Here is a 112,115-nt window from a genome sequence, read left to right on the forward strand (position 1 = left end):
GCTCGCGCAGCGCAGAACCCGCCGTGAGCATTGCATCCCCTTGTTCCGTGGAGAGCTGCCCGGGCACGGTGACGCGCGTCATCCCCTGTTCGTTCAGCCGCTCTGAGATTGCGGCGAGTTGATCGGCAAGTCCGGACACGCGACGCCACAGCGCGAGGTTCTCACGGGAGAGTCGGTCGGTGAGGGCCTTGGTGGCCCACTTGCCCTCATCCCATTGTGTGGCCTGCGGAGACAGACCCAGGTGATGCAGAGCCGTACGGCAGGAATCCACGAGAGAGGTCAGCTCATCGGTGACAGAGCTGTCGAGCCTGGCAAGATCGCCGCGGATGCGGACCGCTCCGGAGGATAGGCCCTCATCGGTGACGCGGCTGGCTGAGAGTGCCTGGGCCAAGGCTTCGGGGGAGGGGAGGCCGTCGGGGTCTGGCAGAGTGCCACCTGCGCGTGGCTCGGCCGCACCGTCGCGCAGCAGGCTCAGCAGTTCCACCGCTTGCGCGGGGGACAGCGGAGGGACAGCCGCGGTCGGGCCGTCAGTCGGCACAAGGCCGATCCAGGAGTGATGTCCGGCGTTTTCTTGCACACGCTGCACAATTGCGGCGAGAGTGCCGGCGTATCCCAGTGCGATCTCCGGGTGCCGGTAGACCTCGGCCTCCCGCAGCGCGATCACCTGCTCGGTGAGCGTACTGATCCTTCCCCGTACCTCCTCCCGGCGGGCGGTAAGCCGATGGATCTCGTCCTGCAACTGCTCGGGGTCACTTGCGGCGACCTGATCGGTGAGAGCGTTGACCGTGCGTTCCAGCTCGTCCGCCCCGTCCTGCCGTGCCGAGCTCAGCAGGAGGACACACAGGTCCCGTACAGCGGGAGGAAGTTTGTCCCGCAGGACCGTGAGGGCCTGGTCGCGGGCGCTGGTCACCAAGACCCTCTGCCCCTGCGCCAGCAGCGCGGAGACCAGATTGGCGATCGTGTGGGTCTTACCGGTGCCCGGTGGGCCTTGAACCACCACGCCCGTGTCGTGCTCCAGCCGCCGCAGGACACTGCGTTGACGTTCGTTGGTCTTTCCTGGGAAGAGCGGGTCGTCCCCGAATAGGGGCGGAATCTCGCGGCTGTCCCAGTTCACGCGTTCTTCGGAGTTCAGGGGCAGTACCAGCTGGGCGAGGCCCAGAGGCGCGTGTCCCTCGGAGGACACGCTGTCCGCGATCCGGTCGTAGAAGCCCAGCAGAGCATTGCGGTCCCGTGGACGCAGCACAAGTGCGGGAGCGTACGTGAGACGCGCGCCTGCTTCGGGCTCGCGGGGCGGCTGCCACTCGGCACTGAATGACACGGGCCGTTGCAGCACCCGCTCCTGCCACTGGGCCAGCTGCTCCAAGGCTTCCGGTCCAAGCAGGTGCAGTGACTGGGCCGCGATCTCCTCGGTGAGCGCGGCCGAGCGTTCGGGCGCCCAGCCGTCATCGGTGTCGAGGAATGATTGATCCTCCAGCCGCACGGCTCCCTCGGCCATGAGCCGCACGGTGAGCCTGGCGGTCTTCCGGTCTACCAAGGTCTCCACGCGGTGGGTGAGCAGGTGCCGGTGAATGGCGTCACCACGTGGATCACTCCAAGTCAAGAGTCCTGTGGCGAGCACGAGTTCTAGCTGATCATCCTGCTGGGTCAGCTTCTGGTGCCACCCATAGACCTGGTCGTACAGCTCCCGAAGGGCTCGCTCCGCGCGTTCCCTCTCCGCCCACTTCCGCCAGCGCGTCAGCCAGGGACCGTAGGCCCGGAGCACCTCGTCGGCATCCTCTCGGCGGACGGTCTGCTCCGAAGCCTGTTCCCAGGACTGGCTGCCGTCCGCCGCTGGCACGAGTTCCTGCCCCGGTCCTTCAGCTTCGAGGGGCGGGTCATCGCCGTCAGCGTCCTGGCAGCGTTCCGTGGACACCCATCCATCCAGCAGATCGGGGAGGGAGGGCGGCGATGTCTGCGGAACGTGGTCGAGCGTGAACAGCAGCCCGTCGAGTCGGTCGGACGGGCGTCGTACCGAGGGGGGCATGGCGACCAGCCATAACCGCTCCCTTGAGCGGCGATCATCACGAAGTCGTTGGTTGCTGCTCTGCACGACCTCCTTGAGGAAGCCGATCAGACTGGCAGTCTGGCCGATGACGTCGGGGTTCTTCGCGTGACGTCGCGGTACGTTCACTTTTCTCCTCCCGGCTGGTGGCGAACGTTCCAGGATCGGGATGAGCAGCTGCCGGGGCAACCTGTCTCTGGAAAATGGCGAAATATGAGCTTCATGTGGGCTGAATCACCTTGATCCCAGTGAGCGCCTCGTGGAGATCCGCCGGCCTTCGGTACCGGTGCCCCGACGCTCTACGTATCTGGGGGCAACCAAGCAGGGAGCTCGGGAGAGTCGATTCCGCGAGCGAGTTGCAGGCAGCCCCGATGGCGTAGTCCATCTAAAGGCGCATGGGTGGGGAGGACAGGGCGTAATGCGGCTCGGTTGACGGAGTAGGGCCTTCTGGGTGCTTACCAAGGCGGCGGGCGGCACTCTGAACAGTCGAGGGCTGGTAGCGGGACGCGAAGTGTCGGCGGCGTCATCCCTCCCTTGGTGTCGCCCCCTTGCTTCCAGGGAGCGACACCGGCCATGAGGCCCTCAGGCCTGTGGCAACACCCGCATGGCGAGCACAGAGCCGTCCTGGTGGACGGATACGGGGCCGTCCCACTCCGAATCCCAGGCTAGGAGGGGCCAGCTCTTCCGCTGGGCGTGGGTTTCCGTGCGGTACTGCTCGACACGGCCTTCCGCAAGGTGGCGGAACAGGTCGTTCGCGACCCCGGAGAAGGCCTCGACCCGGGTCCTGTTGAGGCGGAACACATGGTCGGTGCCAACGAAGTCGATGTCGAGGAGCCGTTGGTTCGCGTCCTGGACGCTGTCGGTGGCGGCGTGGGTGGGGTCGGTGAAGTGGCGCTGGCCCTGCCGTTTGGTCAGGTACTGGGCCGTAGCGGCGCCGTCGCCAGCGAAGGCCGTCAGTCCGGCCGCCGCGGTTCGGGCGAGGACCTGCCGGAACCAGGAATAGTGCTCCGGTTGTACGTGGAAGCCGAGCTGTGACTCCGGTTTCCGCTCGCCCTCGGCCGGCGGTTGGATGCCCGGGAAGATGTTCGCGTCCTCGAGTCGGTGGTCAAGGCGGGTGCCGGGGGCATCCATCGAGCCGGTCAGGCGGCCACCAGTTCCACGGGCCTGCAAGGCGTGCACCGTGAGCACGCCCTCAGTGGGGAGTTCCGTACTGAACACGAGGGCCGGGGTCTCGTTCCACGGGCCGATGTGGACCGCCTCGACGTGCGCAGAAGCGGACGCGAGCTGGATGTGAGAGGCGGCGACGTTGCTGTGGTTGCCCTTGCAGGCGATCGGAAGGACCCTCGGCGCCTCTCCGGGCTTCCATATCTCGGCGAAGAACTGTGGCCGGTAGCGGTAGCCAGATCGATGGCCCGCGTCGCGACTGGTCAAAGCCCAGCCGGCCCGCAGCGCAGTGTCCGCGGGGACGATCGAGACCGAGTGGTCCGGGTAGCGGCGGCTCAGGAGCTGCCGGGCAAGGGTCAGGGCGAAGCCGGTTCCGAGTTCCCCGGACTGGATCGCCTTGTAGTAGTCGGCCGTTTCCCGGCCCTCCGCGGAGAGCGTCATGAACGAGTTGATGCTGCCGGCCAGAGCCTGGCTGTACTTCAGGGAACCCCAGTGCTCGGCGAGTCCACGGCTGGCGCCCCGCCGTGAGAGGGCGATGCCTTGGCCGAGGGTGTGTAGCACGTCCCAGGGCGTCAGCTGGACGGTCCGGTCCAGCTCCTTCGCGGGGATGGGCCGGAGCTCGGGCTTTCGACGGAGCTGGTCGAGCTCCTTCTCCTCGCGTGCCTTGTCATCCTCGTCTGCGGCGGCGTTGACGCTGCCGACCAAGGCCGAACTGGAGTGGATCGAGATGTTCGACGGCTGGACGAGGTCCTTGAGTACGTCAGCGGCTGGCTTCAACCTGTTCCCCCTACGGCTTCCCCGGGTTAGATCAACCTCGCAAGCTACGTGCTGCTGGAGGGGCGCACACAGGGCGTATGCGGGCACATGGCGATGCAGGTCCCCCGCCGCCGGGAGTTGCGCGCTGGCAGCTATCTCTCTCAGCGCCGCCTCGATGGCCTCGGCTGTATTCCGGGAAGTCGCGGGGAACGAGCCATGGCCAGTGGGCGCCCTTACAGACCCGCGTCGTCTTGCCCAGACTGCTGCTCGAAGACGAGGAGGAACTGGGTGGCAGCACGCAATAAGCGTCGGTCGGCATCGCGGAAGCGCCGGGAGGCCCGGCTCAAGGCGGGTGTCTGGAGCGGCGTCGCTGCATTCGCGCTACTCCTGGCATTCTGGTCGACGATCTGGCCCTATTTGGTGGGGATGTTGATCCTCAGCGCGGTCGGAGGCGGAGGCTGGTGGCTGTGGAGGGCGGATCACCTGGTCCGGGGGAACGATCGGCGGTGGCGCCACGAGGAAGCCGTCAGGGTGGGCCATAGGACGCTCGCCGAGGTTGACGCCATGGATGGCACGCAGTTCGAGGCCTTCGTGGCTGACCTCTGCCAGCGGGATGGTTGTACGGATGTCCGCCGAGTCGGTGGTACAGGCGACAACGGTGCCGACGTGCGTGGACGGCTGCCCGATGGTCGCACGATGGTGATCCAGTGCAAGCGGTACAACCCGAAGCGGAAGATCTCCAATGGGGAGGTCCGTAACCTCCTCGGCTCGCAGATGCACTTCAAGGCCGAAGTTGCCGTCTTTGTCACCACCGCGTACTTCAGCGGCCCCGCCGAACGCTGTGCCTTGCAGAATGATGTCGTGGCCGTCCACCGTGATCATCTTGGACTGTGGAACAACGGTGCGGCGCTTCTGTCTCTTCAGGCGGTGAACGGCGCCGGTCAGGGCGACCGGCGGCACCGCGCCCTGCGGAGAGAGACGTACGAGTAGCTCCCCCTGGTAGCCCCTCGTCTATGAGATGGCGGAAGCGCAGTAGGCGTTGCGGATCCCAGTCAATGGCTCGCGGTCGCGGTTGAAGCGGAGCTTGTTGGTGAGGAGGACGGCCCAGCGGCCCTTGGCTGGGCTGATCCACATGCCCGTGCCGGTGAAGCCGTAGTGGACCCAGACGTCCTCGGCCGAGTCGGTGCCGGGGGCGGGGTGCCAGAAGAGGCCGCGGGCGGGGGTGAGGGCGCCGGTCTGGAGGCGGAGGGAGTCCTTGATCCAGGTCGGACCGAAGGCGGCCTGGGCGGGGGCGAGCATGTGGCGGAGGAAGAGGGCGAGGTCGTCGAGGACGGAGAAGGTGCCGGCGATGCCGCAGACGCCGCCGAGGAGGCGGGCGGAGAAGTCGTGGGCGGTGCCCTTGAGGTGGGTGCCGGTCGTCTCGTCGTACTCGGTGGGGGCGCAGCAGGCCGCCTCGATGGTGGGGAGGGGGCCGAAGCGGGTGCGGGGCATGCCCAGGGGGTGCCAGACGCGGTCCGTGGCGAGCCGGTCCAGGGACTGGCCCGAGAGGTGTTCGGCGAGGTAGCCGAGGACGAGGGCGGCCCGGTCGGTGTATTCGACGGCCTCGCCCGGTGGGCGGTGGAGGGCTTCGTGGAGGACGCCGTCGCGGATGTCCTGAGGGTCGGTGCCGTAGAGGTTCTTCAGGTTGGCGCGCAGGGGCAGGCCCGCGGTGTGGGTCAGGAGGTGGTGGGCCGTGGCCCGGGCCAGGGGGTGGCCGGCGACCTCGTCCCAGAAGGTGCCCAGAGGGGCGTGGAGGTCGAGTTTGCCCTCTTCAGCGAGGGTGCCGATCGTGGACCAGACGGCGAGGATCTTGGTGAGGCTGGCCACGTCGAAGACGGTGTCCAGCCGCATCGGTTCGTCGGGCCGGTCGGGGTCGAGGAGGCCGACGGCTCCGCTCGCGCGGATGCCGTCGGCGTCCCCGATCGCCCACACCGCGCCGGGGTAGACCTCCTCGCGCACGCCGGTCTGGAGGAGGTCTTCGATACGGGCGGTGGATGGCGTGGTCATGGTCTCCCGATCGTCGTACGGCCGCGGGTGGTCCGCTGGCCAGCCTAGTGACGTGTCCGGGGTCGGCCCGACTGCGCCACGGGTGGTGTCAGGTGAGCCGTCGGCCGAGGTCGGTGATGGCCGAGGCCGTGGCGCTGAGGGGGAAGCGGGCGGCGTTGGTGCGGCCGGCCGTGCGGAGCAGTTCGAGCAGGCCCGGTGTGGTGCGGAGGCGGTTGAGGTCGTGGGCCGCGGTGGCCGGGGTGGTGAAGTCGGTGGCCATGCCGGTGCCGGAGAGGGCCTCGGTGAGGCCGGGGACGGGTTGGTAGAGGACGGGGAGGCCGCAGGCCTGGGCTTCGAGGGCGACGAGGCCCATGGCCTCCAGGGTGGTGGAGGGCACGGCCAGGACGTCGTGGTCGGCGAAGACCTTCCACAGCTGCCGTCGGCGGAACCAGCCGAGGTAGCGGACGTGGACGCCGTGCTGGCGGATGACCGGTACGAGGTCCTGGAACTGGGTCCGGGGTGCGGCGACGCTCAGTTCGATGGAGGGTGTGGCCGCGACGGCTTGGAGGAGGGGTTCGAGGCCCTTCTCGGAGCTCACGCGGCCTGCGAAGAGGACGCGCAGGTGGCTGGTGCGGCGTCGTGCGGGTCGGGGCGGGGGAGCGGTCAGGAGCTGGTCGGGGATGCCCCACGGGATCTTCTCGATCTTGCGCCTGTCGGTCTTGGGGGCGAGCTTGAGCAGGCGGTCGGTCATCGCGTGGGTGGGGACGACGATCGCGTCGGCCGCGTTCGCTGCCTCGCGCAGGACGCGGAGCTGGGTGCTGTGGTTCTCGGCGTACAGGAGGTCGGTGCCGTGGACGAACGCGATGCGGGGGTGGCGGGGGAAGGCGCGCAGGAGGGCTGGGGTGGCGCCGAAGGCCAGGTGGTGGAGGTGCAGAACGCTGATCTGCCGCGGGTCGACGGCCGCCGTGAGGGCGTGACGGAGGTCGGTGACGTACCGGTTGAAGTGGTCGCCGCCGATGCACTTGCCGGTGGCGTGGAGGAGGTCGAGGCCGGCGGGCGTCCGGGGGCGGAGGCCGTCGGGGGCGAGCATGAAGGCGCGGGCGGGGACGGCGGGCCTCTCGCCGGTGTAGAGGTCGAGGAAGAGCTCAACGCTCCCGCCCGGGCTCGGGTAGGTGAGGTCGAGCGCCGTGGCGACGAGGCGGTTCATCGGCGGCCTCCGGGGTTCTCCTCGTAGAGGCGCGAGGTCTCGATGCCTTCGCTGGTGCGGTACTTGAGGCCGTGCTGCTGGTAGCTGGCGGGCGTGCCGTGGGTGCGCAGGAAGACGAGCTTGCCGAAGGTCATGCCGGGCCGGACGCGCACGGGGCGGGTGGCCCTGATCTCCAGGGTCCAGCGGATGGCGTGGCCCTGGTGGCCGAGGGGCGCGGAGACGTGGACCCAGATGCCGAGGCAGCCGGTGGTCCGGTCGCCGTTGAGGAGTTGGGCGTACGTCTCGGATCCGGTCCGCTCCAGGGTGTGGCCGAGGTAGAGGTTGCCGGGTTCGAGGACGTATCCGTCGTCGGGGACGGTGACTTCGCGGAAGGCGGTGGGTGCGGCGGCGTCCAAGTCGCCCTGGCAGACGCGGAGGGTGCTGCCTAGGCGCCAGTCGTAGGCGTTGGGGGAGAGGCGGTCGGGGTCGTACGGGTCGATGGTGACGTGGCCCGCGTCGCGGGCGGCGGCGATGGCCGGTCCGGTCAGGATCACGACGTCACCGCCGAGGGGTCGAGGTCGCGCCAGTAAGCGGAGGGCTGCGGCCCCGCGGAGGCCTGGTACTTGCCCGAGTACAGGTCGATGGCACCCTCGGAGACGAAGAACATGATCTGCCCGATTTTCATCCCGGCGTAGACGCGGACGGGGCGGGTGGGGGTGAGCATCAGCGTCCACTGCCCGTGGAAGCCGATGTCGCCGATGGGCGCGGTGATCTCGACGAAGAGTCCGAGCCGGCCGACGGAGGAGCGGCCGAAGAGCAGCGGGACGAAGCGGTCCGAGCCCACTTCCTCCATGGTGTGTCCGAGGTACAGCTCGCCCGGCTGCAGGGTGTGCCCGTCCTTGCCGACCTGGATGCGGTGGGTGGGGTTGGGGCGGTGGGAGTCGAGGACGTCGTCGGTGTAGGTCAACAGGGTGGGTCCGAGGCGGACGTTGTAGCTGTTCGGGTTGACCTGGGAGGAGGAGAAGGGGTCGATGCGCAGCCGCCCGTCGCGCGAGGCGGAGATGATTTCCGGACCGGTCAGGATCACTGGTCGTCTCCGTTCGTGAGGGTGCTCCGGATCGCGGAGCCCAGGCTGAGGCCAGCGGGACGGGTCCGGCCGCCCAGGCAGCTGTCGGCCAGGTAGTCGGTGGTCAGCACGTTCGTCAGCCCGGCCGGAAGCGGGTCGGGAGAGGTGACGAGCGGTCCGACCCGCTCGGTGAGGTGGCTGAGGAGGGCTTCGGTGTCGTGGCAGTGGGTCGGTGCGATGAGGGCATCGACCAGGGAGTTCGCGAACGGCTCGATGGCCAGCAGATCGCCTGTGGTCAGGACTTCTCCCAGGGCCGTGGTGCGGAGGGCGGTCTCGTTCAGGACGACGGCGTCCCTGCCCAGGCCGCTCTGGAGGCGGTCGGCCAGGTTTTGGGCCAGGGCCCGGCGATCGAGCTGCTCGTTCCGGTACGGTTCCGCGATCTGGCCCAGCGGCTCGGCCAGCTGTGCGTCGAGCGCCGCGATCCGGTCCCCTACGGAGACCAGCTCGGGCGGCAGGACGGACGGGGTGGTTTCCGCGGTGTCGGAGAAGAGCGCGGTCCGGCCGACCCAGCGGTCGGGGGTGGACGTGGCGACGGCGTAGCCGACGCCGAGCTCGCGGCCCTTGAGGATGAGGGTGCTGCCGATGTGGGTGGGGCCCGTGTGGTCGCTGTGGCAGTGGCCCGCGAAGATCACGTCCAGGAAGGGACAGGCTTCGGCGAGCCCGAGGTCCTCCTCGAAGCCCGAGTGGCTGAGGAGCACCCAGGATTCGACCTCGTGGTGGTGCGCCAGCATCAGCTCGCGCAGGGCCTTCACCGGCTCGACGGCCCGCTGTCCCAGCCGTTGGGCGACCGGGATCGAGTCGAACGCCTGGAGCCCGATCACCCCGGTGACGGCCGTACGCCGGCCTCCGATCTCCACGACGTGCAGCCGCCGGAATAGAGGGTTGCCGGTCGAGTCGTCGACTACGTTCGCGCAGACGGTCCGCTTGTGGAGGGCGGGCTCGAAGTAGTGCGCCCAGCCGTGGTTTCCGGGGACGATGACGTCGTACAGGCCGAGCAGGACGTCCCGTTCGAGCGCTCCCTGGCCGAGCCGGTAGTAGCCGGTGCCCTCGAAGAAGTCGCCGCAGTCCACGAGCAGGCTGTCCGACCGTGCCTCGTGGAGGCGGCCGAGGAAGGAAGCGCCGGCGTCGAGGGCGGAGTGGACGTCCGTGGTGGCCAGGATCCGTTGGATCGTTCGGCTCGCGGTCACGGGGCGACCTCGCAGATGTCGGCGCCGAGCTGGAGGAGCTTGCCGGGCAGGTCGGCGTGGCCCCGGCGCAGCTGGGCGACTCCGCCGAGGGTCGTGATCCCGCGGGCGGTCAGGGCCGCCACCATGAGGGCGGAGCCGGTGCGGATGTCCGTCGCTTCGACACCGGCTCCGGTGAGGCGCTGGGGACCGGTCAGGCGGCACTCGGTGGGTGAGATCTCCTCGATGTCGGCTCCGAGCCTCGCCAGCTGGGGCAGGAGGTTGCCGTGGCGGCCGGGGTTGATCGAGTCGGCGAACAGGTGGGTGCCGGGCCGACCCAGGGCGAGGGCCATCAGCGGAGGCTCGAAGTCCGCGTCCAGGCCCCGGGGTGCGAGGGTGGCGATGGCCCGCAGCGGCCGGCCCGTCGGGTTGGCGTTGCTACCGTCGACGAGGAGCGTCTCGTCCCGCACCGACGTGGGGATGCCCAGCCGCTGGAGCGTTGCCTGGAACGGCACGAGGTCCCGGCCGTGGATGCCGTCGATCTGCGCCTCGCCGCCGGTGGCGGCGACGGCACAGGCGAGCGTCCCCGCCTCGATCTTGTCGCCTGGCACGCGCCAGGCCGGAATCTCGTCGACGAGCTTGGATGCCGGGTCGAGGGCGAGGAACCGGTCACTCACTTTCGCCTGCCAGCCCGCCAAGCGGAGTGCATCGAGCACGGCCAGGACCTCCGGCGAGAGGTTCGGGCGTCCCAGGCGCAACGCCCGGTCGGCGACGACCGCCCGCAGCACGGCGGCGATCGTCGCGCCGCGCGACCGGAAGGGCAGCGCGTGCGAGACCGTGCCGCCGCTGCCCTGCCCGCCGGCCTCCACGGCGTACCCGGCGTCCTGGACGGTGACGTGGTCCCCGAACGCCTCGTACACCTTGAAGTGCAGTTCCATCCCGCGCTGCCCGATCCGGCAGCCGCCGGGCCAGGGAAGCCGGGCGCTGCCCCGTAAGGCGAGGAGGGCAGGCACCAGGTAGTACGAGGCCCGGATGGCCGAGGCGCCGCTCAGGTCGGGCGCGGCGGACGGGTGCTCGGGGGCCATGACGATCAGGGTGTCCGGCCGTCCGACGGCCTGCGCCACGTGCCAGCCGGTCCCGTGGAGGAGTGCCACCATCGCCTGGACGTCGGCGCTGGCCGGAACGTTCTCCAGCTGGACGTTCCGGCGTACGGCCGCAGCGGTCGCCAGCAGGGGAAGAGCGGCGTTCTTGGAGCCGTCGACGGTGACGGAGCCGGCGAGCGGGCTGCCGGGGCGTACGGCGATCACTTCGGCGTTCGAGGCCGAAGCTCGGGTGAGTGCCACGGTCAACTCCTTCAGTCGAGAGGTTGGGGGAAGGTGGAGGTCGTGGGGTGGTTCGGGCGGGCGGCGAGGTCGAACTCGGCCCAGCAGGACTTGCCTGAGGAGCCCTGTTCGACGCCGTGCACGTCGGCGAGGGCGGCAATGATCAACAGACCCCTGCCGTGCTCGGCGTCCGGGTGGACGGCGCGCTTCCGAGGGACGGCCGAGCTCTGGTCGCGGACCTCGAAGCGCAGCCGGTCGCCGCGCAAGCGAGCAGTGATGGATGCGGTCCCGGGGCTTCCGTGCCGGACGGCGTTGGCCAGGAGCTCGCCCGCCACGGTCTCCGCTCCGTGCAGTTCGTCGGTGACCGCGCCCCGGCGCCAGCCACTGACCTCGTCCATCACCGTGCGTCGGGCGCGGGCGGCGCCCTCCGGCGTACCCGTCACCGGCAGGGTGACCTCGTGCACTTTCATGGGCGGCCTCCTGGATGGGTGCGGTTCCACCAGGCAAGCGGGCCGAGGGTGCCGCCCGCGACGGAGCACGCATGGCGTGCATCGTTCATGCAGCTTCTGCATGGCGGGCAATTTCCCTACCGATAGGCTCGGTTGAGCAGGCAGGATCGGTCTCGGCAGAAGGGGCCGTGGCGCAGATGGCCGACACACTGGGCGAGGCACACCGCATCGGTGCGCTGATCCGCCGGGCAAGGGTCTTACAGAGCCGCTCACAAGCGGACGTGGCCGCCGAACTGGGTTACCACCAGTCGAAGATCAGCCGCCTGGAAGGCGGCCGCGGAACCGACGACATCCGGGTCCTCCGCGAAGTCGCCCAGGTGCTGCGGATCCCGCCGGCCCACCTCGGGCTCGCTGAGGCCGCCCGGGAAGCCGAGTCCCCCGATCCGGAGACAGACGACATGCGCCGCCGTACCTTCCTCGCCGCCGGTGTCACCGCGCTGGCCGCCCCCGTGCCCGCCGCGCACCCGGCGCTGGTCCAGGCCCTCCTGCCCGGCGTGCTCGCAGCCCCGACGACAGAGCCCGTCTCCACGGACCAGCTTCACCTACGTGCCACCGCCATCCGCAGGCTGCTGACCACGTGCGACTACGCGGAGCTGGAGCGCACGCTTCCCGGGCTGATCACGGACCTTCGCCATGCTCTCGGCAGCTCGTCGAGGCCCGAGGAGGTGTCCCGCTTCCTCGCCACGGCCTACCAGACCTCGGCCAGTCTCTTCCTCAAGCAGGGGGATGCAGGAACGGCCTGGCTGGCCGTCGGCCGCGCCATGGCGGAGGCCGAACGCTTCGGCGACCCCCTCGTCCTCGCCGCCAGTGTCCGGCTCCACGCCCACGTCCTCGTCCGCGAGAAGCACGCCGGTCAGGCCGTCACACTGATCCGGCACACCGCTTCCCAGCTCACCGGCTCGTACGACCGCCGCTCCCCGCACCACCTCGCCGTCCTCGGGCTGCTCCTGTTGCGCGGAGCCACGGCCGCGTCCCGTGCGGATGACCGCGCCGCCACTGGGGAGTTCCTCGCCGAAGCGGAGGAGGTGGCCCGGTACGTCGCCCTGGACCGGCCGGACGCCTGGGCCATCTTCAGCCCGACGAACGTCACCCTGCACCGGATCAGCGCGGCGGTCTCCTTCGGCGACGCGGGCATCGCCCTCGACGCGGCCCGCCCGCTCATGCACCGCCACATCCCGGTTCCCGAGCGCCGTGCCGCACTCTGGATCGAGGCCGCCCGCGCCTACGCCCAGCAGGGCCGCCTGGTCGACGGCTACCAGGCCCTGCGGATCGCCGAGACCTGCGCCGCCCAGGACGTACGCCGTCCCGCCGTCCGCGAGCTGGTCGCCGACATGGCCGCGCGGGACCGCCGACGTACGCTGCCGGAGCTCCACCAATTCAGCCGTCGACTGGGAGTACCCGCGTGACCGAGCCGCAGCCCAAGCCCTTCCTGTACGTCATCGTGTGCGCCGCCGGTATCGCTGGCGACGTCGGCAGACTCATCACTGCGGCGCAGGAACGAGGCTGGGAGGTCGGGGTCATCGCCACCCCGCAGGGTCTGGAGTTCCTCGACGTCCGGGCGATTGAGGAGCAGACCGGGTACCCGGTCCGGTCCGCCTGGCGTTCGCCCGGCGAGGCACGGACGTATCCGCGGGCCGATGCCATCGCGGTCGCGCCGGCCACGTTCAACACGGTCAACAAGTGGGCCGCAGGCTTCGCCGACAACCTGGCCCTCGGCATCCTCTGCGAAGCCCCCGGCATGGGTATCCCCACGGTCCTGCTGCCCTACGTGAACACCGCGCTCGCCGCCCACCGGGCCTACCAGCGCAGCATCGACGAGCTCCGGAAGATGGGCGTTCTGATCGGCAGCTACGAGCCTCACCGTCCGAAGTCCGGTGGTGGGGCCGACCGCTTCCCTTGGGAGGAAGCGGTCGATCTGCTCGCGCCGCTCCTCCGTGCCGGGGGCGAGCCGCAGTGAACGTGCTGGCATCGCCCCTCGGGGCAGCCGGCCCACCCGACCTGGAGGAGCAACGTGGAGCAGCAGAACGCTGAGGGGCGACCGGCCATCGCAGCGGCCGTCGTGGTGCACGAGGGCCGCGTTCTCATGGTTCGGCGCCGGATCAGCGAGGGGCGGCTCTCCCAGCAGTTCCCCGCCGGTGCCGTCGAGCCGGGCGAAGCCCGGGAGGAGGCCGCCGTACGCGAGACGCTGGAGGAGACCGGCCTCGCCGTGAAGGCGCTGAAGCTGCTGGGCGAACGGGTTCACCCTGACACCGGCCGCTTGATGTCGTACACCGCCTGCGAGGTAGCGGGGGGCCGCGCGCGAGTCGTGGACACCGACGAGCTGGCTGAACTTGCCTGGGTGGCCCGCGCCGACATCTCCGAGTACGTTCCGTACCGCCTGTTCGAGCCGGTGCAAGAACACCTCGACGTCGTCCTGGGGCACTGACGCGGACCGACCGCGCGCATTGGGGTTAGCACGCCAGAGCGTGGATCTCGGGGACCATGGTGGGGCAGACCCTAGCCGTCTTCGAGAAGTCGGTCGGTGGCGTCCTGGACGCGGGCGGATGCTCGGCGGACCGCAACGAGCACGGCATCGAGTTCAGTGTCAGTTGGTTGGCCGCCGGAGTTGACGGCGCGGGTCAGCTGGTTCAGGTTGTTGCCGATCTGACCGAGGTGCCTGCGGGCAGCGAACAGCTCGGTGACGGTCTCACGACGCCCGGCGATGGCCGCGGCGCTGGTGTGCGGGTCGAGGGCCGCCCTGAGGGCGGCTTTGGCGAAGAAGCCGGCGACGGTGACGCCGACGGCCTTCGCGGCGGACGCGACGAGCGCGTGCTCGTCGTCGTTCACACGGACGCTGCACACTTTGGAGCGCTGGCCGTGCTTGTGGGTACGGCGTCGTATACGGGGCTCTGGAGGGGTAGCGAAGGCGTACGTGGCTTCGCACGGAGACTGTTGCTCTTCCCCCGGCTGCGTCCGTCCCGCGGTCGCGGCCTCCTCGTCAGGCGTCCCCCGGCGCCGGACGAGGCTCCGTCCCCCTGGGGCGGTGAGTCCTTCGGACACTCCGCCGATGGTGGAGTGTCCAAAGGGATAACTTGCTCCGTCTCGGGCTTGGGTAGGGGCCGCCTGTTGGTGGTCGTGGGGACTCGTGGTTGTGGGGGCGTCGTGCAAGAGCGTGTCTCCTGTTGGTCGGGCTGGAACGGCTTCGGTGCTGTGGGGATGGGGCGTACGAACGTCAGCTCGACCCGCGACGGATGCGCGGGTGAGCAGCAGGACTTCGGACGGGGCTCACGCGGCGTCCGCTCTGCCGCTGTCGAGTTCGGCCTGGACCTGCCGGGTGATCTTGTCCCGGCGGTCCCTGCCGATGGAGAGGCCGCGGGCGCGGACAGCCGTCTCGATGTGGCGGCTTGACGCGCGTCCATCGCGTCCGAGCGGGGCAGTGCGGGCGATGGCGCGGAGCTCGTCGTCGGTGGCGGCGGGCTTGCGACCGGTGCGCTTCTTCGGCGGGACGTGGGCTTCCGCCACTTGATCGGTCTCTTCCGCCACATCGCCTGATGCGTCCTGTAGGGCGTCAGCCGGAGCGGGGCGGCCACTCGCTGACGATCCCCCTGCCGGACGGCGACTGTGGCGGGAATCGTCGGCGGCGACATGGCGGTGGATCTGCCGCATGAGGACGCCGAAGGCGAAGAGCGCGGCTGCTGGAGGCACGGCGGCGACGACGTAGTCGAGGGCCGGGGCCGGGACGCCGTTGGTGCTGCTGACGCCGGCGACGTTGAGGGCGATGGAGCCCAGTGATCCGGCAGCGGTGAGGGCGATCGCCCACCCGTCGGTTTCCCGGCGGAGGCTGGCCCGGAGCATGAGGACTTCCCCGGCGACGATGAAGGCATCGAGCGTGGCGGGCCACGCCCACTGGCGGGCTGGGGAAGCGCTGAGACCGTGTTGCCCCGCGACTTCGGCGAGATGGGCGTAGGAGAGCCAGAATCCTGCTGCGGTGAGCGCGACGATGACGCAGCCTGCGATGGCCAGGGCGTACCGCTCAGCCGTCTGCGTGCGGTGGGAGGTGGTGGTCAAGCGGGTGGTGCTCCAAGGGGTTGGCGCGTTCATGCGGCAGGAGAGGTGCGGCGGCGGTCGGCGCCGTCGAGGACGACCCGGCGGGTCATCTCGGAGAGGCGGGAAGCGACACGGTCGCCGAGGGCGGTGCGGAGCTCGGGGATGGGGAGGTTGGTCGTGAGCAGGGTGGGGCGCAGGTACTCGTACCGGTGGTTGATCAGCCGGTAGGTCAGCTCCTCCGTCCACTCGCTGCCCTTGGCGGCGCCGAGGTCGTCCAGGAGCAGCAGCGGGCAGCGGGCCAAGGTGCGCAGCTCACGTTCCGCGTCGAGGCCGGGGCGGGGCCTCAGGCGGGCGTACAGGTCGGCGGCTGTGACCGCCTCCCAGCGCAGGCGGACGCCGGCAGCGAGCAGTGCGCGGACGGCCCCGTAGGCCTGGTGGGTCTTGCCGGTGCCCGTGGGACCAGCGATTAGGAGCGACGGGCCCTCTGCTATGCCCCGCGTACCGCTCGGGCCGGGGCGCCCGGCACACACGATCTCGTCCACCCAGGCGGTGACTTGGGGGTGATCGGCGAGGGCATGCCGGTATCGCGGGGGGATCCGGGCGTCCGCCAGTTCCAGTGCGCTGACAGGCTCGGGCGTGGGCTCCGGTTCCTCCGAGCCGATGACGGGGTCCATGCCCCGGCGGGCCAGGATGCCCGCCACGGCCCGGACGGCCTGACCGGAGGGCTGGGGCAGGGTGGTGGCGGTCAGAGCGCACCCCCGTACGCAGCGGCGACGTCGGTGGGGTTGGTCCAGGGACGGTGGGGGACGGCGGTCGTGGGCGCCCCCGCGTTCATGACCTCGTGCACGACACTGGCCAGGGTCTTCGGGTGAAGGGCCCTTGGCCCGGTGGCGGTCCAGACCGGCTCGTACGTGGGCGGGGTCGATGCCCTCGGCGAGGAGCTGCGCGGCTTCCCGTCCGAGTTGACCGAGCACGCTCGCGGGCGGACGGTGTTCGCAGGCCGCGGCGTACTCGGTGACGAGGTCCTTCGCCGAGACGGTCTGGGGCGCAGGGGCGCTCGCGCCCCCCAACGGGGTAGTTCCTAGTTCCCTGTTCCTAGGTCCTAGATCCGGACGCTGACCCTGGAGGACGCCAAGGCGTGGCTCCGGCGGGCGGGCACCGACAGCGAGCGGGGCGAGTTCGTCGACCCGCGCGACGGCTCCATCACCCTCGCCGACTACGTCACGCGCCACTGGCAGGCGGGCGTACGGGGCGCACCGGGCACGGTCAAGCGGGTGGACGAGCGCGTGCGCCTCCACGTCCTTCCGCACATCGGCGAGGTGGCGCTGCGGGACGTCTCCGCGTCCGTCCTGCGCGGCTACATCGCCACGCTCGAAGGCGAGTGCGCACCGCGCTACGCCCGGCAGATCCTCACCACGCTCTCGAACGTCTTCGAGACGGCGATCGACGACAAGCGTCTGGTCCGCAATCCGATGCGCGCCAAGTCGGTGCGCTGGCCGAAGGCTCCCGAGGACCAGCGGGAGGCGTGGCTGCTGGAGACCGCGCAGCAGGTACGGGAGGTCATCAACCAGCGGTACCGGATCGCTGTCGTCGTCGCCCTCGGGTGTGGGCTGCGCCAGGGGGAGGTCTTCGGGCTGTCGCCGGCGGACGTCGACTTCGAGCGCGGCCTCATCCGCGTCCGTCGACAGGTCCAGCTCCTATACGGGCGCCTGTACTTCACCCTTCCCAAGGGCGGGAAGACTCGCGTCGTCGACATGCCGCCTTCGGTGGCCAGCGAGCTGCGCGCGCACTTCCTGCAGCATCCGGCTGTTGAGGTCGAGCTGCCCTGGGGCGGCCCCGAAGCCGATCGGGAGCAGCGCTCCTTCCCGCTGGTCCTTGCCACGACCTACGGCAACGCGATCCGCGCCAACATCTTCAACGACGAGGTGTGGAAGCCCGCCCTTGCGAAGGCCGGCGTGATTCCCGTGCGGGAGAAGGGCCAGCGCTGGAAGGCGTCCCGCAAAGACGGCTTCCACGTACTCCGGCACACCTACGCCTCCGTGATCCTCGAGGCGGGTGAGTCCGTCGTCACCCTTGCCCGATGGCTCGGTCACTCTAGTCCGACCATCACCCTCGACCACTACGCCCACTTCATGCCCGAGGCCGGAGGCAAGGGGCGCGCGGCAGTCGATGCGCTGCTCGGAGTGGCCCCTCAGTACGTCCCAGACGACCTTGCCCTTGCCTGAGAACGGGTGGCGCAGCACATGCTGTGCCACCCGTTCTCGTTGGCGGGTCACCCGCGAGTCTCATGCGGCTCGACGCCACAGCAGGCGGGTCCGCCGCGAGGGCAGTCCGAGCAGTTCGTGCAGAGCCTTGCCCTTGTGGGCCCATTGGTCCAGCCGTTCGCGGTCCACCCAGTGCACGCCGTGACGGTTGCCCCAGGCCATGGCATCGCGGGTGAACGCGCCGTTGGTGACGACGACCGCGTGGTCCGCCTTGTGTGCGGGACCCGCCGTTCCGTTCACCTGGTACATCACCGACGAGCCGACCTTGCCTCCGACGCGGGTGTACTTCGCCTGCACCACGATCCGTCCGAGGGGGATCAAGTCGCCGATCACGTCTGCGGCCTGGTCCCCGCCGCCGCCCACTCTCCTGGCCGTCCAGCCGTCGCGGACGAGGAGGTCGCGCAGCGCGTACTCGAACTGCTGGTCGTCCATCGCGTCCAACTCGGACAAGGTGATGCGTAGACGGGCCAGCCTCTCGCTGTCCGCGCGATGCCGACGGGAGCCCCGTACTCGGAGGCAGGCCAAGCCGACAGCGAGGGCGAGACCGATCAGGACGAGCACCGGCCAGGCTGCGGCGGCCCTCGTCAGGAGGCGCGATGCGGCCTGTGCCAGGGCGACCGAGAGCGCGAGGGCGACGGCTGCCGCTCCCAGGATGTCTGCGGTGCTGCGCGGTCGCCACCAGGTGCTTCGCCGCCGTCGGACCGTCACTGCCCACTCGCTGGAGCGGAGATCGCGGGCTTCGGCGTGGGCTGCTGTTCGGCGGAGCTGTCGCTGAACCCGAAGACCTGGCCCCAGAGCCAGACCACCGCACACAGGCCGGCGATGGCCCACACACTCAGGCCCTTGGCGGACTTCGGGCCCGGCCTGCTCCGGAAGTGCGGCCGTACGTACACCTTGCCGTGCGGAACCTTCGGCATGCTCATTCCCTCCCCATCGGTCCGCGCCGTGCGGACCTCCAGTTCGGTTGTAGCGGCGGCCACTGACAGAACCTGATGAGCCGTCATGATCGTACGGATGGCAAGGGTGCGAGTCGGCCATTTCTGTTGGAACGCCTAGCAGATTGGACGGCCCGCTGGCCTGCGTCGAGGCTTCTCGGTCGTGCGTCACGCTGCGGAAAAGCAGGGCGTACCAAATGGCGAGTTCCCGTGGAGCGCGGTCGGTGACGACTGCTCCGGGCGCCGCCCCCCTGGTAGGCGGCGGAACTGCGTCTGGTCGACCCCTTGCCGCGCGTTCTCCCCAGATACTCCCCACGGGGTCTCCAGGGAACGGTCCACGGTTCGCTTGCGCTAAGTCGGTCAAGCTCGTGTGGTGGGTCGCTACAGCCAGTCCCGCTTCTTGAAGATGACGTACAGGCTCACGCACACCGCTGCCATCAGCAGGATCGCGAAGGGGTAGCCCGCCGCCCAGTGCAGTTCGGGCATGGTCTCGAAGTTCATGCCGTAGATGGTTCCCACCAACGTGGGTGCAAAGAGGATGGCGGCCCAGGAGGAGATCTTCTTGATCTCCTCGTTCTGTTCGAAGCCCGCTTCCGCCAAGGCGCGCATTTCGGCGTTCTGTTGTTGGGAGACCCGGGTGGCGTTGACCGTGAGGATTTCCGTCAGGGCCTGGCGGAAGCCGTCCACGCGTTCGCTGGTGTGGGTGACGTGGTCCGCGACGTCGCGGAGGTAGCGCTGGAGTTCCTCGTCCGTGCCGTACTTGGCGAAGCCCGCCATCAGGGCGTGGAGCATGCCGACCAGGGGGCGGGTGGCGCGTTGGAACTCGACCATTTCCCGGGAGAGTTCGTAGATGCGGCGGGAGACTTCGGGGTCGCCGCGGAAGACCTCCGTCTCGATCTCGTCCATGTCGTTCTGGACGCCCGCCACGACCGGGGCGTAGCCGTCCACCACCGCGTCGAGGATGGCGTACAGGGCGGCTTCCGGGCCCAGGGAGAGGAGTTCCGGGGATTCCTCCATGCGCCGGCGGACCGTGGAGAGGTCGGGGGCGGCGCCGTGGCGGACCGTGATCAGGAAGTCGGGTCCGACGAAGACGTGGAGTTCGCCGAAGTCGACCTCCTCCTGGGCGTCCAGGTAGCGGGCCGCGCGCAGGACCACGAAGAGGGTGTCGCCGTAGCGTTCCAGCTTGGGGCGCTGGTGGGCCTCCAGGGCGTCTTCGATCGAGAGCGGGTGGAGGTTGAACTCGGCGGCCAGGGAGTGGAGTTCGGGTTCCGTCGGGCGGTGCAGGCCGATCCAGGCCATGCCGTCGGGTTCTTCGCGGAGCCGGCGGAAGGTCTCGGCGAGGGTGGTGGGGGAGGCGACGCGGCGGCCCTCGCGGTAGACGGCCGAGTCGATCACGCTGCGGTGGTCCGGGGGGAGGGGGGCCGGGGGCGGTGACGGGGATGCGGGGGTGTGGCCGGGCGGGCGGAGCCAGGGCGTGCGCTTCGCTGGGTTGGGGCGGTGGTCTGGGCGCTCCGGCATCACAGCTCCGGGAGGGGTGGGACGGACGGACGTTGCGGACAGGGGGTGTCCGCAAGGGGGGTTAGGTTGCGGGTATGGCCTCCGTTACGAGTTCCGTACTCGGCACCCGCGCTCTGAACCGTGCCACGCTCGCCCGCCAGCTGCTGCTGAGCCGCGCCGAGATGCCGGCGCGTGATGCCGTCGCGCACCTGGTCGGGCTGCAGGCGCAGAACGTCAAGCCGCCCTACTTCCAGTTGCACGCCCGCCTCGCCGGGTTCCGGCCCGAGGAGCTGGGGCGGCTGATGGAGGAGCGGGAGGTGGTGCGGATGGTGACCATGCGGTCCACCATTCACACCCATACCGTGGATGACGCCCGGACCCTGAGACCCCTGGTGCAGGGAGCCCGGGACCGGGAGGTGCAGTACTTCCGGAAGGGGCTGGCCGGAGTCGACCTGAAGGTGCTCGCCGAGCGGGCCCGGGGGTTCGTCGAGGAGGAGCCGCGGACCATGGCCGAGATCCGCGAGGAGCTGCTGCGCGCGTGGCCCGGGGCCGATCCGCAGTCGCTGTCCGTGGCCGCCCGGTGCCTGCTGCCGCTCGTGCAGGTCACCCCGCGCGGGGTGTGGGGCCGTAGCGGGCAGGTGCGGTTGACGACCCTCGAGGCGTGGGCGGGCGGCGCGAGCGGCGCCGGGGAAGGGTCCGGCATCGGGGAGGTCGTGCTGCGGTACCTCGGGGCCTTCGGGCCCGCCTCCGTGAAGGACATGCAGACCTGGGCCGGGATCACCCGGCTCCGCGAGGCCTTCGAGCGGCTGCGGCCGCGCCTGGTCACCTTCCGTGACGAGAACGGGACCGAGCTGTTCGACCTGCCCGACGCGCCCCGCCCCGACGCCGACACCCCGGCGCCGCCCCGCTTCCTGCCCGAGTTCGACAACCTGCTGCTCTCCCACGCCGACCGGACCCGCGTCGTCCCTCCCGAGTTCAAGGGACTGAACGCGAGCGGGAACCAGAGCCGGTGCGTCGTGCTGGTCGACGGGTTTCTCGCAGGCGTGTGGGCGCGTACGGAGGCGGTCGTCACCGTCGAGCTGTTCCGGGAAGTGGCCGGGGGTGTGAAGGAGCAGATCGCGGCCGAGGGGGAGGCGATGCTCGCCGGGATGGGCCACGGGCCCGGGACGGTGCGGTTCGGGTCAATCCGAGGCTGACGCCGCCCTGGTGGAGGGCCCGTCCGGCGCGGCACGATGCCTCCCATGACCATGACGGAGAACAGCGCCACCGACAGCTTCCTGGCCGCACGGGACTTCCTGCTCGCCCACCGCGGGCAGTACGAGGCCGCCCGCGCTGGATTCACCTGGCCCCGCCCCGAGCGCTTCAACTGGGCGTTCGACTGGTTCGACCGCCTCGCCGAGGGCAACGGGGCCGACGCGCTGCGGATCGTGGAGGAGGACGGGACCACCGAAACCGTCACCTTCGACGAGATGCGGCTGCGGTCCGGATCCGCCGCGACCTGGCTGCGCGGGCAGGGTGTCGCGCCCGGTGACCGGATCCTGGTCATGCTCGGCAACCAGCGCGAGCTGTGGGAGGTGATGCTCGGCGCGATGAAGCTGCGCGCCGTGGTCATCCCCGCCACCCCGCTCCTCGGCCCCGCCGACCTGCGCGACCGGATCGAGCGCGGCCGTGTGCGCCACGTGATCGCGCGCGTGGCGGACACCCCGAAGTTCGACGAGGTGCCGGGCGACTACACGCGGATCGCCGCCGGTGACGGCGTTCCGGCCGGCTGGCTGCGGCTCGCGGACATGGACGGGGCCGACAGCGGCTTCCGCCCCGACGGCACTACCCTCGCCTCCGACCCGCTGATGCTCTATTTCACCTCGGGCACCACAGCCCGCCCCAAGCTCGTCGAGCACACCCACGCCTCGTACCCCGTCGGGCACCTCTCCACCATGTACTGGCTCGGTCTGCGCCCCGGCGACGTACACCTCAACATCGCCTCGCCCGGCTGGGCCAAGCACGCCTGGTCCAACCTCTTCGCCCCCTGGAACGCCGGCGCCACCGTCTTCGTCCACAACTACACCCGCTTCGACCCGCAGCGGCTGATGGCCGAGATGGACCGCGCCGGGGTCACCACCTTCTGCGCCCCGCCCACCGTCTGGCGGATGCTGATCCAGTCCGACCTGACCGCCCTCCAGCGCCCCCCGCGCGAGGCCGTCGCCGCCGGTGAACCCCTGAACCCGGAGGTCATCGAACGGGTCAAGGAGGCCTGGGGCATCACCATCCGCGACGGGTTCGGCCAGACCGAGACCACCCTCCAGGTGGGCAACTTCCCCGGCGTCCCCGTCAAGCCCGGCTCGATGGGCCGCCCCGCGCCCGGGTACGAGATCGTCCTGCTGGACCCCGTCACCGGCAAGGAGTCCCCCGACGAGGGGGAGCTGTGCGTGGACCTGCGCACCCGCCCCGCCGGGGTGATGACCGGCTACCGCGACGACCCCGAGCGGACCGCCGAGGCCATGGCGGACGGGCTGTACCGCACCGGGGACATCGCCTCCCGCGACGCCGACGGCTACCTCACCTACGTGGGCCGGGCCGACGACGTCTTCAAGGCCTCCGACTACAAGATCAGCCCCTTCGAGCTGGAGAGCGCCCTGCTCGAGCACGAGGCGGTCGCCGAGGCGGCCGTCGTCCCGGCCCCGGACGCGCTGCGGCTCGCCGTGCCGAAGGCGTACATCACCCTCGCCGCCGGCTGGGAGGCCGGGGAGGAGACCGCGCGGCTGCTGTTCGAGCACTCCCGGGCGGTGCTCTCCCCGTACAAGCGGATCCGGCGCATCGAGTTCGCCGAGCTCCCCAAAACCGTGTCCGGGAAGATCCGCCGGGTGGAGCTGCGGGACCTCACGGCCGCCGGTTCCGCCCAGGAGTACGACGAGGCCGATCTGGCGGGGTGAGGTCCCTCGGGCACCCGGACGGAAACGGGCGTCCGTCCCGTCCGGGCACCCGCCCCGTCCGGGGCACCCGGACGGAAACGGGTCAGGCCGGCAGCTGCGCCTCGATCGCGGCGATGACCTCCGGGGCCTCCGGCTCGGTGCGGGGGCGGAAGCGCGCCACGACCTCGCCGGCCGGGGAGATCAGGAACTTCTCGAAGTTCCACTGGATGTCCCCGGCCTCACCGTCGGCGTCCGCGGTCTTCACCAGCTCCTGGTACAGCGGGTGCCGGTTCTCGCCGTTCACCTCGGTCTTCTCCAGCATCGGGAAGGTCACCCCGAAGCCGGCCGCGCAGAAGGTCTGGATGTCCTCCGCGGTGCCCGGCTCCTGGCCGCCGAACTGGTTGCAGGGCACACCGATGACGGTGAACCCCTTCTCCTCGTACTTGAACTGCAGGCGGGCCAGACCGGAGTACTGGGGGGTGAGCCCGCACTGCGAGGCGGTGTTCACCAGCAGGACGGCCTTGCCGCGGTGGGCCGCCAGGCTGGTGGGCTCGTCGTCCAGGGTGGTCAGCGGGATGTCGTACAGGCTCATCGGGCTCTCCTCGGCTCGGCATGGATGCAGGCCGGCGGGCAGGCAGGCCGGCGGCAGGCAGGCAACATGATCGAACAACACGTGCGAACAGCCTCCGAGCCTAGGCCCCCCGCCCGACGAGTGCGTCCGCCGGGTCGTTGACCGGCTGCGGCATGCCCGTGAGGTCCATGACGAACAGCGGTATCCCCAGGTCGTCCGCGCGCCCGCGGGCCTCCTCCGTATAGCCCGCCAGGGCGAAGTACACGCTGGTCGCCGACGCCGTCAGACCGTTCAGCCACACGCACTCCACCGCCCGCAGCCCGGCCGGAGCCGTCGTCGGGTCCACCTGGGCCACCACCCCGGGCGCCCGCAGGTCCACCGCCGCCGAGGGGATCGGCACCCCGTCGGGCTGGCGGACGTCCCGGAACCCGAGCCAGCGCAGGTAGAGCGCGGCCGTCGCCACCGCGTCCCGGGCGGTACGGATGGTCACGGGCCGGAACGGCGGCCGCGAGGCGGGACCCCGGGGCGCGGCCGCCGCGCCCTGGCCGGGGGAGCGGGAGGCGGGCCCGGCCGCCCGTCCGGGTGGCCTCTCGTCCGGCCGTACGCCGCTCCCCGCACCGCCCGCGTCCGGCGCGCCGGGCTCCGCCCCGGCCGCGGCCCCCGCGCCCGCCGCCCCCGCCGGGGGCCTCGCGGGTTCCGCGGGTTCGGGCGGCCGTACGGGCACCAGCACCACCGTCCCGCACGACCCGCAGCCGACCTCTGGGTGCGGCCACTCGCTCTCCCGCCCGCAGGCCCCGCACCGCACCGCCACCCAGCCGCCCTGCCAGGTGCGGTGGGTCAGCGGCACGGGCGTCGCCGCCAGGTCCAGCGGCGGGGTGACCGGACTCCCGCAGGCGCACGGGAAGACCGGGGAGATGTAACCGTTCTCGCGCTGGCACGCCGGGCAGCGCACCGGTACCGCTTCCGCCATGAGCCTTGGACCCTCTCCGTCGCTGTGCGTGGGTCCATGCTCCACCATCGGCTACCGCCGGGGCGAGCGAGCCCGCCGAATCCCGCCGTTTCACCCCGTGGGCCCGGGCATTTGTGCAACTCACCGAAAGAGATGCGGCTTTTGGTGGGTTCCGAGGTGCCCCGGCGCCTTGACGTGCGGGAAGCCGACGCTTAGCTTGTTTCGTATAGCAGAACATAAATTCCGGATGCCGGAAAAAGTCTGACCGCCAGACCCGCAGGAGAACCTGATGCCTCGTATGACAGCCGCCGCTGCCGCCGTTGAGATCCTCAAGCTCGAGGGTGTCGAGCAGGCGTTCGGCGTGCCCGGTGCCGCGATCAACCCGTTCTACCGCGAGCTCAAGAACGTGGGCGGAATCGCGCACACGCTGGCCCGTCACGTCGAGGGCGCCTCGCACATGGCCGAGGGCTACACCCGTGCCAAGGCGGGCAACATCGGCGTCTGCATCGGTACCTCGGGCCCGGCCGGCACCGACATGATCACCGGCCTGTACTCCGCGATCGCGGACTCCATCCCGATCCTGTGCATCACCGGCCAGGCCCCGGTCTCGAAGCTCCACAAGGAGGACTTCCAGGCCGTCGACATCGCCTCGATCGCCAAGCCCGTCACCAAGGCCGCCACCACGGTCCTGGAGGCCGCGCAGGTCCCCGGCGTCTTCCAGCAGGCCTTCCACCTGATGCGCTCCGGCCGTCCCGGCCCGGTCCTCATCGACCTGCCGATCGACGTCCAGCTGACCGAGATCGAGTTCGACCCCGAGACCTACACCCCGCTGCCGGTCTACAAGCCGCAGGCCAGCCGCGCCCAGGCCGAGAAGGCCCTGAGCTTCCTGCTCGAGGCCGAGCGTCCGCTGATCGTCGCCGGTGGCGGCATCATCAACGCCGACGCCTCCGACCTGCTGGTCGAGTTCGCCGAGCTGACGAACATCCCGGTCATCTCCACCCTGATGGGCTGGGGCACCATCCCGGACGACCACGAGCTGGCCGCCGGCATGGTCGGCGTGCAGACCGCGCACCGCTACGGCAACGCGACCTTCCTGGAGTCGGACACCGTCATCGGCATCGGCAACCGCTGGGCCAACCGTCACACCGGCTACAACCTGGAGGCCTACACCAAGGGCCGCAAGTTCGTCCACGTCGACATCGAGCCCACCCAGCTGGGCAAGATCTTCGCCCCGGACTTCGGCATCGCCTCCGACGCCAAGGTCGCCCTCGAGCTCTTCATCGAGGTCGCCAAGGAGCTCAAGGCCGAGGGCAAGCTGCCGGACTTCTCCGCCTGGGCGGCCTCCGCGCAGGAGCGCAAGGCCACCCTGCAGCGCCGCACGCACTTCGACAACATCCCCCTGAAGCCGCAGCGCGTCTACGAGGAGATGAACAAGGCGTTCGGCCCGGAGACCCGCTACGTCACCACCATCGGCCTCTCCCAGATCGCGGCCGCGCAGTTCCTGCACGTCTACAAGCCGCGCCACTGGGTCAACTGCGGCCAGGCCGGCCCGCTCGGCTGGACCATCCCGGCCGCCATCGGCGCCGCCACCGCGCAGCCCGAGACCCCGGTCGTCGCCCTCTCCGGCGACTACGACTTCCAGTTCATGATCGAGGAGCTGGCGGTCGCCGCCCAGCACAAGGTCCCCTACGTCCACGTCCTCGTGAACAACGCCTACCTGGGCCTGATCCGCCAGGCGCAGGGCGGCCTCGGCATCAACTTCGAGGTCAACCTCGAGTTCGAGAACATCAACACCCCGGAGATCGGCGTCTACGGCGTCGACCACGTCAAGGTCGCCGAGGGCCTGGGCGTCAAGGCCATCCGCGTCACCGACCCGGACAAGCTGGGCGAGGCCTTCGAGGAGGCCAAGAAGCTGGCGCAGGAGTTCCAGGTCCCGGTTGTCGTCGAGGCCATCCTGGAGCGCGTCACCAACATCGCGATGAGCAAGACGGTCGACATGAGCGACGTCACCGAGTTCGAAGAGCTCGCGACCGAGCCGGGCCACGCCCCGACCGCGATCAAGCCCCTCCAGGTCTGATCGCCCCCGCACGCACGCAGCGGCCCCCGCTCCTCCTCCGGGAGGGCCGGGGGCCGCTTCGGCGTTGTGCGGGGTCGTGCGGGCCGGCCATCTCCCCCTCGAGGGGCCGGGGGCGGGGCGGTGGCTGCCCACCCGCCTCCCCGGGTGCGGGTGGGTGGGCCGGGGGGGCGGTGTTCCGCTGGGCGGTGGCTGGACAGCCGGACGGGGGCGGGGGTGGTCGGGGTTTCACTCGGCGGTCTCAGAGAGGGGTTGGGGGTTTCCCGTCAGTCTCATCGTCCTTCCGCGTCGGGCCGCCCTGTCAAGGACGCTCCTTCGTCGCGTCGCTTCGCGATCGCCTGCGGCGACCCTTGACAGGCCGTCCCGCCGCGAAATGCCGAAGACTGCCGGGAAACCCCCAAAGGAACGGGACGGATGTTCATGGGCCATGCGGCGGACTCAGCGACCAGGCGAGGTGGTCGGGGGCCGCCTCGCCAAGCATCCGGGCAGACAGGAGAGTCAAACGGGGCCGCGATTCGCGCCAGATCGCTACGCGCTCCTCCCGTCTCAGCGTCCGACGACCGCCTGGGGCCGCTGCCCGCGCCAAAGGCCGACAGAATCGTCATCCGGGGCCGGGGGGCGCATCAAATCGCTACGCGCTCCCCTCTTTTCGGCGTCCGCGACCCGTCTGGGGCCGCTGCCCGCACCAAAAGCCGACGGAATTGGCATCCGAAGCCGCCAGGCGCGCCAGATCGCTACGCGCTCCCCTCTTCTCGGCGTCCGGCGGTCGCCTTGGGCTGATACCTGCACCAAATGACGAACAGAGCAGCATCCGGGCTCTGGGGCGCGTCAGATCGCTACGTGCTGCCGAGATCCCGGCGTCCGGCGGCCGTCTGTGGCTGGTGACGGCGCCAAAAGCCGGTCCGCAGAGCATCCCGGCCCAAGACGGCCGTTGGCCGCCGAGATTTGAGGAGCGCGTAGCGATTTGTCGCGCCTGGGTTCTCCTGATGGCCTTCTCATCGGCATTTCGTGCAGGCAGCGACCCCAGGCGGCCGCCGGACGCCGAAAAGAGGGGAGCGCGTAGCGATTTGATGCGCCCACCGGCCCCGAATGACGATTCTGTCGGCCTTTGGCGCGGGCAGCGGCCCCAGGCGGTCGTCGGACGCTGAGACGGGAGGAGCGCGTAGCGATCTGTCGCGGATCGCGGCCCCGATTCACCGGCTCGTCGGCCCGGATGCTTGGCGAGGCGGCCCCCGACCACCTCGCCTGGTCGCTGATCCCGCGTATGTCCATCGATGGACCGTGCCGTCCTTTTGGGGCTTTCCCGGCAGTCTTCGTTTTTCCGTGGCGGGACGCCCTGTCAAGGGTCGCCGCAGGCGATCGCGAAGCGACGCGACGAAGGAGCGCCCTTGACAGGGCGGCCCGACGCGGAAGGACGATGAGACTGACGGGAAAGCCCCAACTCATCCCTGAGACCGCTGAGTCAGGTCCCGACCACCCCCACCCCCGTCCCGGTGTCCGGTCACCGCCCAGCGGCACACCGCCCCCGGCCCACCCACCCGCACCCGGGGAGGCGGGTGGGCAAACACCGCCCCGCCCCCGGCCCCTCGAGGGGGCGATGGCCGGCCCGCGCCGCGAGAGCGGCAACGGCAAAGCGCCGAGTCACGGGACCGTCCGTGACTCGGCGCTCTGGTTGTTACCGCCCGACGGAGCGAGGCTGGCGCGACAGGACGTTCGCACCGCCGGGCGGAGACTGGGGGAGGAGTTGTTCTCCTCTATATAGGGGACTCTGTGCGTGGCCCCTATATAGAGGAGTGGCTGGGACCGTGGCGGGCGGGCGACGAGAACTCCGGCGTCGTCTCCCTCAGGTCAAGAGACGGGCCTCGGAACCCATTACCACCGCACTGGCTCGCACGCTCGCCACGGTCCTCGTCCTGCCCTCACCACGTACCACCCCTCATCCGGGTCCGCGGCGCGGGCTCAGCACCCGGGGCCTGACCTCCCGTCAGGCCCCCGGTACATCTGTGGGGCTCAGGCGTCGCGCAGGGCGCGCACGGCCTCCTCGACGCGCTTGCCGTAGTCGGCGTCCGCGGCGTGGAAGTGAGCCAGGTTCTTCTCGATGACGTCTTCGAGGGTGACCTGCGACAGGCCGCCGGCGATGTTCGCCACCAGACGCTGCTTCTCGGCCTCCGACATCAGGCGGTAGAGCTCACCGGCCTGGAAGAAGTCGTCGTCCTTGGTGTGGGCCGGGGCCTCGTGGGTGCCCGTGTAGCCGGAGACGGCCTTCGGGGCGCCCAGGGCGATGCCGGTCTCGGCCGGGCCCTGGTACGAGTTGGGCTCGTAGTTCTTGTCGTGGCGCGAGCCGTTGCGCAGCGCCATGACGCCGTCGCGGCCGTAGTTGTCGGCCTTCGTCGCCTTCGGGGCGTTGACCGGCAGCTGGGTGTGGTTCACACCGAGGCGGTAGCGCTGGGCGTCGGCGTACGCGAACAGGCGGCCCTGGAGCATCTTGTCCGGCGAGGCGGTGATGCCCGGGACGAAGTTGTTCGGGGAGAAGGCGGACTGCTCGACCTCGGCGAAGACGTTGTCCGGGTTGCGGTCGAGGACCAGGCGGCCCACGCGCTGCAGCGGGTAGTCGGCGTGCGGCCACACCTTGGTGAGGTCGAACGGGTTGAAGCGGTAGTCCGCGGCCTCGGCGGCCGGCATGATCTGGACGTAGAGGGTCCAGCTCGGGTTCACGCCGCGCTCGATGGCCTGGAGCAGGTCGGTCTGGTGCGAGTTCGCGTCCTTGCCGACGAGCTCGGCGGCCTGCTCGGCCGACAGGCAGCGGATGCCCTGGTTCGTCTTGAAGTGGTACTTGACGAAGAAGGCCTCGCCCTGGGCGTTGGTCCACTGGTAGGTGTGGGAGCCGTAGCCGTTCATGTGGCGGTAGGACGCCGGGATGCCGCGGTCACCCATCAGCCAGGTGATCTGGTGCGTCGCCTCGGGGGCGTGCGCCCAGAAGTCCCAGACGTTGTCCGGCTCCTGCTTGCCCGTGAAGGGGTCGCGCTTCTGGGAGTGGATGAAGTCGGGGAACTTGATCGGGTCCTTGATGAAGAACACCGGGGTGTTGTTGCCGACGAGGTCGTAGTTGCCGTCCTCGGTGTAGAACTTCAGCGCGAAGCCGCGCGGGTCGCGGACGGCGTCCGCGCCACCGAGGGAGTCGGCCACGGTGGAGAACCGCAGGAAGGTCTCGGTCTTCTTGCCGACCTCGGAGAGGAACTTGGCCGAGGTGTAGGCGGTGACGTCGTCGGTCACCTCGAAGTAGCCGTACGCGGCCGAGCCGCGGGCGTGCACCACACGCTCCGGGATGCGCTCACGGTTGAAGCGGGCGAGCTTCTCGAGGAGCTGCTGGTCCTGGATCAGGAGAGGGCCACCGACGCCGGCGGTGGCGGAGTTCTGGTTGTCGGCGACCGGGGCGCCGGACTCGGTCGTCAGCGTGCGCTTCGACATGGTGACCTTCCGTACGGGTAACTGCTGACGGAAAGCGTCTTCCGTCATGCGGAACAGCCTAATTTCGGCGTGAACGCGACGTCAACAGTTTGTTGAAAGAAAGAATGGGGAGGTAATCCGGACGGTGCCGGCGCTTGGGCGCGACAGGACAGGTGTCAGCACCGGCACCATCCGGAAACTCGGGCCCCCGTGCGGGGGAGTGCGGCCCGGGGGAGCGGGCCGCCGGGGTGGGTCAGACCTGGGCGCCGGAGAGGCGCTCGACCGCGCGGAGCAGGGCGGAGTGGTCCAGGCCGCCGTCACCCTGGGCGCGCAGGGAGGCGACGAGCTGGGCGACGACCGCGCCGACGGGCAGGGCGGCACCGACGTTGCGGGCGGCGTCGGTGACGATGCCCATGTCCTTGTGGTGCAGGTCGATCCGGAAACCGGGCTTGAAGTCGCGGTTCAGGAAGTTGTCCTTCTTGCGGGTCAGCACCGTGGAGCCGGCCAGACCGCCGTTGAGGACGTCGAGGGCGGCCTCGAGGTTCACGCCGGACTTCTCGAGGAAGACGACGGCCTCGGCGCACGCCTGGATGTTCACCGCGACGATGAGCTGGTTGGCGGCCTTCACCGTCTGGCCGGAGCCGTGCGGGCCGCACAGGACGATGACCTTGCCGAGGGCCTCGAGGATCGGCAGGGCCGCGTCGAAGTCGGCCTGCTCGCCACCCACCATGATCGACAGGACGGCCTCGATGGCGCCGGCCTCGCCGCCGGACACCGGGGCGTCGATGACGCGGATGCCCTTCTCGGCGGCGTTCTTCGCCAGGTCGATGGAGGTCTGGGGGGTGATCGACGACATGTCGATGATGAGCGCGCCGGACTTGGCGTTCTCCAGGATGCCGGCGGGGCCGTAGTTGATGGCCTCGACCTGCGGGGAGGCGGGGACCATCGTGATGATCACGTCGGCGTCCGCGACGGCCTCGGCGATCGAGCCGGCGGCGGTGCCGCCGGCGGCGGCCAGGCGGTCCAGCTTGTCCTGCTCGAGGGTGAAGCCGGTGACCGAGTAGCCGGCCTTCAGAAGGTTCTCGGACATGGGGGAGCCCATGATTCCGAGTCCGATCCAGGCAATCTTCGGGAGCGCGGCGGGGTTGCTCATGATGAGGGTCCTTCTCTTAATGCATCGTACGAAAAGTGCGTGAGGTGCCTGGCTGATCGCCCGGACTTTGTCCCCTTACCTGGCGGCGCGGGCCTCGGCCGGCAGCCAGTCGAAGGACGCGGCGGCGTCGGCGGCCTTGTACTCCAGGCCGACAAAGCCCTGGTAGCCGGCCTTCTTGAGCTGGTCGAGAAGATCCTCGAGGGGCAGCTCGCCGGTGCCCGGGGCACCGCGTCCGGGCTTGTCCGCGATCTGGACGTGCCCGGTCTTGGCGGCGTACTTTTCGATGACCTCGGAGAGGTCCTCATCGTTCATCGCCAGGTGGTACAGGTCGAGGAGGAACTTGGCGTTGCCGAGGCCGGTGGCCTCGTTCACCTTGTCCACCACCTCGATGCCGGCCGGGGCGCTCACCAGCGGGTAGAGCGGCGACTCGGGCTTGTTGAGGGTCTCGATCAGGAGGATCGCGCCCACGCGGTCCGCGGCCTGCGCCGCGACGACCAGGTTCTTCAGGGCCAGCTCGTCCTGGACGGCCGGGTCCACGCCCTCGACGCGGTTGCCGTAGAGGGCGTTGAGCGCCTTGCAGCCGACCGAGGCGGCGAAGTCCGCCGCGACGTTGATGTTGGCGTTGAAGCGGTCCGACTCCTCCCCGGGGACCGAGACCGCGCCGCGGTCCGGGCCGGGGAGCTGGCCGGCGTAGAAGTTCAGGCCCACCAGCTGGGTGCCGGCGTCCTCAAGAGCCTTCTTGAGGGCGTCCAGCTCCTCCTGAGCGGGGGTGGGGGTCTCGATCCAGGGCCACCACAGCTCGACCGCGGTGAAGCCCGCCGCGGCGGCGGCCGCGGGACGCTCCAGGAGCGGGAGTTCCGTGAAGAGGATCGAAAGGTTCACATCGAAGCGCTGGTCCGAGTATCCCATGAGGGGTGTGCGCTCCTTCCGTATTGCGGAAGTTAGTTTCTGCTTGATGGAAGACTGCAAGCAGGGCGTCCGACTTGTCAAGTGCCGGCTCCCGGAATCTCACGACTGCCGGGTAGCTTGGCGGCGTGCGATTGAGAGTGGAGTTCACGACCGAGCCCTTCGACCTCGAAGAGGCCCCCGCCCACGCCGTTGCCGCCCGCGAGGTCATCCAGAAGGCCCGGCTGGACGCGGTCGACGTGGGCCCGTTCGGCAATACGGCCGAGGGCGATTCCGACCGGGTGCTGGGAGCGGTGGCCGCGCTGCTGCGCGACGCGCTGGACGCCGGCGCCACCCGCGTCTCGCTCCAGGTCAATGTGATCGGTGAGGAGGGCGCATGACCGAGCCCCGCGACCACCCGTTCGTCACCGCGGTCAAGCCGCTCGTGGACGCGATGGGCGGCGAGCTCATGGACCCGGCCGGGGCCGAGCCCGACGACGTAGTGCTGACGTGGGAGGGGCAGGAGGTGGTGGCCGTGCGCCTGCCGCAGCTGTCGGACTCCCTGGACCACATCCTGGCCGCGCTGGAACGGCGGCACGGGGTCCCTCTGGCGCAGCTCGACCGGAAGTCCAAGCAGGACGTGGTACGCATACTGGAGGCGCGGGGAGCCTTCTCCGTCCGGCACGGCGTGGAAACGGTGGCGGGCGCCCTGGGTGTCAGCCGTTTCACGGTCTACAACTATTTGAACCGGGACTCCGCCGCTCAGAATCGGCCGAACAAGACAGCGAAGCAGAACAGCCCGGAGTGAGGGACGCTCCACCGACGGTCACGAGCCGCCGCCCAATTCATCCGGGCGGCGGCTTTTGTGTACAGGAAGTTTCAACAAAGTGTTGACGCCGTGTTGTCGAGGGCGTTAGCTATGCGCAGCCCGTCAAAGCAACAACAGGCCACGGAGGCCTACCGTGACTTCGAGCCCGACCCCGGGTCTGACCCGGTTCAACGCCTTGGACGACAGCGCGGCCGCGGCCGAGCTGCACGAGGTGTGCGCCAGCTCGGCGTGGGGGAGCAAGATGCTCGCCCAGCGCCCCTTCGCCACCGCCGAATCCCTGTACGCCGCGAACGAGGCCGCCATGGCGGAGCTCACCGCGGACGACCTGGGCGAGGCGATGGGAGGCCACGCGCCGATCGGCCGGCCGAAGCCGGGAGACCCGACCTCCGCCCGCGAGCAGCGTGGCATGGCCGGTGCCTCGGACGAGCTCAAGAACGAGCTCCTCGAACTGAACCTGGCCTACCAGGACAAGTTCGGCCACGTGTTCCTCATCTGCGCCACCGGTGCCACCGGTGAGTTCATGCGGGACTCGGTCAAGGTCCGGATCGAGAACACGCCGGAGCAGGAGCGGGAGATCGCTCGCGGCGAACTGGTGAAGATCAACCGGATCCGTCTGACCCGGCTCGTCGAGCTCGCAGAAGGAGAGTGAACATGAGCACCGAGACCACCGCGTCGGTGTCCACGCACATTCTGGACACCAGCATCGGCCGTCCCGCCGAGGGCGTCGCCATCTCCCTGTCGGCCCGCGCGGGCCTCGACGGCGAGTGGGCGGCCCTGGGCGGCTCCGCCACCGACGCCGACGGGCGCTGCAAGGACCTGCCGGCCCTGCCGGAGGGCACCACACACGTGCGTCTCGACTTCGAGACCGAGACGTACTTCGAAAAGAAGCAAGCCGAGGCGCAGCAGGACGCCCCCCGCGTAAGGGACAGCGGTGCGTTCTTCCCCGAGGTCACCATCACCTTCGCGGTGAACCCGGGCGAGCACTACCACGTACCGCTGCTGCTCAACCCGTTCGGCTACTCCGTTTACCGAGGGAGCTAGCATGGCCACGATTCTGGGCCAGAACCAGTACGGCAAAGCAGAGAACCGCGTCGTCAAGATCACGCGGGACGGCGACACGCACCACATCAAGGACCTGAACGTCTCGGTCGCCCTCTCCGGCGACATGGACGACGTCCACTACTCCGGCTCGAACGCCAACGTCCTCCCGACGGACACCACCAAGAACACGGTGTACGCGTTCGCCAAGGAGTACGGCATCGAGTCCGCCGAGCAGTTCGGCATCCACCTGGCCCGCTGGTTCGTGAACAGCCAGGAGCCGATCCAGCGCGCGCGCATCCGGATCGAGGAGTACGCCTGGGACCGGATCGCCACCTCGGACGCCAACTCGAAGTTCATCGGCTCCGACGAGGTCAACCACTCCTTCGTCCGCAAGGGCATGGAGACCCGCGTCACCCAGATCACGTACGACGGCCAGAACTGGGAGGTCATCTCCGGCCTCAAGGACCTGATCGTCATGAACTCCACCAACTCGGAGTTCTGGGGCTACGTGAAGGACAAGTACACGACCCTGCAGGAGGCGTACGACCGCATCCTGGCCACCCAGGTGTCGGGCCGCTGGCGCTTCAACTGGTCGGACGACGAGCAGCGGATGCCCAACTGGGAGAAGTCCTACGCCGAGACCAAGAAGCACATGCTCCAGGCCTTCGCGGAGACCTACTCCCTCTCGCTGCAGCAGACCCTGTACCAGATGGGTTCGCGCATCATCAACCACCGTTCGGAGATCGACGAGGTCCGCTTCTCGCTCCCGAACAAGCACCACTTCCTCGTCGACCTGGAGCCCTTCGGCCTCAAGAACGACAACGAGGTGTACTTCGCCGCGGACCGTCCGTACGGTCTGATCGAGGCGACGGTCCTCCGCGACGGCGCCGACGCCCGTATCCCCGTGGACATGACCAACCTCTGAACCACCCTCTGAGCAGTGCACGCGCGTCCCGGGGCTCCGCAGTGGCCCCGGGGCGACACCCCCACAGCTTCCTGAATCGGCACCCGGACGCATCACACGGGGCGGCAGTACTGTCAGCTGTCAGGCCCCCGGCTCCGGCACTCAAATCCCCAGGGTTTTGCCGTGCCCGCACCGCCACTGAAAGCACGAGGAAGTCCCATGGCAGCATCGGCAGCCCATGACGGCGCCGTAGAGCGCATCGTCATCGAGAACTGTGCGATCGCGACCGTCGACGCCAACGACACCGAGTACGCCTCGGGTCACGTCGTCATCGCAGGCAACAAGATCGAGTTCGTCGGCGCGGGCAACGCCCCCGAGAACCTCGAGAACGTCGTCCGCCGCATCGACGGCACCGGGCACCTCGTGACCCCCGGTCTGGTCAACACGCACCACCACTTCTACCAGTGGATCACGCGTGGTCTGGCCACCGACCACAACCTCTTCAACTGGCTCGTCGCGCTGTACCCGACCTGGGCGCGCATCGACGAGCAGATGGCGTACTCGGCGGCCCAGGGCTCCCTGGCCGCGATGGCCCGTGGCGGTGTCACCACCGCGATGGACCACCACTACGTCTACCCCAAGAACTCCGGCGACCTCTCCGGCGCGATCATCCGCGCCGCGTCCGAGATGGGCGTCCGCTTCACCCTCGCCCGCGGCTCCATGGACCGCAGCGAGAAGGACGGCGGCCTGCCGCCGGACCACGCCGTCGAGACCCTTGAGGGTGCCCTCGCGGACACCGAGGCGACCGTGAAGAAGTACCACGACGCCTCCTTCGACGCGATGACCCAGGTCGCCGTCGCCCCGTGCTCCCCCTTCTCGGTCTCCACCGAGCTGCTGAAGCAGGGCGCCGAGCTGGCCCGCCGCCTCGGTGTGCGCATGCACACGCACGGCTCGGAGACCGTCGAGGAGGAGAAGTTCTGCCACGAGCTCTTCGGCATGGGCCCGACCGACTACTTCGAGTCGACCGGCTGGCTCGGTGAGGACGTGTGGATGGCGCACAGCGTCCACATGAACGACTCCGACATCGCCGCGTTCGCCCGCACCAGGACCGGTGTCGCGCACTGCCCGTCCTCCAACGCCCGTCTGGCCGCCGGCATCGCCCGCGTCCCGGACATGCTGGCCGCCGGCGTCCCGGTCGGCCTCGGCGTGGACGGCACCGCCTCCAACGAGTCCGGCGAGCTGCACACCGAGCTGCGCAACGCGCTGCTGATCAACCGTCTGAACCCGGTGCACCGCGAGGCCGCGCTCAACGCCCGCCAGTCGCTGCGCCTGGGCACCTACGGCGGTGCGCAGGTCCTCGGCCGCGCCGACAACATCGGCTCGCTCGAGGTCGGCAAGTGCGCCGACCTGGTGCTGTGGAACCTGAACACCTTCCTGCACTCCTCGATCGCCGACCCGGTCACCGCGCTCGTCTTCGGCGCGGCCGCCCCGGTCACCGCCTCGTTCGTCAACGGCAAGCAGATCGTCGAGAACAACCGGCTGCTCTTCGCGGACGAGGACGCCATCGCGGTGTCCACCCGCGAGGAGGCCCAGCGCCTGGCCCGGATCACCGCGCAGGCCTGATCCCCACGGAGTCCGGCCGGGGGGGACGGCCCCCGGCCGGCCGCCGCGGACCCGAGCGGGGTCCGCGGCAGCCGTTCCCGGGAAGCGCCCGAGGAGAGATCCGACGGCGCCCCCGGGGCGGTGACGCGTGACACCCCCTCCCCGCACGGCGCGCCACCCGCGCCACTGCCACGGCACCCCCAGCCCCGACCGGGCCGGAACCACCGCGCGGAAGCGGTTTTGGGCGAATCGATTCCGCACCCCTTGGGACAGCAGAAGTCGCTCCACCCACAACTCCATACAGACTCGACCAGCACGCTTTCGCACCACCTCCCTGACACCCACGTCCCTGCCGACGTGTTTAACCGACCGGAGGAAGCCGTGGCCGATGCGCCCAGGTTTCGCAAAGATGCAGTCGCAGTACCGGAGGAGAAGCACCCGGTCGACGAGACCCTGCCTCCGCTCCGCATGTTCACCAGCGGCCTCCAGCACGTGGCAGCCATGTACGCGGGTGTCGTGGCCCCGCCCATGATCGTCGGCCCCGCCGTGGGCCTCTCCGCCACCGAGACCGCCTTCCTGATGGGCGCCTCCCTCTTCACCGCAGGGCTCGCCACCCTCCTCCAGACCCTCGGGTTCTGGAAGATCGGCGCCAAACTCCCCTTCGTCAACGGCGTGTCCTTCGCCGGCGTGACCCCGATGATCGCCATCGGAAAGGGGCAGGGGCACGACGCCATCCCCGTCATCTTCGGCGCGATCATCGTCGCCGGACTCGCCGGCTTCCTCGCCGCCCCCTACTTCGGCAAGCTCGTCCGGTTCTTCCCGCCCGTGGTCACCGGCACCGTCATCACCCTGATCGGCGTCTCGCTGCTCCCCGTGGCCTTCAACTGGTCCCAGGGCGGCAACCGCACCGCCACCGACTACGGCTCCATGAAGAACATCGGCATGGCCGCGCTCACCCTGGCGATCGTCCTGGTGATGCGCAAGTTCCTGCGCGGTTTCCTCCAGCAGATCTCCATCCTCCTCGGCCTGGTCGCGGGCACCGTCATCGCGATACCGCTGGGCATGGCGCACTTCGACGCCGTCCGGAACGCGGACCTCATGGGCTTCCCGACCCCCTTCCACTTCGGCGCCCCGCAGTTCCAGGTCGCGGCCGTCCTCTCGATGTGCATCGTGATGCTGGTCTGCATGACCGAGTCCACCGCGGACATCCTGGCCCTCGGCAAGATCGTCGGCCGTCCGGCGGACGCGAGGACCATCGAGGGTGGCCTGCGCGCCGACACCCTCGGCAGTGCGCTCAGCCCCCTGTTCAACGGGTTCATGTGCAGCGCCTTCGCGCAGAACATCGGACTCGTCGCGATGACCAAGGTCCGCAGCCGCTTCGTCGTCGCCGCGGGCGGCGGCATCCTGATCCTGCTGGGCCTGTGTCCGGTGGCCGCCTCCGTCATCGGGGTCGTCCCGCTGCCCGTCCTCGGCGGGGCCGGCATCGTGCTCTTCGGCTCGGTGGCGGCCAGCGGCATCCAGACCCTGGCGGGGGCGGCCATGGAGAAGGGCGAGAACGCCCTCATCGTCGCCGCCTCGGTCGGCATCGGCCTGATCCCGATCGCGGCGCCGAACTTCTACCACGCCTTCCCCAAGGACCTGCTGGTCGTCCTCGACTCCGGCATCAGCACCGGATGCGTGGTCGCGATCCTGCTCAACCTGGCGTTCAACCACCTCGGCTCCAGGAAGGCGGCGGCGGAACCGGCGCCGGAACCGGCCTTCGTGCACTGAAACCCCGGATCCCCGGGCGGCCCCCGGTCCCGGGATCCCCTCCACGCCCCCGGCGGGCGTGCGGCGGCGCGTACGTCACCCACTGCGGGTGTGGCGTACGCGGCGCCGCACGCCCGCCGGGGGCACCACTGCCCCAGCCCTGCCGATCAGGGCTGGTCCACCACCCCTGGCGCCGGATCCGTCCAGATGTCCGGCCGGACCGTCCGCACCCGCCGCCCCGTGTGGTCCAGCTCCTGCGCCTCCGACTTGCGTACGTGCAGCGCCACCGCCGAATCGGCGATCCGCAGCCCCGGCAGCCGCCGGGACAGGTCGGCCGTATAGCGTGCCAGCCCCTCGATGGTGCGCAGCCGGGCGCTGATCATGAAGTTCCAGGTGCCGCTCACCGACATACAGGTCCGCGTCTCGCGCAGCCCCGCGGCCACCGCCGCGCAGTCGGCGACCTCGTGCTCGCGCACCTCCGCCCACAGGGTCGCCGAGACCGGCCAGCCGGACAGCCCCGAGGCCATCGCACAGCTGTAGCGCAGGCCCTGCCCCGCCTCCAGCCGTCCCAGCCGGCGCCGTACGGTCGACTCGCTCATCCCCGACTCCCGCGCCAGCGAGGCCACGCTGCGCCGCCCGTCCGCGGCCAGCGCCATCAGCAGCGGCCGGTCCTCCTGCGCCACCGGGGCGACCGGCGGCGCCACCGCCCCCGGCGCGCCCGGGGCCCGCCGGGTACGCCCGGTCAGCAGCGCTGCCTGCGCCGGGGACAGGTGGTCCATCCGCCAGCGGTCGGGGGCCGAGTGCACCGCCGTGACCATCGAGGACCGGGTCCCGGTCACCCCGGGGATCCGCTGCACCCGGAAGGACAGGTAGCGGAACAGCATGTGCAGGTCTGGCACGGCCACGAAGGCCAGCAGGTCGCGGCCGCCGGTGGTGTGCTCCACCCCCATCGTGTGCGCGTCGCCGACCAGGGCCGCCCCCACCGCCGGGGAGGTGCCCGCCGCGCACATCACCTCCACCCACGCCATGCACGGGGCCTGGCTGCCCGTCCGCAGCCCCAGCCCCGACACCCAGGCCTCCCCGGCGGACGTCATCCGCTCCCAGCGCCGGGCCAGGGTCTCCGGGCGCGCCCCCAGGACCGGCGCCAGCCGCTCCCAGCTGGCGCGGGGCGCGAGCTGGAGGGCATGCACCAGTGCACGGTCGGTGTCGTCAATGGCGGAAATGGCCGAGTTCATACTTACCCCTGGCGGTTTTCCCGGCCCCGGACCGGTTAACCGGACTTTCGACTGATCATCTCTCTTCGTGCGCCGAACCGCCGCATCGGACGGCCGTGTGGGGGGTGGACGCGCGCAGCCCCAGGAGAGCAGCGGGAGGACGTATGGGGGAGCCCGGCTCGAGCATGCCTCAAGTGGTGCCCGCCGAGCTGTCCAGCCTCGTCGGCCGGGCCGCCGAAGTGGCCCGCGCCGTGACCCTGCTGGCCACAGAACGCCTGGTCACGCTCACGGGACCGGCCGGAGTGGGCAAGACCAGGATCGCCGTGCGCGCCGTCCGCGAGCTCTGCGGCGGCCGCGGCGCCGACATCGTGTGGGCCGACACGTCCCGGCTGGGGCCCTCGCACCCGGCCGACCTGGCCGCCGAGCTCGGCGCGGGCCTCGAAGGGCGCGAGGCGCTGCTGGTGCTGGACGGCTGCGAGCAGCTCGGCGATCGGGCCGGGGAGGTCGTGGGGGACCTGCTCGCGCGGTGGCCGGGGGTACGGATTCTGGCCACGTCGCAGCGGACCCTCGACGTGGCGGGGGAGGCCCTGCTGGCCGTCGGCCCGCTGGCCCTGCCCGCCGCGCCGCAGGACCCCGCCGCACCGTGTGCGGTGGCCGACGTGGCCCGGTCCGCCGCCGTACGGCTCTACACGGAGCGGGCGCGGGGAGCCGACCCCCGCTTCGAGCTCACCGAGGACAACGCCGGGGCCGTCGCCGCCCTGTGCCGCGCCCTCGACGGGATCCCCGGCGCGCTGGAGCTCGCGGCCGCGCGGACCCGCGGCCACGGCCCGGCCGAGGCGCTGCGCCGGCTGACCGCCGACCCGCTGGAGTTCCTGGCCGGCGGCGCGGGCCGGGCGGGCGGGGCCGACGCGCTGCGCCTGTGCCGGCTGGCCGCCCCCGGGGAACGGCTGCTGTGGGCGCGGCTCTCGGTCTTCGCGGGCTCCTTCGACGAGGCCGCCGTCGCCGAGGTGTGCGGGTTCGGCGCGCTCGGCCCGGGGGCCGCCGCCCAGGCCCTGCGGCGGCTGGCCCCGGCGCTGCTGGCGGAGCCCGGGTACGCGGGCCGCTACCGGCTGCCGCTGACCGTACGGGCCTACGCGGCCCGGCGGCTCGCCCGCGATCCGCTCGGGGACGGGGCCACCACCGTCCGCCGCCACCACGAGCGCTGCCGGATCACCGCCGAACGCGCCGCCCAGCTGTGGCGGTCGGGGGCGCAGCTGGAGGCCCGGGCCCTGGCCCTGCGGGAACTGCCCGAGCTGCGCCTCGCGATGGACCCGCGGTCGCCCGCCGGTCCCGCCGGCGCGCTGGAGATCGCCGTGTCGCTGTGGTTCCTCTGGTCGGCGTGCGGGCTGGTGGAGGAGGGACGCGGGCACCTGGAGCGGGCGCTGGCCCTGCACCCGCAGCCCCGGCCGGCCCGGGCCCTGTGGCTGGCGGCCTGGCTGGTGGCGAGCTTCGGCCAGGCGGAGGCGGCCGATCCGCTGCTGGTGGAGGCCTGGACCACGGCCGTGCAGGAGGGGGAGGACACCGTCCTGGCCTACCTGGCGCACGTCCGGGGCACCGTCGCCCTGTGGCGGGACCGGCCGCAGGAGGCCGCCGACGAGTACCGCGAGGCCCTCGAACTGCTGCCGGTGGAGCCCGAGTACGGGCCGGGGCGGCGGGCCCTGGAGTCGGGCCTCGCCATGGCCCTCGCGTACACCGACCCGGCGGCCGTCGCCTTCGGCGCCGGGGCGTCCGACGGCTCCGACCCCTGGGCCCGGTCCTGGGCGGGCTACGCGCAGGCCCACCTCCAGCGCCGCGAGGGCCGCCCCGCGCTGGCCCGTACCTGGCTGCTGCGTTCCCTGGAGACCCAGTTCACGCTGGGCGACCGGCTGGGCCAGGCCCTCTCGGTGGAGCTGCTGGCCCAGCTGGAGGCCGACCTGGGACGGTACGAGCTGGCCGCCCGGCTGCTCGGCGCCGTCTCCGGACACCGCCCGGCCTCCGCCTGCCCGCCGCGCGCGGAGCGGATCCTGCGGCTGCGGCTGTCCCCGGAGGCCCTGCGGGCGGCCTACGCGGAGGGCGCCGGGACCCCGCTGCGCGACCTGCTGCCGGAGCTGTGACCCGGCTCCCGGGAGCGGGGCGGGCGCCGGTTCCGACGCCGGGTCGGCGCCGGTTCTGACGCCGGGTCGGCGCCGGTTCTGACGCCGGGTCGGCGCCGGTTCTGACGCCGGGTCGGCGCCGGTCGTGAGGCCGGGGAGGACCGGCGGGGCACGGGGTGCCAGGGGGCCCGGAGTTGCCGGCCCGATCCGGCGTACGGCGTAAAGGACGCGGAAAGACATCGCTTGAGCGCTGGCTCGCCCCACCCCTCTGACCGGACAGGTGGTACAGCGATGGCCGAGACCCCGCAGCTGTGGATGCGCAGCGAGACCCGACCCACCGAACGGCGCGCGCCCCTGACCCCCGACGACGCCGGGCTCCTCGTCCGGCAGGGCGTGCGGATCACCGTGGAGGATTCCGGCCACCGCGTCTTCCCGCTCGACGCGTACGCCGCCGCCGGCTGCCGCACCGCCCCGGCCGGCTCCTGGGCGCAGGCCGCGCCCGCTGCGGCGTACGTCCTCGGCCTCAAGGAGCTCCCGCCCGCGCCCGAGGCCCTGCACCACCGGCACGTGTACTTCGGGCACGCCTACAAGGGCCAGCCCCAGGCGCCCGGTCTGCTGCGGCGGTTCGCCACGGGCGGCGGGACCCTGCTCGACCTGGAGTACCTGGCCGACGCCCAGGGCCGCCGGCTGGCCGCCTTCGGCTACTGGGCCGGGTACGCGGGCGCCGCGCTGGCCGCCCTGCACGCGCGCGGCCGGCTGACCGCGCCCCTGGTCCCGACGCCCCGCCCGGAACTGGACGCCCGCCTGCGGGACGCTCCGGCCGACGGGTTACGGGCCCTGGTGATCGGCGCGGGCGGCCGCAGCGGGCGCGGTGCCTGCGACGCCCTCGCCACCGCCGGGATCGCGGTCACCCGCTGGGGGCGCGGGGCCACCCGCCGGCTGGACCGGGCCGCGCTGCTGGACCACGACATCCTGGTCAACGCGGTGCTGACCACCCGGCCCGTGCCGCCCTTCCTGACCCCCGCGGACCTGGAGACCGGGACCGGCCGGCTCTCGGTGATCGCCGACATCACCTGTGACACCGGATCAGAGCTGCACCTGCTCCCGGTCTACGACCGCCTCACCGACTGGACGGTCCCGGTCCGGCGGCTGCGCGGCGGCACCCGCCCGGTCGACGTGATCGCCATCGACAACCTGCCCTCGCTGCTCCCGGCGGAGGCGGCCCGCGCCTTCTCGGCGGACCTGCTGCCCAAGCTCGTCGACCTGCACTCCCCGGCCCCGGACCCGGACTGGCTGCGCTGCCGGGCGGCCTTCACCACGGCGATGGAGGCGCTCACGGGCCCGGGCCGGGCGGCGTAGGGGGCGCGCCGCAGACCCGGTTCAGCCTTCCCGCAGCACGGCGACGGCCCCGCGCGCCCGCGTCCCGTCGGGCAGCTCCCACTCGGCGGTGACCCGGCCGAGCGCGCCGGGGCCGGTCAGGCCGTCCTCCGGCACCCGCACCAGTTCCAGGCCGAGCCGCCGCCCGCCCGCCTCCACCACGAGACGGGTGCCCTGCGGCCCGTCCTCCACGGCCACCACCGCCGCCCCGGCCGGCAGGGCGCCCTCGGCGGCCTCGGGGACGACGGCCGGGTCGGGGACGCCGGTCAGGCTCTGGTGCTGCGGTTCGGCGTCGCCCCGCAGGAGGGCGAGCAGCCGCTCGGTGAGCACCGGGTCGTGGGCGCCGTCGTAGATCCAGCGGGTGCCGAGGACCCCGTGCTCGGAGGTGCCGACGAGCCCCTGCTCGGCACCTTCGAGCGGGGCCCCGCGGTAGGTGAGCGGAACGAGGTAGGCCACGGGCCCGGTACCGGAGACGTCGGTGACGACCACGAACTCGATGCCCACCTCGCCCTCCGGGTCGTCGAGCCGGAACCCGCCGGCCCGGGTCAGCTCCGGGGCCCCGGAGGTTCCGGTGTACCAGGGGCGGGCCGGGAGCCAGGCGGCGATCAGCTCCAGCTTGCCGGGCTTCATGGTGGTGCGGTGGATGACGGCCATGTCCGGTCGGCTTCCTTCCGTGCTGCGGGCGTCCCCGAGGGGGCGGGCGGTCTCGTCCCGATCATGACAGCCCGCCCCCCGGGTCCTCACCGCATTACGGAGCGGATGTCAGGTACATCCCGCTCTGGTCGCCACCGGCGGTGTTCTTGCAGCTGGAGGCCGAGTCCGCGGGCTGGGCCGCGGCCAGGGCCAGGCAGCGGCCGACGGCCAGCTGGCCGAAGTAGTTCGGGTGCATGGACTCCTGGATCGGGCCCTGCGTCTCGTTGTTGTCGATCCAGCGGGCCCACTCGCTGGTCTTCGCCGACGCGGGGACCGTCGAGGTGACCTGCTTGCTGGCCTTGGCGCAGACCTCGCGGCCCTGCATCATGTCGCGCAGGTCCAGGAACTGGGTGCCCTTGTCCGCCGCGACCTGCTTGAGGCGGTTCGCCAGCTGCGGCACCAGGGAGTCGCGGGCCCAGTCCGAATCACGGTTCCAGAACGGACAGCCGCCGCTGTTGAGCCGGCTCCAGTCGCTCTGGGTGTAGCGGTTCTCGGCGCCGCGCGGGATCGGCGAGGGGTAGGACTGGAGCACGATGCGGTACGAGGAGTCGGTGTACCCGGCCTGCCGCATCACCGCCCGGATCTCGTCCACCGACTTGCCGACGTCGGCCATCACCCCGTCGATCTTCGCGTCGACGGCCGCCTGCTGGTCGTCGTAGCAGTACGAGCCCCAGAGCACGAAGTCGAGCGCGCACTCCTTGATGATGTCGGCGAAGCCCAGGTCGTTCCCGCCGACGGACAGGGCGACGACCTTCACGTTGCGGCTCGCGGCCACGGCCGCCAGCTGGTCGGCCTGCGGGGCCTCGCCCTTGTAGGACACGCCGCCGTTGGAGGCGCGGAAGACGTTCTGCGAGGTCGCCCCCGAGCAGGCCAGGTTCACGGCCGTCTCGGCGACGGAGCCCGCGCTCAGCACCTCGGCCGAGTCGGAGCGGTCGCAGCCGCCCGCCGTGCTGCCGTACACCTTCGCGGGGTCGTAGGTGCTGCCACTGACCCACGCCCGGTCAGTGCCATTCCTGCTCCCGCTGTTGGTCAGGCTGTTGCCCTTCCAGCGTCCGGCCTCGCCGGAGATGTAGCTGTCGCCCATGGACACGACGGCGGTGGGCCCGGTCCCGGGCCCGGCGGCGGCCGGGCCGGCTCCGCCGACGAGCAGCGCGCCGGCGGCGAGCGGTACGACCATCCCGGCGCCGGCCAGTCGCCGCACACGACGCCGGGCGGCCCGGTCCTTGCCGGCCTTGCGGAATCCGATCACTGCGGAACTCCTGCGGTCGGCCACGCCGAAGTCGGGAACAACTCCGGTGCGTGGCTTGGAAAGTGGGGGTACCGCCGGCGCCGGTGGCATCGGAAAGGTGGCACGCGCCCACTTGTTACCGCTAGGTACAGTCGGATTACGATGACGTAACGCCCGACCGGTCGGTCGGGCGCGGGAAGCTTCTCGGAGCCGGTCCGGGGCGGACCGGCGCGCGGCGGCGGCAGTTGGGGGAGGCCGCAGGGTTTCGCACCCGCGCACATCGCGCACCCGTCGGCAAACGGTCACGCGCCCGGGGAACGACTCCGCCCCCGGCGCCCGGGGAGGGCGGCGGGGGCGGAGGGGGTTCGGCTGCTGTGCGATTCAGCCGAAGTGGGGTGTCAGCCGACCAGCTGGTCGTACGCGGGGAGGGTCAGGAAGTCCGCGTAGTCGGCGTCCAGGGAGACCTTGAGGAAGAGGTCGTGGGCCTGCTGCCACTTCCCGGCCGCGAAGGCCTCGTCGCCGGCCTCGGCGCGGATCGCGGCGAGTTCCTCGGCGGCGAAGGTGCGGGTCAGTTCGGCGGTGGCGCGCTCGCCGTTCTCGAAGACGACTCCGGCGTTGATCCACTGCCAGATCTGGGAGCGTGAGATCTCGGCGGTGGCCGCGTCCTCCATGAGGCCGAAGATGCCGACGGCGCCCAGGCCGCGCAGCCAGGCCTCGATGTAGCGGATGCCGACCTGGACGGCGTTGCGCAGGCCCTCGTAGGTGGGCCGGGCGTCCAGGGAGTCGATCGCGATCAGGTCGCCGGGGGCGACGGCGACGTCCTCGCGGAGGCGGTCCTTCTGGTTGGGCTTCTCGCCCAGGACGGCGTCGAAGGAGGCCATCGCGATCGGGACCAGGTCGGGGTGGGCGACCCAGGAGCCGTCGAAGCCGTCGGCCGCCTCGCGGTCCTTGTCGGCGCGGACCTTCTCGAACGCGATCCGGTTGGCCTCGGCGTCCTTGCGGGACGGGATGAAGGCCGCCATGCCGCCGATGGCGTGCGCGCCGCGCTTGTGGCAGGTGCGGACGAGCAGTTCGGTGTAGGCGCGCATGAAGGGAGCCGTCATGGTGACCGCGTTGCGGTCCGGCAGGACGAACTTCTCGCCGCCGTCGCGGAAGTTCTTGACGATGGAGAACAGGTAGTCCCAGCGGCCCGCGTTGAGGCCCGCCGCGTGGTCCTTGAGCTCGAAGAGGATCTCTTCCATCTCGTAGGCCGCGGTGATGGTCTCGATCAGGACGGTCGCGCGGACGGTGCCCTGCGGGATGCCGACGTAGTCCTGGGCGAAGACGAAGATGTCGTTCCAGAGGCGGGCCTCCAGATGCGACTCCGTCTTCGGGAGGTAGAAGTAGGGGCCCTTGCCCAGGTCGATCAGCCGCTGGGCGTTGTGGAAGAAGTAGAGGCCGAAGTCCACGAGGGAGCCGGAGGCGGGGCCGCCCTCGAAGCTGAGGTGGCGCTCCTCCAGGTGCCAGCCGCGCGGGCGCATGACGACCGTGGCGAGCTGGTCGTTGGGCTTGAGGGCGTACGCCTTGCCGGTGCGCGCGTCCGTGAAGTCGATGCGGCGCTCGTAGGCGTCGATGAGGTTGAGCTGGCCGAGGACCACGTTCTCCCAGGTGGGGGCCGAGGCGTCCTCGAAGTCGGCGAGCCAGACCTTGGCACCCGAGTTCAGGGCGTTGATGGTCATCTTGCGGTCGGTGGGACCGGTGATCTCCACACGGCGGTCGTTCAGGGCGGCCGGGGCCGGCGCCACCTTCCAGTCGCCCTCGCGGACCTGTGCGGTGTCCGGGAGGAAGTCGAGCGTGGAGGTGCGGGCGATTTCGGCGCGCCGCTCGCCGCGTCGGGCGAGGAGCTCGGTGCGGCGGGGGGCGAACCGCCGGTGGAGCTCGGCCACGAAGGCGAGGGCCGCATCGGTGAGGACTTCGTCCTGCCGGGGCAGGGGCTCGGCGTCGACGATGGCCAGCGGGGACGGCGCTGGTGCGGACATATCTGTCACTCCTTCAGCGGCGGTGCCTTGCGGCCGCGGGGAATGCTCGCGCGAGACGGCACGCAGTGCCGCCGGGTGTGGAGAGTTCCGTGTAACGGTCGCGGGCGCCGTCTGGGGGTTCGGGCGCTTCTGACCAGTGGATAGTAATTTCCTCATGGTGGAAGTTCAATGGTTTGTTGATGTCGAGATTCTCTGAGTCGACAGATTCCGGTGGCCCGTGGCCCTCAGTGCCATCGCGGTCACAGCCCGCTCCGGCGGCGCCCCGGCCCGGCTCAGTCGAGGCGCGCCAGGTCGGGCGGGGTGTCGATGTCGAAGGCGGCCGCGACGTCCCCGCACTCCACCAGCATGAGCTCGTCGGCGTGGTTCTTCAGGTGGACCCGCGCCCCCTGGTCCCCGGTGGCCGTCGCCGTGATGTCCGCCCAGCGGTCCGCCCCGAACAGCACCGGATGCCCGCGCTCCCCCTCGTACGCGGCCGCCACCAGGCTGGCCGGGGACCGGTACGCGGCCCGCACCCGGGCCACCGCGGCCGGTCCGATGCCCGGCTGGTCCACCAGGGACACCAGCGCCGCGCCGGCCCCCGTGCCGGCCAGCGAGGCCAGGCCCACCCGCAGGGAGGAGCCCATGCCCTCCGCCCAGTCCGTGTTGTCCACGACCACGCAGCCCGCCAGGTCGGCACGTTCGCGCACCTCCGCCGCCGAGGCGCCCAGCACCACGTGCACCGGAGCGCAGCCCGCCTCGCGCAGCACGCGGACGGCGTTCTCCACCAGCGGGCGGCCGCGGTAGGGGAGCAGGGCCTTGGGGCGTCCCCCGAGCCGCCGGCCGCCGCCGGCCGCGAGGAGCAGGCCCGCGATCACCGGGGGCGCGCCGGTGGTCACCGGGGGAGCGGACGGGGACGTGTGTTCGGCTGCTGACATGGGAGCGATTCTCGCGCCTTCGCCCGTACGGGTGAGTGCCGTGCGAACAGTCGCCGCACGGAGGCCAGTGCGGCCCCGATCCGCAGGGGCTCGGAGATCCGGTTCTCGGCGGCCGCCAGCAGCGCCCGCTCGTCTCGGTCGGTGAAACCGTGGACATCGTCGTACGGCATTCCGGACTCTCCTTGCCAATCGGGGGCCAATACAGGGAGTCTGGTCCCGGATTGGCCTGGCGGGCAGAGCCAATCAGGGGAGGTTGGCATGGCGAACGGGCGAGAGGTCCGCAGAGTGGTCCATACGGCCGACAGGACGGTCGGCAGCCGGCAACTGGCGGCGATGCTCCCGGCCGAGGTACTGGCCCGCCCCGGCTACCGCTCCCTGGCCGACGCCGTCCGCACCCTGATCCTCGACGGCAGGATCGCCCTGTACGTCCGGCTCCCCGCCGAACGCGAGCTCGCCGAGGCCGTCGGGGCGAGCCGCGCCACCGTGACCGGCGCCTACGACCTGCTGCGCGAGAGCGGCTACGTCCGCAGCCGGCGCGGCTCCGGCACCTGGACCGAGCTCCCCGAGGGACACGGGCCCGTCGGCGCCCACCTGCTGACCGGCGCGGTCGGCGTCCGGGCCGACGGGGACCCCGGCATCGACCTCGCCATCGCCGCCATGGGAGCCCCCGACGACAGCCTCACGCAGGCCCTCGCCTGGGCGGCCCCCCGCCTGTCCGCCCTCGCCCGCAGCCCCGGCTACCACCCCTTCGGCCTGCCCGACCTGCGCGCGGCCGTCGCCGACCGGTTCACCCGGCGCGGGCTGCCCACCCGACCCGAGCAGATCCTGGTCACCGCCGGCGCCCAGCAGGCCTTCGCCCTGGTCGTCAGCCTGCTCTGCCGGCCCGGCGACCGGGTCGTCACCGAGAGCCCGACCTACGCCAACGCCCTCGACGCCCTGCGCCACGCCCGGCTGCGCACCGGTTCCGTCCCCGTGTCCGACGCGGGCTGGGACATGGAGACGGCCGAGTCCACCCTCCACCAGACCGTCCCCCGGCTGGCCTACACCATCCCGGACTTCCACAACCCGACCGGCGCCCTCATGCCCGAGGAGCACCGGCTGCGGCTGCTGGCGGCGACCCGGGCCACCGGGACCTGGCTGGTGGTGGACGAGACCATCGCCGACATCGCCCTGGACGTGCCGGCCCCCGCCCCGCTGGCCTCGCTCGCCCCGCGCTCCGGCGCCGACCACGTGATCACCATCGGCTCGCTGAGCAAGACCTACTGGGGCGGGCTGCGGGTCGGCTGGATCCGGGCCACCGCGAAGCTCGTCAACGAGCTGACGGCGGTCCGGGTGTCGTCCGACATGACCGGCTCCGTCCTCGACCAGGTGGTGGCCCTGCCGCTGCTGGAGGACATGGACCGGTGTCTGCCCCGGCGGCTCGCGGAGCTGCGGGTCCAGCGGGCGGCCCTGGTGGGCTCGCTGGAGCGGCACACCCCGGAGTGGTCCTGGCGGCTGCCGCCGGGCGGCCTCTCGCTCTGGGTCGACCTCGGCGAGCCCGTCAGCTCCGCCCTGGCCGAGCGGGCGGCCGCCGCCGGAGTGCACATCGGCCGGGGCGCCCGCTTCGGCGTCGACCCCGGCACCTTCGAGCACCGGCTGCGCATCCCCTACACCCTGGCGCCCGACCGCCTCGACGAGGGCGTGCGCCTCCTCGCGGCGGCCTTCCACGACGGCGTGCCCCTGGCCCCGGGGGTGGACCGGCCCTACTGGGTCGCCTGAGTGGCCGCCGCAGGGGCGGGCGGCTCAGCTGTGGCGCAGCTCGGTCCAGGTCGCGGCGTCGACCACGCCGGTCTCGGGCAGCTTCCGCGTCCCCTGGAAGTACCGGGTGGCCGACTCCGCGTCCGGCCCGAACACGTCCTTCGGCTCCTCCTCGGTCGCCTGCAGCCCCGTCCAGAAGGTCAGCAGGCAGCGGGCCTCCAGGACGGTCCGGCCCTTGTTGCCGAGGGTGACGGGCGGGGGCGGGGTCCGGTTGTCGAAGCCGCAGCTCAGGCCGGTGATGTCGGGCTCGGCGGGCGTGGCCGCGGAGGCCGCGGCGGCGGAGCCGAAGAGGAGGGAGACGGTCAGCGCGGCCGAGGCCGCGGAGCGTGTGATCAAGGAATTCATGGTCCAGACCTTAATGATCACGACGCTGCTGCAAAACCGATATTCCGCTGATGTCAGGGTGTGCGGATCAGCCGGCGGGTGGCGGCCGCCGCCACCGCCGCCGTACGGGAGTCCACGCCGAGCTTGGCGTAGACGTGTACCAGGTGGGACTTGACGGTGGCCTGGCTGAGGAAGAGCCGCTTGGAGATCTGCTGGTTCGACAGCCCGTCCGCGACCAGCTGGAGCACCTCCAGCTCCCGCTTCGTCAGCGCCTCCGCCGGGGTCCGCATCCGGTCCATCAGCCGCAGCGCCACCGCCGGGGCCAGCGCCGACTGGCCGGCCGCGGCCGTGCGCACGGCCGCCGCCAGTTCCTCCGGCGGGGCGTCCTTGAGCAGGTAGCCGGAGGCCCCCGCCTCCACCGCCGCGAGGATGTCCGCGTCCGTGTCGTAGGTGGTCAGGACCAGCACCCGGGGCCCGCCCGGGCGGGCGGTGATCGCCGCCGTGGCCGCCGAGCCGTGCATCCCGGCGCCGAACTGGAGGTCCATCAGCACCACGTCCACAGGCTCCGACGCCGCCAGCTCCACGGCCCGCTCCGCCGTCGCCGCCTCCGCGACCACCGCGAAGTCCGGTTCGGTATCCAGCACCGCGCGCAGCCCGGCGCGGACCACCGGGTGGTCGTCGGCGAGCAGGAGCCGGATGGTCATCGTCAGGCCTCCAGGGGCAGCGGCAGGGTGACGGCCACGGCGGTGCCCTGGCCCGGGTCGGACTCCACGGTGAACAGCCCGCCCAGCGACTGGGCCCGCGCCCGCATCGCGGGCAGGCCGAAGCCGCCCCCGCCGGACGGGGCCGAGGCGGGGTCGAAGCCCCGGCCGTCGTCGACGACGTCCAGCGTGACCGAGGTGTCCATGAAGGTGAGCGTGATCTCCGCCCGGTCCGCCCGGGCGTGCCGCACCACGTTGGCCAGCGCCGACTGGGCGATCCGCAGCAGGGCGACCTCGTAGGGGGTGGGCAGCTCGCGCGGCGGGCCGCTGACCGAGAAGCGCACGCGCGGGCCCGGCGCGCCCGAGCACAGCCGCTCCAGCGCCGCCGCCAGCGAGCCGTGCTCCAGGTCCGGGGGTGTCAGGGCCCGCACGAACCGGCGCGCTTCGGCAAGGTTCTCCTGAGCGGCCTCCCGGGCCCGGGCGATGTGCCCGAGCGCTGCCGCCGCGGGCGCCACCGGGCCCGCGCCGGCCGTGCCCGCGGTGGCCGTCCCGGGCGCCGCCGGGGCCGCACCCGCCGGGGCCGCACCCGCCGTGGCCGCCGTGGCCGCCGCGGGCGCTGCCGGGGACGGCCCCGCCGTGTCGTCCGACGGAGCGGGGCCGGGGGCCGCCGGGGATTCCGACAGGGCCCGCTCGGCCGCCCGCAGCAGCAGCTGGATCGAGGACAGGCCCTGTGCGAGCGTGTCGTGGATCTCCCGGGCCAGCCGCTCCCGCTCGGCGAGGATCCCCGCCCCCCGCTCGGCCGCGGCCAGTTCGGCCCGGGTGGCGATCAGCTCCTCGATCAGCTCGCGGCGCCGCTCGCTCTCCCGGTACAGCGCCTGGTAGCCGAGCACGGTGGCCACCGCCACGGCCCCGCCCAGCAGCGGCCCGAGGAAGGCCCCCGGGGTGACGGCGCCACTGTGCGCCAGGAACCCGCCGATCGCCGCGCCGGCCGTCACCGCGACCGCCGCCAGCGCCCAGCGCAGCCGCAGCAGGTGCAGTTCCAGGAAGTACAGCGGGAACGCCAGCCACAGCCCGTCGGGGGACAGGGCGAGCAGCGCGGCCCACACCGCGCCCATCCCCGCCAGCCACGCCCCGGCCGCGCGCGCCGACCGCCCGACGGCCGGGGCCCGTACCCCCGCCGCGTACACGGCGGCCAGCACGGCGCAGACGGCGACGACCCACCCGGCCCGGGGCGCGGAGCCGGTGACGGACCGGCCGGCGGCCAGCGCGAGCAGCCCGGCGAACAGGGCGTGCAGGCACAGCCGCAGGACGCGGGTGACGGGGGTCAGGGGGCGGGCGGGGGCGGCGGGGGCGGAGGACATCGTCCGACCAGCGTAAGCGGGCCGCCGGGGCCCCCGGTCAACCGAAAGTTCGATATCGGAATGCCTCCTTCGATACCAGGATCCCTCCCGTGGCGCGATGCCCGGGACGCGGGCGGGCGACCAAGGTGGGGGACATGTTCGTCGCATGGAGAGATCTACGGTTCGCCAGGGGCCGCTTCGCCCTCATGGGCTCGGTCGTCCTGCTCATCACGCTGCTGGTCGGCCTGCTGTCCGGCCTCACGTCCGGCCTGGCCCGGGAGAACATCTCGGCCATCACCGGCCTGCCCGCCTCGCGCCTGGCCTTCGCCGTCCCGCCCGGGGACCAGAAGGTGTCCTTCACCAGCTCCCAGCTGCCCGAGAGCGCCTGGCAGGCCTGGCGCGGGCGCCCCGGCGTCAAGGCCGCGGAGCCGCTCGGCATCCGCACCACCAACGCCCTCGCCGGCGAGCGCACGGCCGCCGTCTCCGTCTTCGGCGTCGAGCCCGGCGGCCGCCTGGCCCCCGCCGGGACGGGGCTGGGCCCGGGCAGGGCCGTCCTCTCCGAGAAGGCCGCCGGGGAACTGGGCGGGCTCACCGCCGGGGACCGGTTCCGGGCCGGTCCGCTGGAGCTGACCGTCGCCGCCGTCTCGGGCACCGCCGCCTACAGCCACACCCCGGTCGTCTGGGCGGACCTGGGCGACTGGCAGCGCGTCGGCAACCCCGGCCCCTCCTCCGGGACCTCCGCCACCGTCCTCGCCCTCGACGGCTCCGGGGACGTGGACTGGGCCGCCGGCGACAAGGCGGCCGGCACCCGCAGCCAGAGCGTCGACGAGGCCCTGGGCGCCATAGGGTCCTACCAGGCCGAGAACGGCTCGCTCCAGCTGATGCGCGGCTTCCTCTTCGCCATCTCGGCGCTGGTCATAGGGGCCTTCTTCACCGTGTGGACCATCCAGCGCAGCGGGGACGTCGCCGTCCTCAAGGCGCTCGGCGCCTCCACCCCGTACCTGCTGAAGGACGCCCTCGGCCAGGCCGTGGTGATGCTGGCCATCGGCACCGGCGCGGGCACCGCCCTCGCGTCCGGGATCGGGGCCCTGATCAGCGGCGGGGACGTGCCCTTCGTCCTCGACGCCGCCACCGTGCTGGCCCCCGCCGGGATCATGATCGTGCTCGGTGCGCTGGGCGCGGCCCTGTCCATCCGGCGGATCACCGCCGTCGACCCGCTGACCGCCCTGGGGAGCGCCCGATGACCCTCTTCCTCCACGACGTCACGCTCACCTACCCCGACGGCGACGGTCGCCTGACCGCCCTCGACGCGGTGGAGCTGGAGGTGCCCGCCGGCACCCTGACCGCGATCGTGGGGCCCTCGGGCTCCGGGAAGTCCAGCCTGCTGGCCGTCGCGGCCACCCTGGTCACCCCCGACTCCGGCCGGGTGCTCGTCGCGGGCCGGGACACCGCGCGGCTCGGCGCCGGCGAGAAGGCCGCCCTGCGCCGCGAGGAGATCGGCATCGTCTTCCAGCAGCCGAACCTGCTGGCCTCGCTGACCGCCGCCGAGCAGTTGCAGGTGATGGCCCACCTCTCCGGCCGCCCCGCCCGGCAGCTGCGCCGGCGGGCCCTGGAACTGCTGGACGCGGTGGGCCTGGCCGACAAGGCCGACCGGCGCCCCCACCAGCTCTCCGGCGGGCAGCGCCAGCGGGTGAACATCGCCCGCGCCCTGATGAACGAGCCCTCCGTGCTGCTGGTCGACGAGCCCACCAGCGCCCTGGACCACGAGAGGGGCGCGGCCGTCCTCGACCTGCTGGTCACCCTCACCCGCGAGCGCTCCACGGCCACCGTGCTGGTCACGCACGACCACGCCCACCTGGACCGGATGGACCGCACGGCGACCATGACCGACGGCCGCCTCGCCCACGGCGCCCGGCCCGCCGAGCCCTCCGCGGCCCCGGCGGCCTGAGCGCCGGCCGACCCGGGCCCGCGTACGCGAGAGCCCCGGCGCCCCCCGCAGGGGGAGGGGCGCCGGGGCTCTCGTACGCGTACGCAGGCCTACGCGGGGGTCTGGCTCTGCAGGGCCACCGACAGTTCCGCGGCCACGCCCTGCAGGATCGGCACGAAGGACTCGGCGACCTCCTGCGTCACCCGGCCGGCCGGACCCGAGATCGAGATCGCGGCGGCGGTCGGCGAGTTCGGCACCGACACGGCCAGGCAGCGGACCCCTATCTCCTGCTCGTTGTCGTCGACCGCGTACCCGGTCTTGCGGACCTGCTCCAGCGCCTCCAGGAAGCCCTCGGGCGTGGTGATGGTCTTCTCGGTCGCGGCCGGCATCCCGGTGCGGGCCAGCAGCGCCCGTACCTCCTCGGCCGGGGTGTGGGCGAGCAGCGCCTTGCCCACGCCGGTGGAGTGCGGCAGCACCCGGCGGCCGACCTCGGTGAACATGCGCATGGAGTGCTTGGACGGCACCTGGGCGACGTAGACGATCTCGTCCCCGTCGAGCAGGGCCATGTTCGCGGTCTCGCCCGTCTCCTCGACCAGCCGGGCGAGGTAGGGGCGCGCCCAGGTGCCCAGCAGCCGCGACGCGGACTCGCCGAGCCGGATCAGGCGGGGCCCGAGGGAGTACCGTCGGTTGGGCTGCTGCCGGACGTAGCCGCAGGCGACGAGGGTGCGCATCAGGCGGTGGATGGTCGGCAGGGGCAGCCCGCTCGCGGCGGAGAGCTCGCTGAGACCGACTTCGCCCCCGGCGTCGGCCATCCGTTCGAGCAGATCGAAGGCGCGCTCGAGGGACTGGACGCCACCGCCGGCGGCGGTGGGCTTGGCGGAAGCGTCGGTGGTGCTGGCGCTGGACGTCGGCACGGCGCGGTCCTTTCGGTGCTGGCAGGCAAGGAAGCAGCCTACCGGTCGGTCGACCTCCGCCCTAGAGCCGGGCCTCGGCCGTCCCCGCCGGTCAGAGGCGGTTTGTCCTGGTGGCGGACGTCCTCGGGAAGTTACCCGCCCGGGTGCCGGTGGTGGTAGCTACATTCTGGATAGTGAAATCTTAATTCCATCTCGTGGAAACATCCAATTGCGATGCAGGCGCGTCAGTGGTCCCTCCGGGCACTCTTGACTGGCCCCGGATCGGGGTGAAGACTCCGTCAACAGAACGTTGAATTTCGCTCTGTGGAAGTAGATGGGGAGGTTCCGGTGGCCGACGTGCCTGTGGAACTGGTACTGCGCTCGACGCGCGTCATCACCCCCGAGGGGACGCGCGCCGCCTCGGTGGCCGTCGCCGGCGGGAAGATCGCGGCCGTGCTGGCGTACGAGGCCGAGGCACCGGCCGGAGCCCGGCTCGAGGACTTCGGCGACGACGTCCTGCTCCCCGGCCTCGTGGACACCCACGTCCACGTCAACGACCCGGGCCGCACCGAGTGGGAGGGCTTCTGGACGGCGACCCGCGCGGCCGCCGCCGGAGGCATCACCACCCTCCTCGACATGCCCCTCAACTCCCTGCCGCCCACCACCACGGTCGGCAACCTCCGCGTCAAGCAGGAGGTCGCCCGGACCAAGGCGCACGTGGACGTCGGCTTCTGGGGCGGCGCCCTGCCCGACAACGTCAAGGACCTGCGCCCGCTGCACGACGCCGGCGTGTTCGGCTTCAAGTGCTTCCTGTCCCCCTCCGGCGTCGACGAGTTCCCGCTGCTGGACCAGGAGCAGCTGGCCACCTCCCTCGCCGAGATCACCGGCTTCGGCGGCCTGCTGATCGTCCACGCCGAGGACCCGCACCACCTGGAGTCCGCGCCGCAGAACCCGGGCCCCAAGTACGCCGACTTCCTCGCCTCCCGCCCCCAGGACGCCGAGAACACCGCGATCGAGAACCTGATCGCCCAGGCGAAGCGGCTGAACGCCCGCGTGCACGTCCTGCACCTGTCCTCCGCCTCCGCGCTGCCGCTGATCGCCGCGGCCAAGGCCGAGGGCGTGCAGATCACGGTCGAGTCCTGCCCGCACTTCCTCACCCTCACCGCCGAGGAAGTCCCCGACGGCGCCACCGAGTTCAAGTGCTGCCCGCCCATCCGCGAGGCCGCGAACCAGGACGTCCTGTGGGACGCGCTCGCCGACGGCACCATCGACTGCATCGTCTCCGACCACTCGCCGTCCACCGCGGACCTGAAGACCGGTGACTTCGCCACCGCCTGGGGCGGCATCTCCTCCCTCCAGCTGGGTCTGCCGGCCATCTGGACCGAGGCCCGCAAGCGCGGCCGCACCCTCGAGGAGGTCGCGCGCTGGATGTCCACCGCCCCGGCCGCGCTGGCCGGACTCGCCGCCAAGGGCGCCATCGAGGCCGGCCGCGACGCCGACTTCGCCGTCCTGGCCCCCGAAGAGACCTTCACCGTGGACCCGGCCGAACTCCACCACCGCAACCAGGTCACGGCGTACGCGGGCAAGACCCTGCACGGCGTCGTGAAGTCCACCTGGCTGCGCGGCACGCAGATCGCCGACCACGGCACCCCGACCGAGCCCACGGGCCTCCTCCTTGAAAGGCAGAACTGACAGTGGCACAGCGTTCGACTGGACCGGCCTCCTTCACCGGCAACGCGAACCCGTACGGGGGCGGCGACCCGTACGCGGACTACCGCACCGCGGAGTTCGGGTTCACCCAGTACGCCAACCTCGCCGCCCGCGAGCTGGGCGCCGGTGTGATCGCCGCCAACGACGAGTTCTTCGCCGAGCGCGAGAACCTGCTGATCGCCGAGGCCGCGCACTTCGACCCCGAGCACTTCGGCCACAAGGGCAAGGTCATGGACGGCTGGGAGACCCGCCGCCGCCGCGGCGTCTCCGCCGAGCAGCCCTGGCCGACCGCCGAGGACCACGACTTCGCGCTGATCCGCCTCGGCGCCCCCGGCGTCATCCGCGGCATCGTGGTCGACACCGCCCACTTCCGCGGCAACATGCCGCAGGCCGTGTCCATCCAGGGCACCGCGGTCGAGGGCTCCCCGACCGCGGAGGAACTGCTCTCCGACGACGTCAAGTGGACGCCGCTGGTCGAGCGCACCCCGGTCGGCGGCCACGCGGCCAACGGCTTCGAGGTCAACGTCGAGCAGCGCTTCACCCACCTGCGCCTCAACCAGCACCCGGACGGCGGTATCGCCCGCCTGCGCGTCTACGGCGAGGTCCGCCCCGACCCGAAGTGGCTCGCCGCGCTGGGCACCTTCGACGTCGTGGCCCTGGAGAACGGCGGCTCCGTCGAGGACGCCTCCAACCGCTTCTACTCCCCGCCGACCAACACCATCAACCCGGGCCGCTCCCGCAAGATGGACGACGGCTGGGAGACCGCCCGCCGCCGCGACAACGGCAACGACTGGATCCGCTACCAGCTCGTCGCCGAGTCCGAGATCCGCGCCGTCGAGATCGACACCGCCTACCTCAAGGGCAACTCGGCCGGCTGGGCCTCGCTGTCGGTCAAGACGGGCGAGGAGGGCGAGTGGACGGAGTTCCTGCCGCGCACCCGCCTGCAGCCCGACACCAACCACCGCTTCGTGCTGGACACCCCCGCGGTCGGCACGCACGTACGGATCGACATCTTCCCGGACGGCGGCTTCTCCCGCCTGCGCCTGTTCGGTTCGCTGACGGAGGCCGGCGCGGCCGCGCACGCAGCCCGTCACCAGGAGCTGGGCGGCTGAGTCCGCTCCACCCGCCGGCCGCCCCGGGGGCCGACACCCCCGGGGCCCGGCAACGGCCCGATGGGCGCACCGCGTTCGCGGTGCGCCCATCGGCGTTCCGCGTCAGGCGGCGCGGCCGCGGTCGTCACCCGCTGCGGGTCCGCGTACGGGCCGCCGGCCGGGTTCATGTCGGTGTCCCTCCCGAACTATTTGGTTGCGAGTTCAATTACATTCGGCGGGGAACGGGGGCGCCGGCGGGAATCCGGCCTCGCGTTCACGCGCGCCGCACCGATGAGTCCCGGGGCGCCCGGGAGTCTGGAGGGGTACAGGACACCGACAGAGGAGCGCCGACCCATGGGCAGACTGACCCTCACCACCTTCCTCACCCTCGACGGGGTGATGCAGGCCCCCGGCGCGCGGCACGAGGACGACAGCGACGGCTTCGCCTACGGCGGCTGGCTCGCCCCCCACGCCGACGCGGGCATGCAGGAGTTCATGGAGGAGGTCTTCGGCCGCGCCGGCGCCTTCCTGCTCGGCCGGCGCACGTACGAGATCTTCGCCGCGTACTGGCCCCACCACGACGACCCCGCCAACCCGATCGCCCACCGGCTCAACCGGCTGACGAAATACGTCGCCTCCACCACCCTGCGGGAGCCCGCCTGGGGACCGGCCGCCGTCCTGGACGGGGAACAGCTCCAGTCGGAGGTCGTCCGGGCCAAGGACGCCATCGAGGGGGAGCTCCAGGTACACGGCAGCGGGCGCCTCGCGCAGTGGCTCCTCGCGCGGGACCTGGTGGAGGAGCTGAACCTGCTCGTCTTCCCGGTCTTCCTGGGCGCGGGCCGGCGCCTGTTCCCCACCGGCGGCCTGCCCACCGCCTGCGAGCTGACCGCCTCGCGCACCACCGGCAGCGGCACCGCCATCCACACCTACCGCCCCAAGGGCCGGGCCCCCTTCCGCGACTTCGAGGCCTGAGCCGCCCGCCCGGCGGCCGCCGCCCCGGTCCCCGGCGGCCGCCGCCCCGGTCCCCGGCGGCGCCGCCCCGGTCCCCGGCGGCGCCGCCCCCGGACCGCCGCGCCCTGGCCGGATGACCACCGGCGAGTGGCCGGAACCCACGGGGTGCACACCCGCGGCCGCCACTAATCTGACCGCATGCCACAACCGGACATCAGCGCGAACGACCCCTGCTTCGCCGCGGACCCCTACTCCTACTACGCCCGGCTGCGGGCCAAGGGGCCGGTCCACCAGGTCGAGGTCTCGGCCGGCGAGTACGCGCCCGCGGTCCTGGTCGTCGGCCACGCCGAGGCCCGCCAGGCCCTCGCCCACCCCGGGCTGGCGAAGGACTGGAAGAGCGGCGCGGTCCTCCAGGGCGTCGCGGCGACCGTGGCCAACAGCAACCTGCTGGAGACCGACCCGCCCCAGCACACCCGGCTGCGCCGCCTGGTGGCCCGCGAGTTCACCACCCGCCGCGTCCAGGCCATGCGCCCCCGCGTCCGGCAGATCACCGACGAACTCCTCGACGCGATGGCCGCCCGCCCGGAGCGCTCCGCCGACCTGATCGAGGCCTTCGCCTTCCCGCTGCCCATCACCGTGATCGGCGAACTCCTCGGCGTGCCCGGACCCGACCGCGAGCGCTTCAGGCACTGGTCCAGGGAGATCCTGGCGCCCACCCCCGCGACCGCGCGCACCGCGCACCGGGAGCTCGCCGACTACCTCGCCGGACTCGTCGCCGCCAAGACCCGCGATCCCGGCGAGGACCTGCTCAGCGCCCTCGTCCGGACCAGGGACGAGGACGGTGACGCGCTGTCGGCGGCCGAGCTCATCGGCATGGCCTTCCTGCTGCTGATCGCCGGCCACGAGACCACCGTCAACCTCATCTCCAACGGCACGCGCGCCCTGCTGGCCCATCCGCAGCAGCTGGCCGCGCTCCGCGCCGACCCCGACGGGCTGCTCGACGGCGCGATCGAGGAGATGCTCCGCTACGACGGTCCCGTGCAGAACGCCACCTACCGCTACGCCCGCGAGGACCTGGAGATCGGCGGCACCGCCATCCCGGCCGGAGCCACCGTCCTCGTCTCGCTGGCCGGCGCCGGCCGTGACCCCGGGCGCTACGAGGACCCCGACGCCTTCGACATCCGGCGCGCCCCCCAGGGCCACCTCGCCTTCGGGCACGGGATCCACTTCTGCATCGGCGCCCCGCTCGCCCGCCTGGAGGGCCGCATCGCCTTCCAGGGACTGCTGGAGCGCTTCCCCGACCTGGCCGAGGACCCCGCCGGCGGCCCGCCGCAGTGGCTCGGGGGCAGCCTGATCCGGGGCGTGGCCCGGCTGCCGGTGCGCTGGTAGCCGCCGCCCGTGGCCCTTTCCCCACCGGCCCCGGCGGCGCCGTCACAGGTCAGCGAGCTCGTCCAGCCGTACCGGGCGCCGCTCCCGGCGGGAGCGCTCGCAGGCCTCCGCGATCCGGAAGGCGGCCAGTGCCTCCCGGCCGTCGCAGGGGTTGTCCCCCTCGCCGCGCACCAGCCGGACGAAGGCAGCCAGCTCGGCCTCGTAGGCGGGGGCGAACCGCTCCAGGAACCCGGTCCACGGCTTGCTCGCCGGGGGCGGGCCGTGCGGCTCCGTCGAGGCGATCGGCGTACGGTCGTCCAGCCCGCAGCAGACCTGGTCCCGCTCCCCGGAGAGCTCCATCCGCACGTCGTAGCCGGCGCCGTTGCAGCGCGTGCCGGTACAGGTCACCAGGGTCCCGTCGGTCAGGGTGAGGACGGCCGCCGCCGTGTCGACGTCGCCGTTCTCGCGGAAGACGGCCGGCCCGGCGTCCGAACCGGCCGCGTACACCTCGGTGACCTCCCGGCCGGTCACCCAGCGCGCCATGTCGAAGTCGTGCACCAGGCAGTCCCGGTACAGGCCCCCGGAGGCGGCGAGGTAGGCGGCGGGCGGCGGCGCCGGGTCGGCGGTCATCGTGCGGACCGTGTGCAGCCGCCCCAGGGCACCCGAACGGACCAGCTCGCGCGCGGTCCGGTAGCCGGCGTCGAAGCGGCGCATGAAGCCCACCTGGAGCACGCCGCCGGCGGCGGCCACCTCGCGCAGCACCGCCAGGGTCCGCTCCAGGCCGGGGGCCAGCGGCTTCTCGCAGAACACCGGCAGCCCGCCGCGCACCGCCCGGACCACGAGGTCGGCGTGGCCCTCGGTCGCACAGGCCACGACCAGCGCGTCCACGCCCCAGGTGAACACCTGGTCGACGGAGGGCGCGGCGGTGGCCCCCAGCCGGTCCGCGAGCCGCGCGGCCCGCCCCGGCTCCGCGTCGGCCAGCAGCAGCGAGCCGGCGTCCGGGAGACGGGCCAGTGCGGCCGCGTGGAAGGACCCGATCCGGCCCGTTCCGATGAGCCCGATGCGCATGCACTCAACGTGACCCCGTAAGGGGGACCTGTCAATCCGCGCCCGCACGCCCCGGTGACCCTTCATGGTCCACTGTGGCGGATACTGGGCGGCTGACACCGGAAATGACCGATTCATGACGGACGAGGGAAGGGCACGGGGACGTGGCTAGGGTTCGGACAGGGGTACGCGTCGTCGGCGCCGTGCTCGCGGCGGTACTGGGGGCCTCCCTCGCCGGCTGCAGCAGCACGGGCGGCAAGCGCGCCGAGGAGCGGGCGAAGGCCGCCGAGGCGGGCCGGCCCGCCGTGTCCACGCCGCGCTGGACCTTCGCGATGGTCACGCACGCGGGCGACGGCGACACCTTCTGGGACATCGTGCAGAAGGGCGCCAAGGAGGCGTCGGCGAAGGACAACATCAACTTCGTCTACTCGCACGACGACCAGGCGCAGCAGCAGGCCCAGTTCGTGCAGAACGCCATCGACCAGAAGGTCGACGGGATCATCGTCAGCCTCGCCAAGCCCGATGCCCTCAAGGACGTCGTCGGCAAGGCCGTGAAGGCCGGCATCCCCGTGATCACGGTCAACTCCGGCTCCGCCCAGTCCGCCGCGTACGGGGCGCTGGCCCACATCGGCCAGGACGAGGAGATCGCCGGTGAGGCCGTCGGCACGGAGATGACCAAGCGGGGCCTGAAGAAGGCGGTCTGCGTCCTGCACGAACAGGGCAACGTGGGCCACGAGCAGCGCTGCGCCGGGGCGAAGAAGACCTTCGGCGGCAGCATGGAGAACCTGTACGTCGAGGGCACCAACATGCCGTCCGTCCAGGCGGCCATCCAGGCCAAGCTCCAGGCCGACCCCTCCGTCGACGGCATCCTCACCCTGGGCGCCCCCTTCGCCCCCACCGCCGTCAAGGCCAAGGAGGCGGCGGGCAGCAAGGCCGAGGTGGACACCTTCGACCTCAACGAGTCCGTCGCCCGCGACCTGAAGTCCGGCGCCCTGGGCTTCGCCGTGGACCAGCAGCCCTACCTCCAGGGGTACGAGGCCGTGGACCTGCTGTGGCTCTACCGCTACAACGGGGACGTGCTCGGCGGCGGCCGCCCGGTGCTGACCGGCCCGCAGATCGTCACCGCGGACCAGGTGGGCAAGCTGGAGCCGTTCATCAAGCGGGGCAGCCGATGAGCGCCGCCGCCCCGGCCGCGGCCGACGAGCGGCTGGCGCCCGTCTCCTACGTGCGCCGGCTGCTGGGCCGCCCCGAGCTGGGCGCGGTCGTCGGCGCCGCCGCCGTCTTCGTCTTCTTCTCCTTCGCCGCCGACAGCTTCCTGCGGGCCTCCAGCCTCAGCACGGTCCTCTACTCGGCCTCCACCATCGGGATCATGGCGGTCCCGGTGGCGCTGCTGATGATCGGCGGGGAGTTCGACCTCTCCGCCGGCGTCATGGTGACCACCTCGGCGCTGTTCAGCTCGATGTTCAGCTACCAGATGACCGCCAACGTCTGGGTGGGCGTCGCGGTGTCCCTGCTGGTCACCCTCGCCCTCGGCTTCTTCAACGGGTTCATGCTGACCCGCACCAAGCTGCCCAGCTTCATCATCACGCTCGGCACCTTCCTGATGCTGACCGGTCTGAACCTCGGCTTCACCAAGCTGATCAGCGGCACCGTCTCCACCAAGACCATCGCCGACATGGAGGGCTTCCCCTCGGCCCGCGCGCTGTTCGCCTCCCAGTGGAACGTCGGCTCGGTCACCCTCAAGGTCACCATCCTGTGGTGGCTGGCCCTGGTCGCCGTCGCCACCTGGATCCTGCTGCGCACCCGCGCCGGGAACTGGATCTTCGCCGTGGGCGGTGGGGCGGACGCGGCCCGCGCCACCGGCGTCCCCGTCGTGAAGACCCGCATCGGCCTCTACATGGGCGTCGCGCTCTGCGCCTGGATCTCCGGGCAGCACATCCTCTTCTCGTTCGACGTCGTCCAGTCGGGGGAGGGCGTCGGCAACGAGTTCCTCTACATCATCGCGGCCGTCATCGGCGGCTGTCTGATGACCGGCGGCTACGGCTCCGCGATCGGCTCGGCCGTCGGCGCGTTCATCTTCGGCATGGCCAGCAACGGCATCGTCTACGCCCAGTGGAACCCCGACTGGTTCAAGTTCTTCCTCGGCGGCATGCTCCTGCTCGCCACGCTGCTCAACGCATGGGTCCGCAAGCGGGCGGAGGCACGGGCATGAGCACACCTCTGGTCAAGCTGACCGGCGTCAGCAAGTACTACGGCAACATCCGCGCCCTGCGCGACGTCTCCCTGGAGGTGTCGGCCGGCGAGATCACCTGCGTCCTCGGCGACAACGGCGCCGGCAAGTCCACCCTCATCAAGATCATCGCGGGGCTGCACCGGCACGACGCCGGAACCTTCGAGATCGAGGGCGAGGAGACCGCCCTGGCCAACCCGCGCGCCGCCCTCGACCGCGGCATCGCCACCGTCTACCAGGACCTCGCCGTCGTCCCCCTGATGCCGGTCTGGCGGAACTTCTTCCTCGGCTCCGAGCCCACCAGGGGCCGCGGCCCCTTCCGCCGCCTCGACGTGGCCCGCATGCGCGAGACCACGCGCGCCGAGCTGCTGCGCATGGGCATCGACCTGCGCGACGTCGACCAGCCGATCGGCACCCTCTCCGGCGGCGAGCGCCAGTGCGTGGCCATCGCCCGCGCCGTCCACTTCGGCGCGAAGGTCCTCGTCCTGGACGAGCCCACCGCCGCGCTCGGCGTCAAGCAGTCCGGCGTGGTCCTCAAGTACGTCGCCGCAGCCCGCGACGCCGGCCTCGGCGTGGTCCTCATCACCCACAACCCGCACCACGCCCACCTGGTCGGGGACCGCTTCGTGCTCCTCAAGCGCGGCACCATGGCGGGCAGCCACACCCGCGACTCGATCACCCTCGACGAGCTCACCCGGCAGATGGCCGGGGGCTCCGAGCTGGAGGAGCTGAGCCACGAACTGGAGCGGGTGGCAGAATCAGGACCGGACACCCCGTCCGGCTCCACCTCCGCCACCGCCTCCGACAGGGACGACACCACTCGATGACCACCTACCGGGACTTCTCGCTCACCCACCGCGGGTCGGCGCGAGGCACCGTCCTGCGGACCATCGGGACCCGTGAGCGCCGCTCCCACCTGACCGCCCCCCGCGTCCCGACGGTCGGCATCGACATCGGCGGCACCAAGGTGATGGCGGGCGTCGTCGACGCCGACGGGGTGATCCTGGAGAAGATCCGCACCGAGACCCCCGACAAGTCCAAGAGCCCCAAGGTGGTCGAGGACACCATCGTGGAGCTGGTCCTGGACCTCTCCGACCGGCACGACGTGCACGCGGTGGGCATCGGTGCGGCCGGCTGGGTCGACGCCGACCGCTCCCGCGTGCTGTTCGCCCCCCACCTCGCCTGGCGGGACGAGCCCCTGCGCGACGCCCTCCAGTCCCGCCTGGCCGTCCCGGTCATGGTGGACAACGATGCCAACACCGCCGCCTGGGCCGAGTGGCGCTTCGGCGCCGGACGCGGCGAGGACCACCTCGTCATGATCACCCTGGGCACCGGCATCGGCGGGGCCATCCTGGAGGGCGGCCAGGTCAAGCGCGGCCGCTACGGGGTGGCCGGCGAGTTCGGCCACATGCAGGTCGTCCCCGGCGGGCACCGCTGCCCCTGTGGCAACCGCGGCTGCTGGGAGCAGTACAGCTCCGGCAACGCCCTGGTCCGCGAGGCCCGCGAACTGGCCGCCGCCGACTCCCCGGTCGCGTACAACATCATCGCCAGGGTCGGCGGCAACGTCCACGAGATCACCGGACCGCTGATCACCGAGCTGGCCCGCGAGGGCGACGCCATGTGCGTCGAGCTGCTCCAGGACATCGGCCAGTGGCTCGGCGTCGGCATCGCCAACCTCGCCGCCGCCCTCGACCCCTCGTGCTTCGTCATCGGCGGTGGGGTCAGCGCCGCCGACGACCTGCTCATCGGCCCCGCCCGGGACGCCTTCCGGCGCCACCTCACCGGCCGCGGCTACCGCCCCGAGGCCCGCATCGCCAAGGCGCAGCTGGGCCCCGAGGCGGGCATGGTCGGCGCCGCCGACCTCGCCCGGCTGGTCGCCCGCCGCTTCCGGCGCGCCACCCGCCGGCGCGTGGAGCGGTACGAGCGCTACGCGCAGTACGGCCGGCGCGGCGCCGCCGGCCCCGAGGAGCAGGAACAGCAGTGACACCGCCCACCTTGCCCCGCCAGGCCTCCTCGCCCGAGGCCGGCGGCGGCCGGCCGCCCACCGCCGAGGAGCGGCGCCGCACCGTGCGCCGGCGCTGGATCACCGCGCTCATCATCCTGCTGCTCGTCGGCGTCCCGGCCGGCTACCTGGCCATCTCCGCCCAGCAGAGCCGAGAGAGCGGCCGGGACAAGGCCGCGCGGGTCGGCGCCGTCAAGGTCCGCCCGGACTGGCCCTCCAAGGTGCAGCGCAGCATCTACGAGGTGCCGATCCCGTTGATGGCCGCGCACGTCGGCTACCTGGAGACCAACAACTGGCACACCAGCCGGCTGTACGTGCAGTTCCAGGTCAGCCCGGAGCAGCTGGACACCTTCCTGGCCGACGTCGGCACCAGCCGCGGGGCGCTCACCCCCGGGGTCTCGGTCTCCGAGCGGGACGCGCACGTCGCGGGCTGGAGCTGGAGCCCCAGGCACCAGTGGTCCGGGATCACCCTGGAGGCCCCGGACCCGCGCCCGACCCGGGACGTCACCGTGGACTTCACCAACCCCAAGGCCCCCCGCGTCTACGTGGTCTCCACCACCGTTCCCTAACCCCACCGCATAGGGTGGGATCATGAAGCTCACCAAACGGCTGCACTCCTGCGTCCAGTTGGAGAAGGACGGGCTCACGCTCGTCATCGACCCGGGCGCCTTCAGCGAACCGGACGCGGGCCTGGGCGCGGACGCCCTGCTGGTCACCCACGAGCACCCCGACCACTTCGACGAGGGCCGGCTGCGCGCCGCCCTCGACGCGAACCCGGCGGCGGCCCTGTGGACCCTGCGCAGCGTCGCGGAGCGGATGGCCGCCGCCTACCCGGGCCGGGTCCACACCGTCGGCCACGGCGACACCTTCACCGCAGCCGGGTTCCAGGTCCAGGTCCACGGCGAACTGCACGCCGAGATCCACCCGGACATCCCGCGCGTCACCAACGTCGGCTACCTCGTCGAGGGCTCCCTCTTCCACCCCGGCGACGCGCTGACCGTCCCAGGCGCCCCCGTCGACACCCTGATGCTGCCGGTGCACGCCCCCTGGAACAAGATCGCCGAAGTGGTGGACTACGTGCGCGAGGTCAAGCCGCGCCGGGCGATCGACATCCACGACGCCTACCTCGCGGACATCGCCCGGCCGATCTACGACACGGCCCTGGCGAACCTCGGCGGCGCTCCCCACAGCCGCCTCGGGGCCGGAGAGAGCGCCACCGTCTGACTGTCGGTGCCGGGCGGTAGGTTGGTGGACATGCGTATCGCCACGTTCAACGTCAACTCGATCACCGCCCGGCTGCCCCGCCTGCTGGCCTGGCTGGAGTCGTCCGGCACCGACGTGCTCTGCGTCCAGGAGACCAAGTGCACGGCCGAGCAGTTCCCGGCCGAAGCGCTGCGCGAGCTGGGCTACGAGTCGGCCGTCAACGCCACCGGCCGGTGGAACGGCGTCGCCCTGCTGTCCAGGGCCGGGCTGGAGGACGTCGTCGTCGGGCTCCCCGGCGGCCCGGACTACGAGGGCGTGCAGGAGCCCCGGGCCATCTCCGCCACCTGCGGCGGGGTGCGCCTGTGGTCGGTGTACGTGCCCAACGGCCGCGAGGTCGAGCACGACCACTACGGCTACAAGCTGGACTGGTTCCGCGCCCTGACCGCCGCCGTCGCCGAGGACGCGGCCGGCCCCCGCCCCTTCGCGGTGCTCGGCGACTACAACGTGGCCCCCACCGACGAGGACGTGTACGACCCGGCCGTCTTCGAGGGCCTGACCCACGTCACCCCGGCCGAGCGCGCGGCCCTGGAGGCACTGCGCGGCGCCGGCCTGTCCGACGTGGTGCCCCGCCCGCTGAAGTACGACCGCCCGTACACGTACTGGGACTACCGCCAGCTCTGCTTCCCCAAGAACAGGGGCATGCGCATCGACCTGGTCTACGGCAACGAGCCCTTCGCCAAGGCCGTCAAGGACGCCTACGTGGACCGCGAGGAGCGCAAGGGCAAGGGAGCCTCCGACCACGCCCCGGTCGTGGTCGACCTCGATCTCTAGAAGCCTAGGGGATCGGGGCGCGCCCTGTGGCCAGCGGCGCGTCCGGGTGCCAGGCTGGTCGGTATGCGCATCCCCTTCCTGGCCAACTGGCTCCACCGGGACGAGACGGAACAGGGTGCCGTGGGACTGGCCGATGCCCTCGCGGAGGATCCCGAGGGCATCGGCGAGCTGTTCGCGGAGTGCGAGATGCTGCGCGCCCAGGCGAGGGCCGCGGGGCTGGAACTGGACCAGACCCCGGCCTCGTTGGAGGACCTCGACCAGCTGATGCCCCGCTGGCGCCGCGACCCGGAGGCGGTGCCCTGGCTCGGCAACGACGCGGGCTTCTACCTCGGGACCGTGATCGTGCGGACCGTGCCCGGTACCGGCTGGCAGGTCTGGCCCAACGGCCGGCCCGTGATCCGGCTGGCCTCGGGGCGGGAGCTCGACGTGGTCGAGTCGGGGGTTTCCTGGGCGATGACCGGGTCACCCGAGCTCAGCCAGGCCTATGCCGAGGCCTCCGAGGGCTGACCGCGAGGCCGTATTAAAGGGCCAATGTACTTTATGTACCTTTCGGGCGTGTCGCGGTGAAGTCCCCTGCGCCGCTGGATAGTTTGCGCTGACCTCGACACACCGACAAGTGGGCAGGGCAGCGCATGGCCGTCGAACCGTTGATCGAGCTGCGGGACGTCAACAAGCACTACGGGGATCTGCACGTCCTCCAGGACATCAACCTCACCGTCGGCCGCGGGGAGGTGGTGGTGATCATCGGCCCGTCAGGCTCCGGGAAGTCCACCCTCTGCCGGACCATCAACCGCCTGGAGACCATCGGCTCCGGCGAGATCCTGCTGGACGGCCGGCCGCTGCCCGCCGAGGGCAGGGAGCTGGCCCGGCTGCGGGCCGAGGTCGGCATGGTCTTCCAGTCCTTCAACCTCTTCGCGCACAAGACCGTCCTCGCCAACGTCTCCCTGGCCCAGGTCAAGGTCAGGAAACGGGGCAGGGAGGAGGCCGACAAGCGCTCCCGGGAGCTCCTCGACCGGGTCGGCCTCGCCAGCCAGGCGGAGAAGTTCCCCGCGCAGCTCTCCGGCGGGCAGCAGCAGCGCGTGGCCATCGCCCGCGCCCTGGCCATGAACCCCAAGGCCCTGCTCTTCGACGAGCCCACCTCCGCCCTCGACCCCGAGATGATCAACGAGGTGCTGGAGGTCATGCAGCAGCTCGCCGCCGAGGGCATGACCATGGTCGTGGTCACCCACGAGATGGGCTTCGCCCGCTCCGCCGCGAACCGCGTCGTGTTCATGGCGGACGGCAGGATCGTCGAGGACCGCACCCCGGAGGCGTTCTTCACCGCCCCCGAGAGCGAACGGGCCCGGGACTTCCTCTCCAAGATCCTCAAGCACTGAGGGGCGGCCCGATGAAGCACACCCTGCGCGCCCTCGCCCCGGCCCTCGTCGCCCTGGTCCTCCTCACGGCCGTCTCCGGCTGCGGGAAGAGCGGCAGCCCCCCGGTCAAGGGGCCGCAGCCCGAGGACCTGCCGGTCTACCACGTGGACACCGGCTTCACCCTGCCCGCCTCGCCCACCTGGGAGAAGGCGAAGCGGCGCGGCCACCTGGTGGTCGGGGCCAAGGAGGACCAGCCGTACATGGGGGAGAAGGACCCCGCCACCGGCCGGTACTCCGGCTTCGACATCGAGATCGCCAAGATGATGTCCGCCTCGCTCGGCTTCGACCCCAAGACGATCGAGTTCAAGACCATCGCCTCCGCCAACCGCGAGACCGCCCTGCAGAACGGTCAGATCGACTACTACGTGGGCACCTACACGATCAACGACAAGCGCAGGAAGCAGGTCGGCTTCGCCGGGCCCTACTTCATGGCCGGCCAGTCCCTGCTGGTCCGCCGGAACGAGAAGGACATCAAGGGCCCCCAGGACCTCGCCGGCAAACGGGTCTGCTCGGCGGCCGGCTCCACCCCGTACCAGCGCCTCCAGAGCGAGTACCCCAGGGCGGTGCTCGTCGCCTACGACACCTACTCGGTCTGCGTGGACAACCTGCTGACCTACCAGGTCGACGCCGTCTCCACCGACGACTCCATCCTCCTCGGCTACGCCGCCAAGGTCCCCGAAGAACTCAAGGTCGTCGGCAAGCCCTTCTCCCAGGAGCCCTACGGCATCGGGGTCCCCCGCTCCGACAACGCCCTGCGCTTCGCCCTCGACGACGCCCTGGCCGCGCACGAGAAGAACGGCGACTGGAAGAAGGCCTACGAGGCCACCCTCGGCCTCTCCGGCCAGCCCGCCCCGAAACCGCCCGCCATCGACCGCTACCCCGCGGGCTGAGGGGAGAGCGCACCACCATGCACGTACTCACCGAGAACTTCGCGCTCTACGGCAAGGGTTTCCTCGGCACCGTCGAGCTCACCGTCTACGCCTCGCTGCTCGCCCTGGTCCTCGGCTTCCTGATGGCCTCCTTCCGCGTCGCGCCCGTCGGCTCCTTCCGGGTCTTCGGCACGGTCTGGGTGACCGTGCTGCGCAACACCCCGCTGACCCTGCTGTTCTTCGCCGTGCTGCTGGGCCTGCCGCGCTTCGGGCTGGTCCTGCCGTTCCAGCTCTTCGCCGTCCTGGCGCTCGGCTGCTACACCTCGGCCTTCATCTGCGAGGCCCTGCGCTCCGGCATCAACACCGTGCCCAAGGGGCAGGGGGAGGCCGCCCGCAGCCTGGGGATGACCTTCGGCCAGACCCTGGGCACGGTCGTGCTGCCGCAGGCCTTCCGCTCCGTCATCCCGCCCATCGGCTCCACCCTGATCGCCCTCGCCAAGAACTCGGCCATCGCCGGCGCCTTCAGCGTCACCGAGCTGCTGGGCACGTACAAGACCCTCAACGAGCTGGGCTACAGCATCATCTGGACCTTCGTCTGGATCGCCGTCGGCTACCTGATCATCACCCTGTCCATCAGCGCGCTCTTCAACGTGCTGGAGAAGCGCTACGGAGTCGCCCGATGACCGCGCACGCGCTGCACGGGGACCAGCAGTCCACCGCCCTCTACGACCTGCCCGGTCCGGGCACCCTGCGCCGCCACTTCCTCTACGGGATCGTCTCGACGGTGGTGATCCTCGGTCTGCTCGCCTGGATCCTCTACCTGCTCTTCGACACCCACCAGTTCACCGCCGCCAAGTGGCGCCCCTTCGCCTACGAGGGCATCCAGGACCTGCTGCTCAAGGGGCTGGGCAACACGCTCAAGGCCTTCGTGTACGCCTCGGTGCTCTCGCTGGTGCTCGGCGCGGTGCTGGCCACGGGCCGGCTCTCGGTGCACCGGCCGGTGCGCTGGGTGGCCACGCTCTGCGTGGAGTTCTTCCGGGCCATGCCCGTGCTGGTGATGATCTTCTTCATCTTCGTCGCGCTGAAGGTGCAGCCGCTGCCCGCCCTGGTGGCGGGGCTGACCCTGTACAACGGCTCGGTGCTGGCCGAGGTCTTCCGTACGGGCATCAACTCCGTCGAGCGGGGGCAGCGCGAGGCCGCGTACGCGCTCGGCATGCGCAAGACGCAGGTGATGACCTTCGTCCTGGCACCGCAGGCGGTCCGGGCCATGCTGCCGGCGATCATCAGCCAGCTGGTGGTGGCCCTGAAGGACACCTCGCTCGGCTTCCTGATCACCTACGAGGAGTTCCTGCACGCGGGCAAGCTGATCGCCTCCAACCTGGACTACGACCTGCCGTTCATCCCCGTCGTGATGATCATCTCGCCGATCTACATCGGGATGTGCATGCTGCTGTCCTGGCTGGCCACCTGGGTGGCCCGGCGGGAGCGGCGCAGCCTCAAGACCAGGGCAGTCGAGGTCGCCCCCGCCGAGCCGGGGCCGGTGCTGCCGGGGAGGTAGACGCGCGGCCCCCCGGCGGCAGCCCGCGATCACTGCTCGCGCAGCGGCACCGAGACGTACGAGGGGTCGGTGCGCGGCGAGGAGAAGGTCAGCTGCGCGCCGGTGGGGTTGTGCTCGATGTAGAGGGGGTCGACCGTGTCGACGACGAGGGCGAGCCGGTGGCCCCCGGGCACGTCGTAGGCGGTGGAGAAGAGGTCCAGGTCCACGCCGAAGGACTGTCCGGGGGTCTTCCCGTGGAAGGTGTACGGGGCGTTGCTGACCAGTTTGCCGAGGCCGAGCGGGCCGACGTCGTAGAGGTAGGCGACGAAGGTCCCGTCGCCCTTGGTGGGGGTGACGGTGGTGTGCAGGCGGACGGTGCCGCGCACGCGGCGCTCCCGCTCGTAGCGCGGGGACTGCCAGACGGCGGCGAAGGCGCGCGGCAGCAGCGGGACGGAGACGACCGGGGGAGCCTTGGCGAACTGGTCGAGGACGCTGGACAGGAGGACGATCCCGCCGTCGGCGCCGGAGTCGACGTTGGCCCAGAGGTGTTCGCTGCCGTCGAGCGGGATCCTCTCCTCGCCGCCGGAGCCGACCGACTTCCAGTCGGGGTAGTCCTCGTAGCCGCCGGTGCTGCGGGACGTGATCCGGACGGGGGGCTCGGTGTCCACCCCGTTGCGTTCGCCCTTGAGGTAGCGGTCGAACCAGCGGTGGGCGTCGGTCCAGGTGTCGTTGGGCAGTCCGAACAGGCCGGTCGCCTCGGCGGTGGCGTGGTCGCCGGGGCGGAACTCCAGGCGCTTGGGACCGGTGAGCTTCTCGAAGAACTCCGCGTACTGGTTGGGCGGGAAGACGGTGTCGCCCCAGGCGTTGCCCAGCATGACGGCCGCGCCGTTGGCGTTGATCCGGTCGACCTGCCCGGCGGCGGAGCGCTTCCTGCCCCAGTCGATCATCGCCTGCTCGTTCTCCAGCCGGGAGCCCAGGAAGTCGCCAAGGACCTGCTGGAGTTCGGGCCCGGGCCGGCCGGTGAGGTAGCCCGCCGCGCCGAGCAGCCCGGCGGCCTGGAGGTGCTGGGTGCGGCCGGAGTAGATGGACTCGATGAGGTCGGCCCAGCCGCTGAGGGCGACCACCGCCTTGACGCGGGGGTCGTGGGCGGCGGCCAGGAGGCTGATGCCGGCGGCGTACGAGACCCCGCCCAGGCCCACGTGGTCCGGGTCGGCGGGGGTGTGGGCGAGGGCCCAGTCGATGACGGCGGAGACGTCCGCGACGTCGGCCGGGCCGGCCGTCTCGATCTGGCCGCCGGAGAGCCAGAAACCGCGCGAGGTGTAACTCACCACGGTGTAGCCGGAGTCGGCCAGCTGCCTGGCCTGGGCTACGTACTCGACCTGCGGCAGGCCCCAGCTGGTGGGGAGGACGATCAGCGGGTACGTGCGGCCCGGTGCGGCACCGGCCGGGGTGAAGACGTTGCCCTTGAGGGTGATGCCGCCGGAGCCGGGGATGTCGTGGAAGCGGACCTCCGGCGACGCCTGCGGGGAGGACTGCGGGGCGGCTGCGGGGGCCGCCTGGGCCTGGTGGGGGGCCAGGCCCAGGGCGGTGGCCGCGAGCAGGGCGGCCGCTGCCGCTGCGGTGTGGGGGCGGGCTCTCATCGAACGCTCCTCGCGTGCGCCGGTGTCCGAAAGTGACCCGACAGTAACGGGAGGGGCTTACTCAAGGTAACCCGCCAGTAAGTTACGTGGCGGTAACAATTGGTGGAACGTCAGGGTCCGTACGGATCCGCAGGCGTCCGCCCCGCGACCGCGCCGGGCCGCCGTCAGCCCGCCTGGGTGGCTCCGGTCAGCGCGCTCTTGGCCTTCCACTGGTCCCAGGGCAGGTTCCACTCGCCGTAGCCGTTGCCGAGGTCCGCCTTGCCCTTCGAGCCGCTGCCGACCACCTCCAGGGGGTCGCCCGGCTGCGCCTGCTCGTAGACGGCCTTGGCGTTGGCGTCGCTCATCCCCACGCAGCCGGAACTGGTGTTGGCGTGGCCGAAGTTGTCGGCGTTCCAGGGGGCGGCGTGCACGTACATGCCCGACCAGGTCAGCCGCATCGAGTAGTCGACCATCTTGTTGTAGGCGTTGCCGAGGCCCACCGTCTGGGAGTCCATCAGGATGGTGCCCTCCTTCGCCATCAGCACCATCTTCCCGGACCAGGAGGCCTTCTCGCCGCCCGGAGTGCCCGCCGAGACGGGAACCGTCTTGACGACCTGGCCGTCCTCGGTGATGGCCATCTTCTTGGTGTCGAGGCTGACCTCCATCCGGCGGTCCTTGCCTATCTTGAACTCGGTGGTGTAATCGCGGGCGAAGAGCCCGCTGTCGGCGCCGGAGTCCACGCCGTTCAGGTTCATTTCCACCTTCACGTCGGTGCCGGACTTCCAGTAGTCCTTGGGGCGCCAGTCCACCCGGTCGTTGCCGGAATAGTCCTTGACCCAGCCCCAGGAACCCTCGGTGCTGTTCGAGGTGGTCACCTTCAGCTGCTTCTCGACCTCGGCCTTGTTCTTCACCGGATTGTCGAAGACCAGCGAGACGGGCATCGCGACCCCGACCGTGCTGCCCTTCGGGATGTTGATGGAGACCTTGTTCACCTTGTCGGCGGCCGAGGTCTTGAACTGCGTGCCCGCGCTCTGGCTGTCGGTGCTCTGCGCCTCGACCTTGTAGTCCGTGTTCGGTGCGGCGTTGCGGCCCGAGGTCCAGCTCTTGCCGTCGGAGGCGATCTGCCCGGCCAGCTCCCCGCCCTTGCCGTCCGTCACCTTCACCTGCGCCAGCTTGCCGTCGGCGATGGTCACCTTGACCGGCTCACCCGACTTGACCTGGCCGTCCGTCAGGTTCACCGAAACGGCCATGGGGGCCTTGTTCTTCGCGTCCGCGGCCTTGCCGCCGCCGTCCGCACCGTCGCCGGAGCCGCCCGAGCAGGCGGTCAGCGCGGCGGCCAGCAGCGCGGTGCCGGCGAGCGCGGCATGGCGGACCCGGCGGCGCGGGAGTGCGGTACGGCGTGAGCGGCTCAAGGAAAATCCCTCCGAAGCAATGGTCGTCCACAAGGAAGGAGTGAACGGGACGACTTTAGGTTGCGCATTCTCCGGAAAAGGCCGCCCTTCCTGTTGTGACATGGGCCGCAGCGAAACGGTTGCCGAACGGTCACATTCCGCTTAGGTGCGGGCCGGTGGCCGGTTCTCAGAGTCCGTGTCCGAAAGCCGTACGGCTCGGAAAAAGGACCTTCGGCTCTGCGGAAAGGGCCGTACGGCACCTGACAGAAGGGAATTCCCGGGGCCCGGACCGCCGCCCGGCGCGGGGTACCCTCCCCCTTCGAACCCCGCACGCCCGAACCCCTGGGAGACCGCCCGTGACAGCCACCGACACCAGGCCGGACGCGGCAGACCACCCGGCTCCGGCGAAAGCCTCGGTGCTGCGCAGCGGCGCCGTCATGGCCGCCGGCTCCGTCGTCTCCCGCGCCACCGGGTTCGTCCGCTCCGCCGTGGTCCTCGCCGCGCTGGGCACCGCGTTCCTCGGCGACGGCTACGCCGTCGCCAACACCGTCCCGAACATCATCTACATGCTGCTCATAGGCGGCGCGCTCAACGCCGTCTTCGTCCCCGAGCTGGTTCGCGCCGCCAGGGAACACCGGGACGGCGGCGCCGCGTACACCGACCGGCTGCTGACCGCCTGCACCGTGGCGCTCCTCGCGCTCACCGCCGTCGCCGTACTCGCCGCACCGCTGGTCGTCGACGCGTACACCCCCTCCTCCTACACGGCCGCGGAGCGGAACACGGTCATCGCCCTCGCCCGCTTCTGCCTGCCGCAGATCCTCTTCTACGGTCTGTTCACCCTGCTCGGCCAGGTACTGGGCGCCCGAAGCCGGTTCGGCGCGATGATGTGGACCCCGGTCCTCAACAACCTCGTGATCATCGCCGTCTTCGGCTGGTTCCTGCACGCCTCCGGCGGCGGCCGGGACGGCCTCACCGCCGCCGAGACCCGGCTGCTCGGCCTCGGCACCACCGCCGGCATCGTCATCCAGGCCCTCGCCCTGGTCCCCGCCCTGCGCGCCGCCCGCTTCCGCTGGCGCCCCCGCTTCGACTGGCGCGGCAGCGGCCTCACCCGCCCCCTGCGCAACGCGGGCTGGCTGGTCATGCTCGTGCTCACCAACCAGTTCGCCTACTGGGTGGTGACCAGTCTCTCCACCACCGTCCAGGACCAGCCGGGCGGCGCCGGCTTCGGCTACGCCGCATACAGCAGCGCCTACCAGCTGTGGATCGTCCCGCAGGGCATCATCACCGTCTCCCTGGTCACCGCCCTCATGCCCCGGATGAGCTCGGCCGCGGCCGCGGGCGACCTCGGCGCCGTCCGCGAGGACGTCTCCTACGCCCTGCGCTCCAGCGCCGCCCTCGTCCTGCCCGCCGCCACCCTCTTCGCCGCGCTCGCCCCCTGGGTGATGGACTGCGTCTCCGGATACGGATCCGTCACCACCGAGGGCGTCGCCGCCATGGCGGGCATGCTCACGGCCTTCGCCCCCGGCCTGGTCGCCTACTCCGCCCAGTACGTGCTCGCCCGCGGCTTCTACGCCCTCTCCGACACCCGCACCCCCTTCTTCCTCAACCTGGTCATCGTCGCCCTCAACGCCGGCCTCTCCTACGCCGCCTACCTGCTGCTGCCCGCCCGCTGGGCGGTCACCGGCATGGCCGCCGCCACCTCCCTCGCCTTCATCGGCGGCGCCGCCGTCACCGCCCGCACCCTCTCCCGCCGGCTCGGCCCGCGCCCCGGCCCCCGCGGCGCCACCGCACTGCGCACCCACCTGCGCCTGCTCGCCGCCTGCCTGCCGGCCGCCGCCGCCGGCTACGGGGCCGCCCGCTCCGCCGACGGCCTCGGCGCGTTCGCCGCGACCGGGGCGGGAACCGCGGCGCTCGCCCTGGTCGTCGTACTCCTCGCCAGGCCCCTGCGCCTGACGGAGATCACCGACCTGCTGGACTCCCTGCGCCGCAAGACCGGCCGATAGCGGGAGGAAAGGCGGCAGAACACCTTGGGATACTGGACCGGATGCCACGCGTACTGCTGATCGAGGACGACCCTTCCATCCGGGAAGGAGTCGCCCTGGGCCTGCGCCGCAGGGGACACGAGGTCAGATCCGCCGGCACCGGGGAGGAAGGCCTCGCCCTGCTGGGCGCCTTCCACCCCGAGCTCGTCCTGCTCGACCTGATGCTCCCCGGGATCAACGGAGTCCAGGTCTGCCGCCGGATCCGCGAGGACAGCCTCGTCCCGGTCATCATGCTCACCGCGCGCGGCGACGACTTCGACGTCGTCGTCGGCCTGGAGGCCGGGGCCGACGACTACATCGTCAAACCCGCCCGCACCGCCATCATCGAAGCCCGCGTCCGCGCCGTCCTGCGCCGCCGCCCCGCGCCCGGCGGCGGCCTCGGCGTCGAACGGCACGGCGAGCTCACCGTCGACCGAGCCGGCCTGACCGTCTCCCGGAACGGCGAACGGCTCGCCCTCGCCCCCAGCGAGATCAAACTGCTGCTCCACCTGTCGGCCGCCCCGGAACAGGTCTTCTCCCGCCAGCAACTGCTGGAGGGCGTGTGGGAGCACAGCTACCACGCCGACGCCCGGCTGGTGGACGCCTGCGTCCGCCGGCTGCGCCACAAGATCGAGGACCCCGCCCACGGCCCCCGCTACATACAGACGGTGCGGGGCTTCGGCTACCGCTTCGGGCCGCTCTAGGAGACCCCTGTGCCCAGCCGCGCGCCGTTCGGCCTGCGCACCCGCCTGATCGCCGCGTTCCTCCTGGTCGCCGCGATCTGCGCGGTCAGCACCGCCGCCCTCACCTACCGGCAGGCGCGCAGCGCCGTCCTCACCCAGAGCCAGGACACCGCCGTCAGCACCCTGCGCGACCAGCTGGAGGCCGTGGCCCTGACCCTCCCGCTGGACCAGCGCCAGCTCCAGCGCGTCGTCGACGACGTCGGCAGACGCGGCAAACCCCACCCCTGGGTGGTCTTCGGCGAGTACGGCACCCTGCGCGCCACCTCCGCCGACCTCGGCTCACCCGTCTCCGACGTCCTCACCGACACCCTGCGCACCCAGGTGTCCTCCCACCCCCACGGGGCCTTCCAGCGGGTCACCGACGACCGCGGCGAGCCCTACCTGACCATCGGCATGCCCGCCGTCTTCCTCCACAACGGCGCCCGCGAGGCCACCGGAGCCGTGCTCTACGCCGTCATGCCGCTCTCCACCGAACAGCAGACCGTCGACGCCATGGTCCAGGCCGCCAAGCAGGGCGCCGTCCCCGGCCTGGCCATCTCGGTCGTCCCCGCCCTCCTCGCCGCGCGCAGCGTCCTGCGGCCCGTGCGCGACATGCGCCGCGCCGCCCAGAACCTGGGCCGCGGCCGCCTCGACACCCGGATCGAGGTCCGCGGCGCCGACGAACTGGCCGGCCTCGCCCGCACCTTCAACGAGACCGCGGGAGCCCTGGAGGAGTCGGTGGCCGAACTGCGGGAGGCCGAAGCCCGGGCCCGCCGGTTCGCCGCCGACGTCTCCCACGAACTGCGCACCCCGCTCGCCGGGATGCTCGCCGTCACCGAGGTCCTCGACGAGGACGCCGAACAGCTCGACCCCGACACCGCCAAGGCTCTGCGGCTGATCAGCGCCGAGACCGGCAAACTCGCCGTGCTCGTCGAGGACCTGATGGAGATCTCCCGCTTCGACGCCCGCGCCGCCGGGCTCAACCTCGACGACGTGGACGTGGCCGAGGCCGTGGGCAAGACACTCCAGCGCCGCCACTGGGACGACGGACGGGTCACCACCGACCTGCCCGACGGGGTGCGGGCCCGCCTCGATCCCCGCCGCTTCGACGTGGTCCTCGCCAACCTGGTCGGCAACGCGCTGCGGCACGGCGCCGCCCCCGTGCGGGTCGCCGTGCGCACCGCGTCCGCGCCGGAGGGGGAGCGGCTGGTCGTGGAGGTCGCCGACAGCGGGCCCGGCATCGGCCCCGAGGTGCTGCCGCACATCTTCGACCGCTTCTTCAAGGCCGACGCCGCCCGCACCCGCTCCGCCGGGAGCGGCCTCGGCCTCGCGATCAGCCTGGAGAACGTCCGGCTGCACGGCGGCACCCTGAGCGCCGCCAACGCCCCGGAGGGGGCGGACGGCTTCGGGGGAGCGGTGTTCACCCTCGACATGCCGCTGGAGGCCGCCCCGTGAGCCCGCCGCTGCGGCGCCCGGCCGTGACCGCAGCCCTGCTGGGCCCGCTGCTCGCGGCCACCGCCTGCGGGATCAAGCCCACCGGAGTCGTGGAGAGCGGCGCCGCCGCACGGGTGGCCGTCGCGCGGGCCGGAGCCGCCACGGCCTACTTCGTCACCCCCGACGGGGGTCTGGCCCCGGCGCCGCAGCCCGAGTACACCCAGGGCGGGCCCCGGGGCAGCGTGATCGGGCTGCTGCGCGGGCCCGGCCCGGCGGAGCAGGACGCGGGGCTGCGCACGCGGGTACCCGTGCTGGGGGAGGAGGCGGCCGAGGGCGGGGTGAGCGTGACGGTCACCGACCGGCTGGAGGTGAGCCTGCCCTTCCCCGTCGCCGGCCTCGACCCGCTGGGCCGCCGCCAGTTGGTGTGCAGCGCCCTGTCCACGGTGGACCCGCTGTACGAGGTGACCCTCCGCGGCACCGACACGTCCCTGGACCCGGCCCGCTGCGACGCGGGGCGCTGAACGGCGGGCGGCCGGGCACCGCCCCGCGACACCGACCGCCGGCCGCGACCGCCCCCCTGCCGGCCGCGACCGCCCCCCTGCCGGCCGCGACCCCCCCTGCCGGCCGCGACCGACCCCCTGCCGGGCGCGGGCGTCACCCGCCGCGCGCGGGCGGTCCGCGACGCCGGCCGTCCCGCGAAGCCGGTCGTCCGGCGACGGCGGCCGTCCCGCGAAGCCGGTCGTCCGCGACACCGGCCGTCCCGCGACACCGGCCGTCCCGCGACACCGGCCGTCCCGCGACGCCGGTCGTCCGGCGACGGCGGCCGTCCCGCGACGCCGGCCGTCCGCGACGCCGGCCCGCGGCGCCCGCGCCAGGGCCGTACCGGGCCGCGCCGCCGCCGTCTTGTGGCCCGGGCCGCCGGGCGTCACCGTGTGGACCATGGAACGTGCCCCACATGTGCCCGCCGCCCCCCGCCGGCCCGGCGTGCCCGACGTGTTCGACCCGCGGCTCTATGCCGCGGGCGTCCCCCACGAGAGCTACCGGGTGCTGCGCGAGCGGTACCCGGTGGCCTGGCAGGAGGAGCCCGAGGTGGACGGGTGGCCCGCCGGCACCGGGTTCTGGGCCGTCACCCGGCACGCCGACGTCGTCCGCGTCCTGCGCGACCACACCGCGTACTCCTCCTGGCTCGGCGCCACCCAGATCCGCGACCCCGACCCCGCCGACCTGCCCTTCCTGCGGCGCACCATGCTCAACCAGGACCCTCCCGAGCACGGCCGGCTGCGCCGCCTGGTCTCCCGGGCCTTCACCCCCGCCCGGGTCGACGCCTTCGCCGCCCGGGCCCGCGAGCGCGCCCGTACGCTCCTGGCCGCCGCGCGCGACGGGGCCGAGGACGGCGCCGCCGACCTGGTCCGCGCGGTCACCGACGAGTACGCCCTGCTCAATCTCACCGACCTGCTGGGCGTCCCGGCCGCCGACCGGGGCCTGCTGCTGGAGTGGACCGTACGCGTCATCGGCTACCAGGACCCCGAGGACGCCCCCGCCCCGCTCCTCGGCCCCGACGGCACACCGCTCAACCCGCGCTCACCGGCGCTGCTCGGCGAGATGTTCGGCTACGCCCGCGAACTCGCCGCGCACAAGCTCCGCCGCCCCGGCGACGACGTGATGACGGCCCTCGCCCAGGGCGGGCTGGACCCCGCCGAACTGGAGATGTTCTTCTTCCTGCTGACCGTCGCCGGAAACGACACCGTCCGCAGCGCCGCCCCCGGCGGCCTCCTCGCCCTGGCCCGCGACCCCGACGCCTACCGCACCCTCGCCGACGGGCGGGCCCCGCTGGACCGGGCCGTCGAGGAACTCCTGCGCGTCCACCCGCCGGTGCTCAGCTTCCGCCGCACCGCCGCCCGTGACACCGAGCTCGCCGGGACCCGGATCCGCGCCGGGGACAAGGTGGTGGTCTTCCACGCCTCCGCCAACCACGACGCACGCGTCTTCACCGACCCGCACCGCCTCGACCTCGGCCGCTCCCCCAACCCCCACGTCTCCTTCGGCGACGGCCCGCACGTCTGCCTCGGCGCCCACTTCGCCCGGCTCCAGCTGCGCACCCTCTACGAGGAGTGGCGTACGGCCATGCCCGCGCCCGAACTCGCGGGGGAGCCACGCCGGCTGGTCTCCAACTTCATCAACGGGATCACGCGGCTGCCGCTGCGGGTGTCCGGGCCGCGGCGGTGACGTCCGCGACCAGCTCCGTCACGTCCGGGCCGTACGCATCGGAGTTGACCACCTTCAGCAGGAGGCAGAAGGACGCCCGGCGGTAGGCGCGCGCCAGCTTCTCCTGGTGGCGGGCCAGATAACGGGCCGCGGCCTGGTTGCTGTTGGCGGTCTGCCCCGACAGCAGGAACACCGGCCGTGCGCCCTGGTCGGTCGTCAGCCGCGCCAGCAGCACGTACTCGACCATGCCGGGCTCCCACCGGTACGTCTCGCCGCCGACGGCTATCGCCCCCCGGTCCGGTCCGGGCTCGGGGGAGACGTCCACCCGGACCCCCGGCAGCATCGACTGAAGGTGCGCCACCGTGCGGGAGTTGGACGCGGGACCGCCGACGCAGAACTCGGCGCGCTCGCCGAACCCCTGCCGGGCCTCGTGCGTGACGATCTGCACCGTCGCCCCGCAGTCCTTGATCAGAGCCGATATCTCCAGCAGCGCGAAGGCGTCGTTGCGGTGCAGCGAGGACTCGGTGCCGCCCATCTGCCGGTTGACCACGAACAGGCAGTCCGAGCCGGCCGGCAACCCGAAGAAGGCCTGCTTGCGGCGCAGCGCCCGGCGCCACAGGTACGTACGGGTGAACCAGCCGGAGCCACCGCTGATGGCGGTGGCCACCACACCGAGCACGATGTTGCGCACGTCGTCGTTCATGCGGCGGATGCTAACGGCCGCACCGCCTCCATGACGCGGCGGGTGCGGCGAAGCTAGGCTGCCCGTCCATGGTCTGACAGGCAGTCGACTGGAGGAACCGGATGCGCGCTCGCGCAGCACGTCAGTTAGCGTTCGCAGCCCTCGCCGGGGCGCTCGTCTCCACCGGAGCCGCCGCCCCGCCCCCGTCCCCGCCCGCGGCGGAGGCCGCGCCGGCCAAGGTACCGGTGGCCGTCGGCTACGGAGGGGCCGTCGCCAGCGTCGACGCCGACGCCTCGGCGGCCGGGATCGCGGTCCTGCGGGCCGGGGGCAACGCCGTGGACGCGGCCGTCGCCACCGCTGCCGCGCTCGGGGTCACCGAACCCTACTCGGCCGGCGTCGGCGGCGGCGGATACCTGGTCTACTACGACGCCGCCTCCCGCCGCGTGCAGACCGTCGACGGCCGCGAGACGGCGCCCGCCACGGCCACCGAGACCCTGTTCCAGGAGAACGGCGTCCCCATCCCCTTCGAAGAGGGACAGACCAGCGGTCGCAGCGTCGGCGTCCCCGGCACCCCCGCCACCTGGCGCACCGCCCTGGACGCCTGGGGTACCAAGCCGCTCTCCCAACTCCTGCGCCCGGCCGAGAAACTGGCCCGTGACGGCTTCACCGTGGACGCCACCTTCCGGGCCCAGACCGAGGCCAACCAGGCCCGCTTCAAGGACTTCCCCGCCACCCGGAAGCTCTTCCTGCCCGGCGGACAACTCCCGGTCGTCGGCTCCACGTTCAAGAACCCCGACCTCGCGGCCACCTACGCCGAACTCGCCCGCAAGGGCACCGGGGCGCTCTACCGGGGCCCGATCGCCGACGACATCGTCAACGCCGTCCGCAAGCCCCCCGTCGACCCGGCCGCCACCCGGAAAGTCCGCTCCGGGGACCTGACCGCCGCCGACCTGCGCGCGTACGGGACCAAACGGCAGGCCCCGACCCAGGTGAACTACCGGGGCCTGGACGTCTACAGCATGGCGCCCTCCTCCTCCGGCGGCACCACCGTCGGCGAGGCGCTGAACATCCTGGAGCGCACCGACCTGTCGAAGCTGTCCGAGGCCCAGTACCTGCACCGGTTCATCGAGGCCTCCCGGATCTCCTTCGCCGACCGGGGCCGCTGGGTGGGCGACCCGGCCGCCCAGGACGTGCCGACCCGCGAGCTGCTCTCCCAGCGCTTCGCCGACTCGCGCGGCTGCCTCATCCGGCCGGACGCGACCCTGCCCAGCCCGCTGCCCCCCGGCGACCCGCGCCACCCTGCGGCCTGCGGCGGCACCGGGCAGGCCGCCCCGACCACCTACGAGGGGGAGAACACCACGCACCTGACGGTCGCCGACCGCTGGGGCAACGTGGTCTCGTACACCCTGACCATCGAGTCCACGGGCGGCAGCGCCATCACCGTCCCCGGGCGCGGCTTCCTGCTCAACAACGAGCTGACCGACTTCTCCTTCGCCCCGGCCGCCCCCGGCGTCCCGGACCCGAACCTGCCCGGCCCGGGCAAGCGGCCGCGCTCGTCCATGTCCCCGACCATCGTCCTCGAGCACGGCCGCCCGGTCCTGGCCGTGGGCTCCCCGGGCGGCGCGACCATCATCACCACCGTCCTGCAGACCCTGACCGGCCACCTGGACCGGGGGCTGCCGCTGGTCGACGCGATCAAGGCGCCGCGCGCCAGCCAGCGCAACCAGACGACGACGGAACTGGAACCGGAGCTGTGGAACAGCCCGCTGCGCGCCGAACTGGAGGCGCTGGGGCAGGCGTTCCGGCAGAACCCGGAGATCGGCGCCGCCACCGGCGTCCAGCGGCTGCCGGACGGCCGCTGGCTGGCGGCCGCCGAGACCACCCGGCGGGGCGGGGGCTCGGCGATGGTCGTGCACCCGCAGGGGAAGCCGTAGCCCCTGCGGGGCGGTCAGGATCCCGGGGCCGACGGCGGTGACCGCGACCGTGCGCTCGACGGGCGCGGCGCGGGAACCGTCGGCGGTGCGCCGGTCCCCGCCTGACGGCCGCCGGGGCCCCTCGGGGGTCGTCTCCGGCGGCCGGACGGCGCAATGGGTGATCGGTGCGGCCCGGTCCGGGGCAAGGGTGAAGCGTGTCGACCACGAACTCGTCCAAACGGCTCGGTCTCGCGCTCCTCGGCGCCGTCCTCGCGGCCGGCCTGCTGGCCGCCGCCTGCTCCACACCGGCGGACGCGGGCTCGCCGTCAAGGTTTGAGGCTCCCGTAGCGCGCCCGTAACGCTGGTGCGGTCCCATGCGGGGATGGAGACGCCGACTGCGCTCGTGATCGGTCAACTCACTGAATACTTACGTGAGTTGACACGGAGACTGGACCCCGGGGCCGGCTGGTACGGGGAGTTCCTGCGGCGGGACCCGGAGGGGATGCGGGCCTGCCTCGACGGGGCCGCCTTACCCCCGTGGGACGTCGTGGAGTCCCTCCTGCTGGACCTCCCGGGAGCACCGGGGGCCACCGCGCGGGAAGCGGCGTACGCGGCGGGGCTGCGGGCCGCCGCCGTCGCCGCGTGGGACGCCCGGCCGGAGGGGGCGGGGGAGCTGCGGACCCTGCTGGCCGCGGCCGCCGAGCAGCGGGCCGCCGCGGAGGAGGCCCTGCGGACCCTGAGCGCCCGGCTGGACGCCACGGCCGACCCGGCGCAGACGCAGACCCTGTCCCGCGAACTGGCGTGGACCCACGACGACGCCATCCGGGCGACGTCGCGCCAGAGGGACTTCCAGACCCGCCTCTCCGCCCTCCCCCTCCCAGCCGTACCCCGCCCCCGCACACCCTTGCCCCCGGTCGGGGGCGCCGGGCCTGCGGTCCTGGGGACGGAGCTGCGGGTCGGGGGCGCCGGGCCTGTGGCCCTGGGGACGGAGCTGCGGGTCGGGGGCGCCGGGCCTGTGGCCCTGGGGACGGAGCTGTCGGCCTGGGGCGCCGGGCCCGCGGTCCTGGGCACGGAGCTGTCGGCCTGGGGCGCCGGGCCCACGCCCCTCGGCCCCGAGCCGCCGGTCGGGGGCGCCGGGCCCGCGGTCCTGGGGACGGAGCCGTCGGCCCTGGGCACCGAGCCCCCGGCCCTCGGCGCCGAGCCGCCGGCCGGGGCGGTGCCTCCCGGGGCCGCCCGGGGGGCCTTCGTCTCCGAACTGCTCACCCTGCGGGCCCAAGGGCGCAGCGGCGAGGCGCACGCGCTGCTGTGCGAGGCGGCCCTGTGGCCCGCCGGGGAGCTGCCCGGCCTCGCCGAGGAGCTCGGGCACGCCGGGCTGGCCGCCGACTGGGCCACCCTCCTGTGGGAGGCGGCTTCGCTCCCGCCCGACCGGCTCGCCGCGGCCGCCGGGGCCCTGGGCGAGGGCGGCCGGGAGGACGACGCCGCCCGGCTGCTGCGCCAGGGCGTGGCCCGCCCGGCCGCGGAGGTCGCCGAAACCGCCCTCGCCCTCGGCGCGGCCGGCCGCGACCGGGAGACCCGGGCCCTGCTGGAGGCCTACGTCCGGCTGCGCACCGCCGACGAGACGGCCGCCCTGGCCCGCCACGATCCGCACTGGTTCACCCCCCGCCTGCTCCGAGCCGCCCGCGCCCTCTCCGCCGGCCGCCACCGCGACCTCACCCACGCCCTCCGCGCGGCCGGCCTCCCGGTGGCGCGGGCCTGACGGTCCGGGCCCGCCACGACTCGGTCCCAGGGGCGCCGGCCGGCCCAGGGGCACGCGCCGCACCCCCCGGCACGGTCCCGCCGTGGGCCGGGATGCGCCCCCGCCCGCCGGCGCCGACCATGACTGCCTGGTCGGCTCGGTCGGCCGGGTGCCGGTCGGCGCCCTGACCGACCGCTTCGGCGCCCGGCTGCTGTTCCCGCTGGTGAGCGCCCTGACCATCGTGCCCGTCCTGCTGCTGATCCCCGCCAGGGGCTCGTACGGGGCGCTGCTCGCGGTCGGCTTCGTCCTGGGCCTGGGCGGCACGACGTTCGCCATCGGCGTCCCTCGTCAACTCCTGGTTCCCGCCCCGGCACCGCGGCGCGGCCCTCGGCGTCTTCGGCATGGGCATGGGCATGGGCGGCGTCGCTCTTTCGGGCTACTTCACGCCCCGGACGTACCGGCACGGCGAGAGCCTGCCCTTCCTCGTCCTGGCCGCCGCCCTGGCCGGGTACGCCCTGGTCGCCGCCCTGCTGCTCCGCGACCGGCCCGGGCGGCCCGTACCGACGACACCCCTGGCCACCCGGCTGGCCGCCGCCGGCCGGCTGCGGGGTCACGGGGAGCTGTCGGCCCTGTACGCGATCGGCTTCGGCGGGATCGTGGGGTTCGGGGTCTACCTGCCGACCTACCTCAAGACCTGGTACGGCCTCGGCCCGACCGACGCCGGCACCCGGGCCGCCGGATTCGCCCTGGTCACCGTGGTGTTCCGGCCGATCGGCGGCTGGCTGGCGGACCGGGTCCGCCCGGCGGTGGTGACGGCCTGGGCCCTGGGCGCGGTGGCCTTCCTCGCGGTCCTGCAGGCCTTCGACCCGGCGCGGACGCCCACCGCCACGGTCTGCCTGCTCCTGATGGCCGCGGGACTGGGCACGGCCGGCGGCGCCGTGTTCGCCCTGGTCTCGCGGGTCACCCCCGCAGCCGCAGGTCGGCAGCGTGACCGGCATCGTGGGCGCCGTGGGCGGCCTGGGCGGCTTCGTCCCGCCGCTGGTCATGGGCGCCGTCTACAGCGCCCAGTCCTCCTACTCCATCGGCTTCATTCTGCTCTCCGGCCTGGCGCCGGCCGGCTGCGTGTACGCGTACGGCCGCATGCGCACCGCCGCATGCGCACCGCCGGTTCCGCCTGACCGGGCCCGCGCCGAACGCCCATCGCCTGACCGTAAATGACCGCTCGGCGTCGTAACTTGATCGACTACTCCAACCGCGCAAGGTGGTCTTGCCCCACGCTGGGACGAGGCCTACCTTCGACTCCCTACGCACACCGTCTACGTGCGTAGAAGTCGGCGGTACCGTCGCGAGGAGCAGCTCATGGCCCAAGTCGTCCGCGCCGCACTCGTCCAGGCCACCTGGACCGGAGACACCGAGTCGATGATCGCCAAGCACGAGGAGCACGCCCGCAGGGCGGCCGCCCAGGGCGCGAAGGTCATCGGCTTCCAGGAGGTGTTCAACGCCCCCTACTTCTGCCAGGTCCAGGAGCCCGAGCACTACCGCTGGGCCGAGCCCGTCCCCGACGGGCCCACGGTCCGCCGGATGCAGGAGCTGGCCCGCGAGACCGGGATGGTCATCGTCGTCCCGGTCTTCGAGAAGGAGAACGAGGGCTTCTACTACAACACCGCCGCCGTCATCGACGCCGACGGCAGCTACCTCGGCAAGTACCGCAAGCACCACATCCCGCAGGTCAAGGGGTTCTGGGAGAAGTACTACTTCCGCCCCGGCAACCTCGGCTGGCCTGTCTTCGACACCGCCGTCGGCCGCGTCGGCGTCTACATCTGCTACGACCGCCACTTCCCCGAGGGCTGGCGCCAACTCGGCCTGGCCGGAGCCCAGCTGGTCTACAACCCGTCCGCCACCTCCCGCGGCCTGTCCGCCTACCTGTGGCAGCTGGAGCAGCCGGCGTCCGCCGTCGCCAACGAGTACTTCGTCGCCGCCATCAACCGCGTCGGCCAGGAGGAGTACGGCGACAACGACTTCTACGGCACCAGCTACTTCGTCGACCCCCGGGGCCAGTTCGTCGGCGAGGTCGCCAGCGACAAGGAGGAGGAACTCCTCGTCCGGGACCTCGACTTCGACCTGATCAAGGAGGTCCGCGACCAGTGGGCCTTCTACCGCGACCGCCGCCCCGACGCCTACGGAGGACTGGTTCAGCCGTGACCAACCCGACCCCCCTGTACAACCGCCACCGCACCGTCCTGCCCGACTGGCTCGCGCTCTACTACGACCGCCCCATCGAGCTCACCCACGGCGAGGGCCGCCACGTCTGGGACGCCGACGGCAACCGGTACCTCGACTTCTTCGGCGGCATCCTCACCACCATGACCGCCCACGCCCTGCCCGAGGTCACCAAGGCCGTCTCCGAGCAGGCCGGGCGGATCATCCACTCCTCCACGCTCTACCTCAACCGGCCCATGATCGAGCTGGCCGAACGGATCGCCGCCCTCTCCGGCATCCCCGACGCCCGGGTCTTCTTCACCACCTCCGGCACCGAGGCCAACGACGCCGCCCTGCTGCTGGCGACCGCGTACCGCCGCTCCAACCAGATCCTGGCGATGCGCAACAGCTACCACGGCCGGTCCTTCTCCACCGTCGGCATCACCGGCAACCGCGGCTGGTCCCCGACCAGCCTCTCCCCGCTCCAGACGTACTACGTCCACGGCGCCGTCCGTACCCGCGGCCCCTTCGCCGCCCTCGACGACGCCGCCTTCACCGCCGCGGCCGTCGCCGACCTGGAGGACGTGCTCGGCCAGGCCCGCGGGGGAGTTGCCGCCCTCATCGCCGAACCCATCCAGGGCGTCGGCGGGTTCACCTCACCCCCCGACGGCCTGTACGGGGCCTTCCGCGACGTGCTCAACCGGCACGGCATCCTCTGGATCAGCGACGAGGTACAGACCGGCTGGGGCCGCACAGGGGACTACTTCTGGGGCTGGCAGGCCCACGCGCAGAGCGGGCCGCCGGACATGCTCACCTTCGCCAAGGGCATCGGCAACGGCATGTCCATCGGCGGTGTCGTCGCCCGCGCCGAGGTGATGAACTGCCTCGACGCCAACTCCATCTCCACCTTCGGCGGTTCCCCGGTGACGATGGCGGCAGGCCTCGCCAACCTCGCCTACCTGCTGGACCACGACCTCCAGGGCAACGCCCGCCGCGTCGGCGGCCTCCTCCTGGAGCGGCTGCGCGCCCTCGCCGCCACCTCGCCCGCCGTACGGGAGGTCCGCGGCCGGGGCCTGATGGCCGGACTGGAGCTCACCGAGCCTGGCACCGACCGCGCCGACCCGCAGGCGGCCGCCGCGGTCCTGGAGGCCGCCCGCGCGGGCGGCCTGCTCATCGGCAAGGGCGGCGGGCACGACACCAGCGTGCTGCGCATCGCGCCGCCGCTCTCCCTCACCGTGGCCGAGGCGGAAGAGGGGGCCGAGATCCTCGGACAGGCCCTCCGCAGCATCGAGTAGGGGGACCGAATGAGCATCCGCACCCTGATCAGAGGCGGCCTCGTCGTCACCGCCGCCGACGAGCTCCACGCCGACGTCCTCGTCGAGGACGGCCGCGTGGCGGCGCTCGCCGCCACCGGCTCGGCCGCCGCCGGCGCCTGGACGGCCGACCGCACGATCGACGCGAGCGGCAAGTACGTCATCCCGGGCGGGGTCGACGCCCACACCCACATGGAGCTGCCGTTCGGCGGCACCTCCGCCTCCGACACCTTCGAGACCGGCACCCGAGCCGCCGCCTGGGGCGGCACGACCACCATCGTCGACTTCGCCGTCCAGAGCGTGGGCCGCTCCCTGCGCGAGGGACTCGACACCTGGTACGCCAAGGCCGACGGCAACTGCGCGATCGACTACGCCTTCCACATGATCCTGTCGGACGTCAACGAGCACACCCTGAAGGAGATGGACCACCTCGTCGGCGAGGGCGTCACCTCCTTCAAGCTGTTCATGGCCTACCCGGGCGTCTTCTACAGCGACGACGGGCAGATCCTGCGCGCCATGCAGCGGGCCTCCGGCAACGGCGGGCTGATCATGATGCACGCGGAGAACGGCATCGCCATCGACGTCCTCGTCGAACAGGCCCTCGCCCGCGGCGAGACCGACCCCCGCCACCACGGCGAGGTCCGCAAGGTCCTCCTGGAGGCCGAGGCCACCCACCGGGCGATCCAGCTCGCCCGGGTCGCCGGCTCCCCGCTCTACGTCGTCCACGTCTCGGCGGAGGAGGCCGTCGCGGAACTCGCCGCCGCCCGCGACAAGGGCCTGCCGGTCTTCGGCGAAACCTGCCCCCAGTACCTGTTCCTCTCCACCGACAACCTCGCCGAGCCGGACTTCCAGGGCGCCAAGTACGTCTGCTCCACCCCCCTGCGCCCTCGCGAGCACCAGGCGGCCCTCTGGCGCGGCCTGCGCACCAACGACCTCCAGGTGGTCTCCACCGACCACTGCCCGTTCTGCTTCCGCGGCCAGAAGGAACTGGGCCGGGGCGACTTCTCCAAGATCCCCAACGGTCTCCCCGGCGTGGAGAACCGCATGGACCTCCTCCACCAGGCCGTCCTGGACGGCCACATCACCCGCCGCCGCTGGATCGAGATCGCCTGCGCGACCCCGGCCCGGATGTTCGGCCTCTACCCGCAGAAGGGCACCATCGCCCCGGGTTCGGACGCCGACATCGTCCTCTACGATCCGCACGCCGAGCAGGTCATCTCCGCCGAGACCCACCACATGAACGTGGACTACTCGGCGTACGAGGGCAGGCGGATCACCGGACGCGTCGACACGGTCCTCTCCCGGGGCGAACCCGTCATCGACCGCCGCGCCTACACCGGCCGGGCCGGGCACGGGGCCTTCGTGCACCGCTCCACCTGCCAGTACCTCTAGAGGGTGTCCGGGGCCCGCACGCCCCGGGCCCGTACTACCCAGCAAGGAGCAGCCGCCCATGGACTTCGGCATCGTCCTCCAGACGGACCCGCCCGCCTCCCAGGTCATCAGCCTGATGAAGCGCGCCGAACGCAACGGCTTCCGCTACGGCTGGACCTTCGACTCGGCGGTCCTGTGGCAGGAGCCGTTCGTCATCTACAGCCAGATCCTCGCCAACACGCAGAAGCTGCACATCGGCCCCATGGTGACCAACCCGGGCACCCGCACCTGGGAGGTCACCGCCTCCACCTTCGCCACCCTCAACGACATGTACGGCAACCGCACCGTCTGCGGCATCGGCCGCGGCGACTCCGCCATGCGCGTCGCCGGCCGTGCCCCCAACACCCTGGCCCGCCTCGGCGAGGCCATCGAGGTCATCCGCGACCTGGCCGAAGGCCGCGAGGCGCTCGTGGACGGCAACCCGATCCGCATCCCCTGGATCAAGAACGGCAGACTCCCCGTCTGGATGGCCGCGTACGGCCCCAAGGCCCTCGCCCTGACCGGCCAGAAGGCCGACGGCTTCATCCTCCAGCTGGCCGACCCGTTCCTCACGGAATGGATGGTCAAAGCGGTCCGCGACGCCGCCGCCGAGGCGGGCCGCGACCCGGCGTCGGTCACCATCTGCGTGGCGGCCCCCGCCTACGTCACGGCCGACGACTCGCCGTCCGCCCTGGCCCACGCCCGCGACCAGTGCCGCTGGTTCGGCGGCATGGTCGGCAACCACGTGGCCGACCTCGTCTCCCGCTACGGCGAACACTCGGGCATGGTCCCCGACGAACTCACCGAGTACATCAAGGCCCGCCACGGATACGACTACAGCCACCACGGCCGCGCCGGAAACCCTTCCACCGACTTCGTCCCGGACGAGATCGTCGACCGCTTCTGCCTCCTGGGCCCGCCCGAGGCCCACATCGAGAAGCTCCGGGCCCTGCGCGACTTGGGTGTCGACCAGTTCGCCGTCTACGACATGCACGACGCCCGGGAGTCCGTGATCGACGCCTACGGCTCCGACATCATCCCGGCGGTCAACGGCGGGCGCCCCTGAACCGGCCGGTCACAGGCCGCCGGCGACCCGGAGGACCGCGCCCGTCGTGTACGAGGCGTCGGCGGACAGCAGCCAGGAGACCGCGCCGGCGATTTCCTCCGGGTGGCCGGCCCGGCCCATCGGGATCGCCGGGGCCACCTTGGCGGGGCGGTCGGGGTCCTCGTGGAAGTCCGTCCAGACGGTGCCGGGTGCCACGCAGTTGACCCGGATCCCCTGGGCAGCCACCTCCTTGGACAGGCCCACCGTCAGCGCCTCGACGGCCGCCTTCGCGGCGGCGTAGTGGACGTACTGGCCCGGACTGCCCAGGGTGGCGGCGGCCGAGGAGATGTTGACCACGGCACCGCCGCCGCCGGCGGACATCACCCGCACCGCCTGCCGGGCGCACAGCAGGTAGCCCAGTACGTTGACCTCGAGGGCCTGCCTGAGGCCCGCCGCGTCCGCGTCGGCAAGCCGGCCGTTGGGGCCGCTGACTCCGGCGTTGTTGACCAGACCGGTGACCCGGCCGAGGCCGGCCCCGGCGCCGAACAGCCGGGCCACGGCCGTCTCGTCGGCGGGGCCCCGGCCACCGTGACACAACGCCGCCCGGCGGCACGGACGTCCGCCGCCACCGCCTCGGCGGCCGCCGCATTGCCGCGGTACCCGATCACCACGTCGTGGCCCCCGGCGGCGAGCCGACGGCAGATCGCCGCCCCCGGCGTCCTACTTGCCCTTGTCCACCACCAGGTCGGTGCTCCACTCCTCGCCCGCCTTGATGTCCTTGCCGTTCGCGGTGATGGGGGAGTACACGCCCGTCACCGGGACCGTCTCGCCGGGGGAGGCCGACTGGAGTACGTCGCAGACGTCCGCGTACGAGGTGACCGCGGTGTCCTTCAGGCCGGTGATCACGTCGCCCGGTTCCAGCTTCGCCTTGTCGGCGGGGGAGTTGGTCCGGGAGTAGGTGACCACCATGCCGTCCTGGCCCTTGAACTGCTTCTGGGTGGCCTCGACCTTCGCGGCGTCCTCCTCGGGGAAGTAGGTCGCCAGGTCCGGGTTCTGCAGGGACACCAGCTGCCAGCCGGGGTCGTTCTTCACGTCGCCCGCCGCCAACTGGTCGAGCAGCGGGCGGACGTGGTCGCTGCTGATGGCGTAGTACTGGCCCTGCACGCCCCCGCCGGTGAGGGAGAGGGTGTTGATGCCGACCACCTCGGCCTTGCCGTTCAGCAGCGGGCCGCCGGAGTTGCCGGGGTTGATGGTGGCGGAGTGCTGGATGGTCTCGGGGTAGCGCGGCAGGTCCGGGTCCGGGGCGGAGCCGCTGACGTCCGGGTTCTGTACCGCGCCGGTGGTGAACACCGGCTTCTGCGCGCCCTGTTCCTCGATCGAGGCGGGGTAGCCCAGCGCGGTGACGTTGTCGGCGAACGCGACCTTCTTGCTGTCGGCGAACTTCAGCTCCTTCAGGTCCGGTTGGGGGTTCGAGAACGTCAGCACCGCGACGTCCTCGCACGGGTCGATCCCCAGCAGCCGGGCGGCCACCGGGGGCCGGTCCCCGACCCCGACCCGCAGGGAGGGCTCGTCCAGCACCACATGGGCGTTGGTGACGATGAGACCCTTCGCCGCGTCGTAGACGAACCCGGTCCCCGATGCCATCGTCCCGACGATGCGCACCGTCGCGGGCGCCGCGCGTTCGTAGATCTCCTTGGGTGACAGGTCGTCGGCGAAGGCCACACCGGCGCTGCCGGTTCCCAGTACCACCATCGTGGCCACCGCCACCGCGTTCCTGGCGCGTCCCCTCATGAGCCCGCCGCCTTTCTCCACGCACGGACGACCCCTCTTCCAGGCTAGCCCCGGCCCCGGGCGGTGTCCTGCCGGGCGGGTTCACCTCCCTGTCACCCGGTGTCCGGCCCGGCGCCGTGGGCCGTCGGTGGGGTTCCGCGGGGCGCCGTGATGTGATGGGGGCATGATCGATGAGTTCCTGGCCCAGGGCCTGCCCGACGTGGAAGAGGCCGTCCGCAAGGCGGCGGCGGTCGAGATCATGCCGCGGTTCCGGCAGCTCGCCCAGCACGAGGTCGACGAGAAGAAGGGGCCGCACGACCTGGTGACCGTCGCGGACCGCAAGGCCGAGGAGCACCTCACGGCCTCGCTGTCCCGGCTGCTGCCCGGCTCCGCCGTCGTCGGCGAGGAAGCGGTGCACGCCGACCCGGAGGTCTACACGGCACTACGGGGCGACGCCCCCGTGTGGATCGTCGACCCGGTCGACGGCACCCGGCAGTTCGTGGCGGGCGACCCCCACTTCTGCACCCTCGTCGCGCTCGCGCAGCACGGCGAGATCCTCGCCTCCTGGACCTACGCCCCGGCCCTGGACCTCCTGGCCACCGCCGTGCGCGGACAGGGCGCGTACGCCAACGGCGAGCGGATCCGCAGCGGTTCGCCCGAGCCCGGCGCCGACCTGCGGGTGGCGACCGCCCACCCCCTGTACACCTCCGAGGAGGACCGGCGCTTCCTTTCCCGGCTGGACGTGCCCGGCATCGCGCCCCGGCCCTGCGGTTCGGCGGGCCTGGAGTACCTGAGGGTGGCGCGCGGCGAGATGGACGCGCTGGCCTTCACCTGGCCCTCCGCCTGGGACCACGCGGCGGGGCTGCTGCTGGTCGGCGAGGCCGGCGGCGCGCAGAGCACCGTCGAGCGGGTCCCCTTCCGGATCGACCGGGACAACGCCCTGCCGTTCGCGGTGGGCCGGGACGAGGCCACCGCGGTCCGGGTGCGCGAACTGCTGCGGGGCGCGGCCTGAGCGGGCGGGGACGGGAGCAATAAGCTGGGGGCAGTGGCCGTCGCCGGACGAAGGAGCTCTCAGTGCCGTCGATTCTCGACGCAGTCGTGGTGGGGGCGGGGCCCAACGGCCTGACGGCCGCCGTCGAACTGGCCCGCCGGGGCCACTCGGTGGCCGTGTTCGAGGCCGCCGGGTCGGTCGGCGGCGGGGCCCGCACCGAGGAGCTCACCCTCCCCGGTTTCCGCCACGACCCCTGCTCGGCGGTGCACCCGCTGGGCGCCGGCTCCCCGGTGTTCAAGACGATGCCGCTGGCCCGGTACGGGCTGGAGTGGCTGCACGCCCCGCTGCCCATGGCGCATCCCTTCGACGACGGCACGGCGGCCGTGCTCTCCCGTTCCGTCGCGGAGACCGCGGCCTCCCTCGGGCCCCGGGACGCGGGCGCGTACCGGCGCCTGGTGGAGCCGTTCCTCGGCCACTGGGACACCCTCGCCCGGGACTTCATGTCCCTGCCCAACACCGCGCTGCCCCGGGACCCGCTCCTCCTCGCCCGCTTCGGCCTGACCGGCCTGCCGCCCTCCACCTGGCTGATGCGCCGCTTCCACGAAGACCGCGCCCGGGCCCTGTTCGCCGGGCTCGTCGCGCACGTCATCGCCCCCCTCAGCGGGATCGGCACCGGCGCCGTCGGCCTGGTCTTCGCGCTGGCCGCGCACGCGGGCGGCTGGCCGCTGCCGCGCGGCGGCTCGCAGTCGGTCTCCGACGCCCTGGCCGGCTACCTGGCCGACCTCGGCGGCGCCGTCCACACCGGCTTCGAGGTCAAGCGGCTCGACGACCTCCCGCCGGCCCGCGCGTACGTCTTCGACACCTCTCCGACCGCGCTGGCCCGGATCGCCCGCCTGGGCCGGGTCTACGACGGCTACCGGTACGGGGCCGCCGCCTTCAAGCTCGACTACGCCCTGGACGGCCCCGTCCCCTGGACCGCCGAGGCCCCCCGCCGGGCCGGCACCGTCCAGATCGGGCCCGGCAGCCGCGACATCGACGCCGCCCTCCAGCTGGCCTCGGGCGGCCGCGCCCCCCGCAACCCCTTCCTGATCACCGCCCAGCCCAGCCTGGTCGACCCAGGCCGGGCGCCGGAGGGCAAGCACGTCTTCTGGGCGTACGGGCACGTCCCGGCGGGCTGGGAAGGCGACCTCACCGAGGCCGTCGAGCGCCAACTGGAGCGGTTCGCCCCGGGCTTCCGCGACCTCGTGCTGGCCCGCGCGACCGCCGGCCCGCCGCAGCTGGCCGCCCGCAACTCCAACTACGTCGGCGGGGACATCGCCTGCGGTTCCGCCGCCGGACTCCAGCTCCTGCTGAGGCCGCGGATCACCCTCTCCCCGTACACCACCGCCCATCCGGCGGTCTTCCTCTGCTCCTCGGCGACCCCGCCCGGCCCCGGTGTGCACGGCATGTCCGGGCACAACGCCGCCAAGGCGGTCTGGCGCCACCTCCGGAAGGGACAGTGATGGCCAGGATCACCCTCGTCCAGGGCGACATCACCGCACAGGAGGTGGACGCGGTGGTCAACGCGGCCAACTCCTCGCTGCTCGGAGGCGGTGGCGTGGACGGCGCCATCCACCGGCGCGGCGGCCCCGAGATCCTCGCCGCCTGCGAGGACCTGCGCCGCTCCCATTACGGCAAGGGCCTGCCGACCGGCCGGGCCGTCGCCACCACCGCGGGCCGCCTCCCGGCCGGGCACGTCATCCACACCGTCGGCCCGGTGTATCAGGTTTCCGGGAGCGATCCGTGGCTGCTGGCATCCTGCTACCGCGAGTCACTGAGGGTTGCCGACGAGCTGGGGGCACGGACAGTCGCCTTCCCGGCGATCTCGACCGGGGCCTACGGATGGCCCATGGAAGATGCCGCTCGCATCGCGGTAGAGGCCGTGCTCGGCGCCGAGACCAACGTCGAGGAGGTCAGGTTCGTCCTCTACGACGAGTCGGCGTACCAGGCGTTCGCTGAGCAGATCGGCCTCTCGGAGGCCGAGTGACGAGATCCCATCTTGCCTGAGTCCCCATGACCTGGAGCCGCGCAGTGCGACCAAGCGCGTCGCACGGCGCGGTTTTGTATTGCTGCAATCATCCGGGCTGCGGCTGGTGACCCTGCCCGTTCAAGGCGGAGGGTGCGCGGCTTGGGTGCGGCTGGCCCAAGCCGATATGGCGTGCCTGGGTGAGGCCGTCGGAGGCGATTACCGCGCACAAGCTGGGCGACCAGGAGCAGTCCGTGGCCGCCCTCCGGGTCGGCGGAGATGCAATCAAAGTTGTCAATATGGGGCAAAAGTGTAGTCCGGACCGCGTGCCGCGACGGTCAGTGCGCTCAGTGCGCCCTGGTGACCGGCGGGAGGTAATCCGCCACGAGCGTGCGCTGCCACCAGGCGCCGGTGTCACACCGTTCGCGCCGGCTGGTGAAGCGGTAGCGGTAGAGCCGGGCGCGCAGGAAGGTGGGGGGAGCGGTCGGGAAGGGGTTGTCCCTGAGCAGCTTGAGCAGGGACGGATCGTTGTCCAGGAGCTTGACGAGGAGCGGCGCCAGCCAGCTCCGGGCGTACGCGGGCGACAGCGCGGCGAACCACATCAGCCAGTCGAGCCGCAGGTGGTACGGGGCCACCTGGGGCGCCCGTCGGCGAAGGTCACCCGGCTTGCCCTTGAAGCCGTATTCCTTCCAGGGCGTGTCGTCCGTGATCTCGGGCTCGTCGGTTCCCTCGATCACCACCTCCAGACGCACCTTGCTGATGCTGCCGAAGGCCCCGTAGGTGTTGCCCAGGTGGAAGGGGTTGAACGAGAAGTTCATCCGCTGGTGCCGCGAGAGCATGTTGCGCACCGGCCAGTAGCTGAGCACCACCACCAGGGCCGTGACGGCGATCACCAGGCCCTCGAACCACACCGGCGTGGCCGCGAACGCGGGAGGCCGCGGCAGGGGGAGCACCTGCGCCGCCGCTCCTGCGTCGACGGCGGACAGGGCGAGCAGGATGGCCAGCCAGTTGAGCCAGGCGAAGTTGCCGGACGCCACGAGCCACAGCTGGGTGACGACGACGAATCCCGCGGCCGCGCTCGCGACGGGCTGCGGCGCGAACAGCAGTACCGGTGCCACCAGCTGCGCCACATGGTTGGCCGCCACCTCGGCCCGGTGCAGCGGCCTCGGCAGGTGGTGGAAGAACCGGCTGAGCGGCCCCGGCATCGGCTGGGTCTCGTGGTGGTAGTAGAGGCAGGTCAGGTTCCGCCAGCAGGAGTCGCCGCGCAGTTTGATCAGTCCCGCTCCGAACTCCAGCCGGAACAGCAGCCAGCGCAGCAGGAACAGCACCAGGACGGGGGGCGCGGTGCGCGCGTTGCCCAGGAAGACGGCGAGGAAGCCCGCCTCCAGCAGCAGGGACTCCCACATGAACGCGTACCAGCTCTGGCCGACGTTGACGATGGAGAGGTACAGCACCCAGGGGCACCCCCACATCAGCATGGCGGCCCACAGGGGCACCCGGTCCGCCGCCCCCGCGGCCAAGGCGGCGGAGAGGACCAGGCCCGTCCAGGCGATCACGGCGAAGAACCGGTCCGAGTAGTGGAGGTGGAACACACTCGGAGTCCGCCGGAACGTGGTGGCCGCCAGGAAGCGCGGCACCGGAAGCAGCCCGTGCTCGCCGATGAGCGCACGGTACTGGTGGATCGAGCTCAGGAAGGCCACGAGGTAGAGGAGGGCCAGACCTCGCTGGAACACCAGTCGGCCCAGCCAGTAGTCGGTGTCCGCGAACCACTCCACGGCAATCTCCTACGCCGAGGTCGAGGAAGACGCCGCGCATGCCCGGCGGCCACACCCGGCATGACCGGGCGTGGCCGTGACGCGTGGCCGTGACTGCGTGAGCGTCAGGATTCACCGGGCTCGGACGGGAAGAAGGTGATCAAAGTGGCGGTGCCCTCGGGATCCACGACCTGGACGGCTGCCTCCGGGACGTTCTCGGTCGATACGTCGATCTCTTGGGGGCGAGGCACCATGTGCCGAAGTACGACGGGGTGGGGCGGCGCCTGACCGCCCACGCCGACGACGACCACGTCGTCCTTCGGGTCGTAGGCCACGTAGGAGAAGGGCAGCCGCTCGGCCTCGTACTGATGCCCGATCGAAGGGTCCAGCACTTCGATGGTGACGAGCTGCCCTGCACGGGCAGCGGTGACCTCGTCGAGCGTGGTCCTCCATGCACTGCGGTCGAGCGTTGGGGCGGCCATGGTGTCGTTTCCTTCCTCGGGACGCCGCGGCACGAGCAACGCCCGTTGAGGCTTCCCCGCCCCGGCACGTTCACGTGCCGGGTTCGCCGCGGCTCTCTCCTTCGCTGGTCTGTCCTTCGGCGCTCTGTCCTTCGGCGCCGGATGAGACGGCGCTCTGCGGGCCGCCACCCGCTTCTGCGGCTGGGCCTTCGACGGCCTGCCGCTTGCCGATCTCGATCTTGCGGCGCTGTTGCTGCTGCATCTTCGGGACGGTCACGGTGAGAACGCCGTTGTCCAGGTCAGCGTCGCAGTGCTCGCTGTCCGCGCCTGCCGGCAGGCTGGTGCGGTACATGAACTTCCCGGTCCTTCGGGTGAGCACCTTGCCCTGGTGCTCCTCGGACAGTTCACCGCTGATGACGAGCTCATCGCCCTCGACTTCGATGTTGATGTTTTCGGGCGGGTAGCCGGGCAGTTCCGCCTTCACGATGTACGAGTCGTCGGTCTCCTCCTCTTCGGCCATCGGCAGCCACGCCCCGCCGGTCGCAGTCGGAAGGGCAGCCCCCTCCAGAAGCCGGCCCATGTCGTCCCACATGCTTTCGAACTGTCGGAACGGGTCCATACCCGCTGCCGCCAGGGCGGGAAGACCACCGCGGCGTCGCATGATCGAGGCCATCACAACCACCTCCATGCATGTTCAACTAAACCGGCACGCCGTCCGGTTTATGGGGCGGCTACCCCGCCACCAGCGCCTAAACCTGTCGGCACGCCGCACCCGGCATCGTTCGTCGAGGGCCGAGCGGCAGGCCTCGCCCCCGACACGCTGACGTACGAGCGACACGGGCAAGGCGAGCCGACCGCCGCTCGGAGCCCAGGCCTGCGGCTCATGGGCCCTGCGGCACGGCACTCCGCCTGTCCGGCTATCGGACAGGGCGTTGCGGCGAGGCATGCGGCCGCACACACTGAGCCGACCTGGCCCTCCACAGAAAAGCGGTCCCGCCATGGGCGAACACGTGCACATCCGCCGGCCGGACGGCATGGACGTATCAGCAGCCGGTGAACTGGTCGAGACGTACCGCTGCCGGTGCGGCAGTACGTGGACCAAGGTCTACGGCATCGAAGGAGGCCAAGCGGACGAATTTCCCGGCAGCTGAACCGCCCGCCGCCGCCCGGGCACGCAGACGACCTATGAAACGGGCTCCCTGCGCCGGCATTGCCCGGATCAGGTGCTGGGGGTCGCCTTCGGGTCACCACACCCTCCGGCCTCTCAGCCCGACAGCCGCTGTCGGCCCCGGCGGACATCATTCCCTTCCGCCAAAGTCGGCTACTCCGGTCGAGCTCCCTCGCTCGCTTCATAGGCCTACTTTTCGCTTACCCCGCAGCCAGGGAGGGAAACATCCGATTTGTGAAATTTCTCCCCGTCGAAGCCGGTGCTTCTTGCCCGCGCGGCGGTGCGGCCGGCACACCGTGGCCCGGAGGGACCCCTCCCCGGCCGGCCGTCGGCGCAGGCCCTGGCTACCGTGCGGGAAGGGTGAGTTCGCCTCCGCGGTAGAAGCCTTCCCGCTCCTCGACGACGTACGGGGCCATGACCTCACGCCGCCGTTTCTCCGCGTCCGAGGACCGCCACGCGTCACACGCTTGCCTGGAGTCCCAGAGAGACACGCCGGTGATCTCCTGCCCGTCCTCGGACCAGTACGCGTACGCGTGCCGCAGGCCGTCCGGGAGGGTACCGGGGCGCCACGCACGCTCGAACTCCTCCAGCTTGCCCGGCTCGATGCGGCGCGTTGTCACCCAGACGAAACGCTCCTCCATTTCCGGCCTCCTCACGAGAGCAAATCGACCCTCCCCCTGTTCGACCACCGTAGATCCATGGGGCCCCTTCCGCCTGGGCGCCGTCCCCGCCTGTCGTTCCCGCCCCCAGTGGCGTAGGCCGCAGTCCTCGGAGGGGCCCTCGGCGGGCCGCTCACTGGCCGCACTGCGGCACGCGGCGCCGAGGCGTGACGACCGGTCCGGCCCGTCAGAGCTGCTCGCGGATCAGGTCCTCCAGCGAGCCCTCGGGCACGGAGCCGTCGGGGGTGAGCCTGTCGACGGCCTGGGGCAGGGTCTGGGCGAGCTGGTCCGCGGCTTCCTCGGGAGAAACGCCCGCCTGCTGGGCCACGTGGTCCAGCGCCTGGTACGGGAGCGCCTGCGCGACCTCGGGGCCGCTGACCGCCTGGTTGCGGCCCCTGCCGATCCACGAGTCGGTCTGTGCGCCGAGCCCGCCCTCCTTCAGGGTGTCCAGCAGTGCGCCCAGCGGGTTGCTGCCCCCGCCGTGCGTGCCGGCCCCGCCGAGCGAGCTCAGCAGCGCCCCCAGCAGCGCACCGCCCTTGCCGCCCTGCTCGCCTCCGAGCAGTCCGCCGAGCAGACTTCCCAGGTCATTGCCCATCCCCGTCACCTTCCTCGCGTGCTGGCATCCACCCCGTTATACGAGCCGCCCCCCACCACACCGGCTCCCCGGGCCCGCCGCCCCAGCGCGTTCACCCGTACGACGCCCCGCCGGGCGGTGGGCACCCCACTGCGGCCGCCCCGCCCCGACGCCGACGGGCTCCGCCGGCCGGATCACCGGCTGACGCGCTCAGCGTTGATAGGTCCCGACGAGGGTGCCGGAGGCCAGCTCTCTGCCCTTCAGGGCGCGGTGCACGTCCTCCGCATCCGGACGGTCGTGCAGCGACAGTGGCTCGGACAAGGCGTACAGGCGGAAGAAGTAGCGGTGCGGCCCGTGCCCCGGTGGCGGCATCGGCCCGCCCCAGCCCACGCGCCCGAACCCGTTGGGCCACGGCAGGCCGCCCACCGGCTTCTGCCCCTCCACCACCCCGGTGGTCCCCGGATCGATGCCGGTCACCAGCCAGTGCAGGAATGTCCGCCCCGGTGCGTCCGGATCCTCACACAGGAGCACCAGCTCCGTGGCCTCGTGGGGCACCCCCGACCAGGTCAGGGGCGGCGAGATGTTCTCGCCCTCCCCGCTGTACCGACGGGGAATCACCGCATTGTGGTCGAACGCGGTACTGCTGAGTTCAATTCCGCTCACACGCGCCGCCTTACCCGCAACTGCGGCACCGCCACCGGTCCGCACCACAAACACCCCGCTCGGCGGATACCCGAACGGCCTCCGCCGGTGCGAGGGCGAGGCGGTGGCGCGCCTGAACAGTGGACCCGCCGAGGAAGCCGCCCCGACACCGCAGCTGCGGCCAGCAGCGCCCAGGAGCTGCGCCGGCGCCTCATTCCAGATCGTTGCCGGCCAGCCGGAGTGCCACTTCCTGGAGGATGCCTTCGGTGTGCGGCTCGGCGCCCGTCTCCTCGTAGGCGTCCGCGACCGCGTCGAAGGCGGTGATGAAGCCGCTGACCAGGGCGCTCAGCGGTTCGGACAGCTGGCTCAGCATCGCCTGGCCGATCTCTTCGGTGGTCGCGTCGGCGGGAACCGTGAACTGGTCGGGAATGACCTCGCCCAGCAGATCCGAGACCAGGCTCTCGTCGACGCCGGCACGCAGACCCGTCAGGGCGGCGATGGCCTTGAGCTTGATCTCGTTCGCGGTCATGTTCCGAGGATGCCCCGGCAATGGCCGCGTCGGCATGCGCGCGGCGCGCTCGGCTTCAAGGATGGGAGCATCCGAAGCCGACGGCGGAGCGGAGGAGGGCCGAAGTGGATGCCCGAATTCCGACGACGATGCGGGCCTGGGTGGCACCCGCCGCCCGCCCGGGGACGGTCGAGTGCGCCGAGCTTCCCGTACCCGCTCCGGCGCCCGGGGAACTGCTGGTCCGGGTGCACGCGTGCGGTGTGTGCCGGACCGATCTGCACGTCCGCGACGGCGACCTGCCGCCCCACCGGGATCGGGTCGTACCCGGCCACGAGGCCGTCGGCGAGGTCGTCGCGACCGGCAGCGGGGTCACCGGACCACAGCTCGGCACCCGGGTCGGCATCCCGTGGCTGCGCAGCACGTGCGGTGCGTGCCGGTTCTGCACGCGGGGCCGGGAGAACCTGTGCCCTGCGTCCCGCTACACCGGCTGGGACGCGCACGGCGGCTACGCCGAGTACGCCACCGTGCCCGCGCGCTACGCGTACGAGCTGCCGGCCGGCTACCGCGCCGAGGAGCTGGCCCCGCTGCTGTGCGCGGGGATCATCGGCTACCGGGCCCTGCGCCTGGCTGACCTGCCCGAACGCGGCCGCCTCGGCATCTACGGGTTCGGCGCCTCCGCCCACCTCACGGCGCAGCTCGCCGTCGCGCAGGGCGCCGTCGTCCACGTACTCACCCGCTCCCCCGTCGCCCAGGCCCTCGCCCGGGAGCTCGGCGCCGCCTCGGCAGGCGACGCCGGCACGGGCCCGCCGGAGCCGCTGGACGCCGCGATCCTCTTCGCCCCCGACGGCGCCCTCGTCCCCGTGGCCCTGGAGGCCCTGGACAGCGGCGGAACGCTGAGCATCGCGGGGATCCACCTCTCCGACATCCCCCCGCTGGACTACCAGCGCCACCTCTTCCGCGAGCGCACCGTCCGCAGCGTCACGGCCAACACCCGCGAGGACGGGCGCGCCTTCCTCGTGGCGGCCGCCGAACACCGCCTCGGCGCCACGGTCACCGCGTACGACTTCGCCCAGGCCGACACAGCCCTGGACGACCTCGCAGCCGGCAGGGTCCGAGGGGCGGCAGTGCTGCGGATGCCCGTGGGGACGTGAACGGGGAGTCCACCGGGCTGCTGTGCTGTTGCGGTGGCTATATGCCGTAAAACAGCCAGGCCATGATCCGGTCGAGTGGGTCTTCGTACGGCTGGGAGGCAGCCCGGTATACAACCCAATGAGGGGCCGGCTGCTCCGCAGTGTCTGCCGTGTACCTCACCCGCACCGGTATGCGTACCGGATGACTGGCGGCCTGCGGCTCTTGGCGGAGTTCGGCGTCGTAGGCGGACCGTCGCAGTGGATCGTGCAGGGTTTGGTAGGCGTCGATGACCTCGGCCAGTTGCGCAGCAGCCGTCGGCCCGCTCGGACGGGCGTCCGGGTGCAGGGCGCGGATCAGTGCGCGGTAGGCGCTTGTGATCTGCTCCGGGGACGCCTCCGCGTGGAGTCCGAGGACGGTGTAATGGTCGCGCGGCGGGCGCGAGGCGCCCATCTTCCTCACCTCCGGAATGACCGGCCTCTCCCATCCGTGATAAGGCGCGTCGGAAATGTTGTCAACGCAACCCTGGCGGGCTCTTCGACTGGCCGAGAAGGCCCGCTGTCCGACGCGGTAGCCGGGTCGTTGGCGACCGCGGTTTCCCGTATCGCGAGACGGTCACGCTGCACCCGCTCCTCGCGCGTCTCCCTTCGGGCTCTCGTCGTCGACGATCTCCGCGTCGACGACTTCTTCCTCCGTGCCGGACGACCCGGTGTCGGATGTCGGCCCGTCACCGCCTGCGGCGGCTCGTTGCGTGTCGTAGAGGGCGGTGCCGATCTTCTGGGCGACGGCGCCGGCGTGCTCTGTCGCCGTGCGGATGGCTGTCGTGTCCTGGCCCTTGAGCTTCTCCTTGAGGTCCGCGATGGCGGTTTCGGTCTCGGTCTTGAGGTCGGCCGGGATCTTGGACTCGTTGTCACGCAGCAGCCTCTCGGTCTGGTAGACGAGCTGTTCGGCGCTGTTGCGGGTCTCGGCCTCCTCCTTGCGGCGGCGGTCTTCCTCGGCGTGCTGCTCGGCCTCGCGGATCATGCGGTCGATGTCCTGGCGGGGCAGCGAGGAGCCGCCGGTGACGGTCATCTTCTGCTCCTTGCCCGTACCGAGGTCCTTGGCCGTGACGTGCATGATGCCGTTCGCGTCGATGTCGAAGGAGACCTCGATCTGCGGGACGCCGCGCGGGGCCGGCGGCAGGCCCGTCAGCTCGAACATGCCGAGCTTCTTGTTGTACGCCGCGATCTCGCGCTCGCCCTGGTAGACCTGGATCTGCACGGACGGCTGGTTGTCCTCGGCCGTCGTGAAGATCTCCGACCGCTTGGTCGGGATGGTCGTGTTGCGCTCGATGAGCTTGGTCATGATGCCGCCCTTGGTCTCGATGCCGAGGGACAGCGGGGTCACGTCGAGGAGCAGGACGTCCTTGACCTCACCCTTGAGCACACCGGCCTGGAGGGTGGCGCCGATGGCGACGACCTCGTCCGGGTTGACGCCCTTGTGCGGATCCTTCCCGGTCAGCTCCTTGACCAGCTCCGTCACGGCCGGCATGCGGGTGGAGCCGCCGACCAGGATGACGTGGTCGATGTCCGAGACCTTGATCTTCGCGTCCTTGACCGCGTTGTGGAAGGGCGCCTTGCAGCGTTCCAGGAGGTCTGTGGTCAGCTGCTCGAACTGCGAGCGGGTGAGCTTCTCGTCCAGGTGCAGCGGGCCCTGGGCGGACGCGGAGATGTAGGGCAGGTTGATCGTCGTCTCCGTCGCGGCGGAAAGTTCGATCTTCGCCTTCTCGGCGGCCTCGCGCAGACGCTGGAGCGCCATCTTGTCCTGGGACAGGTCGATGCCGTAGCCGTTCTGGAACTGCTTCACCAGATGGTCGACGATCTTCTGGTCCCAGTCGTCTCCGCCGAGGTGCGTGTCACCGTTGGTGGACTTGACCTCCACCAGCCCCTCTCCGATCTCCAGCAGCGACACGTCGAAGGTGCCGCCGCCCAGGTCGAAGACGAGGATCGTCTGGTCGTTCTCCTTGTCCAGACCGTAAGCGAGAGCGGCGGACGTCGGCTCGTTGATGATCCTCAGCACCTTCAGCCCCGCGATCTCACCGGCCTCCTTCGTCGCGGTGCGCTGCGAGTCGTTGAAGTACGCCGGAACGGTGATCACGGCGTCCGTGACCTCCTCGCCGAGATAGGCCTCCGCGTCCCGCTTCAGCTTCTGCAGGACGCGTGCCGAGATCTCCTGTGCGGTGTACCGCTTGCCCTCGACGTCACCGGATTCGGGAAAACGCCAGCCCGCCTCGCCGATGTGGCGCTTCACGGACCGCGCGGTGCGGTCGACGTTCGTCACTGCCTGCCGCTTGGCGATTTCTCCGACCAGGACCTCTCCCCCCTTGCCGAAGGCCACCACGGAGGGGGTGGTCCTGTTTCCTTCGGTGTTGGTGATGACCGTGGGCTCGCCGCCCTCCAGGACCGCAACGACGGAGTTGGTCGTGCCCAGGTCGATCCCGACTGCGCGTGCCATCATCGGCTCCTCTCGGATCTGTGAACCTTTCGGCTTGTCAATGCGCCGACGTCCCCAGCAGGGCCGCGGCTGTACCGGTCTGGTGCAGGAGACGCCGCACCAGGGGTGAGGTGACGCCCGCCAAGCGCAGAACGGTGGCCCCTCTCAGAGGCCCGGCGCCGGGCTTCCAGCAGGACCCCGAGTCCGTAGCAGTCGCAGAACTCGACTCCGCTAAGGTCGACCTCCACCGTCCGCACGCCATCGGACAATGCCTCATCCAGGGTCACCCGGAGCTGCGGCGCGCTCAGGATGTCGATCTCTCCCGACACGGCGACCTTGAGGTGCCCGTCGGCGCGCTGCCTGACCGTGGCCGCGAGAGGTGGTGTTTCGGACATGACGCGTACCTCTCTTCCTCCACCGGCTGACGTGGCAGCCGCGGGACCGAGGAGGGAGGGCAGCCCGGGGGGAAGGCCGGGCCGCCCTCCGCATTCCTGCCGCGCGTCCGTCAGGCGTTGATCTCCCCGCGTGAGCCGTCTGCGGCCCGGATCTCGATCTTCCGGGGCTTCGCCTTCTCCGCGACCGGAATGCACAGCCGCAGGACGCCGCCCTCGTAGGAGGCCTCGATCCGTTCGGTGTCCAGCGTCTCACCGAGGAACAGCCGGCGGCTGAAGGTGCCGGAAGGGCGCTCCGTGATCAGCACGTCGCTGCCGTCTCCGGAGGCGGTGGTCCGCCGCTCAGCCCTGATGGTGAGCACGTCCTGGTCGACAGCCAGATCGATGGACCCGGGGTCCATGCCGGGCAGGTCCAGTTCGACGACGAAGGCGTCACCCTCGCGGAAGGCATCCATGGGCATGGCCGCCGGCCGGGCCCCGGTTCCCAGGACCTGCTGGGTGAGCCGGTCCAGTTCAAGGAAAGGATCAGTCCGCATGAGCATCGTCGTTCACTCCTCTCCCGACTCGTCACAGATGCGCATGGCGACACCATCTATATAGCGCGCTGCAATAAACTTGACAAGAGTCGACTCAAGGAGGCCGGCCCGGGCCGAGCGATCACGATGTCGGCAGCTCGTATACGGAGACGTGGTAGCTGCTGGAGTCTTTGAAGGGCACGCCAGACCATCCTCCGGTGCGGTGCCGCAGGCGTAGTCCGGCAGCCGCGGCCATCGGGCGGCGGGTCCTGGGGGCGCGCGGGGGGCATCGTGGCCTCCGGTGTGGGGCGAGGTCCGGATGCGGGCGGGCTGCCCGGGCGCGGTAGGCGCGGCGTGCGGCGGCGGTTCCCATGCTCCAGCGGACCATCAGCGCTCGAACGCCGCTTTGGCCAACGCCGTTGCGCTTCCACCCGGCGGGCCGCAGCTCGCGCCGAAGCTCTGCAGGCGGGGCGTACCAGGTGTTCGCCGAGGTGGTCGGTACTTCTTGACAAGGGGTGAATTCCCCCGACCGGAATGAATAGCCGTGAATGGCCGGAGGGCGGACGAAATGAATCCATCGCGGCGGCTGAGGTGAACTCCCGGCGCCCCTCTACCCGTGTTGACCTGCACATACGGGCGGGTATGCTGTGGTCGCGCTTCGGGGAGGACGTGCGCTCCCGCTGCGGAACGACCACAGGGGGAGAGGTAAGTGCTGGAGAGCATCGGCCTTGAGAATCGTGACCGTGACGTTTATCGGGCGCTTCTCGTCCACCCCGACTGGGATATGCGGGACATTGCACAGAATTTGGGCATGGGGGAAGCAGAGGTCCGGGAGACGCTGGACCGTCTGACCGAGTTCTCGCTGCTGCGCTCCGCCTCCGGAACCGAACCGCTCGTCCCGGCCAGCCCCGAGCTCGGGCTCCTTCCCCTGCTCCAGGTCATGGAAGCCGAACTGGACGAACACCGGGCCAGGCTCTCCCGGGACCGGGCGATGCTGGCGGCCCTGACGTCGGAGTACACCGCGCGGCGGGTGCAGAACGACGTGGCGGGCGTCGAGCGTCTCGTGGGCGTGGAGGCGGTGCGCTCCCGTCTCACGCAGCTGGCCCAGGGTGCCGTCTCCGAGGTGCGGGCGTTCATGCCGGGCCCGGCGCTCAGCCAGGCGGCGCTGGACGCGTCGCGCCCCCTCGACGTGCAGAACCTGACGCGGGGCGTGCGGATGCAGACCGTCTACCTGGAGACGGTGCGCAAGGACCCTGCGACGGTCGAGTACGCCACCTGGTTCGCCCAGCAGGGGGGCCAGACGCGGACCATGCCCTCGCTGCCCATGCGCCTCATCATCTGCGACCGTTCCGTGGCCGTACTGCCGGTGAAGCCCGACGCGAGCGAGCAGGGGGCGTTCGTCATCCGGCTCACCAGCATCGTCACCGCGCTCAACCAGCTCTTCGACCTGACGTGGGAGCGTGCCACCCCGCTGGGCGAGCCCTCCTCCCTCCCCTGTGACGGGCCCAGCGAGCGCGAACTGGCGCTGCTCAGGATGCTCGAGGACGGCCACACCGACGAAGTGATCGCGCGCAAGCTCGGGGTGTCGATCCGTACGGTCCGCCGTCTGATGGCCGACCTGCTCAAGACGCTGAACGCCGAAAGCCGATTCCAGGCCGGCGTACAGGCCACGCGGCGCGGGTGGATCTGACCCGGCCGTCCCTTTCGATTTCGCCGGCCGTGGCCTCCTTATGCCATGGCACGAGGTGGCCGGATCAGTTCTCCTTTGATGTGCTCAAAGGATGACTATGGTGTGCCCGTGTATGCGATCAAGGTATTACTGCAATCGCCGTACGGAGCCCGGACCACCGGCGCGCGCGGCAGCGCCGACATCGGGGAGCGGATCCTCGTCGACCCCCAGCCGGGTATCGCCCATGTGAGCCTGGTCCCGCTGTCCTCGCAGGTCGTGGCCATGACCTTCGTGGTCGCCGCCGATCTCCGAGCCGCCGAACGGCTGGCCGCCGCGGCTTGGGACACCTGGCTCGGCCGTGAATGGTCCGCTGACTGGAAGATGTCGTCGTGCGGGGCCGATCTGCTGTTGGGCGTCTGGGCGGCCGCGGAATCCTTCGTCCATGGAACTGGCTTGAATTGACCTGTTGATGCCATGACCTACATGGGCCATGCGGAACCGTCGACACCGGCTAGAGGCTGCGGCCAGTATCAATCGAGACGGGGTACCGCCCCGCGGCAGACCCTTACACAGCTCATCGCCTTTCTCTCGTGCCTTCCCCACCCACCCGTGTGGTTCCGGCATGCCATTTTCCTTGAGGGGTAACCGTGCACAACCGCATGAACCGACTGTTCCGGATGGCCGTTCTCTCCCTTCTCGTCGCCCTTCCTGTCCTTTTCGCCGGCGGCGTGGTTCCCGGCCCGGCCACGGCGTCCGCACCGGCGTCCGCACCGGCGGCGGACGAGCACGTGGACCTGGCGGCGCCCGGCAACTGGGCCTGGGACTAGGCGACCCCTCCCCGTCCCGCTCCGGACGGGCGCGGGCGGTACCCCCTGACTGACGACTCCCCGGCACGAGCCGAGAAAGAAGCGCCACTGATGCAGACCGACATGACGCCGGGCGAACTCACCGACCGCGTGCGGGCCATCTGGGCCGAGGTCCTCGGCCGCTCCGACTTCAGCGACAGCGAGAGCTTCTTCGAGACGGGCGGGCACTCCCTGCTGGCGTCCAAGGTCATGGCACGGCTCGGCCGTGCGGTCGGCACGCGGCTCTCCATGCAGCTGATCTTCGACCACCGCACGGTGGAGCAGCTGGCGGCCGCCGTGCACGCCCAGCTGGCCGCCGGGAACCCCGCGACCGCGGCCGCTGCGGAGACGACGACGGCATGACCCCCGCGTAACAGCGAACCACCCCCCTCTTTCCTGGAGCCACCCCATGTCTCATCACGTCGTCGCCAACGGCGAAGGCCAGCACTCGCTCTGGCCGAACGCCCTGGACGTGCCCTCCGGCTGGCGGGCCACCGGGTTCTCCGGGACCGAGGAGGACTGCCTCGGGCACATCGCGGAGGTCTGGACCGACATGCGCCCCCGCTCCCTGCGCGAGCTGTCCGCGGCCGGCCCCCACGTCCTGGCGACCGAGCGGTTCGTCCTGCGGGAGCTGACCGCCGGCCAGGTCGCCGCGCTGCTCCGCGACGACGCGCCGGGCGACGATCAGGCCCCGGGCTACCCCACCGCGGGGACGCGCGCCGCGGCCACGGCGTTCGGGAGGCGGACCGCGGACCAGCACCTGCGGGGCTTCGGCATGTACCAGGTCGTACGCTGCGCCGACGGCCGGGTGATCGGCGACATCGGCTTCCACGCCCCGCCGCACGAGGGCTGCGTCGAGGTGGGCTTCGGCCTCGTGGAATCCGGCCGTGGCGCCGGGTACGCGAGCGGCGCGCTGCTCGAACTGACCCGCTGGGCGCTGGACCAGCCCGGCGTCACCACCGTCGTCGCGCGCACCGCGAAGGACAACCTCGCGTCGCAGGCCGTACTGGAGCGGGCCGGCTTCCACCGCGGCGCCGAAGAGGCGGAGCTGTTCCACTACACCCGCGTACGGGGTGCCGCATGACGCCGGCCACCCGGCCGGGCGCCGTGCTCTGGCACCCCAAGGACATCCCGGCCTCCGCGACGATCCACGGCGCTGTCGCCGCCGCGGCGGCGCTGCGCCCCGACGCGGTCGCCCTGCGGTACGGGGACGGCCTGACGGTCGGCTACGCGGAACTGGACGCGGCGGCGAACCGGCTCGCCGCCGAGCTGCTGGAACGGGGCGTCGGCGAGGGCGACTTCGTACCCGTCCTGGTTCCGGACGGGCCCGTACTGCCCGCCGTGCTCCTGGCGGTGCTCAAGACCGGTGCGGCCTATGTGGCGCTGCCGGTCGACTGGCCGGCCGGGCGGCTCCAGCAGATCGCCGACCGGTGTGACGCCCGTGTCCAGCTCGTCGGGGACACCGTGGCGGTCGCGCCGGCAGGACCGCAGAGCGTGCGCGTCCCGGCCGAGGTCGTGGCCCTCGCGCCGGAGCGGACCGGGGAACCGGTCCCCGCCGCCGGCTCGGCGGACTCGCCGGCCTGCGTCTTCTTCACCTCCGGCTCCACCGGCGAGCCCAAGGGGGCCGTGTCACCGCACGCGGCGACCCTGCGCCTGTTCACGCCCGCCCCCTACTCCTGCGAGCCGGTCGCGCCGTTCGGCGACTGCCCGGACCTGTTCCCCGGGCGGGGCCCCCTCGCGCACTTCGGTCCGCGCACCGTCGCGCTGCGCACGTCCTCGGTCGCCTGGGACCTGGCCTCCATGGAGACCTGGGGGCCGCTGCTGAACGGCGGCTCGGTGGTCTACGGTCCGCCCGGTCCGCTCACCCCGGCCGCCGTCCGGGAAGCGGTGAAGGCCCACGGCGTCAACACGCTGCTGATGACGGCCTCGCTCTTCAACACCCTCGTGGACGAGGCCCCCGAGTGCTTCGACGGGATCACCCAGACGCTCTCCGGCGGCGAGCGGATGTCGACGGAACACGCGCGACGGCTGCTGACGGCCCACCCGGCGATCCACCTGGTGAACGGATACGGGCCGGTCGAGTGCACCATCCTGGCCACGACGGTCCGCGTCCATGACGCGGCCGCCCTGGAGGGCGTCGTCGACGCGCCCATCGGCACGCCGCTGCCCGGCACCCTCGTGGTCGTGACGCGGGAGGACGGCACCGTCGCCGACCGGGGCGAGACCGGCGAGATCCTGCTGGGCGGCCCGGGACTCGTCAGCGAGTACCTCGCGGACCCCATGCAGACGGCGGAACGTTTCGTCGAGTCGGTGCTCCCGGCCGAGACCACCGGTCTGCAGGACGACACCCGCGTCCGGCTCTACCGGACCGGCGATCTCGGCGTGGTCGACGAGGACGGCGTGCTCTGGTACCGCGGCCGCGTGGACCGCCAGCTCAAGATCCGCGGAGTGCGCGTCGAGCCGGCGGAGACCGAGGCCGCGCTGCGCCGCGAGCCGGGCGTGCACGACGCCGCCGTGGTCCCGCTGCGCGATGTGCAGGACCGGCCCGTCGGGCTGGCCGCCTGGGTCACCGGCGAGCGGGGGCTGGACGTCACGGCGCTGCGGGAGAAGCTGGCCTCGCTGCTGCCCGGCCCCCTGGCGCCGCGGTGGATAGGCCGGCTCGACGCCTACCCGCGGGGCGGCTCGGGCAAGACGGACTACACGGAGCTGGAACGCCTCGCCGCCCGTCAGGTCACCGCGCCGAGCGGCTCCACGCCCGCGCGGGGCCCGGAGGAGGAACTGGTGGCGGCCGTGTTCGCGGCCGTACTGGGCGCCCCGCGGGCCTGGGCGGACACGCACCTGATCCACTCCGGCGGCGATTCCCTGGCCGCCGTCCGGATCGCGCACCGGCTCACGCTCGCCGCCGGCCGCCGGGTCACCGCCGCCGACGTGCTGTCCTCCCCCCGGGTCTTCGAACTCGCGGCGCGCATCCGCGAGCTGCCCCGGACGGCCGCTGCCGCGCCGGGCGCGTACGACGGGAGCGAGACCGCCGAGTGGGAACTGTCCGCGGGACAGATCCGGATCTGGCTCACCGAGCAGCTCGCCCCGGGATGCCCGCAGAACCTGGTCCAGCGCACCACCGAACTCGAAGGACCGCTCGACATCGAGGCGTTGCGCGCCGCCCTGGGCGATGTGATCGACTGCCATCCGGTCCTGCGGACGGTCTACCTCGAGGACGAGGACGGCGTGCCGTTCCAGCGGATCCTGCCGCCCGGCGGCCCCGCGCCCCTGGAGGAGATCCGCGTCCCGGCGGCCGAGCTGCCGGCGCGTGCCCGGGCCTTCGCCGCCGCCCCGGTGGACCTCACCACGGGCCCCGTGCTGCGGCTCGGCGTGCTGCACGACCCGGACGCGGCGGGGCGCGCCACCGCGGTACTGGCCGTGCACCACATCGCGGTGGACGGCTGGTCCCTCCCCGTCATCGTCGAAGACCTGCGCTGCGCCTACGAGGCGCGCTCGCGCGGGCAAGCCCCCGTCCTGCCCGCGGAGGCCGTGGGATATGCGGCCTGGCACGGCGCGGAGGCGGCCACGGCCGATCCCGCCGAACGGGAGCGGCGGGTCGGGGCGTGGCGTGCGGAGCTCGCGGGAGTCCAGGACGTACCGATCACCGCGCCGCCCGCCACGGCCGCGCCCGCCCCCGGCGGGGAGGTCCGCCTCATCGCGGCGCCCGTCGCGCCCGGAGCCGGTGCCGCGGTGCGTGACCTCGCCCGTTCGACGGCGGCCACCCCGGCCGTCGTGCTGCTGGCGGTGTTCGCGCAGGCGGTCTCCGACATCACCGGCGCGCGCCGGTTCTGCGTGGCCGTCCCGGTGGCGGGCCGGTCGGACCCCGGGCTCGCCCGCACGGTGGGCTTCTGCGTGAACACCGTCCCCGTGCGCGTCGACACCGAGCCGGGTACGGACCCGCTCTCGCTCGTGCCGG

103 protein-coding genes, 3 pseudogenes and 1 riboswitch (2 of these 107 running past the window's edge) are annotated in these 112,115 nt (G+C 71.9%); of the genes and pseudogenes, 59 read left to right on the top strand and 47 right to left on the bottom strand.

Annotated elements, in window-relative coordinates:
• Nucleotides 1-2,170 carry the 5' end (the start) of an AAA domain-containing protein gene (locus BX286_RS28680; protein WP_121016699.1) on the bottom strand. Its footprint begins 2,489 nt before the window's first position, so 2,170 of the gene's 4,659 nt are visible here — the first part of the coding sequence; its start codon is at nt 2,168-2,170; the stop codon falls past the left edge of the window.
• A 453-nt stretch (nt 2,171-2,623) separates the two neighbouring features.
• Nucleotides 2,624-3,910 carry a hypothetical protein gene (locus BX286_RS28685; RefSeq protein ID WP_261993534.1) on the bottom strand — a complete coding sequence of 429 codons (1,287 nt, stop codon included), beginning with the start codon at nt 3,908-3,910 and terminating at the stop codon, nt 2,624-2,626.
• Between the two features lie 339 nt (nt 3,911-4,249).
• On the opposite strand from BX286_RS28685, the gene BX286_RS28690 reads away from it, so the two are divergent.
• Nucleotides 4,250-4,951: a restriction endonuclease gene (locus BX286_RS28690; RefSeq protein ID WP_261993535.1), complete on the top strand. Its 702-nt coding sequence runs from the start codon at nt 4,250-4,252 to the stop codon at nt 4,949-4,951.
• A gap of 21 nt (nt 4,952-4,972) precedes the next feature.
• On the opposite strand, the gene BX286_RS28695 is transcribed toward BX286_RS28690, so the two are convergent.
• From BX286_RS28695 to BX286_RS28725, 7 genes are all read right to left on the bottom strand, one after another.
• Nucleotides 4,973-6,007, bottom strand: coding sequence for a serine hydrolase (locus BX286_RS28695; protein ID WP_121016704.1), 1,035 nt, complete (start codon nt 6,005-6,007; stop codon nt 4,973-4,975).
• Between the two features lie 88 nt (nt 6,008-6,095).
• Nucleotides 6,096-7,193, bottom strand: coding sequence for a glycosyltransferase family 4 protein (locus tag BX286_RS28700; RefSeq protein ID WP_121016706.1), 1,098 nt, complete (start codon nt 7,191-7,193; stop codon nt 6,096-6,098).
• Nucleotides 7,190-7,726 carry a dCTP deaminase domain-containing protein gene (locus BX286_RS28705; protein ID WP_121016707.1) on the bottom strand — a complete coding sequence of 179 codons (537 nt, stop codon included), beginning with the start codon at nt 7,724-7,726 and terminating at the stop codon, nt 7,190-7,192. Before BX286_RS28705 ends, BX286_RS28700 begins: the two co-directional genes overlap by 4 nt.
• Nucleotides 7,723-8,259, bottom strand: a complete 537-nt coding sequence (gene dcd / locus BX286_RS28710) for a dCTP deaminase (protein WP_121016709.1) — start codon at nt 8,257-8,259, stop codon at nt 7,723-7,725. The genes BX286_RS28705 and dcd overlap by 4 nt, the downstream gene beginning before the upstream one ends.
• The gene (locus tag BX286_RS28715; RefSeq protein ID WP_121016710.1) at nt 8,256-9,485 is read right to left on the bottom strand and encodes a bifunctional metallophosphatase/5'-nucleotidase; all 1,230 of its coding nucleotides are present in this window, start codon (nt 9,483-9,485) and stop codon (nt 8,256-8,258) included. Before BX286_RS28715 ends, dcd begins: the two co-directional genes overlap by 4 nt.
• A complete protein-coding gene (locus BX286_RS28720) occupies nt 9,482-10,804 on the bottom strand; it encodes a UDP-N-acetylglucosamine 1-carboxyvinyltransferase (RefSeq protein WP_398898824.1) in 1,323 nt (440 codons plus the stop codon). The genes BX286_RS28715 and BX286_RS28720 overlap by 4 nt, the downstream gene beginning before the upstream one ends.
• 11 nt (nt 10,805-10,815) lie before the next feature.
• Complete coding sequence (locus tag BX286_RS28725) at nt 10,816-11,253, bottom strand: ATP-binding protein (RefSeq protein ID WP_187344211.1); 438 nt, start codon at nt 11,251-11,253, stop codon at nt 10,816-10,818.
• A gap of 176 nt (nt 11,254-11,429) precedes the next feature.
• On the opposite strand from BX286_RS28725, the gene BX286_RS28730 reads away from it, so the two are divergent.
• Genes BX286_RS28730 through BX286_RS28740 form a run of 3 tightly spaced genes read left to right on the top strand, consistent with a single transcriptional unit; the run spans nt 11,430 to nt 13,717 of the window.
• Entirely contained in the window at nt 11,430-12,698 is a 1,269-nt protein-coding gene (locus BX286_RS28730; RefSeq protein ID WP_121017751.1) for a helix-turn-helix domain-containing protein, read from the top strand.
• The gene (locus BX286_RS28735; RefSeq protein WP_121016714.1) at nt 12,695-13,249 is read left to right on the top strand and encodes a flavoprotein; all 555 of its coding nucleotides are present in this window, start codon (nt 12,695-12,697) and stop codon (nt 13,247-13,249) included. The genes BX286_RS28730 and BX286_RS28735 overlap by 4 nt, the downstream gene beginning before the upstream one ends.
• 54 nt (nt 13,250-13,303) lie before the next feature.
• Nucleotides 13,304-13,717, top strand: a complete 414-nt coding sequence (locus tag BX286_RS28740; protein WP_121016716.1) for an NUDIX hydrolase — start codon at nt 13,304-13,306, stop codon at nt 13,715-13,717.
• 71 nt (nt 13,718-13,788) lie between these two features.
• Here BX286_RS28740 and BX286_RS38100 read toward each other — a convergent pair whose 3' ends face one another.
• The 4 genes and pseudogenes from BX286_RS38100 to BX286_RS37590 all read right to left on the bottom strand — a co-directional run.
• Nucleotides 13,789-14,331: a plasmid mobilization protein gene (locus BX286_RS38100; protein ID WP_398898825.1), complete on the bottom strand. Its 543-nt coding sequence runs from the start codon at nt 14,329-14,331 to the stop codon at nt 13,789-13,791.
• Between the two features lie 225 nt (nt 14,332-14,556).
• Nucleotides 14,557-15,339 (bottom strand): DUF2637 domain-containing protein, encoded by a 783-nt coding sequence (locus tag BX286_RS28750; protein WP_261993537.1) that lies wholly within the window; start codon nt 15,337-15,339, stop codon nt 14,557-14,559.
• 29 nt (nt 15,340-15,368) lie between these two features.
• Entirely contained in the window at nt 15,369-15,992 is a 624-nt protein-coding gene (locus BX286_RS28755; protein WP_121017753.1) for an ATP-binding protein, read from the bottom strand.
• 71 nt (nt 15,993-16,063) lie between these two features.
• Nucleotides 16,064-16,430, bottom strand: a pseudogene (locus BX286_RS37590) (hypothetical protein); the annotation flags it as partial.
• 162 nt (nt 16,431-16,592) lie between these two features.
• Here BX286_RS37590 and BX286_RS28765 point away from each other — a divergent pair.
• Nucleotides 16,593-17,543: a site-specific integrase gene (locus BX286_RS28765; RefSeq protein ID WP_261993538.1), complete on the top strand. Its 951-nt coding sequence runs from the start codon at nt 16,593-16,595 to the stop codon at nt 17,541-17,543.
• A gap of 60 nt (nt 17,544-17,603) precedes the next feature.
• Here the strand turns inward: BX286_RS28765 and BX286_RS28770 are convergent, their stop codons facing one another.
• The 3 genes from BX286_RS28770 to BX286_RS28780 form a co-directional block, all read right to left on the bottom strand.
• Nucleotides 17,604-18,236 carry a restriction endonuclease gene (locus BX286_RS28770; protein WP_121017754.1) on the bottom strand — a complete coding sequence of 211 codons (633 nt, stop codon included), beginning with the start codon at nt 18,234-18,236 and terminating at the stop codon, nt 17,604-17,606.
• Between the two features lie 50 nt (nt 18,237-18,286).
• Nucleotides 18,287-18,499 (bottom strand): hypothetical protein, encoded by a 213-nt coding sequence (locus BX286_RS28775; RefSeq protein WP_121016720.1) that lies wholly within the window; start codon nt 18,497-18,499, stop codon nt 18,287-18,289.
• Between the two features lie 399 nt (nt 18,500-18,898).
• Nucleotides 18,899-20,035, bottom strand: coding sequence for a magnesium and cobalt transport protein CorA (locus BX286_RS28780; RefSeq protein ID WP_121016722.1), 1,137 nt, complete (start codon nt 20,033-20,035; stop codon nt 18,899-18,901).
• A gap of 74 nt (nt 20,036-20,109) precedes the next feature.
• Here BX286_RS28780 and BX286_RS28785 point away from each other — a divergent pair, with 74 nt between their 5' ends.
• On the top strand, nt 20,110-21,210 hold the full coding sequence (locus BX286_RS28785) for a winged helix DNA-binding domain-containing protein (protein ID WP_121016723.1): 1,101 nt from the start codon (nt 20,110-20,112) through the stop codon (nt 21,208-21,210).
• A 51-nt stretch (nt 21,211-21,261) separates the two neighbouring features.
• Nucleotides 21,262-22,944 (top strand): AMP-binding protein, encoded by a 1,683-nt coding sequence (locus BX286_RS28790; protein WP_121017755.1) that lies wholly within the window; start codon nt 21,262-21,264, stop codon nt 22,942-22,944.
• Nucleotides 22,945-23,026: 82 nt separating this feature from the next.
• Here the strand turns inward: BX286_RS28790 and BX286_RS28795 are convergent, their stop codons facing one another.
• Together BX286_RS28795 and BX286_RS28800 are read right to left on the bottom strand one after the other, a co-directional pair.
• Nucleotides 23,027-23,515, bottom strand: a complete 489-nt coding sequence (locus BX286_RS28795) for a glutathione peroxidase (RefSeq protein WP_079430416.1) — start codon at nt 23,513-23,515, stop codon at nt 23,027-23,029.
• A 100-nt stretch (nt 23,516-23,615) separates the two neighbouring features.
• Nucleotides 23,616-24,464: a hypothetical protein gene (locus BX286_RS28800; protein ID WP_100862559.1), complete on the bottom strand. Its 849-nt coding sequence runs from the start codon at nt 24,462-24,464 to the stop codon at nt 23,616-23,618.
• A gap of 268 nt (nt 24,465-24,732) precedes the next feature.
• On the opposite strand from BX286_RS28800, the gene gcl reads away from it, so the two are divergent.
• Nucleotides 24,733-26,520 carry a glyoxylate carboligase gene (gcl, locus tag BX286_RS28805; protein WP_079430418.1) on the top strand — a complete coding sequence of 596 codons (1,788 nt, stop codon included), beginning with the start codon at nt 24,733-24,735 and terminating at the stop codon, nt 26,518-26,520.
• 2,007 nt (nt 26,521-28,527) lie between these two features.
• Here gcl and BX286_RS28810 read toward each other — a convergent pair.
• The 3 genes from BX286_RS28810 to BX286_RS28820 all read right to left on the bottom strand — a co-directional run bounded on the left by BX286_RS28810 (nt 28,528) and on the right by BX286_RS28820 (nt 32,026).
• Nucleotides 28,528-29,985, bottom strand: a complete 1,458-nt coding sequence (locus BX286_RS28810; protein WP_079430419.1) for a catalase — start codon at nt 29,983-29,985, stop codon at nt 28,528-28,530.
• A 232-nt stretch (nt 29,986-30,217) separates the two neighbouring features.
• Nucleotides 30,218-31,117: a 2-hydroxy-3-oxopropionate reductase gene (locus tag BX286_RS28815; protein WP_079430420.1), complete on the bottom strand. Its 900-nt coding sequence runs from the start codon at nt 31,115-31,117 to the stop codon at nt 30,218-30,220.
• Nucleotides 31,118-31,192: 75 nt separating this feature from the next.
• Nucleotides 31,193-32,026: a TIM barrel protein gene (locus tag BX286_RS28820; RefSeq protein ID WP_121016725.1), complete on the bottom strand. Its 834-nt coding sequence runs from the start codon at nt 32,024-32,026 to the stop codon at nt 31,193-31,195.
• 125 nt (nt 32,027-32,151) lie between these two features.
• Here BX286_RS28820 and BX286_RS28825 point away from each other — a divergent pair, with 125 nt between their 5' ends.
• From BX286_RS28825 to BX286_RS28855, 7 genes are all read left to right on the top strand, one after another.
• Nucleotides 32,152-32,403, top strand: a complete 252-nt coding sequence (locus BX286_RS28825; RefSeq protein ID WP_079430422.1) for a hypothetical protein — start codon at nt 32,152-32,154, stop codon at nt 32,401-32,403.
• Nucleotides 32,400-32,810 (top strand): helix-turn-helix domain-containing protein, encoded by a 411-nt coding sequence (locus BX286_RS28830; protein ID WP_079430423.1) that lies wholly within the window; start codon nt 32,400-32,402, stop codon nt 32,808-32,810. The genes BX286_RS28825 and BX286_RS28830 overlap by 4 nt, the downstream gene beginning before the upstream one ends.
• Before the next feature lie 154 nt (nt 32,811-32,964).
• Complete coding sequence (uraD, locus tag BX286_RS28835) at nt 32,965-33,480, top strand: 2-oxo-4-hydroxy-4-carboxy-5-ureidoimidazoline decarboxylase (RefSeq protein ID WP_079430424.1); 516 nt, start codon at nt 32,965-32,967, stop codon at nt 33,478-33,480.
• A 2-nt stretch (nt 33,481-33,482) separates the two neighbouring features.
• Nucleotides 33,483-33,872 (top strand): hydroxyisourate hydrolase, encoded by a 390-nt coding sequence (gene uraH, locus BX286_RS28840; RefSeq protein WP_079430425.1) that lies wholly within the window; start codon nt 33,483-33,485, stop codon nt 33,870-33,872.
• Between the two features lies 1 nt (nt 33,873).
• Nucleotides 33,874-34,797 carry a factor-independent urate hydroxylase gene (pucL, locus tag BX286_RS28845; protein ID WP_045947381.1) on the top strand — a complete coding sequence of 308 codons (924 nt, stop codon included), beginning with the start codon at nt 33,874-33,876 and terminating at the stop codon, nt 34,795-34,797.
• Nucleotides 34,798-34,995: 198 nt separating this feature from the next.
• Nucleotides 34,996-36,399, top strand: a complete 1,404-nt coding sequence (locus tag BX286_RS28850) for an 8-oxoguanine deaminase (protein WP_079430426.1) — start codon at nt 34,996-34,998, stop codon at nt 36,397-36,399.
• Between the two features lie 360 nt (nt 36,400-36,759).
• On the top strand, nt 36,760-38,148 hold the full coding sequence (locus BX286_RS28855; RefSeq protein ID WP_121016727.1) for a nucleobase:cation symporter-2 family protein: 1,389 nt from the start codon (nt 36,760-36,762) through the stop codon (nt 38,146-38,148).
• Between the two features lie 146 nt (nt 38,149-38,294).
• Here the strand turns inward: BX286_RS28855 and BX286_RS28860 are convergent, their stop codons facing one another.
• Nucleotides 38,295-39,362: an Lrp/AsnC family transcriptional regulator gene (locus BX286_RS28860; RefSeq protein ID WP_100862556.1), complete on the bottom strand. Its 1,068-nt coding sequence runs from the start codon at nt 39,360-39,362 to the stop codon at nt 38,295-38,297.
• 164 nt (nt 39,363-39,526) lie between these two features.
• Here BX286_RS28860 and BX286_RS28865 point away from each other — a divergent pair, with 164 nt between their 5' ends.
• Both BX286_RS28865 and BX286_RS28870 read left to right on the top strand, forming a co-directional pair.
• Complete coding sequence (locus BX286_RS28865; protein WP_148710299.1) at nt 39,527-41,473, top strand: hypothetical protein; 1,947 nt, start codon at nt 39,527-39,529, stop codon at nt 41,471-41,473.
• 270 nt (nt 41,474-41,743) lie between these two features.
• A complete protein-coding gene (locus BX286_RS28870; protein ID WP_100862554.1) occupies nt 41,744-42,811 on the top strand; it encodes a saccharopine dehydrogenase in 1,068 nt (355 codons plus the stop codon).
• A gap of 21 nt (nt 42,812-42,832) precedes the next feature.
• Here the strand turns inward: BX286_RS28870 and BX286_RS28875 are convergent, their stop codons facing one another.
• The 4 genes from BX286_RS28875 to BX286_RS28890 all read right to left on the bottom strand — a co-directional run bounded on the left by BX286_RS28875 (nt 42,833) and on the right by BX286_RS28890 (nt 47,682).
• Nucleotides 42,833-43,483 carry a maltokinase N-terminal cap-like domain-containing protein gene (locus tag BX286_RS28875; RefSeq protein ID WP_100862553.1) on the bottom strand — a complete coding sequence of 217 codons (651 nt, stop codon included), beginning with the start codon at nt 43,481-43,483 and terminating at the stop codon, nt 42,833-42,835.
• A gap of 94 nt (nt 43,484-43,577) precedes the next feature.
• Entirely contained in the window at nt 43,578-44,861 is a 1,284-nt protein-coding gene (locus BX286_RS28880; RefSeq protein WP_079430432.1) for a GDSL-type esterase/lipase family protein, read from the bottom strand.
• Between the two features lie 287 nt (nt 44,862-45,148).
• Complete coding sequence (gene aceB / locus BX286_RS28885) at nt 45,149-46,768, bottom strand: malate synthase A (protein WP_079430433.1); 1,620 nt, start codon at nt 46,766-46,768, stop codon at nt 45,149-45,151.
• Nucleotides 46,769-47,040: 272 nt separating this feature from the next.
• Nucleotides 47,041-47,682, bottom strand: coding sequence for an NTP transferase domain-containing protein (locus BX286_RS28890; protein WP_079430434.1), 642 nt, complete (start codon nt 47,680-47,682; stop codon nt 47,041-47,043).
• A 258-nt stretch (nt 47,683-47,940) separates the two neighbouring features.
• Here BX286_RS28890 and BX286_RS28900 point away from each other — a divergent pair, with 258 nt between their 5' ends.
• Complete coding sequence (locus BX286_RS28900; protein ID WP_121016730.1) at nt 47,941-49,440, top strand: PLP-dependent aminotransferase family protein; 1,500 nt, start codon at nt 47,941-47,943, stop codon at nt 49,438-49,440.
• 24 nt (nt 49,441-49,464) lie between these two features.
• Here the strand turns inward: BX286_RS28900 and BX286_RS28905 are convergent, their stop codons facing one another.
• From BX286_RS28905 to BX286_RS37595, 3 genes are all read right to left on the bottom strand, one after another.
• Nucleotides 49,465-49,815: a peptidoglycan-binding protein gene (locus tag BX286_RS28905; protein WP_187344212.1), complete on the bottom strand. Its 351-nt coding sequence runs from the start codon at nt 49,813-49,815 to the stop codon at nt 49,465-49,467.
• Between the two features lie 62 nt (nt 49,816-49,877).
• Nucleotides 49,878-50,507, bottom strand: coding sequence for a response regulator transcription factor (locus BX286_RS28910; protein WP_042815756.1), 630 nt, complete (start codon nt 50,505-50,507; stop codon nt 49,878-49,880).
• Nucleotides 50,508-50,509: 2 nt separating this feature from the next.
• Nucleotides 50,510-51,865: a sensor histidine kinase gene (locus BX286_RS37595; protein WP_121016731.1), complete on the bottom strand. Its 1,356-nt coding sequence runs from the start codon at nt 51,863-51,865 to the stop codon at nt 50,510-50,512.
• 134 nt (nt 51,866-51,999) lie between these two features.
• Here BX286_RS37595 and BX286_RS28920 point away from each other — a divergent pair, with 134 nt between their 5' ends.
• Together BX286_RS28920 and BX286_RS28925 are read left to right on the top strand one after the other, a co-directional pair.
• Nucleotides 52,000-53,088: an ABC transporter permease gene (locus BX286_RS28920; RefSeq protein WP_121016733.1), complete on the top strand. Its 1,089-nt coding sequence runs from the start codon at nt 52,000-52,002 to the stop codon at nt 53,086-53,088.
• Nucleotides 53,085-53,792 carry an ABC transporter ATP-binding protein gene (locus BX286_RS28925; RefSeq protein ID WP_079430439.1) on the top strand — a complete coding sequence of 236 codons (708 nt, stop codon included), beginning with the start codon at nt 53,085-53,087 and terminating at the stop codon, nt 53,790-53,792. The genes BX286_RS28920 and BX286_RS28925 overlap by 4 nt, the downstream gene beginning before the upstream one ends.
• Nucleotides 53,793-53,881: 89 nt before the next feature.
• Here BX286_RS28925 and BX286_RS28930 read toward each other — a convergent pair whose 3' ends face one another.
• Nucleotides 53,882-54,685 (bottom strand): IclR family transcriptional regulator, encoded by an 804-nt coding sequence (locus tag BX286_RS28930; protein WP_079430440.1) that lies wholly within the window; start codon nt 54,683-54,685, stop codon nt 53,882-53,884.
• Nucleotides 54,686-55,021: 336 nt separating this feature from the next.
• On the opposite strand from BX286_RS28930, the gene allB reads away from it, so the two are divergent.
• The 4 genes from allB to BX286_RS28950 all read left to right on the top strand — a co-directional run bounded on the left by allB (nt 55,022) and on the right by BX286_RS28950 (nt 59,805).
• Nucleotides 55,022-56,356, top strand: coding sequence for an allantoinase AllB (allB, locus tag BX286_RS28935; RefSeq protein ID WP_398898904.1), 1,335 nt, complete (start codon nt 55,022-55,024; stop codon nt 56,354-56,356).
• Nucleotides 56,357-56,358: 2 nt separating this feature from the next.
• Nucleotides 56,359-57,486: an allantoicase gene (alc, locus tag BX286_RS28940; RefSeq protein WP_079430442.1), complete on the top strand. Its 1,128-nt coding sequence runs from the start codon at nt 56,359-56,361 to the stop codon at nt 57,484-57,486.
• 333 nt (nt 57,487-57,819) lie between these two features.
• On the top strand, nt 57,820-58,437 hold the full coding sequence (locus BX286_RS28945) for a dihydrofolate reductase family protein (protein ID WP_079430443.1): 618 nt from the start codon (nt 57,820-57,822) through the stop codon (nt 58,435-58,437).
• Nucleotides 58,438-58,614: 177 nt separating this feature from the next.
• Complete coding sequence (locus tag BX286_RS28950) at nt 58,615-59,805, top strand: cytochrome P450 (protein WP_079430444.1); 1,191 nt, start codon at nt 58,615-58,617, stop codon at nt 59,803-59,805.
• A gap of 42 nt (nt 59,806-59,847) precedes the next feature.
• On the opposite strand, the gene BX286_RS28955 is transcribed toward BX286_RS28950, so the two are convergent.
• Complete coding sequence (locus BX286_RS28955) at nt 59,848-60,852, bottom strand: Gfo/Idh/MocA family oxidoreductase (protein ID WP_079430445.1); 1,005 nt, start codon at nt 60,850-60,852, stop codon at nt 59,848-59,850.
• Nucleotides 60,853-60,995: 143 nt separating this feature from the next.
• On the opposite strand from BX286_RS28955, the gene BX286_RS28960 reads away from it, so the two are divergent.
• The 12 genes from BX286_RS28960 (at nt 60,996) to BX286_RS29015 (ending at nt 70,939) form a co-directional block, all read left to right on the top strand.
• Nucleotides 60,996-62,006 (top strand): sugar ABC transporter substrate-binding protein, encoded by a 1,011-nt coding sequence (locus BX286_RS28960; protein WP_079430447.1) that lies wholly within the window; start codon nt 60,996-60,998, stop codon nt 62,004-62,006.
• Entirely contained in the window at nt 62,003-63,043 is a 1,041-nt protein-coding gene (locus BX286_RS28965) for an ABC transporter permease (RefSeq protein WP_079430449.1), read from the top strand. The genes BX286_RS28960 and BX286_RS28965 overlap by 4 nt, the downstream gene beginning before the upstream one ends.
• Nucleotides 63,040-63,888 carry an ATP-binding cassette domain-containing protein gene (locus BX286_RS28970; protein ID WP_261993539.1) on the top strand — a complete coding sequence of 283 codons (849 nt, stop codon included), beginning with the start codon at nt 63,040-63,042 and terminating at the stop codon, nt 63,886-63,888. Before BX286_RS28965 ends, BX286_RS28970 begins: the two co-directional genes overlap by 4 nt.
• The gene (locus BX286_RS28975) at nt 63,885-65,045 is read left to right on the top strand and encodes an ROK family glucokinase (protein ID WP_079430451.1); all 1,161 of its coding nucleotides are present in this window, start codon (nt 63,885-63,887) and stop codon (nt 65,043-65,045) included. Before BX286_RS28970 ends, BX286_RS28975 begins: the two co-directional genes overlap by 4 nt.
• Nucleotides 65,042-65,632 (top strand): hypothetical protein, encoded by a 591-nt coding sequence (locus tag BX286_RS28980; RefSeq protein WP_079430453.1) that lies wholly within the window; start codon nt 65,042-65,044, stop codon nt 65,630-65,632. The genes BX286_RS28975 and BX286_RS28980 overlap by 4 nt, the downstream gene beginning before the upstream one ends.
• 22 nt (nt 65,633-65,654) lie before the next feature.
• Entirely contained in the window at nt 65,655-66,287 is a 633-nt protein-coding gene (locus BX286_RS28985) for an MBL fold metallo-hydrolase (protein WP_079430455.1), read from the top strand.
• A 30-nt stretch (nt 66,288-66,317) separates the two neighbouring features.
• Nucleotides 66,318-67,097 carry an exodeoxyribonuclease III gene (locus BX286_RS28990; protein WP_079430456.1) on the top strand — a complete coding sequence of 260 codons (780 nt, stop codon included), beginning with the start codon at nt 66,318-66,320 and terminating at the stop codon, nt 67,095-67,097.
• Between the two features lie 63 nt (nt 67,098-67,160).
• Entirely contained in the window at nt 67,161-67,604 is a 444-nt protein-coding gene (locus BX286_RS28995) for a DUF6278 family protein (protein WP_079430458.1), read from the top strand.
• Between the two features lie 125 nt (nt 67,605-67,729).
• Nucleotides 67,730-68,473: an amino acid ABC transporter ATP-binding protein gene (locus BX286_RS29000; RefSeq protein WP_121016738.1), complete on the top strand. Its 744-nt coding sequence runs from the start codon at nt 67,730-67,732 to the stop codon at nt 68,471-68,473.
• 11 nt (nt 68,474-68,484) lie between these two features.
• Nucleotides 68,485-69,402 (top strand): glutamate ABC transporter substrate-binding protein, encoded by a 918-nt coding sequence (locus BX286_RS29005; RefSeq protein ID WP_079430460.1) that lies wholly within the window; start codon nt 68,485-68,487, stop codon nt 69,400-69,402.
• A 17-nt stretch (nt 69,403-69,419) separates the two neighbouring features.
• The gene (locus BX286_RS29010; protein ID WP_079430461.1) at nt 69,420-70,064 is read left to right on the top strand and encodes an amino acid ABC transporter permease; all 645 of its coding nucleotides are present in this window, start codon (nt 69,420-69,422) and stop codon (nt 70,062-70,064) included.
• On the top strand, nt 70,061-70,939 hold the full coding sequence (locus BX286_RS29015; RefSeq protein WP_079430463.1) for an amino acid ABC transporter permease: 879 nt from the start codon (nt 70,061-70,063) through the stop codon (nt 70,937-70,939). Before BX286_RS29010 ends, BX286_RS29015 begins: the two co-directional genes overlap by 4 nt.
• 29 nt (nt 70,940-70,968) lie before the next feature.
• Here the strand turns inward: BX286_RS29015 and BX286_RS29020 are convergent, their stop codons facing one another.
• Nucleotides 70,969-72,558, bottom strand: a complete 1,590-nt coding sequence (locus BX286_RS29020) for an alpha/beta fold hydrolase (RefSeq protein ID WP_121016739.1) — start codon at nt 72,556-72,558, stop codon at nt 70,969-70,971.
• 164 nt (nt 72,559-72,722) lie between these two features.
• Nucleotides 72,723-73,949, bottom strand: coding sequence for an Ig-like domain-containing protein (locus BX286_RS29025; protein WP_261993540.1), 1,227 nt, complete (start codon nt 73,947-73,949; stop codon nt 72,723-72,725).
• 335 nt (nt 73,950-74,284) lie between these two features.
• Between BX286_RS29025 and murJ the strand changes: the two genes are divergently transcribed.
• The 5 genes from murJ (at nt 74,285) to BX286_RS29050 (ending at nt 80,331) form a co-directional block, all read left to right on the top strand.
• Nucleotides 74,285-75,931, top strand: a complete 1,647-nt coding sequence (murJ, locus tag BX286_RS29030; protein ID WP_079430467.1) for a murein biosynthesis integral membrane protein MurJ — start codon at nt 74,285-74,287, stop codon at nt 75,929-75,931.
• A 41-nt stretch (nt 75,932-75,972) separates the two neighbouring features.
• A complete protein-coding gene (locus BX286_RS29035; RefSeq protein WP_079430468.1) occupies nt 75,973-76,653 on the top strand; it encodes a response regulator transcription factor in 681 nt (226 codons plus the stop codon).
• 9 nt (nt 76,654-76,662) lie between these two features.
• Nucleotides 76,663-78,126 carry an ATP-binding protein gene (locus BX286_RS29040; RefSeq protein ID WP_121016741.1) on the top strand — a complete coding sequence of 488 codons (1,464 nt, stop codon included), beginning with the start codon at nt 76,663-76,665 and terminating at the stop codon, nt 78,124-78,126.
• Complete coding sequence (locus tag BX286_RS29045) at nt 78,123-78,626, top strand: hypothetical protein (RefSeq protein WP_107438329.1); 504 nt, start codon at nt 78,123-78,125, stop codon at nt 78,624-78,626. Before BX286_RS29040 ends, BX286_RS29045 begins: the two co-directional genes overlap by 4 nt.
• 418 nt (nt 78,627-79,044) lie before the next feature.
• Nucleotides 79,045-80,331, top strand: a complete 1,287-nt coding sequence (locus BX286_RS29050; RefSeq protein ID WP_121016743.1) for a cytochrome P450 — start codon at nt 79,045-79,047, stop codon at nt 80,329-80,331.
• Here the strand turns inward: BX286_RS29050 and BX286_RS29055 are convergent.
• Nucleotides 80,291-81,013, bottom strand: coding sequence for a hypothetical protein (locus BX286_RS29055; protein WP_121016744.1), 723 nt, complete (start codon nt 81,011-81,013; stop codon nt 80,291-80,293). The two genes, BX286_RS29050 and BX286_RS29055, sit on opposite strands and share 41 nt — an antisense overlap.
• A 101-nt stretch (nt 81,014-81,114) precedes the next feature.
• Between BX286_RS29055 and ggt the strand changes: the two genes are divergently transcribed.
• From ggt to BX286_RS29090, 7 genes and pseudogenes are all read left to right on the top strand, one after another.
• The gene (ggt, locus tag BX286_RS29060) at nt 81,115-82,926 is read left to right on the top strand and encodes a gamma-glutamyltransferase (RefSeq protein WP_100862539.1); all 1,812 of its coding nucleotides are present in this window, start codon (nt 81,115-81,117) and stop codon (nt 82,924-82,926) included.
• 415 nt (nt 82,927-83,341) lie between these two features.
• Nucleotides 83,342-84,661 (top strand): hypothetical protein, encoded by a 1,320-nt coding sequence (locus BX286_RS29065; RefSeq protein WP_261993541.1) that lies wholly within the window; start codon nt 83,342-83,344, stop codon nt 84,659-84,661.
• Nucleotides 84,662-84,788: 127 nt separating this feature from the next.
• Nucleotides 84,789-85,858 (top strand): annotated as a pseudogene (locus tag BX286_RS29070) (MFS transporter); the annotation flags it as partial.
• Between the two features lie 141 nt (nt 85,859-85,999).
• Complete coding sequence (locus BX286_RS29075; protein WP_079430477.1) at nt 86,000-86,842, top strand: nitrilase-related carbon-nitrogen hydrolase; 843 nt, start codon at nt 86,000-86,002, stop codon at nt 86,840-86,842.
• Complete coding sequence (locus tag BX286_RS29080) at nt 86,839-88,134, top strand: aspartate aminotransferase family protein (protein ID WP_079430479.1); 1,296 nt, start codon at nt 86,839-86,841, stop codon at nt 88,132-88,134. Before BX286_RS29075 ends, BX286_RS29080 begins: the two co-directional genes overlap by 4 nt.
• Before the next feature lie 9 nt (nt 88,135-88,143).
• Nucleotides 88,144-89,544 (top strand): dihydropyrimidinase, encoded by a 1,401-nt coding sequence (gene hydA, locus BX286_RS29085; protein WP_121016747.1) that lies wholly within the window; start codon nt 88,144-88,146, stop codon nt 89,542-89,544.
• A 58-nt stretch (nt 89,545-89,602) separates the two neighbouring features.
• Nucleotides 89,603-90,628: a TIGR03842 family LLM class F420-dependent oxidoreductase gene (locus tag BX286_RS29090; RefSeq protein ID WP_121016749.1), complete on the top strand. Its 1,026-nt coding sequence runs from the start codon at nt 89,603-89,605 to the stop codon at nt 90,626-90,628.
• Nucleotides 90,629-90,637: 9 nt separating this feature from the next.
• Here the strand turns inward: BX286_RS29090 and BX286_RS29095 are convergent.
• Together BX286_RS29095 and BX286_RS29100 are read right to left on the bottom strand one after the other, a co-directional pair.
• Nucleotides 90,638-91,311: pseudogene (locus BX286_RS29095) on the bottom strand (SDR family oxidoreductase).
• A gap of 16 nt (nt 91,312-91,327) precedes the next feature.
• The gene (locus tag BX286_RS29100) at nt 91,328-92,398 is read right to left on the bottom strand and encodes a S1C family serine protease (protein ID WP_100862535.1); all 1,071 of its coding nucleotides are present in this window, start codon (nt 92,396-92,398) and stop codon (nt 91,328-91,330) included.
• Between the two features lie 163 nt (nt 92,399-92,561).
• Between BX286_RS29100 and BX286_RS29105 the strand changes: the two genes are divergently transcribed.
• The 3 genes from BX286_RS29105 (at nt 92,562) to BX286_RS29115 (ending at nt 95,394) form a co-directional block, all read left to right on the top strand.
• Nucleotides 92,562-93,389 (top strand): inositol monophosphatase, encoded by an 828-nt coding sequence (locus tag BX286_RS29105; RefSeq protein WP_079430494.1) that lies wholly within the window; start codon nt 92,562-92,564, stop codon nt 93,387-93,389.
• Between the two features lie 62 nt (nt 93,390-93,451).
• Nucleotides 93,452-94,870 (top strand): NAD(P)/FAD-dependent oxidoreductase, encoded by a 1,419-nt coding sequence (locus BX286_RS29110; protein ID WP_121016750.1) that lies wholly within the window; start codon nt 93,452-93,454, stop codon nt 94,868-94,870.
• A complete protein-coding gene (locus BX286_RS29115; protein ID WP_121016752.1) occupies nt 94,870-95,394 on the top strand; it encodes an O-acetyl-ADP-ribose deacetylase in 525 nt (174 codons plus the stop codon). The genes BX286_RS29110 and BX286_RS29115 overlap by 1 nt, the downstream gene beginning before the upstream one ends.
• Nucleotides 95,395-95,720: 326 nt before the next feature.
• Here the strand turns inward: BX286_RS29115 and BX286_RS29120 are convergent, their stop codons facing one another.
• The 3 genes from BX286_RS29120 to BX286_RS29130 all read right to left on the bottom strand — a co-directional run bounded on the left by BX286_RS29120 (nt 95,721) and on the right by BX286_RS29130 (nt 98,261).
• Nucleotides 95,721-97,148 (bottom strand): lipase maturation factor family protein, encoded by a 1,428-nt coding sequence (locus BX286_RS29120; protein WP_121016754.1) that lies wholly within the window; start codon nt 97,146-97,148, stop codon nt 95,721-95,723.
• 104 nt (nt 97,149-97,252) lie between these two features.
• Nucleotides 97,253-97,609, bottom strand: coding sequence for a DUF5335 family protein (locus BX286_RS29125; RefSeq protein WP_079430501.1), 357 nt, complete (start codon nt 97,607-97,609; stop codon nt 97,253-97,255).
• Nucleotides 97,610-97,679: 70 nt separating this feature from the next.
• Entirely contained in the window at nt 97,680-98,261 is a 582-nt protein-coding gene (locus BX286_RS29130; RefSeq protein WP_222842060.1) for an Hsp20/alpha crystallin family protein, read from the bottom strand.
• A gap of 325 nt (nt 98,262-98,586) precedes the next feature.
• On the opposite strand from BX286_RS29130, the gene BX286_RS36765 reads away from it, so the two are divergent.
• Nucleotides 98,587-98,739 carry a hypothetical protein gene (locus BX286_RS36765; RefSeq protein ID WP_187344213.1) on the top strand — a complete coding sequence of 51 codons (153 nt, stop codon included), beginning with the start codon at nt 98,587-98,589 and terminating at the stop codon, nt 98,737-98,739.
• 28 nt (nt 98,740-98,767) lie between these two features.
• Nucleotides 98,768-98,940, bottom strand: a riboswitch (TPP riboswitch).
• 160 nt (nt 98,941-99,100) lie between these two features.
• Here the strand turns inward: BX286_RS36765 and BX286_RS29135 are convergent.
• The 4 genes from BX286_RS29135 to BX286_RS29150 all read right to left on the bottom strand — a co-directional run bounded on the left by BX286_RS29135 (nt 99,101) and on the right by BX286_RS29150 (nt 101,160).
• A complete protein-coding gene (locus BX286_RS29135; RefSeq protein ID WP_079430502.1) occupies nt 99,101-99,397 on the bottom strand; it encodes a putative quinol monooxygenase in 297 nt (98 codons plus the stop codon).
• A 205-nt stretch (nt 99,398-99,602) separates the two neighbouring features.
• Complete coding sequence (locus tag BX286_RS29140; protein WP_398898826.1) at nt 99,603-100,010, bottom strand: YidB family protein; 408 nt, start codon at nt 100,008-100,010, stop codon at nt 99,603-99,605.
• A gap of 189 nt (nt 100,011-100,199) precedes the next feature.
• A complete protein-coding gene (locus tag BX286_RS29145) occupies nt 100,200-100,652 on the bottom strand; it encodes a YbhB/YbcL family Raf kinase inhibitor-like protein (RefSeq protein WP_079430504.1) in 453 nt (150 codons plus the stop codon).
• Between the two features lie 190 nt (nt 100,653-100,842).
• On the bottom strand, nt 100,843-101,160 hold the full coding sequence (locus tag BX286_RS29150; protein ID WP_079430506.1) for a hypothetical protein: 318 nt from the start codon (nt 101,158-101,160) through the stop codon (nt 100,843-100,845).
• A 128-nt stretch (nt 101,161-101,288) separates the two neighbouring features.
• Here BX286_RS29150 and BX286_RS29155 point away from each other — a divergent pair, with 128 nt between their 5' ends.
• The gene (locus BX286_RS29155; protein ID WP_187344306.1) at nt 101,289-102,290 is read left to right on the top strand and encodes a zinc-dependent alcohol dehydrogenase family protein; all 1,002 of its coding nucleotides are present in this window, start codon (nt 101,289-101,291) and stop codon (nt 102,288-102,290) included.
• A 37-nt stretch (nt 102,291-102,327) separates the two neighbouring features.
• On the opposite strand, the gene BX286_RS29160 is transcribed toward BX286_RS29155, so the two are convergent.
• The 4 genes from BX286_RS29160 to BX286_RS29175 all read right to left on the bottom strand — a co-directional run bounded on the left by BX286_RS29160 (nt 102,328) and on the right by BX286_RS29175 (nt 105,673).
• Nucleotides 102,328-102,720 (bottom strand): J domain-containing protein, encoded by a 393-nt coding sequence (locus BX286_RS29160; protein WP_100862532.1) that lies wholly within the window; start codon nt 102,718-102,720, stop codon nt 102,328-102,330.
• 162 nt (nt 102,721-102,882) lie between these two features.
• Nucleotides 102,883-104,760, bottom strand: a complete 1,878-nt coding sequence (gene dnaK / locus BX286_RS29165) for a molecular chaperone DnaK (protein ID WP_121016759.1) — start codon at nt 104,758-104,760, stop codon at nt 102,883-102,885.
• Entirely contained in the window at nt 104,760-105,134 is a 375-nt protein-coding gene (locus BX286_RS38105; RefSeq protein ID WP_121016760.1) for an STAS domain-containing protein, read from the bottom strand. The genes dnaK and BX286_RS38105 overlap by 1 nt, the downstream gene beginning before the upstream one ends.
• Before the next feature lie 110 nt (nt 105,135-105,244).
• Nucleotides 105,245-105,673: an Hsp20/alpha crystallin family protein gene (locus tag BX286_RS29175; protein WP_121016762.1), complete on the bottom strand. Its 429-nt coding sequence runs from the start codon at nt 105,671-105,673 to the stop codon at nt 105,245-105,247.
• A gap of 784 nt (nt 105,674-106,457) precedes the next feature.
• Here BX286_RS29175 and BX286_RS29180 point away from each other — a divergent pair.
• The 6 genes from BX286_RS29180 to BX286_RS29205 form a co-directional block, all read left to right on the top strand.
• The gene (locus BX286_RS29180) at nt 106,458-107,336 is read left to right on the top strand and encodes a LuxR C-terminal-related transcriptional regulator (RefSeq protein ID WP_237293151.1); all 879 of its coding nucleotides are present in this window, start codon (nt 106,458-106,460) and stop codon (nt 107,334-107,336) included.
• Nucleotides 107,337-107,444: 108 nt separating this feature from the next.
• Entirely contained in the window at nt 107,445-107,777 is a 333-nt protein-coding gene (locus BX286_RS29185) for a hypothetical protein (RefSeq protein ID WP_123995247.1), read from the top strand.
• A gap of 197 nt (nt 107,778-107,974) precedes the next feature.
• Nucleotides 107,975-108,142 carry a hypothetical protein gene (locus BX286_RS36770; RefSeq protein ID WP_159036704.1) on the top strand — a complete coding sequence of 56 codons (168 nt, stop codon included), beginning with the start codon at nt 107,975-107,977 and terminating at the stop codon, nt 108,140-108,142.
• 90 nt (nt 108,143-108,232) lie between these two features.
• Nucleotides 108,233-108,523 carry a phosphopantetheine-binding protein gene (locus BX286_RS29195; protein ID WP_079430516.1) on the top strand — a complete coding sequence of 97 codons (291 nt, stop codon included), beginning with the start codon at nt 108,233-108,235 and terminating at the stop codon, nt 108,521-108,523.
• Between the two features lie 46 nt (nt 108,524-108,569).
• Nucleotides 108,570-109,244 (top strand): GNAT family N-acetyltransferase, encoded by a 675-nt coding sequence (locus tag BX286_RS29200; protein WP_079430517.1) that lies wholly within the window; start codon nt 108,570-108,572, stop codon nt 109,242-109,244.
• Nucleotides 109,241-112,115: the 5' portion of an AMP-binding protein gene (locus BX286_RS29205; protein WP_121016763.1), read on the top strand. It continues 395 nt past the right edge of the window; the window shows 2,875 of its 3,270 coding nt (coding positions 1-2,875); the start codon lies at nt 109,241-109,243; its stop codon lies off the right edge, out of view. Before BX286_RS29200 ends, BX286_RS29205 begins: the two co-directional genes overlap by 4 nt.

The organism is Streptomyces sp. 3211.6, assembly GCF_003634815.1.
GTDB classification, from domain to species: domain Bacteria; phylum Actinomycetota; class Actinomycetes; order Streptomycetales; family Streptomycetaceae; genus Streptomyces; species Streptomyces katrae_A.

What these genes read in the sequence shown, in the direction of transcription:
- BX286_RS29125 (WP_079430501.1), bottom strand. Translation starts at nt 97,609, where the DNA reads ATGGCCGCCCCAACGCTCGACCGCAGTGCATGGAGGACCACGCTCGAC.
- BX286_RS28925 (WP_079430439.1), top strand. Translation starts at nt 53,085, where the DNA reads ATGACCCTCTTCCTCCACGACGTCACGCTCACCTACCCCGACGGCGAC.
- BX286_RS29015 (WP_079430463.1), top strand. Translation starts at nt 70,061, where the DNA reads ATGACCGCGCACGCGCTGCACGGGGACCAGCAGTCCACCGCCCTCTAC.
- BX286_RS28730 (WP_121017751.1), top strand. Translation starts at nt 11,430, where the DNA reads ATGGCCGACACACTGGGCGAGGCACACCGCATCGGTGCGCTGATCCGC.
- BX286_RS28870 (WP_100862554.1), top strand. Translation starts at nt 41,744, where the DNA reads ATGGCCGAGACCCCGCAGCTGTGGATGCGCAGCGAGACCCGACCCACC.
- BX286_RS28995 (WP_079430458.1), top strand. Translation starts at nt 67,161, where the DNA reads ATGCGCATCCCCTTCCTGGCCAACTGGCTCCACCGGGACGAGACGGAA.
- pucL (WP_045947381.1), top strand. Translation starts at nt 33,874, where the DNA reads ATGGCCACGATTCTGGGCCAGAACCAGTACGGCAAAGCAGAGAACCGC.
- BX286_RS28700 (WP_121016706.1), bottom strand. Translation starts at nt 7,193, where the DNA reads ATGAACCGCCTCGTCGCCACGGCGCTCGACCTCACCTACCCGAGCCCG.
- BX286_RS28780 (WP_121016722.1), bottom strand. Translation starts at nt 20,035, where the DNA reads ATGCCGGAGCGCCCAGACCACCGCCCCAACCCAGCGAAGCGCACGCCC.
- BX286_RS28815 (WP_079430420.1), bottom strand. Translation starts at nt 31,117, where the DNA reads ATGAGCAACCCCGCCGCGCTCCCGAAGATTGCCTGGATCGGACTCGGA.
- dnaK (WP_121016759.1), bottom strand. Translation starts at nt 104,760, where the DNA reads ATGGCACGCGCAGTCGGGATCGACCTGGGCACGACCAACTCCGTCGTT.
- BX286_RS28985 (WP_079430455.1), top strand. Translation starts at nt 65,655, where the DNA reads ATGAAGCTCACCAAACGGCTGCACTCCTGCGTCCAGTTGGAGAAGGAC.
- BX286_RS29195 (WP_079430516.1), top strand. Translation starts at nt 108,233, where the DNA reads ATGCAGACCGACATGACGCCGGGCGAACTCACCGACCGCGTGCGGGCC.
- gcl (WP_079430418.1), top strand. Translation starts at nt 24,733, where the DNA reads ATGCCTCGTATGACAGCCGCCGCTGCCGCCGTTGAGATCCTCAAGCTC.
- BX286_RS29050 (WP_121016743.1), top strand. Translation starts at nt 79,045, where the DNA reads ATGGAACGTGCCCCACATGTGCCCGCCGCCCCCCGCCGGCCCGGCGTG.
- BX286_RS28975 (WP_079430451.1), top strand. Translation starts at nt 63,885, where the DNA reads ATGACCACCTACCGGGACTTCTCGCTCACCCACCGCGGGTCGGCGCGA.
- BX286_RS29160 (WP_100862532.1), bottom strand. Translation starts at nt 102,720, where the DNA reads ATGGGCGCCTCGCGCCCGCCGCGCGACCATTACACCGTCCTCGGACTC.
- BX286_RS28800 (WP_100862559.1), bottom strand. Translation starts at nt 24,464, where the DNA reads ATGGCGGAAGCGGTACCGGTGCGCTGCCCGGCGTGCCAGCGCGAGAAC.
- BX286_RS28945 (WP_079430443.1), top strand. Translation starts at nt 57,820, where the DNA reads ATGGGCAGACTGACCCTCACCACCTTCCTCACCCTCGACGGGGTGATG.
- BX286_RS36770 (WP_159036704.1), top strand. Translation starts at nt 107,975, where the DNA reads ATGAACCGACTGTTCCGGATGGCCGTTCTCTCCCTTCTCGTCGCCCTT.
- BX286_RS29000 (WP_121016738.1), top strand. Translation starts at nt 67,730, where the DNA reads ATGGCCGTCGAACCGTTGATCGAGCTGCGGGACGTCAACAAGCACTAC.
- BX286_RS28785 (WP_121016723.1), top strand. Translation starts at nt 20,110, where the DNA reads ATGGCCTCCGTTACGAGTTCCGTACTCGGCACCCGCGCTCTGAACCGT.
- aceB (WP_079430433.1), bottom strand. Translation starts at nt 46,768, where the DNA reads ATGTCCGCACCAGCGCCGTCCCCGCTGGCCATCGTCGACGCCGAGCCC.
- BX286_RS29135 (WP_079430502.1), bottom strand. Translation starts at nt 99,397, where the DNA reads ATGGAGGAGCGTTTCGTCTGGGTGACAACGCGCCGCATCGAGCCGGGC.
- hydA (WP_121016747.1), top strand. Translation starts at nt 88,144, where the DNA reads ATGAGCATCCGCACCCTGATCAGAGGCGGCCTCGTCGTCACCGCCGCC.
- BX286_RS28850 (WP_079430426.1), top strand. Translation starts at nt 34,996, where the DNA reads ATGGCAGCATCGGCAGCCCATGACGGCGCCGTAGAGCGCATCGTCATC.
- BX286_RS28860 (WP_100862556.1), bottom strand. Translation starts at nt 39,362, where the DNA reads ATGAACTCGGCCATTTCCGCCATTGACGACACCGACCGTGCACTGGTG.
- BX286_RS28910 (WP_042815756.1), bottom strand. Translation starts at nt 50,507, where the DNA reads ATGACCATCCGGCTCCTGCTCGCCGACGACCACCCGGTGGTCCGCGCC.
- BX286_RS28890 (WP_079430434.1), bottom strand. Translation starts at nt 47,682, where the DNA reads ATGTCAGCAGCCGAACACACGTCCCCGTCCGCTCCCCCGGTGACCACC.
- BX286_RS28790 (WP_121017755.1), top strand. Translation starts at nt 21,262, where the DNA reads ATGACGGAGAACAGCGCCACCGACAGCTTCCTGGCCGCACGGGACTTC.
- BX286_RS29155 (WP_187344306.1), top strand. Translation starts at nt 101,289, where the DNA reads ATGCGGGCCTGGGTGGCACCCGCCGCCCGCCCGGGGACGGTCGAGTGC.
- BX286_RS28795 (WP_079430416.1), bottom strand. Translation starts at nt 23,515, where the DNA reads ATGAGCCTGTACGACATCCCGCTGACCACCCTGGACGACGAGCCCACC.
- BX286_RS28990 (WP_079430456.1), top strand. Translation starts at nt 66,318, where the DNA reads ATGCGTATCGCCACGTTCAACGTCAACTCGATCACCGCCCGGCTGCCC.
- BX286_RS28900 (WP_121016730.1), top strand. Translation starts at nt 47,941, where the DNA reads ATGGCGAACGGGCGAGAGGTCCGCAGAGTGGTCCATACGGCCGACAGG.
- BX286_RS29075 (WP_079430477.1), top strand. Translation starts at nt 86,000, where the DNA reads ATGGCCCAAGTCGTCCGCGCCGCACTCGTCCAGGCCACCTGGACCGGA.
- ggt (WP_100862539.1), top strand. Translation starts at nt 81,115, where the DNA reads ATGCGCGCTCGCGCAGCACGTCAGTTAGCGTTCGCAGCCCTCGCCGGG.
- BX286_RS29100 (WP_100862535.1), bottom strand. Translation starts at nt 92,398, where the DNA reads ATGAGGGGACGCGCCAGGAACGCGGTGGCGGTGGCCACGATGGTGGTA.
- BX286_RS29130 (WP_222842060.1), bottom strand. Translation starts at nt 98,261, where the DNA reads ATGGCCTCGATCATGCGACGCCGCGGTGGTCTTCCCGCCCTGGCGGCA.
- BX286_RS28880 (WP_079430432.1), bottom strand. Translation starts at nt 44,861, where the DNA reads ATGCCACCGGCGCCGGCGGTACCCCCACTTTCCAAGCCACGCACCGGA.
- BX286_RS28775 (WP_121016720.1), bottom strand. Translation starts at nt 18,499, where the DNA reads ATGCCGAAGGTTCCGCACGGCAAGGTGTACGTACGGCCGCACTTCCGG.
- BX286_RS28695 (WP_121016704.1), bottom strand. Translation starts at nt 6,007, where the DNA reads ATGACCACGCCATCCACCGCCCGTATCGAAGACCTCCTCCAGACCGGC.
- BX286_RS28755 (WP_121017753.1), bottom strand. Translation starts at nt 15,992, where the DNA reads ATGGACCCCGTCATCGGCTCGGAGGAACCGGAGCCCACGCCCGAGCCT.
- BX286_RS29005 (WP_079430460.1), top strand. Translation starts at nt 68,485, where the DNA reads ATGAAGCACACCCTGCGCGCCCTCGCCCCGGCCCTCGTCGCCCTGGTC.
- BX286_RS29010 (WP_079430461.1), top strand. Translation starts at nt 69,420, where the DNA reads ATGCACGTACTCACCGAGAACTTCGCGCTCTACGGCAAGGGTTTCCTC.
- BX286_RS37595 (WP_121016731.1), bottom strand. Translation starts at nt 51,865, where the DNA reads ATGTCCTCCGCCCCCGCCGCCCCCGCCCGCCCCCTGACCCCCGTCACC.
- BX286_RS38105 (WP_121016760.1), bottom strand. Translation starts at nt 105,134, where the DNA reads ATGTCCGAAACACCACCTCTCGCGGCCACGGTCAGGCAGCGCGCCGAC.
- BX286_RS29115 (WP_121016752.1), top strand. Translation starts at nt 94,870, where the DNA reads ATGGCCAGGATCACCCTCGTCCAGGGCGACATCACCGCACAGGAGGTG.
- uraH (WP_079430425.1), top strand. Translation starts at nt 33,483, where the DNA reads ATGAGCACCGAGACCACCGCGTCGGTGTCCACGCACATTCTGGACACC.
- BX286_RS28875 (WP_100862553.1), bottom strand. Translation starts at nt 43,483, where the DNA reads ATGGCCGTCATCCACCGCACCACCATGAAGCCCGGCAAGCTGGAGCTG.
- BX286_RS29035 (WP_079430468.1), top strand. Translation starts at nt 75,973, where the DNA reads ATGCCACGCGTACTGCTGATCGAGGACGACCCTTCCATCCGGGAAGGA.
- BX286_RS28965 (WP_079430449.1), top strand. Translation starts at nt 62,003, where the DNA reads ATGAGCGCCGCCGCCCCGGCCGCGGCCGACGAGCGGCTGGCGCCCGTC.
- BX286_RS28920 (WP_121016733.1), top strand. Translation starts at nt 52,000, where the DNA reads ATGTTCGTCGCATGGAGAGATCTACGGTTCGCCAGGGGCCGCTTCGCC.
- BX286_RS28865 (WP_148710299.1), top strand. Translation starts at nt 39,527, where the DNA reads ATGCCTCAAGTGGTGCCCGCCGAGCTGTCCAGCCTCGTCGGCCGGGCC.
- BX286_RS29200 (WP_079430517.1), top strand. Translation starts at nt 108,570, where the DNA reads ATGTCTCATCACGTCGTCGCCAACGGCGAAGGCCAGCACTCGCTCTGG.
- BX286_RS28820 (WP_121016725.1), bottom strand. Translation starts at nt 32,026, where the DNA reads ATGGGATACTCGGACCAGCGCTTCGATGTGAACCTTTCGATCCTCTTC.
- BX286_RS29140 (WP_398898826.1), bottom strand. Translation starts at nt 100,010, where the DNA reads ATGGGCAATGACCTGGGAAGTCTGCTCGGCGGACTGCTCGGAGGCGAG.
- BX286_RS29175 (WP_121016762.1), bottom strand. Translation starts at nt 105,673, where the DNA reads ATGCTCATGCGGACTGATCCTTTCCTTGAACTGGACCGGCTCACCCAG.
- BX286_RS29150 (WP_079430506.1), bottom strand. Translation starts at nt 101,160, where the DNA reads ATGACCGCGAACGAGATCAAGCTCAAGGCCATCGCCGCCCTGACGGGT.
- BX286_RS29020 (WP_121016739.1), bottom strand. Translation starts at nt 72,558, where the DNA reads ATGAGAGCCCGCCCCCACACCGCAGCGGCAGCGGCCGCCCTGCTCGCG.
- BX286_RS28950 (WP_079430444.1), top strand. Translation starts at nt 58,615, where the DNA reads ATGCCACAACCGGACATCAGCGCGAACGACCCCTGCTTCGCCGCGGAC.
- BX286_RS28810 (WP_079430419.1), bottom strand. Translation starts at nt 29,985, where the DNA reads ATGTCGAAGCGCACGCTGACGACCGAGTCCGGCGCCCCGGTCGCCGAC.
- BX286_RS29180 (WP_237293151.1), top strand. Translation starts at nt 106,458, where the DNA reads ATGGGGGAAGCAGAGGTCCGGGAGACGCTGGACCGTCTGACCGAGTTC.
- BX286_RS29105 (WP_079430494.1), top strand. Translation starts at nt 92,562, where the DNA reads ATGATCGATGAGTTCCTGGCCCAGGGCCTGCCCGACGTGGAAGAGGCC.
- BX286_RS36765 (WP_187344213.1), top strand. Translation starts at nt 98,587, where the DNA reads ATGGGCGAACACGTGCACATCCGCCGGCCGGACGGCATGGACGTATCA.
- BX286_RS28955 (WP_079430445.1), bottom strand. Translation starts at nt 60,852, where the DNA reads ATGCGCATCGGGCTCATCGGAACGGGCCGGATCGGGTCCTTCCACGCG.
- BX286_RS28725 (WP_187344211.1), bottom strand. Translation starts at nt 11,253, where the DNA reads ATGAAAGTGCACGAGGTCACCCTGCCGGTGACGGGTACGCCGGAGGGC.
- BX286_RS28830 (WP_079430423.1), top strand. Translation starts at nt 32,400, where the DNA reads ATGACCGAGCCCCGCGACCACCCGTTCGTCACCGCGGTCAAGCCGCTC.
- BX286_RS29055 (WP_121016744.1), bottom strand. Translation starts at nt 81,013, where the DNA reads ATGAACGACGACGTGCGCAACATCGTGCTCGGTGTGGTGGCCACCGCC.
- BX286_RS28970 (WP_261993539.1), top strand. Translation starts at nt 63,040, where the DNA reads ATGAGCACACCTCTGGTCAAGCTGACCGGCGTCAGCAAGTACTACGGC.
- BX286_RS29090 (WP_121016749.1), top strand. Translation starts at nt 89,603, where the DNA reads ATGGACTTCGGCATCGTCCTCCAGACGGACCCGCCCGCCTCCCAGGTC.